This window comes from Bacillus sp. DU-106 (genome assembly GCF_004799705.1).
Classification (GTDB): domain Bacteria; phylum Bacillota; class Bacilli; order Bacillales; family Bacillaceae_G; genus Bacillus_A; species Bacillus_A cereus.
On the sequence record NZ_CP026607.1, the window covers coordinates 3,212,376 to 3,327,718 of the forward strand.

Below are 115,343 nucleotides of genomic sequence, written 5' to 3' on the forward strand. Positions count from 1 at the left end.
ACGAAACAAAAGCTTTCTGGTAAGAAAGAGAAAAAAGATATGCATCTTGCATATCTTTTTTCTATAATATTTTACATATATTGAGGTGCTATTTATGAAACAAATATATATTATTAGCGGTGTTTTACTTATTTCATTACTTACAATTTATATTTTGTTCAATACTTCATTCATACAACCTCATCCACCTTCCATAGAAAATAAACGAGAGCAACAAACCAATACTATTTCTTACGGATTGAAGGATAATCAAGGCCAACATATTAACAATGGTAGTACAATTACTAGTGAGGATAATAAAATTAATGTAACATTATCATTCGTACATACTATTAATGAAAACCGAAAATATGGATTAATTGTTCTAGAAGATTACGAACAAAAACCTTTTAAAATAGAAGATACTACTACTGAAATATCACACTATTTTTTTGATATGAAACCAAACAGTTCAATGACTACGAAAATCTCTTTACACACTTCTCCTAATGCAAGTGAATTAACCTTTTTAATAATTAAAAAACCTGAATACAAATTAAAAGATAATAACTTAAATAAAGCAGCTATTTTAGAAGATATTCTAAGTATGCGATATTCAATGCATCCTCTTCAGAAAGAAAACGAAAAAATAAAACTCTCCCTTATAGATCCAGATGCTATTCTAAAAGATGGTCTTTACGAACCATTATTTGTTACGAACCGTGAAGAGAACTTACAAACTGTCTTCTTTGAAAAGGAAGGCAAGCAATTAATTTTATCAAACGGTAATGAAACAAATGATGAAATGACTTACGCAATCGTGGCTTTTAAAGATTGGAAACAAGTTGAAATATTTAACAATAGAAAAGTCGTTTATACTAAGGTTGCACCTGAAACGAGGCAAATCTTTAATTTCACATTGCCTTCAGTGGATCAGGAAAGTAATTTGCAACTCGTCGCTTTTCCATTTCCTTATAAAGTTAACGAAGAAGATTATATCAGTCAACAAGCATTCAGTTCCTTTCGCATCGTAATTGAAAATAGAAATAAATAAGTTATACTATGCACATTACAACAACCTAAAAAAGGCCTACTCACACGAGTAGGCTTTTGAAACTATGAAAGTTTCGTCAATAACTGATTTAAATCTTTTTTCGTTTTCGTCGTTAATGATTTCATTTTATTAATATCGATTTTTTCTTTCTCCGCTCCTACAATTAACGGATACATACTTTGACCGATTGTTTTAGAATCCGTCGGATGTGATGCTTCTAGCTCTTTTTCAATCACATCCCACTTTTCATTAATTTGTTTGCCAAGCTTATTCACTGTTTCCAATTTTGGATTAGCAGCTAACTGCTTGTCCAAGCTATCAATTAATGCTACAACTTCTTTAACATTCGTTTTCACAGCAACACTTTTCTTCGGATCTTTCGTTGTCTTTCCGTTATTGTTTGTGCTTGTACTTGTGCTTTGATCTGTTGTTTTCCCGCTAGTCGTTTGATCATTCGTTTTTCCTGTCGTCTCTTTTTCTTTTGTTTTTACATTTTCGTTTTGAGTTGACGTTTTGCCGTTACTTTCTGTCCCTGATGATTCTTTCGTATTTTTTGCATCCTTATCTGTTTTTTCATTTGAAGAAGTATTTGTTTCTTTTTCAGTATCTTTCGTTGTTTTTGACGCTTCATCTGCACTTGTCGTTTTTGCTTCTCCATCATTTTGCGCAGTTACTTGCTCTTTCTTTTCCGTTTCTTTATCTGATGAAGGACTACAAGCTGCCATAGTAAGCATTGTACCAATTGTTATCGATGCGATAGCGACCTTTTTCATTTTCATATAAATCCCCCTATGTTTTACATAATTTATCCTCCCCTTTACGATTCGATTCCCCCTTAAAAAATCCCTTTTCATAGGAATTATCATCTTTCCGACAGTAATCTTCATAATAATACGTACAAAAACTGATAAACTCATTTTAATATTCGAGTTTCTTCTACTTCATTTTTCTACTCGCAAGTAAAAGAAAAAGAGTATATTGTCACATTAAGAATTACTATCTTCATATGACGATATACTCTTCTATCAAATTTTTATCTTTCTTGACATTTTATTTATACAAAAAAATAAAATTTTCTTTCGTTTTTTGTTTCTCAACATTTGTTAACATAATATTTTTATGAGTAACCACCATTCGAGTGAATGACTTGCCCAGTAACCCATTTCGCTTCTTCACTTACTAAAAAAGAAATTAAGCGCGCAGCATCCACCGGTTCTCCTACTTTACCTTGTGGGAACTTCCATACTAAATGATGCTTCAGCTCCTCTGTAATCCATCCTGTATTCGTCGGTCCTGGATCTACAGCATTCACTGTAATCCCCTTCTCCATCGCAACTGGTGCTACTGACTTTGTAAATGCTTCAATTGCCCCTTTCGTTGCTGCATATGCTAGTTCATCTGGCATTGGACCTACTGACTGTCCTGAAGTAAGATTAATAATACTCCCGCCCGTTTTAAGTGAATAATGTTTTATAAACAATGAACTTAATAGCATAGTAGCTCGAACATTAACTGTATAATGTTTATCCAACTGCTCTACATCTAATTCCTCAATCCTCGTATGAGTAGAATATACTGCATTATTAACTAGAATAGATGGATCACCTAACCGTTCTGATACCATATAAAACAAACGATTTGGCGAATAAGACTGCGATAAATTAATTTCTGCCATTTCACATCGAACATCGTAACTTTCAATTTCCTTTTTCAGCAAAAAGGGTTCTTGATCACTCATTCCCCATGGCATCGCTTTATCATACTTTGGCCAGTACGTGAAAAAAATGTCTATCCCCTTTTGAGCAAGCACCTTGCATACAGCTGCACCGATTCCATTCAGACGAGTTGCCCCTGTTACAATTGCTATTTTCTTCACCTTTTTCTCCTCCATCTATACACAGATCCCCTGCATGAATACAGAGGATCTATCTTCTTATTGAATATTTGACAGTATACGTTCAGCACCTAATTTTAACATTTTAATAAAGATATAATTTACAATCGTAAACATTACAAATAAAACGATAAACATAACCCATAGTCCGACATGAAGGAAGAAGTATAATACACTTACTCCCCCCACAATAATTAAAGCTATTAAAATATTTGCTAAAAAATTCCACAAAGTTGTATATCGACTTTTAAATAATTTCTGCTCTGTATCCCAATGAATATCTGCAGTTTGTGCGTCCCAGCGTGTTCCGATTAAATTAATTAATAACAACCCGTTCGCACTTAGTAAAAACCACAGTATCATAAAGACTGGAGAAATCCCAGCTACAACTGCCATCGTAATACCGAATACTGCTAAAATGATTACATTAATTAACCAAGCAGTGATTGCTTTCGCAAAAAAGATATCCGAAGCCTTTACTGGTAAATAACGATTCACAAACCAAGAGCTTCCATCTCGCGAAAATGACGTTGTTGCAATGACGTTACTACCCATTAAAAATAACGATGCACAAAGGCCAACACCAATTGCAAATCCCGTTGTCTCTGGATTGTTAATATACTCTGTAATAAACTTTAAATTTCCATCTTGCACAAATAAAATAAAGAACAACATAATTGGCATAACGAAAGTTTGTACAATGCAATTTAAGAAAAATTGTGGTGTACGGAATAACGTTTTAAATTCTTTTTTCACATACGCTTTTAAATGCGAACTTTGTACTGTTGATTTCTGTAAACCTTCCGCCGAAATAACTTGTTTCTTTGCTGTACTCGTTGAAAGTCCAATAACCCCTTTTAAATATGTACGCTCTGCTATGTAATAAAACAACACAAAGAAGACAAATGAAATAACTGCAAAGATTATTACATATAAAGGTCCCTTCCAATTTGCATTTTCTACTAATGCTACTGCTCCAAAATATGTAGTTGGAAAATAGTTTGTCATTTGTACTAAAAGAGAAGACTGGTTGTTTGCAAGGTAATCCGCAATTGCATCTTCAGAAAACGAACTTTTATTTTTCCACTGCAAAAATACGTTAATTCCTACAATAAATAGTATACTTACGATTCCAATAAATATATTTCCTCGGTCTTTATTTTTCGCTATATTTGTATACCTCATAATAACTGTCATCAGTAACGAAGCTAGTACTAACGGCACAATTGGGAAGAGTAAGTAAATGAAAATCATATATATGTAATATGTAATAAATGCGCCACTTTTTAAACCGTACGTAATAAAGATCGGTAATAAAATAAATGAACTCATTACGTATTGTGTAATTAATACTGTTAAAAATTTGGCTGAAATAATTTGCGCTGGTTTTAATGGTAATGGTAATAACATTTCAATGTCATTGCTGTAGTAAAATACAGTTAAAATGTTCGTAATACTCATTAAAAATACCCATATACTCGCAATCGCAAGTCCCATTGCGATAATCATTCCTGGATCTTGCCCTAAATGTATCATTCCCTCATACATTGCATGCGTGATAGAACCAAACAGTAAAAAGCCGACAAATAAAATAGCTGCAAATGAAAATACATACGCCCATCGCTTCTTCTTATCTGTTATAAAATCTGCGTAATTTAACTTTAATAGTACCTTCGTTAACGTCCAAATTTTACTCATTGCCCGTCATCTCCAAGAACATTTTTTCAAGTGATTCATTGGATTTAAAATGATCTCTCATTTCATCTAAATTTCCTTTAAACTGCAAATTCCCCTTATTAATAATAGCAACCCGGTCACATATTTTTTCCGCTACTTCTAATACGTGTGTAGAGAAAAATACAATCTTTCCTTTATCCGCATGCTCTCTCATCATTTCTTTTAAAATATATGCAGATTTCGGATCAAGCCCAGTTAATGGTTCATCTAAAATCCATACATCTGGCTCATGTACGAGCACACCAATAATAACGATTTTTTGTCTCATACCGTGCGAATAACTTTGAATTTGATCAGATAAAGCATTATAAAGATCAAACTTCTTCGCTAAAGACTCTATTCGTTCTTGTCGTACTTCTTTCGACACTTCATACATATCGGCCATAAAGTTTAAATATTCAATTCCTTTTAATCGTAAAAACATATCTGGACTATCTGGTACATAACCAAACGTCTTCTTCGCTTCCATCGGCTCTTCCATAATATTTTTTCCGTTAATCGTAATAGTCCCTTTGTCCACCCCGTGAATACCAGTAATCATCTTAATTGTCGTTGATTTACCCGCACCATTCGGTCCTAAAAATCCAAAGATTTCGCCGCTAGGTACAGATAAACTTAAGTCTTTTACTGCATAGGTAGACCCATTATAACTTTTTGACACATTCGTAATTTCAATCATTCCATCCAATCCTTTCCTTAATTACCAAATAACTATATTGATATTATAGCATAGTTCTATTTTAAGATTTTTACATTTTTCAGTATATTTAACCTTTAAAATAAATATACACCCCTAATCCAACAACTAAAACGACAGCTAGTATAATATAAATCATTGTTAAGCGTTTAATATTCCCCTTTGTCGCTTTGCTATAATTTGCATCACCATTCCGCCCAATTAACACCGTCGCAATGACAGTAATCACTACAAGTAATACAACGATCATAATCCAAGTTAGCATTTCTTCCTCCCCCTCCTTACAACCATTTTACAATATTATCCTCTTTATTTCGCAGCATATTTCCTCTTTTTACTATTATTATGAAGCAAACTGGAAAACTATTATTACCATTCCTATCCAATTGTGATATATTTGTAACATAACGTGACTTATTTCTAACAACGTAAGGAGGACCTATCATGAAAACAACTTGGATAAAATATTTAGGATTTCTCGGTTTCTTCGGTTTCCTCGGATTTTTTTATGAAAAAGGATTGTTTACTATGTTCTGTTTCTTCTCCTTTTTCACATCGTATAGAACAGTTCAACACGATGAACTGTTTGAACAAATTGTCAATAAATCGTGCCGCAATGCATTTATCATTACATTACTAACTACTGCTATCATTATATTTATTGAAATGTTATTTCCAAACTCTACGCTACAAGAGATTGATATCGCTCTTATTTTCGGCACACTCATTCTTACATTCGGTTTTTCTATGTTCTTTTATGATAAACCTGTTGATGAAATGGAAGATGCACCATGGCGTTCGTAACGAAGATAAAAGAATACCGCGCAAAATTGAACATGACACAAGAAGATTTAGCGAAGAGCGTTAGTGTGCGACGTGAAACAATTAGTCATCTCGAAAAAGGTAAATACAATCCTTCCTTACAACTTGCTCACGATATAGCGAAGGCATTACATAGTACGATTGATGAGATTTTTATTTTTGAGGATTGATTAAAGACGTCCAGTCACAAGAATCACATAAAAAAATACCGTCATTCTTTCCAAGAAGAATGACGGTATTTCTTATTGATTATCCATATAAAACCGCATGAAATACGCCTAATAGTAAGTATCGATCCTGCATGTAATCTTCATCATATACATTCATCTCAATGTAATACATATCTTCCTCAAGACGAATATTCCAATCTGCAATTACATAGCCTTTTCGTAATAATTTTCCCATTCCAAATGAAGTTTTATGAACAACATATTCTTCTGCCTTATATGTAAAGGTAAATAAGAAATTTGCATCCAATAACTTTCCGTCACATACAAGTATTTCATGCTCTGCATCATGATTATCTTTGTACATTACTAAAATCCTTCTTTGGCGCTGCCTACTTACATCCTTTGCAATGACGCGAATATTGTCCTTACTATCCTTTATTTCATAAATAATATTACTACCAATTTTCGGAATAAAATCCAGCACTCTCATCAGCGTATTTTTATAATAGCCCCTTACTACACCTACTTGCTCACTTCCATTATAAACCTCTATCGGTGTCGTATCTGCTTTGCTATCACACGGTCGTTTGTAAGAGAGCTGCATCATTCGCTCTCCTCTTAAGTACTGATCAAACGTCACAGGATATTCTATCATGCGCAGTTCTTTATTTAACTCATACAAATAGCGTTGAACACTCTCTATTAATGTTGTAGTAGCTATACGCTCTTGAAGTTCAAATTCTTGCCAGCTGGAAAAAACATTCCATTGATTATGATCCTCTTCATAGAAGAAACCAAGAATTACCTCTTCACGGTCAGCCGTTTCATATTTCATAGGCACGTTCTGCCCATGTTGAACTTGTTCCATCCACTGACCTAAATAAATCCCCAGCTCTGCAACCTTCATACATGATTTTTGAAAAAATACGCTGTCACTCGCGCAAATCGTTACATCTCCTTCGATAAAGCCCTTTGAATAAGCATCATACCGTGGCTCATCCTTCTGCGGGAGATTCTTGTCTAACTCAAATAAAAACTTTAACATTCTTTATTCACCTCTAGTTGTTACACTAATCATACATGACATCGCATCACGCTAGGAAACTATTTATATACGCATATTTAATTCACGCATTATAACACGTGAATGACCTTGTATAGTAGCTCTATTTTTTTGTTCTATATCTTAGTATATGAATTTATATGAGCGATTTTTCAAATATATCTATCGCAACTTACAATATATCAACGATTTTTCAAATATATCTATCGCAACTTACAATATATCAACGATTTTTTCAATATATCTATCACAACTTACAATATATCAACGATTTTTTCAATATATCGATTTTTCGACAAATATCAGCATGATTAAAATGAAGCTACCTTTTCTTCCGCCACTTCTACAATTTCTAAAATTTGTAGCAGACTCTCCACTTCATAAGTCGGGTTAACATCTGTCCCGTTTTCTTTCAAACTCGGATTATACCAACACGTATCAATGCCGTAATCTTCTCCGCCTTTCATATCAGAAGTTAACGAATCTCCAACCATTAGTACGCTTGATTTATCAGTAATCCCAAACTTCTCAAACGCATAATCAAAAATCTCACGTGCTGGTTTTTGATGACCAACTTCTTCAGAAATAATAATGTGATCAAAGAAATTACATAAAGGCGAATTTCCGATTCTTGATTGTTGCACCTTCGTATATCCATTCGTAATAATACCTAACTTGCAATCTTGTAGATTTTCACATAATTGTACTGCGCCTTCTATAAGATGTACTTCCTTCCCTAAATTTTCAAGGTATACATCACTAAATTGCTGCGCATCTACGTCTATATTATGAATTGCAAATAATTGTCTAAATCGCTCTACGGCTAATTCACTTAGCGTAATCATTTTATTTTCTAAATCTCTCCATAATCCATTACTAATCTCTTTATAACTTGCAAGATAATCATTATACCCTGTAGACATACCAAACTGTACAAACGCATTATGTAATGCGTGTCTTTCCGTTTCAGGGAAATCTAATAATGTATCATCTACGTCGAATAATATAACTTTGTATTTCATGATGTTCTCCTCAATTCCTATTTTAAAAGCTTCGTTCTCATTGCTTATAAATTTTTATATATTTCGTGATGAAGCGCTTTAACCCGCTCTTTATAGAATACACCTTTATCTTTTATTTTCAAATGTGCTATAAATAAGTTTGCTAGCATGACTGCTGTATCTAGTCTATAAAATAAACTAACAATATGAGGAGTAACATTAAAGATACTATCATTCTTATATCCATCTTTAAATTCATCCCAACTAACCTCATTTGTTTCAGCTATTCTCATAAGCTCCAGCAATGGATGACCAATTAAAGCGTTATCCCAATCAACTATTGCTTTAACTTCTCCATTATACCCGATTAAATTGGCTGCTCGAATGTCCATATGTAATAAACATTTTACATGATCTGCTGTACTAAGAATATATTCAATTGTTTTTGTATTCGGAAGATTAATTTTACAGTCCTTGATTGTATTAAACCCTTCTATCCGTTTCACAATTCGTTCTGCTATATACTTACTAATGGGCTCTCTAATATTTTGTTTGTAATACAAACCATCAATTGGCATACTATGAAGCTTGCTCACTAACTCCCCTATTTTGCATGCGGAAATTGGCGTACGATCAGCATACACACAATCCGAAATTAAAAAATCAAGTTCGGTTGAAAGATGCAATCCGTGTATCCTTGGTACTGGAATACCTTTTGAATGACAATACTTAGACAGCTCCGCTTCCTTTTGCAACGAAATCCGACTGTTAAATAAGTCTTCATTTATATTTTCCACTTCTCTTTCCCACGGTACTCGAAATGCTAAAGACCCCTTTTCTGAATCTCCTTGAAAAACAATATTTTGCACTCCTGTTCCAATCACCTTTAAATCTTGAATAGCTAGTTCCTTATACTCTTGACTTAGTATTGTTGCCAGCTTTTCTCTTAACCCCTCTGCTTTTACACGTGTATAAATCATTTTCTCCCCCGATTCTTAAGTTCTTTTCATCCATTTTCTCCTCGGTGCACAACATCCTCATTAACAAAATTATAGCAACAATAGTAAAAGGAGGCTAATCCGCTCAGCCTCCTTTTACTTATTAATCTTCTAGTAATAACTCTTTCATTTCCTCTAACGACTCTTTCGTAAAGCCAAGAGCCCTTTCAGCGTATGCTTCAACTGATTCGTATTGCTTTTGAATTTCACCAATCGCAGCTTGCAAGTATTCAGCACGTGCTTCAAACATCGCACCTAATATCTCTCTACTCTCATCGTTTTGTAGTTTTGCACCTAAAAAGGCCATCATTTTCTCGTTTAACTTTTCACGGAAACCGTTACTTAGTAAATAATCTTCCATTACTGTTTTCTCTGGTACACCTAGTAAAAGTAATAATAATGCTGATCCAAATCCAGTACGGTCTTTCCCAGCTGTACAATGGTTTACTAACGGTAAGTTTTCCGGGTTTTGCGCTAAGTTTAAGAAGCTTACGAACGCCTCGTTACCACTTACGAAATCTTGATTCATTTTCACAAGATACTCACCTGGTTTTCCTAACATAGAAAGGTCACCAACTTGGAAAAACTCATTTATATTTAAGTCTTTCGCTAAGTCTTGCATAACTGGTAAGCACACTTGACGAGCACCTGTAATCTCAGGATTTGGCTTATGCTTTACCTCAAAGTCTGTACGATAGTCACAAATTAACTTTAAACCAGACTTTTGTAAATAGTCGATATCCCACTCTGTTAGTCCTGCTAATTCTTCAGAACGGTATAATTTGCCCCATTTCACTTTACGTCCATCTCTCGTTTCATATCCACCCATATCACGGAAGTTAAACGCACCTTGTAATGGCAATCTACGCTCAGCTACTGTCACTGCTTGTCCATTACTTCCTACTAGTCTAAAATATGGACGTTCATTTTCACTCGGGTTTTCAATTGTATATGATAATCCTCCATTTACAGTTGCAAGTAGTTCTCCATTTTCTTCAATATGATCTGGTGAAGTACTCCAATAAATACGAACTTCTTCTATATTATTTGCCCACTTTATTTGTAACGTATTATCTTCAATTCTTTCTACAGTTGCTTGTAGCCAATTTCTTTGCTGCTCCATTCTTTCACCAACGCTTTCTCTTATAATCGAATCTCACTCTATTGTATTATACAAATATCTACTTTGTCGTTCTCATTTTTCTTTTTATCTTACAAACAGGCAAAAAGTTCTTTTACTTGTTCAAAATTTGTACATGGATTACCGCGAAATACGTATGCGATTTGTTCATTACCTAAATCTTCGTATACAACTGTTCCGCGATTAGGGTGCGAATAAAACTCTAACCCGTTTATAATTTGTTTTGGGCCATAGTTCATTGTCCATGAAGAAATAGGATAATACGCTTTGTTTTTATGTCTACAAACCCAAAGTGCATATAGTTTATTAACTTCGTCCCAGTATACATACTGCGTTTCGTCATTTCCGAAACCGACCGATTCAAGTTTCCAATTTAGTTTTTCATGAATTAACAAATTTACATAGGATACGTCATCTGGAGCATTCCACTCTCTACATCTTCCTATCTCACCCATTTCACTTCTCTTCGCTTGAAAGCTTAATAAGTGAAATGATGTATGTAATATCGTTTTCCCAAGCTCCATATTTACTGGTTGTAATTCAAATAGAAATCGTTCCATTTCGTCTTGGTTTACATATCCATGATCAACAGAAATTTCAACTTGTGTTTTCCATATAGATGTAACGTAACTTTCTTTTCCTTTATAATTTACACCTTTCCAATACACAAGCCCTTTATATTGAAAACAATCTCCTTTTGCTTGAGAAATACAGCTATCCGGAAATACTGGTTCCATTATATCGAGAAAAAATTCCTTTACTCGAAACATCCCAGTTGGAGTAACAACCTGAAACCAAAAAGTTCCCCACTTTTCACCTTCATAACGTTCTGAAACTTTTTCAACATTCCAGCCTTCTAACAATACATTTGGATACAATAACACGAATGAATGCATGGATTGCTTTAACATATATAGTCCCCTCCCGCTATACGAGTTCGAGAGTATACATCATTCATCCTCCTAAAACTTTCTCACATATCTCTCAGTTGAACTAAGCAGCTGACATCCGTTCTTTTCAAAAACATCCTTCATCCACTCATTTTGCATATTTGTCTCACCAATATAATAAGATGCACCTATTTCCTTTAAGACAAACATCGCACCTGCAAATAATGCGGCTTCATATCCCTTATTACGCACATTTGGAGTAACTGCGAAGTACATAAGTTTTCCTTCTTCTAACGTACCTCTTTCAATATGCGGGATTACAATTCCTATCGGCTTTTCATCGACACTCGCTGTTAAGCAATGTTCTTTCCATTGCTCACCAATTTCTTCTAGCATCATATGCACAAATTGATCATGAGCGACTGGTTCTCCCGTTGCTTCATTCCACAGTGAATAAAAAGCCTCTTCTCCAACTTCTTCAATAAGCTTAAAATCAATTTCACTTTCTACATCTTCTACTTCGTATATATCTTTAAATACAATCATGTTTTCCGTAACATATTCAAATGAATACGTTTCAAAACATTTTTTATACACATCATAATTTGGACTTTTTGAAGAGATTTCAAAATGTAGTTTTTCTAATCCATCTTTTTTAGCTTCAGCAACGTAATATTGCACCATCTCTTCTAATTGCTCTTCTGTAAAAACCTCTGCATTATTTTCTTTTATCATAATAGAAGAAGCACTTCTTCTTATTTTAAAATGTTTTTCTAACTGTTCTATCGTCGTCATATTCTTCCCTCATCTATATCATACTCGAATTTCTAATCGTTCTCCTTGCATGAGCAGGATTGTCCTTGAATATATAGAATACTAGAAAAGATCGCATCTTTAAAGTGCGGAGGAGGTTCTCCATTGGATATTACAGCATTGCAACAACAGTTAGAGCTTATACAACAAAATGACTACACGCAACTGCAACATATAGACGTAAATGAGTTAACTTTGAACATGCTTCAGTATATCGGAACGACTGATAGCTACGTTCGTTACCAACTTATATATAAATGTTTTGCGCATTTCATTCATCATGAATTCCTTATGGACGATCAGCTGAAATTACTTCTGCAAACTTGTTTAAGTGATGAGTATTTATATTGTGACATTTACTCCCCACATACAGATGGGGTTTTCACACGTTCTTACACTGTTTCGTTAATTGCGTTAATACTCCAATTCGCTAATTCGCACTACTTTTGTACAGAGGAGGATATCGAAGAAATAAAAAATAAACTCATTACATACACAAACTTAGAAACGGATTTTCGGGGCTATATTGAAAATAAAGGATGGGCTCATTGTCTTGCTCATGTATCTGATGCCTTTACTGAAATTGTTCATAATACGTATACAACTTTTGAATGGTACGAAGAATTAATTCATTGTTTATTAAATAAAATCTTTATTCCATCTGACCTTTTTCATAATAACGAAGATGAACGCATTGTTACTCCATTACTAGCAATGCTGTATCATGATTTTCCTCAGAACGATTTAATTTCTATTATTCATAAAAAAATAAAAAGGCTTCCTCAAATTAGAAAACGCCTTTCGCTTAATGAGTATTGTATTTTATGTGCCAATATTAAAACCTTTTTACGCACATTATTTTTCAGAACGAAAGATGACCATAACTTAGCCTTTACAGCACGTAAAACAGAAAGAATGTTAAAAGAACTTCCTAACTATTATTAAATACAAGGAGCAATGACATGGGTTATATTGAAGATATGAGAAATCTAGTAGGAAATCATCCACTTATTCTAATAGGATCACACGCCATTATATTAAATGAAAAAGATGAAGTATTGCTGCAGCTCCGTACAGATTTTAACCGCTGGGGCATTATTGGCGGTGCCTTAGAATATAACGAAACGTTAGAAGATGCTTTAAAACGAGAAGTGTTTGAAGAAACTGGACTTATTATTAAAAATCCAGAACTATTCCGTACATACTCAGGACCAGATTTCTTTCAAATCTATCCAAATGGCGATCAAGTACACGGTGTACTCGTTGTTTATATTTGCCGAGAATTTTATGGTGAACTTGTATGCGATCAAAGTGAATCAAAAGAACTACGCTTCTTTTCACTTGATGAATTACCTAATAATCTTCCTCCTGTTATCGAGAAGATTATTACAGATTATCTAAAAAAATAAGGGAACGCTTAACGTTCCCTCTCAAATCCAATCCGTTTTTTAATTTCTGCTAAATTTATCTTCGCAATAGCGCGTGCCTTCTCAGCACCGTTTTCTAATGCTTCATATAATAAATCCGGCTCATTCATATACATTGCGTACTTTTCACGAGGTCCAGCTAACTCACGATCTACAACGCGAAACAACTCTTTTTTCACATCGCCCCATCCGATTCCAGTCTCATATTTTTCACGTAATGACTGTACTTCGTCTTCTGTCGCAAATTCTTTATAAATTGTAAATAAGGTTTCTAGTTCTTTCGGTTCATTTGGAAGTGAAGAGTCTGTTTTGATTTTAAATATTAACTTTCGAAGTTTTTCTTGCTCTGCAAATAATGGGATTACATTTCCGTAACTTTTACTCATCTTCCTTCCATCAAGACCAGGTAAAATAGCTCCTTCTTCTTGCACTACATACTCCGGTAGTGTAAATGTCGTGCCAAATGTATGATTAAAATACGTCGCAATATCACGCGCAATTTCAATATGTTGAATTTGGTCTTTTCCAACTGGTACATGAGTAGCTTGAAATAATAATATGTCAGCTGCCATTAAAATCGGGTACGTGTATAACCCCATATTCACTCCCGCATCGACCTCTAACCCTGCTTCTTTATTTTGCTCCACCTTCGCTTTATACGCATGAGCACGGTTCATAAGACCTTTCGGAGTTAGGCAAGCTAAAATCCAAGCTAATTCTAGAATTTCCGGTACTTCTGTTTGCCGATAAAAAACAACATCTTCCCCAAGTCCAAGCGATAACCAAGTAGCTGCTACCTCTTTCGTATAACTGCTGAACTTTTCTGAATCATGCACAGCATTTAATGCATGATAATCAGCTATAAAGTACAATGCTCTTCCTTCATTATTCTTTGACATTTGTAATGCAGGTTTAATCGCACCAATATAATTCCCTAAATGCGGATAACCTGTCGGCTTAATTCCTGTTAACATTATTTTTTCACTCACACTAACTCCTCCTTTCTCAAAATAAAAAGAGCCCCTCATCCTTAAAAAAGGACGAGAGACTCCCGCGGTACCACCTTAATTAGCTATCATTAGCTCACTTCATACTTCAATAACGTGAAGTAACCGTCTTTACCTACTCATTTCAGTTAGAAGCTCCAGAGCCCATTCCATATTCATCCCTTACTGATTTCCACCACACATCAGCTCTCTAAAAAGTTTCGAATATGTACTCTTCTCTTTCATTGCTTTTTCGTTATTTTTTACAGTTTATCACATTTCACTTCCAAACAAACCCTAATTTTCTATTTTATATAGCAGGAATTTCCACTTCAATTGTCTAATGTTATATAGGTTTGTTGAAATATTCGAAACAACTTTGGAGGTTTTTTCATGGTAAAATATATATCAATTTTAGGTTCAACAGGATCCATCGGCACATCTGCATTAGATGTCGTTTCAGCTCATCCTGAACATTTTAAAATCGTCGGTTTAACCGCAAATTATAATATCGATCTTCTTGAGCAACAAATCAAAACGTTTCAACCTCGTATTGTAAGCGTTGCGACAAAAGACTTAGCAGACAAGCTTCGTACGCGTATTTCAGCAAATACAAAAATCACACACGGGACTGATGGCTTAATTGCAGTAGCTACTCACCCTGATTCAAATCTTGTATTAAGCTCTGTTGTAGGTGTTTCAGGATTACTTCCAACAATTGAAGCATTAAAAGCGAAGAAAGATATCGCTATTGCTAATAAAGAAACTTTGGTTGCAGCTGGACATATCGTAACTGAACTAGCGAAACAAAACGGATGTCGCTTAATTCCAGTAGATAGTGAGCATTCAGCTATTTTCCAATGTTTAAACGGAGAAAATAATAAAGAGATTGAGAAGTTAATTGTAACAGCTTCCGGTGGTGCTTTCCGTGATAAAACACGTGATGAAATGCAAACATTACAAGCAAAAGATGCTTTAAAGCACCCAAACTGGTTAATGGGCGCAAAACTAACGATTGATTCTGCCACATTAATGAATAAAGGGTTCGAAGTAATGGAAGCGAGATGGCTATTTGATATTCCATATAAAAAAATTAATGTAATGATTCATAAAGAAAGTATCATTCATTCTTTAGTAGAATTTATTGATGGATCAGTTATGGCGCAGCTCGGTGCTCCTGATATGAGAATGCCGATTCAATATGCGTTTCACTATCCTACTCGGCTGCCTTCTTCCTATGAAAAATTAAATTTATTAGAAATCGGTAGTTTACATTTTGAAAAACCAGATTTAGAGAAGTTCCCTTGTCTACAATACGCATATGAATGTGGCAAAATCGGTGGTACTACTCCCGCTGTATTAAATGCAGCAAATGAAATTGCGAATGCGCTATTCTTAAAAAATGAAATTGCCTTTTTCGATATTGAAAAAACAATTTACAAAACAGTTGAAGCTCATCATAACGTAAAAGATCCTTCACTAGATGCTATATTAGAAGCAGATCAATGGGCACGCCAATATGCAAATCAATTGTTAATAAAAAAGCGCTAAAACAGTTCCCACTGTTTTAGCGCTTTTTTTCACGTATTCAACTTAACAAATCTATAACCGTGTGTAACTAACACTTTTAATATCGCATATCCTGGAATGGCTAAAATAATGCCCATAATCCCGAATAAGTTTCCGGCAGTTAAAATGATAAAAATGATAGTAATCGGATGAATATCTAACTTTTTACCCATAACTTGCGGAGAAATAAATTTACCTTCTGCTAATTGTACAACCATCATAACGATAATTACTTTTAACACCATTGCTGGCGAGTCGATAAATGCGATAATTAACGCTGGTGTAATCGCGATAATTGGTCCTACGTACGGAACGATATTTACAATCATCGCTAAAATCGCAAGTAATACCGCATATTTAATACCAATAATAAGATAACCAATTAATAGCATAATACCGATAAATAAGCTGACGATAATTTGACCTCTAATATACGAGCTAATCGCATAATGCATATCATCTAGTATTCTCATTGCTGCTGGTTGTCTTTGCTCTGAAATAAACTGTAAAAAGTGATTCGGCAATTGCTCACCATCTTTTAAAAGATAGAACAATATAAATGGAACCATTACAAATGTCAAAACAACCTCTGTAACAGTACTCAAAAATCCAGTTACATTCCCAGTTACTGATGATAATGACTTTGTAAAATCAACTGTGTATTCTTTTACCATATTCGCAACATTAATATTTAAATTCTCCTGAATTTTACCGAGTAAATTACTTTCCCCGAATCTACGTGCTGCTTGTTCAATCTCATGGCCAAAATACGGTAAGTTATCAATTAATGCATCAATTTGATCTTTAATAATAGGGATAACCGTTACAACTAAAAATACAAATAATCCTAGTACGATTAAATATATGGAAGCTATCGATACGATTCTTGAAACACCTTTCTTTTCTAAAAGCGAAACGAATGGATGCAAAATATAAAATAGCACGCCTGCTAATAGTACTGGGAAGAAAATTGTTTTTAAAAATACGATAAACGGTGTAAAAACAAATGATATTTTTGTTAGCAATAAAATATTAATGAACAATAACGCAAATCCAAGTAATACCGCCAAATAATTTTGTTCTCTAAAAAACTTTCTTAACTTATCTCTTTTTCTTATATTTATTTTCTCCAACGAAACCACCTCTTCGAATGATGAAAAGCCCTTATTCAGGGCTCTTCATCATAATCTATATCTCTATTTCCTTGCAGCTTTCACTACAAATGATACAATAAGAATTAACACGATTGCACCTAATAATGCCGGCACGACATGAATCCCACCAAATGATGGCCCAAAGGATCCAAATAATCTACCACCTAACGAAGCACCTAATAAACCTGCGATAATATTTCCGAACATACCACCTGGGAAATTTTTACCTGTTATAGAACTAGCAATTGCACCTATAATAGCACCAACTATTAATGTGATAATCCATCCCATTTTTAGTCCTCCATTTCTATTATAGTTTGTATGATTTAATACAAACATATGTATTTATCATTGCTAATCATATTTCACTATAGAAATATATTTACTACTATTTTACATATGGAGATACATATATTATATGCAAAAAAGAAAAATATTGTCAAACTCACCCATAAAGCAATTATATTCATATACCATATTTAAAGGAGGCTTCATTGTCTATGATTCTTAAGTTAAATTCCACTTCTTTTGAAGTAGCAACATCCATTTTACAGGTTCAAATTCCAGCTTATAAAGTTGAAGCAGACTACTTAAATAGTACTGCCATACCTCGTTTATATGATACTGTAAACGATATTCAAAATTGCGTTGAAACATTCTATGGATATTTTTCTGAAAATAAACTTGTCGGTTTTATTTCTTTTGTACAAGAAGAAAAACTAATCGATATCCATAGGCTAGTTGTATCGCCCGATTTTTTTCAAAAAGGAATCGCAACGAAACTCCTAATTTATATATTTAACATGTTTCCCTCTTCAATGGCATACATTGTACAAACAGGTAAAGCGAATACCCCTGCTATTACTTTATATAAAAAACACGGATTCATTACAGTATCAGATACAATACTTCCTGACGGTATGATTCTTACGCAATTAAAAAAGACAGAATACACAAAATAATTTGACTTGTTCGCTCCTTTATGTTATTTTTTACTTTATAAAACCTTTTGCTGAGTCCAAATTTTGGAGCGGGGGAACCATTTTTGTAGCTATGCTACTTGGGGCGAATCTTTTTTAAGTAGGGAAACTCTCACTTCCCGAGTCCGACAGCTAACCTCGTAAGCGTAATGGGAGAGGAAGGTGCTTTTTGCCTATGTTACACATTTTGCCTCCTTAATTATAAATATGGGATCGATATCAAATAGTCACCTATATTTATAGAAAAGGAGAATGTATTATGTTACGTTTATCTGATCACGCAATTAAAATGATGGAGCAAAGACTTCGAATTGAAAAACAACGCACATATCAAGCAAATAAGGTTGTAGATAACTTACATCACAAATACTTCTTTCAGCATATTTTTCAACCGAAAAGATAAAGAAAATGTTTATTTAATATTAAAAAACACAAGGTGTGTCTTACAAAGACATTCCTTGTGTTTTTTATATTCTTTATAAAATTCTCACTACATTTAAGCTTGCTGTAATCGCACCTGCTATAGTAGTCACATGCCCTACACCTAACGGGCCATTTTGTAATATTAATGTTGAATTGGCACTCGTCACATTCACAAGAAGTGTATTTGAAATGGCTGGTTCGATTACTACAGTTGATGTCGTTACGTTTTGTATAAAACTCCCTGTTAGTTGCGTTCCATTTAATAGCAATCTAACAGATACTGTCTCATTCCCACCATTTGCATCCCCTTGAAAATAGTAGCTTACTAAATATATTCCTGGCGTCGTTACTGTGACTGTCGTAGCACTAGTTAAAGATACACCAGTTCCATATACAGTGGATCCAGAATTAATTGGGATGTTGGCATTTGCTGCAATTGTGCTTGTTGATGTAGAAAAGAAATATCCGCCACCTGTCGATATAGCAGATGATCCTGTTGCTCCAGTTAAGCCTGTTGGACCCGTTGCTCCTGTTGGGCCTGTTACTCCTGTTCCCCCTGTCGCTCCTGTTATTCCTTGTATGCCTTGTATTCCGGTCGGTCCAGTTGCACCAGTCAATCCCGTCTGGCCTGTTGCTCCCGCCTGACCCGTTACACCTTGTGGACCTTGGATTCCCTGTGGACCTTGTGGACCAGTTGCTCCAGTCGGGCCGGTTGCTCCAGTCGGACCCGTTATCCCCTGTGGACCTTGGATTCCTTGAGGACCTTGTGAGCCCGTTGCTCCTGTCTCGCCGGTTGCTCCAGTTGGACCGGTTGCTCCTTGTGGTCCTTGAATTCCTTGTGGACCTTGAGGACCCGTTGCTCCCGCCTCGCCGGTTGGACCGGTTGGACCCGCCTGACCAGTTATTCCTTGTAGACCTTGAGGGCCTGCCTGACCAGTTGGGCCTTGTGGACCTTGCACGCCTTGTATCCCCTGAATTCCTTGGGGGCCGGTTGGACCAATTGGACCTTGGATTCCCTGAATTCCTTGAGGACCCGTTGCACCCGCCTGACCCGTTACACCTTGTGGACCTTGCACACCTTGTATTCCTTGAGGACCAGTTGGGCCTATACTTCCTTGTGGTCCCTGAATACCTTGTATTCCTTGAGGACCAGTTGGACCTGTTATGCCACTCGGACCTTGTATGCCTTGCACTCCTTGAGGACCGGTTGAACCACTCGGACCTTGGATTCCTTGTAGCCCCTGTAAACCAGTTGGACCGGTCGCTCCCCTTACTCCTTGCTCACCTTGTATGCCTTGTATCCCTTGAGGGCCGGTTGGACCGATTGGCCCCTGTGCCCCTTGCACTCCTTGTGGACCAGTCGGACCGGTTGCTCCTACCGGTCCCTGGATTCCTTGTAGACCTTGCGGACCAGTCGGACCGGTTACTCCTTGTATCCCTTGTGGACCTTGAATGCCTTGATCACCCGTTGGACCCGTTGCCCCCATCGGTCCCTGTACTCCTTGCAAACCTGTTACACCAGTTGCTCCGGTCGGTCCCTGTATTCCTTGTACCCCTTGAATTCCAGTCGCTCCTGTTGCTCCGGTCGCTCCTGTTGCCCCTGTTGCTCCAGTCGGGCCAGTTGCAGAACCTGTCGGACCAGTTATCCCAGTGGCTCCTGTTGGGCCGGTTGGACCTGGATCACCTTGTAAACCGGTTGGACCAGTCGGACCGATTACACCTTGCACTCCTTGTATTCCTGTTGGACCTACCTGCCCCATTTCTCCCTGGGGACCTTGTAAACCTTGAACACCAGTTTCCCCTTGTGGACCCATTGGTCCTTGCTCCCCTTGAATTCCTTGAGAACCAGTTGGACCGGTTGGACCAATCGGACCCTGTATTCCTTGTATTCCGGTTACACCTTGTAAACCACTACCTCCTAAATTACCTTGCACACCTTGTATACCAGTATTTCCAGTTGGTCCAGTCGGACCAATTTCCCCTTGCTCTCCTTGTATTCCTTGAACACCTTGAGGGCCTTGTGGACCAGTTACACCCGAGACTCCAGTTACGCCTCTTTCTCCCTGCATTCCTTGTGCCCCTGTTTGTCCTCGCTCACCTATTTCCCCTTGTATTCCTTGTATACCTTGTATTCCTTGACTACCAGCAGGACCCGTAGCTCCTTGTATTCCTTCTAATCCTTGTACTCCAATATCACCAATTAGACCTTGGTTTCCGATTAATCCTTGAGCACCTTGGAGACCAGTTGGGCCAGTTATACCTTGCTCTCCTGTATCACCAATAACTCCTTGTATTCCTTGTGCTCCTGTTGTCCCTCGGGGACCTTGTATCCCCCTGATACCTTGAGGACCTTGGAGCCCAGTTGCTCCCGTCGGTCCAGTCACCCCTGTAGGACCAACAGGACCTTCATGCCCTCCAGTTGGACCGATTGGACCACTATTACCTGTCGGACCCGTTGCTCCTATAAGCGAAAGAGGCAGTGCCACTCCAAATTTTTTGCACTTTCTATGATGACGCACAACAATCCCCCTTCCCCAAAATAATTACACCTTTTATATGAAATGCATTTTTATAAGAAAAGTACACCTTTGACCTCATTTTTTTAAAATAAAGAAGCCTATCATTTCATCTATTTGAAATCATAGGCTTCTTTTATAAAAACACTTTACTTTCTAGCTTTAATAATAAAAGTAGTCGGCACCATTCTAGCTTTATATAAAGAATAATACTTCGTAGACGGCTCAGCTAGTTCTCCATCAAACGAGCTTGATGGTTCAGGCTCTTCTATTCTCTCAATTTTAAATCCCACTCTATTTAACTCATTTATGTATGTACTTATTTTTCTCTTATATAATGTCGCTTGTACATTTTCTCCTTTAAATGTTTCAAACGTAATGGGCGTTTCCTCATGATAAGAAGACTTTATAGCAACTTCTTCCGTACCATACTGTAAGTTTGAATATACCGGGTGCTCCCAACTAAAAATAAAACTTCCCCCTGGCTTTACATATGAATAAATCAGTTCCAACGTTTTTCTTAAATCCGAAGTCCAACCTAATGCATAAATGGAATATACAATATCAAAATATCCTTTCGGAATATCGCCTTCTTCTTCCATTGCTCCGCATACTAACTTTGGATTCCAATCCTTTAACGTCTTATTCGCTATTTCAATTTGTGTACTCGAAAGATCAAGCCCCCATAATTCCTCTGCCCCTTGTTCCGCCATATATTGCAACGAATGCCCACTTCCACAGCCAATATCAAGAACCTTTTTCTTTCTGATTGAATCGAACAAACGAATCTCATCTTCAGACGCCGTATACGGACCATATTTAGGTAAACAATCCACTTGAAAGAAATAAGGTGCAACTGTATCCCAACACTTTTTATTTAAAGCTAACATTTGCGTACCTTTCATATTCTACATTCCCCCATCCATTTTTCTTTCTCTAATATTAATTACATATCATAACCAGATCGCCCTTTTCTCTTCGCCCGGTAGTTTTTCACTTTCGCAATCGTACCGCATGCTCTTCCTCCTTCTTCTCTAGCATACATACCGCACCATCTTTTACTTCCATTTCGCGAATGATCATAAAATACCCAGCGACAATCTGGACATGCTTTTAACCTTCCCCATACATTTTCTTGAATTGACATTAACACAATGCTTAACACTTTTGTATACACATTCTCTTCATATACCGGTTCATATGTAATACCTTTCATATCATCCTTTATATGTACATGAAATGTGTATTTCTCTAACCATTTTTGCAATGATCCTTCGCCTTCAATTGTCATCCGAATATCTTCTCGAAAACCTCTTAATTCCTCTATCGTATGAAATGGAAACTCTTCATCAAAATATTCTTTCATAAAAAGCTTTATGTCTTCTTCTGTTTGCAGCAAATCAATTGGCTCTCTCGTATCGTTTGGTATTCTCCATGTATTTAAAAATTCCCGAATATATTCTAGTTCATTTGGAGCGTTTTGATTCAATTCGATCCACCTTCTTCTTAAAATTTACTTTTTTCTGACTTTATGTATAATTATAGTATAAAATAGTTAACCATCAAATAATTTTACTGGTTACATAATTAGGAGGATTTCTATGAAAAGTTTCTCAACACCGATACGTTTCATGCTTATTTCTTCATTTTTTATGTCTTTTGGGTATTTTGCAGTATACGCATTTTTAGCTATTTATCTATTAACCTTTCTTCATTTTTCTGCTGTCCAAGTAGGAAAAGTGTTGACGGTTATGACAATTACATCACGAGTTATCCCATTATTCTCAGGGTTAATTGCTGACAAAATAGGCTATATCATTATGATGATAGCCGGTTTATTTTTGAGAGGAATCGGATTTATCGCTTTAGGAATATGCTCTGATTTCTATACAATTTCTATTTCTTCTGCACTTATTGGCTTCGGAACTGCATTTTACGAACCTGCTGCGCGCGCCATATTCGGTTCACAACCAGCTCATTTGAGAAAAAATTTATTTACATATTTAAACCTTAGCTTTAATTGCGGTGCAATAATCGGACCAATTGCAGGAGGGTTCTTACTCTTACTTGATCCAATCTATGCCTTCTCTCTAACAGGATCACTTATGCTGTTATTCGCTTTTATCTTTTACTTACTTAAAAATCACTTCCAAGTCACTACTGAAAACACGTCTATTACATTAGGAATACAGGCCATCTTACAAAACAAGTCTTTCCTTCTGTTTTCCTTTATCATGATTTTCTTCTATATTATGTTTACTCAACTTACTGTCGCACTTCCACTTCATATGAAAAACATTAGTAGTAGCAATCAACTTGCTACACTCGTTATTACGATAAATGCGATAACAGGCGTCATATTTATGGTATTATTCCGAAAATTATTCCACAAATACAACACACTTTCAATTATTAAATACGGTGTTTTATTAATGAGTATTTCCTTTTTACTCATTCCTTTATTTCAACACCCATATTGGCTCTTTATTTGTGTAATTTTATTTACAATCGGTGAAACACTCGTATTACCTAACGCTGATATCACTATTGCAAATTACAGTAATGAATCATATACAGCCACTTTCTTCGGATTTTATCAACTATCACTCGCATTTGGTTTTATCATTGGTAATTATACCGGTACATCTTTTACATCCAACTTAAGCGGAATGTATACACCATGGCTTATTTTTGGCGGAATAGGACTTATTGGTTTTATTTCACTACATATTTTGAATATAAAAAAAGTGGCCTCTAAAGAGGATATACACCTATGTAATACAAGCGACCTATAACGAAAAAGATTCGACCATCATCTTTGACAGTCGAATCTTTTTATTTTTCATATTCAAGGTGATTATGTCTTTTACAACCAAATAAATAGCAAGCCCCTATATAATCAGTTTCAAACTCTAATCCTGGAACGTATCCAGATTTGATACGTTCTACCATTGTTTTATAACAATTATTCTCTTCTGTATATTCCTCAATTAACTCTTTCTTATCATTTTCTGTCCAGTTTTCTTCTACTTCTTCATTCTGAACATCTTCTATTTCTGCTGTTTTCGCTTCGATACATTCCCGTATAACTTCATTTATACGGGAGAAATTATTCGTTTTATATAGAGCATACACAAATCTACCAATCCAATTAGGACTTTTCCAGCATTCTTTATATCCCTTTTCGAACCATTCAATTGCTTCTTTATAGCAATTCAACTCAACATATAAATCTGCTACATTAATTTCCCCTAAAAAATTATCAGATTCCCTGTTAAAAGTATCTAACTTCTCTTTTGCTTCTGTCGTTCGTTCTAAATCAATTAAACATTTTACATAGCTATACATGATATAGTCCGAATCCCCTGCAACTCGCAAGAAAAAGTCTGAAGCTTTTTCCAGCTCTCCAAGGTTATAATGCGCTACAGCTACATTATGATATGCTTCATCTGATGGTTGAATCGAAATAGACTTTTGTAATGCTTCTTTCGCTTCTGTCCATTTTTCTTGTTTCATGTAAATGTCCCCTAAGATGTTATAAGGAAAGTATGAAGAAGGATTAAACTTAACAACTTCTCTTATTAATTCAAGAGCTTTATCATCATTCTCTTCCTCATAAAAGTACATCCAAGCCAGATTATTGAGAGATTGTACGTCTCTAGATTCATGTACTGCTTGTTGAAACAGTTCCATTGCTTCCTCATATTTATTTTGTTCAAACATTTCAATTGCCTTCTCATTAATGTTCAAATAACTACCTCCGAAGTAAATGAATTCATCTATTCCCTATCATTATTGTAAAATATAAAAATTATAATTTCTATAAAAAATTTCTTTCTCTCGTCTACATTTCGATTGAAATAGAAGCTAAAATATACGAATTTACAAAAATCAGTAAATTTTTCATTCTCCCTTAAATTGGATATACCTCCTGTTTCATTTTACATATTATGGTACAATTAAGAGGGTACTAACTAAACATTTACGCTCCGCACTAGTAATCTAGCAATACAAAAATCAAAAATCACATGGAATTGAGGGATGTTATGAAACAGAAATTAGCTGTTCTTCTATTCACTGGAATCATATTATCAGGATGTTCAACTATAGCAGAGAATTCTTTAGAAAGCGGGAAAGGCAGTATGGAATTATTAACACCAACGATTACAGCAAAAGACAATGAATTAGAAATTAAAACTAAAGGCATTGATGAAAATAAAGTAACTTTTATTTATGTTGCTAATAAAAAAGTGTTGGAACAAAAACTAAAAAATGGTGAATCCTACAAACTTAACATTAAAGATATCGAACACGCTCATAGGACGGACTACAAACCAAAAGTTCAACTTTTACAAACGAAAGACGATGATGATGATGGAGAAATAGTAACCTTCAAACAAGTTAGATATACAGTTAAAAACTGATTTTAAAGTTGTTTCATTATAAATGTAACAAAAGAAAATATACTTTTAACAGTAGATAAATGTAGGGGGTGCTAACATGAAAAAACGATGGATTTCTTGGTGGATTGGTAACATATTTTGGATTATCGTTTTTGGAATATGGGCCGCTATTATTTGGCTACGAGATGTTGATGGTGCTGGTGTTATTCAAACACCTGAAATTAAATCAATATCACTTATCGTTTTATTAATCACGTTTATCATACCGGTATTTTTTCAAATTATATGGCTAATCATTAATTTGAGAATGAGTAAAAAACATAATTATACGATTTAGTTTTTTTGAATTAACAGATGAATATTTTTCATAAAAAAAGAGAGGAATCTACATCAAAATAGATTCCTCCCTTTTACATTTAGACTTATACTGCGCTTTTAATGCATCACTATTCCTCTTTTTTACGATGCATGTTCATCTTTCTTCTTCATTAACGCTCTTTTCTTCATCGCCTTCGTTAAATATCCACCCTTAAACGAGCGAATTTCATACGAAGACATAAACGCTTTCGGTGCAATTTCATTAATGATTTCTAAAAGCTCTTTCTCTCTAGAACGCTTTGCGACGATATCTAAGCGATAACGTATAGAATTAATACCTTCGCCTTCAAATACTGTAACGCCAAATCCAGAGTGACGTAACTCATCTACTAATTCATTACAACGGTCTAGTAAACTAACTTGATACGTAATATAACCAATTGCTAATTTATTCTCTATATAACCGCCTAATAACAGTCCCGCACTAAAGCCAATGACATAGGCAACGATGTTCATCCAATTTGATAAATCTTGAAACACAATACCTAAACTGACAATGTAAATAGCTCCTTCTAACAATCCAACACCAGCAGCGGATCTTGTTTGATTCTTTACAAGCAAAATCGTACGGATTGTTAATATTGGAACGTAAATAATTTGAAGCACAAAAATAAGTAGCGCTTGTAACATTGGTATCCACCTCTTTCAAAAAGTCTTTTGTCATAATAACATACATAACCTTTAGAAATCGATGGGTTTTTTAAAATTTTTTTATTATTTTTCATACTATTGAAAAACACAAAAAAGAAGCGTATTATATTTGTCATTAATTTGATTACTTGTATCATATCGCTAAACTAAAAAAGGAACCTGATTAGGTCCTTTTCATCATAGCTCTATATTTTTCGAAGCATGTTCTCTTTGCTTCTCTTCTTCTTTCACTAACTGCATATTTGCGTACGCTAAATTTGCAATCATTAAAAAGTGACCACCTAAAATACCTGTACCGAATGCCCACATTTCCATTTCATGCTCAATTTCATACATGATGATAGCTCCTAAAATAGCAGCTGCAAATCGGTTTAAAACTCCTAATCCAGGAGCCTTTTCCTTCATTACGATACTTTTCCCGAGTTTCTCCACTCTGCGAGCTAATAACCAAAGACAATAAGCACTTACTGCTAATCCAATACCGAACCCTGTCACTTGTTTTCCAAACGGAGTAATCGTCCACATAAGTAGTAAACCACTAAAGATCACATACAATTGTAATCGATATACACGTAAGGCTTCTTGAATCAAAATATCCGCTCCTAAGTTCTCATTTTTTGTACTTTAGAAGAAAAGCAGCAACTTACACAGTTGCTGCTTTCTCTTCTTCTTGTTCTTGTTCCATCTTACGAATTTCAACACGTTTAATTTGGTAAGCGTCTTTTTCTAACACTTTAAATTCATAACCTTCCGCCTCAACGTGTTGTCCTTCTTCGATTTCATGATTTTGCATCATAATCCATCCACCGATTGTATCCACATCATCTTCTTCGATGTGTAATCCAAATAAATCTTTCACTTCTGAGATAAGCACTTTTCCATCAACAATAATATGTTGCTCGTTCACATGTTGAATTGGTGGTGCTTCATCTTCATCATATTCGTCACGAATTTCGCCGACGATTTCCTCCAAGATATCTTCAAGCGTTACAATTCCAGCTGTTCCTCCGTACTCATCATATAAAACAGCCATCGGAATTCGCTTCTTCTGCATTTGAAGTAATAAATCGTGAATTGGAGTCGTTTCCATCACTTCAATAATCGGACGCATATACGAGCGAATAGATGATAAATCTTTTTGATCCTCGGTCATATATCGAATAAAGAAATCTTTTACGTTGACCATACCGATAATATCATCTTTATCTTCTCCAAAAATCGGATAACGTGTGTATCGCTCATTTTGGATTACTTTCATGTGTTCTTCTACTGAATCTTCCAGGTAGAAACCAACGATTTCTGTTCGCGGTACCATAATCTCTTTTGCAATACGATTATCAAATTCAAAAATGTTATTTACATACTTGTATTCAGCTTGATTAATTTCGCCACTTTCATAGCTATCTGAAAGGATAAGACGTAATTCTTCTTCTGTATGAGCTACTTCATGTTCTGAAGCTGGCTTTAAACCAAATAAACCAGTTATCACACGAGCTGAACCGTTCAATACCCAAATAAATGGATACATTACTTTATAGAACATCATTAATGGACCTGCCAATAATAACGTTACCCTTTCAGCCTTTTGAATTGCCATCGTTTTTGGAGCTAATTCTCCTACTACAACGTGTAAATACGTCATAATCATAAAAGCAAGACCAAATGTTAATACTGATGAAATAGAAGGATTTAAGTTCCATTTCTCAAATAACGGGTGTAATAACTTTTCAATTGTCGGTTCACCTAACCAACCTAATCCCATAGCTGTAACTGTAATACCTAATTGACAAGCAGATAAATATTCATCTAAATTTGTTGTTACCTTTTTCGCTGCTAAAGCACCGCGTTTTCCTTCCGCAACAAGCTGATCGATACGGCTTGAACGTATCTTTACAATCGCAAACTCTGCTGCTACGAAAAATCCAGTAAATGCGATTAAAATCGCAACCATGACTAAATTAAATATTTCCAATGAATCCCCTTAGTTAAAAAACTAAGGTGTCCACCTCCTGTATACTATAATGTTTTCTTATTTGTTTGTTAGAAAACATAGCCCGATACAAAAATTAAAGAGGTCGGATTTCACTTATTCTATAATAATAGAGCAAGTGTCTGTATTAAAGCTGTCGTTTGACCTGATAAAGATTTCGATATTTTTTCACGTTGTGAATCAGTCAATTCATCTAAAAGCGGTTTTAACTCAGTAAGCTCCACTTCTAATCGATGAATATGGTCTGTCACTTCATTCACTTGTTTCGAAACGTGTTCATTGATACCGAGCAGCTTCTTCTTCTCCTCGATTTTCTCTTTAATCTCACAAAGCGGCATATGCATTTCTTTGCACTTCTCAATAAATTGTAATGTCTCAAATGCTGTTTCGTCGTAATAGCGATAATTAGATTGAGATCGCTCCGCTTTTAAGATACCTAGATTCGTATAATAATCAATCGTTCGTTTCGACACGTGAGCCATGAGAGCCAACTGTCCGATTCGATACACCTTCCCAACGATCTTCCCCCCTTGTTTATATTACTTACATCATACAATACATAAACTGTACAGTCAAACGTGACGGTTTATTATTCACAATTTATACAAAATTCCAATCTCCTCCTATGATGATTCAATACGAGTAATCTACACTTATACAATAAAATTACTAAACTACTACCTAATCACTACATTATCTGCCACTTTTAACCTTTCTTATTTAAAAGCATATCCTACTAATAATGATTGCTTGTATAGGAGGGAATTAATATGAAAAAGACAATCATTTCTCATTTTTATAATGAAGAATACCTACTTCCATGGTGGCTTATGCATCACACGAAAATATTCGATCACGGCATTTTAATTAATAGAGGGTCTACAGATCGTTCCGTAGAGATTTGTAAACTATTAGCACCCCACTGGGAAGTACGAAATTCAAGATTTCTTGAGTTTGATCCAACTAATACTGATATTGAAGTGATGGAAATTGAAAGAGAAGTTTCAGGTTGGAAAATCGTTTTAAATACTACTGAATTCTTTTGTTGTAATAATACTGAAGAATTTTTTTCATCTCTTCATACACTAGGCCAAAACATGTATGCGATTAGAATGATTTTAATGATAGATAATCATAATTATAATTATTCAAAGCCTAGATATTCTATCCCCTTAGTAGAACAGCGATACCACGGTGTCTTCCCTTATAACCCAAATCTCGGATGTGCTTGGAGATTTATTCACAATCATCTAGACGGTGCATATTTACCTGGTAGACATCATTCGCGGCACGGATATATAATTTATGACTATCCTTCATTTATTTTAAAATTTTATTTTAGCCCTTGGAATGAACAATCAAAGGCAAGAAAATTACAAATTACACCTACCCTTTCAAAAAGGGGTGTTCAAATGGGACTTCAAACACATTACGGTCAATCTCCTGAAGTACTGGACATACGTTTTTTAGAGCTTAGTAACCTAACACAAGACCTCCGTCATAACCCTGAATATCAAGAATTATTCCCAAAATTCAAACCGTAATACTTTCTGCATCGTCATCACCTCAAACATTTTCATTCACTTAATCAAAAACAATCTCATTTGCATAAAACATGAATACTGTATAAATAATAAATTTTTATTTTAGGAGGAAAAAATGAAAGCTGTTATTCTTGCTGGTGGGTACGGTACAAGAATTGGGGAAGAAACACATTTAAAACCGAAACCTATGATTGAAATTGGAACAAAACCCATTCTATGGCACATTATGAGTTTGTATAGTCATTACGGAATTACTGAGTTTATTATTTGCTTAGGCTATAAAGGATATGCAATTAAAGAGTTCTTTCTAAATTACAACTTACACATGTCTGATTTCACAATACAGTTAAACGATAATACAATTACTAGCCATTCTCATCGTGTAGAACCATGGAAAGTTACACTAATCGATACTGGTGTAAATACCGAAACGGGTGGCCGAGTGAAAAAGATTCAAAATTATGTCGGAGACGAACCTTTCTGCCTCACTTATGGTGATGGATTAAGTAATGTAAATATAAAAGAACTTATTACATTCCATAAAAAACATGGAAAAATGGCTACTGTTACTGCCGTACAACCTCCTGGTAGATTTGGTTCTCTCATATTAGATAAACAGTCTGTAACATCTTTTCAAGAAAAACCATTAGGTGATGGCGGATGGGTTAACGGTGGATTTTTCGTTTTAAATCCTGAAGTTTTCAATTACATTAGTGGAGATAAGTCTGTTTTTGAAACAGACACTTTAGTTCAGTTAGTAAACAAAAATGAATTGACCGCATATCAACATTCTGGTTTTTGGCATCCGATGGATACATTGCGCGATAAAAATAAATTAGTCGAGCTATGGGAAAGTAATAGCGCTCCGTGGAAGGTTTGGTAATATGGCTTCATCATCTTTTTGGAATAAGAAAAAAGTATTTATTACAGGACATACTGGATTTAAAGGCTCCTGGCTCACCCTTTTCTTAAGTTCTTTAGGTGCAGAAGTAGTAGGCTTTTCTTCTCATCCCCCATCCATTCCTAACATTTTTGAACAAGGTAACGTAGCAAAAGAGTGCACGACAATGAAAGGCGATATTACAGATTACCATTCTTTATTTCATGCCATGAAGCAGCATAAACCTGACATAATATTTCATTTAGCAGCTCAGCCAATCGTAACCGCTTCATACAAAAATCCTATCGATACATTCAAAACGAATGTTTTAGGTACTGTCCACGTGCTAGAAGCAGCAAAGTCCGTCGAAAGCGTACGTGCCATTATTAATGTGACAAGCGATAAATGTTATGAGAATGACAGTAGTGGCGACCGAGCGTTCGTGGAAAATGACCGACTAGGAGGTTTCGACCCTTATAGCGCTAGTAAAGCTTGCGCTGAAATAGTGGCAACATCCTATCAAAAATCATTCTTCCGCACTAATACCCAGAAACTCGCCTCAGTCAGAGCTGGTAACGTCATCGGCGGTGGTGATTGGGCAGAAGATCGATTATTCCCTGATATCATTCGGGCATATTTGCACAATCATACTTTGTATATTCGAAACAAATATGCCGTCCGTCCGTGGCAACATGTTTTAGATCCTCTACATGGCTATATCCTTTTAGCTGAGAAACTTTGGAATGATGATAAATATGCAGAAGCGTGGAATTTCGGCCCAATGAATGAACCTAACAGAACCGTTCATGATGTCATTGAATCTGTAATAAAATTATGGAATAACCCACTAACAATCATTTCCTCCTCTACAAATACTCCTTATGAATCACCTGTTTTAACACTCGACAGTACAAAAGCAGTAAATAAACTCGGCTGGACTCCTAAGTTATCAACAGATGATGCTATCGCTTGGACTGTTGATTGGTACAAAAAATATGCATCTGGTGAAAATATAGAATCTTTCACACGACAACAAATCGATGCATTCAAAAATTTATAAGGGGGCTATAAAATGGAACAGAAAAAATGCCGTTTTTGCCACTCATTACTAACCAACACTTTTTTAGATTTGGGCGTTTCCCCTCTTGCTAATTCATTTGTAGCTCCTGAAAGCTCATATAAAATGGAACCTTTTTATCCGCTGCACACATTTGTTTGTAACTCTTGTTTACTCGTACAGCTAGATGAATTTGAATCCCCACAAAATATTTTTCATAACTATTTATACTTCAGCTCTTACTCCTCAAGTTGGCTACTACACGCTAAACAATACGTAGAAATGGCGATTAAGCGTTTCAACTTAACGAAACATTCAAAAGTGATTGAAATCGCAAGTAACGATGGGTACTTATTACAATACTTTAAAAAAGAAAATATCGAGACATTGGGAATTGAACCCGCGAAAAACGTAGCAGAAATTGCTATCAAAAAAGGAATTCCTACTCATGTAAATTTTTTCAGTAATGACTTAGCAAAAAAATTGCCACAAGCTGATTTAATCGTCGCAAATAACGTATTAGCACACGTTCCGAACTTGCATGATTTTGTCGCTGGTTTAAAAACACTATTAAAACGTGATGGCACGATAACAATTGAATTCCCGCACTTATTAAACCTTATATCCTTTAACCAATTTGATACCATCTACCATGAACACTTCTCCTACTTCTCACTTATAAGCCTTCAAAAAGTTTTAAGTTATCATCATTTACAAATTGTTGATGTAGAAGAACTTTCAACGCATGGTGGTTCCTTACGGATTTTTGTAAACCATCTAAATGCCCAATCAACTATCCATTCCAATGTTACAAAATTAATTCAAAAAGAAGTCGACCACGGGTTAGATACTTTAGATTACTATCTCCTTTTTTCTAAACGCATCGAACAATTGAAAATAAATATTTTAAAGTTTTTTATTGAAGCGAAAGTTTTAAACAAACAAATTATCGGTTACGGTGCTCCAGCTAAAGGAAACACCCTTTTGAATTATTGCGGGATAGGTAAAGAATTTCTAGCTTATACAGTAGATAAAAATCCTCACAAACAAAATCTCCTTTTACCAGGAACTCGTATTCCAGTAAAATCTCCAGCAGAAATTAAACGTACAAAACCGGATTACATTTTCATACTTCCTTGGAATTTGAAAGACGAAATTATGAAAGAATGCTCTTTCATTCGTGAATGGGGCGGTAAATTTTTAGTGACGGTTCCAGAAGTTGAGGTGATCGAGCCATGAAGAAAGTTGTTGTAACAGGTGGTAGTGGCTGGATAGGTAAATATGTTGTACATTCACTTATACAAAAGGGATATGAAGTGCACGCCACGTATAATAAAAATAACCCCTCTCACCTCCCTTGCCATTGGCATAAAGTAAACTTGCTTCGCGATGACGAAGTAAAACAATTCATTTCGGATGTTCAGCCTAGCCATCTCATTCACCTTGCTTGGGAAGCAGTGCCACCAGCATGCTATGTATCTATTAATAATTACTATTGGCTAAAGTCTAGTATTTCATTGATTCAACACTTCACAACATGCGGCGGAAAGCGTGTTGTCGTTGCAGGTACTGGCGCAGAGTACGAATGGTTTAACGGCGTATTATTTGAAGATTCACCGCTCCTTTCCTATAAAACCCCGTATTCTTTATGTAAAAATGCACTGCACTCCTGGCTAGAAACGTATGCACAACAAACAGGCCTCAGCATGTGTTGGGGCCGCATTTTTCATATGTATGGACCTCACGAACAAGGTAATCGGCTCGTTTCTAACATTATCACTTCCTTATTAAAAAATGAGGAAGCACTATGTACACATGGAAAACAATCGAGAGATTTCCTCCATGTGAGTGACGTCGCTGACGCTCTCGTAACAGTATTAGAACATGGCGTTACAGGCACCATCAATATCGCTTCAGGTCAATCTGTACAAATTAAAGAACTAGCTTCTATCATCGCTAAAAAGATAGGAAAAGAACATTTAATTAAACTAGACGCGATTCCTTTCTCTAAAGATGAACCTTTATTCGTCGGCGTTAGTGTAGAACGTTTAAAAACTGAAGTAAACTGGAAACCAACATACGATTTAAATACAGGAATAGAAGAAACAATTTTATGGTGGGAATCATTTATACAAAAACATAACGATATACGTCACTAAAACGTAAATCCTTCGTTCCTCTCGCTAATTCCTTATACCATTCTTCTAATCTTTCCGGCGTAATAATATGGTGCGTCCCCATTCCCCCATGCTTACTAGCTTCAGAAAGAGTCGGACCAATTTGTAACTTTCTCTTTCTCATCACATCGTTCCACGGACTAAACCCAAACCATAATATACAAGCAAGAGGTGGATAAATCATCGATTCATGCGCAGATAAATGTCTTCCAACCGTATAACTTCCATGCTCATGATTATGAATAAATCTACCTCTTCTCCATAACGGCCAATCTTCTGGTAAATAACCATGAAATCGCTGTTTCATTAAAGGTATTCCAAAGTTAAGGTCAGGATAGTTGCAGTTAGGATCATCAACCATAATAAGCCCGTCCAGCCAATACATCCTCCCCCCCAATTCATGTAGCGATTTCCAAAACTGATTTTTATCTTGCACGCAAAGAAACTCAGTCGTATTTAAAATCATTTTCCATCCTTGTACTTCTTGTTCTATCCTCATCACTTCATGATCTGTCGCATATGCATCAAACTCTGGATTTACAGAATCTCGCACCTCCCAATGCGGTGCGAATTTTTTACAAATCTCAACGGAACGATCTGTTGAACCTTTATTAATTAAAATACCATGATCAAAAAGTTTCGTATGATGCATAAGCCACCATGGCAATAAATACTCTTCATTGTAAAAATGTGAAATAACGGTTGTAGTTATAATAATCTCCTCCTCTTTCTCTATTAATCTACTTTTTATCCTACAACCAATATACTCATAAGCAAAAATATGTTTCCTAATTATCGGTCAAATATTATTATTAATATTTTTGTAAGTTTTCCTTCGGTACCCAGCCCTTCTCACCATCTCTTCCTTCGCACCAAACCCATCCATTCAATTCTTCTAATCCGATCAATCTTTCTCCAATACTCACATTTAATTCTTTCGCAGTATATTGTTTTATAATAATTCCCGTTCCATTCATATCTTTTCTTATAATTTGCTCCGGAACCCATCCTTTCCGGTCATATTTCTCTTCGTGACAAAACATCCAGTTTTCCCAATTTTCAGGACCAGCGTAACTCTCTATCATTTTCACTACATCCCCCTCTTCTAAGCGAATTGGATTAGGATAATTGCTAACATGTGATTTTATAACGATATATTTCATAACACTCTCCAATAATCAGAAAATTAAGTTATAATATCATTATAAAATTATGAAGGAGGAATGCACTCATGTACTACAACACTTCATTCGAAAACGATCAACCTGTAGGCCGTCTATAAACTAAGACGGGCTTATAACACATACACTATGCCTCGTCTTAGGGAACTCATATTACCCTAAAAATAGACGGAGGTACTTCAAATGAAACAAACCATTTTAGGAGCTATATGCTTATCACTAGCAGCAAGTATATGGGGCGGTATGTATGTTGTTAGCAAATACGTACTCGATTTCATTCCACCACTAACACTCGTTTGGCTACGCTTTATTATCGCTTTTGTTGTTTTATATGGCATTTTGAAACTAGCTGAGAAAAAGCAAAAGAAAAAAGTAACCATTCGCAAAAAAGATTGGCTCCTATTCGCTTGGATTGGATTTATCGGCTATTTCATTTCGATCACATGCCAATTTATCGGAACAAAATTATCCGACGCTCATACAGGCTCGTTAGTTACATCAGCTACACCTGCATTTATGGTTATATTTGCAGCGCTCATTTTGAAAGAAAAACTAACTGCTCGTAGACTTTTATCTACTATAATAGCGACAATCGGTGTCATTATCGTAATCGGATGGGATATTGAAATTGGCTCCTATTTTATTGGAACAATCATTTTAGTTGGAGCCGCTATTACGTGGGCTTTACTATCTATTTATGTAAAAATCGCTTCAATCCAATTTTCATCCTTAGTTATTACAACGTACGCAATTTTCTTTTCACTCTTTTTTATTACACCTTTTATGATATGGGAGCTACAAGCGGCCTCTATCGGAACAGTAAATACGTACGTAATATTAGGCGTATTATACTTAGGAATCGTCTCAACAGCAGGTGCCTTTTTCCTTTGGAATAAAGGATTAGAATTACTGGATGCAAGCATAGGTTCCTTATTTTTCTTCTTCCAACCTATCGTTGGATCGTTACTTGGTTGGCTCTTATTAAATGAAACATTAAATAGTAACTTTTTTATTGGTGGTATTCTTATTATATGTAGCGTTTTCATTACTACTTTTGAAAAGAAATAAAAAGCAGGCAGAGATTCTTAGTCTCTGCCTGTTCGCATTATTGGATCTTGGTCGTGAAAACCAATACAAATCGGTATATTATTTTGCACTTCACTACGTACACTTATAAAACTACACAGCGTTTTAGCAATTAAATATAAAGTGATACCAATTGCTTTTTCACTTGTGTCAAAGCCATTTTCATTATACATATCCGCTAATTCTACAGACTCCGGTCCCTCAACATCATATGTCCATTCAGAAGCCCAATCATCATCCTCTTCTTCAAGTGGAGCATACTCCTCACAAATATAAAACTGACTAGTCCACTCGTTATCAAGGTCATACTCAAAATAAATCGCTTTTGCTTCTTCATTAGTAGCCATTTCTACAGCTGCATCCAAACCTACTCGAATACTTACCTTATATGACTCTACATCAATTACTTTAATTCGTTCTGCATATTCTGTAGACGCCAACATGCAACAAATATCATAATACTTCGCTTCTATTTGCTCTACTGCTAACGAAAAGACATCCTCTTGCATCTCTTCTAAATACTGAAATATATCCACACTAAATACTCCTCACTCTTTACGCACTCCAATGCGATGGACGAGACAATAATTTCGGTAATTTCGTATGTTTGTCCCCTCTAGCAGCATTAACTTGAACTTGCGTCAGAAAAATACTATTAGTAAAATCAGCCCCGCGAATATCTGCATCTCGCAAATCTGCTCCGATGAGATCTGCTCCTCTTAAATCTGCACCATTTAAGTTAGCCGCAATTAAGTAAGCTCCTCTTAAATTTGCACCTTGTAAATTTTTCTTTTTCAGATTCGCTCCCATAAGGTCTGCTCCGCGGTGAATGATTCGTTTCTTACGCGCAGTATTCATTTCCTTCCATACTAATTCGCTCGTTTCTAAAAGAAGAATGTTCACCTCTGCCCTATGCATTGGAACATTTATTTTCATTAACTCATCTGGATTTAAATTCGAAAGTCGCTCTGTCTCCTCAATTGCGGTCTCCAGCTCTTTATGAATTGGCTGTGTTGCCTTTAAAAGAATCGCTTCATTCAAATACCAAAGCATTTCATGAAGTTGATGCATAACCGGAAAAGCATCGTACATTTTTCTTGCATGCTTTGCATCTTCCCTCCAATCAATCCCTTTAAACGTACCCTGAGAAATCTTCTGCCCAGCACCGAAACATTCAAATACTGTACAACCTTTATAACCTTTTCCTCTAAGATTTTTATGTATACTACATTTAAAATCTGATTGTAAGTTGGAACACGGTTTACCACCATCTTTATTCACTGCAAAATCTACCGATGCTGCAAACGGTAATGCAACGCAACATAGACCGAAGCATTTTTCGCAGTTTGCTTTTAAATGATCGTTATGATTAGTCAAAATCTATACCCCCTGTTGTCTTTTGACTATTTCATAATATTCCAACTGTAATAAATAATCAATTTTAAAATAAACCAGCATCTTTCGTTTCAATTCATAACTTTATCATTCGATTTCCTTTCAATTGAAAAGGACTATTTCTATTTAATGAATTATAATTGAATTATAAATTTTCTAACTAAAAAGGAGACTTATTATGGCACTAGAAATGAAAACAAACTGTCAAATTTGCGATCAATCGCTCGAACAAAATTCTGAAGCATACATTTGTGTATATGAATGTACATTTTGCGCACCATGTACAGAAGAAAGACATAACGTTTGTCCAAACTGCGGCGGCGAATTAGTACGTAGACCGAAAAAGAAATAATAAAAAGCAAAGCGATATCGCTTTGCTTTTTATTATTTTCTGAGTTTATGAAATTATATCGAACACAACTTAAACATTTACAAACTTCACACAAACAGGCTCTGGCACAGCAACATCAGATTGTAAAAGTGTTAACTTACCTGTAGATTCATCTCTTGAAAATAACACAAGATTATGTGACTTTTCATTTGTAGCAACAAGGAACTTTTCAGTAGGATCTAATACAAAGTCTCTTGGCCAATTTCCTTCTGTAGATGTGTGTTCAACAAATGTAAGCTGACCTGAATTTTGATCTACGCTATAAACAGCGATACTATTATGACCACGATTACCTGCATATACAAAACGGCCGTCAGAAGAAATATGAATCGCACTTCCTTGATTATTTTCATCAAACTCTTCTGGAACAGTAGAAATATACTGTAATTCTGTAAAGGATCCTTCTGCAGGATTATAGGTTAACACAATAACCTCTGAACTAAGCTCCGTCATCACATATGCATACTTTCCATTCGGATGAAAAGTAATATGTCTTGGACCACTTCCTGGATTTACAGATAAACGATTCACTTCTGTTAATGTACTATCTTTTACTTCATACGTAATTATTTTATCTATCCCTAAATCAACGCCCACTACATATTTTTCATCAGGAGTGTACCCCGCGTAATGTGCATGTGGTTTTTCTTGTCTTTCTTTATTCGGACCTGAACCTTCATGTGCCATAATAGATGAAGCAGGATTTACAGTTCCATTTTCTTCATTTATTTCAAAAGACTCAATCGTTCCTTTATGGTAATTCGCTGTAACTACTGTATGATTTCCACTATCAACACTAATATGACAAGGAGAAGCACCTTCTACTACTTGTCTATTTTTCGCTTTTAGTTCTCCAGTATGACTATCAATGGAATACGCAGCTACACCGCCAGATTCGCCTTCCTTAACAACGGAATAGAGATATTCATTATTTCGGTTAATCGTTACATATGTAGGGTTATCCAGCTTAGCGGCAAGTGTTACATTACTAATTTTTTTTGCTTCTACATCTAGCGTAAATTTATATATTCCTTCGCTATTTTCTTTCGTGTAAGTTCCAACATATCCAATAAACTCTTTGTTATCCTTCATTTTCATAACCCTCTCTCCCTATATTTTTCGTTCATCATGCTTCTTAAAATATTTTATGTTGAAAGAGTATCCTAAAAAATCGGAGTACCTCTTTATACGTTACCATATTTTCTTGGTAACTAGCTTTTAAACCCACTTTTTTTGGTACGCTGCTATACTTTCATATTCTTCTTCCAATTGACGAGACAGACGAATATAGATTGGTGTTAAATCTTTATACTTTTCCACACTTTCCATGTTTGGTTCATGGTGGAAATTCGCACCTACCATTTCAGAAACTACATGCAACGTATCTACTTCACCTAAACTATATAAACCGAGGATTGCAGCTCCTAAGCAAGAGCTTTCAAAACTTTCCGGAACATATACGTCTTGATGGAAGATGTCCGCCATCATCTGTCTCCAAAGCTCCGACCTTGCAAAGCCGCCTGTCGCTTGAATTTTTTTCGGTTCGCCAATTAACTCTTTTAAAGCGAGAAGAACCGTATATAAATTATAAATTACTCCTTCTAAAACAGCACGGATAAGATGTTCTTTCTTATGATGCAATCCGAGTCCAAAGAAAGATCCTCGTGCATTTGCATTCCATAAAGGAGCTCTTTCCCCTGCTAAATACGGGTGAAACAATAAACCGTCAGATCCAGGATTCACTTTTGCTGCTATTTCAGTAAGTACTTCATATGGATCTTTCCCTAAACGCTTCGCAAGTTCAATCTCTGAAGTACCCAATTGGTCACGAGCCCATCTGAAAATCATACCGCCGTTATTCACTGGTCCACCGATTACCCAATGGTCTTCAGTTAACGCATAACAAAAAATTCTACCTTTTGGATCTGTTACAGGACGATTTGTTACAGCACGTATCGCACCGCTTGTACCAATTGTAACAGCCACAACACCAGGATCAATTGCATTTACACCTAAATTGGATAGGACTCCATCACTCGCTCCTACTACAAAAGGCGTAGAAACAAGTACATTCATCTCTTTGGCAAGCTCTTCATCTAATCCTGTTAAACTGTGCGTTGTTGGAACAAGCTTTGAAAGCTTTTCATCTGTAATTCCCGCAACATGTAAAGCCTCGTCATCCCATTTTAAAGATTTCAAATTAAACATCCCTGTTGCTGACGCTATAGAATAATCAATTACATACTCTTTATATAACTTGTAAAAAACATATTCTTTAATAGAAATGAATTTATAACTTTTTGCGAATAACTCTGCCTGCTCATTCTGTAGCCAAACTAATTTCGAAAGTGGTGACATCGGATGAATTGGTGTCCCAGTACGAAGGTAAATTTCATGACCATTCATATCATTCTTTATTTTCTCCGCCCAGCTTGCACTTCTATTATCTGCCCAAGTGATACATCTCGTTAACGGCTCTCCCTTTTCATCTACGGCAATGATACTATGCATTGCCGAGCTAAAAGAGACACAAAGAATATCACTTGGCTGTACACTACTTGATTGTATAGTTTCTTTAATCGTATTTATTACTGCACGAAAAATTTCTTCTGGGTCTTGTTCTGCTATTTCAGGTGTAGGAGAATATAAAGGATATTCAATTCCATGACTTGCAATAACAGATCCATCAGTAGAAAATAGAACTGATTTTGTACTAGTTGTCCCAATGTCTACACCAATCATATATTTTGAGCTCACCATTTCTTCCTCCTAACAAAAATCCCTACAGTATCCTAATCATATAAGAACCATAAAAATATATTTATTTTATCTGTTCATAACGTTATGTGCTAAAGTTGTCTCTCTCAATTCATATAAAAATATCCTTATTATTTTAAACAAACATATCGAGTAGTAAAACTCCTCCAAAAGCGATAAATGAAAGTAACGTTTCTAATACTGTCCATGTTTTAAATGTTTCTTTCACTGTTAACCCTAGGTATTCTTTTACCATCCAAAAACCAGCATCGTTTACGTGTGAAAACATTAATGCTCCTGCACCTGTTGCAATAACGAGTAACTCTAAATTCACACCTGTCGTATTTTCAACGATTGGTGAAACGATGCCCGCCGCTGTTGTTAAAGCGACTGTCGCTGACCCTGTCGCAATTCGAATTAATCCAGCTACTATAAATGCTAATACAATTGGAGATAGTGCTAAATGCTCAGACATTTGAGCAATAGCATTGCCTACACCACTATCGATAAGAATTTGCTTAAATCCCCCGCCGGCACCAATAATCGCAACAATTGAACCGATTGGTAATAAGCTATCTTCTGTTACCTTCTTAATAGCCTTTTTATCGATACCTTGGCGAAATCCAAGAAAATAAAACGCTGCAAAACATGCAATCAATAGTGCAATGATAGGACTACCGATTAATGTGACAGTCTTCATCAAAGTAGTAGAAAGAGGCACATAAGGAGCTGCTGCAGCTAAAACCATTAACATAACAGGTAACAAAATAACTAAAAATGAAACTCCTATTCCTGGTAATTTCGTTGATTTTGTATTTACACGAATCAATTCTGGCTCATTTTCAGGAATTACACGTTTGTGAATCCATTTCGCAAATATAGGACCTGCAATAATCGCTGCAAAAAATGTAATAATGAGTGAATACATTAGTACCTTCCCAAGATTCGCTTTATAAATACCAATTGCTACAATTGCCCCTGGATGCGGAGGAACAAGGCCGTGTACGACAGATAGCCCAGCAATTGCTGGTAATGCTATCAATAAAATATTTTGTTTCGTTGTTTTATGAATTGAAATTACTAACGGTAGTAATATTAAAATACCTACTTCAAAAAACACCGGGATTCCAATAATAAAACCTGCAATTAACATAGCCCATGGTAAGTTTTTTATCCCAAAGGATTTTATAAAGAACTCTGCCACCTGCATTCCAGCACCTGACTCTGCCATCATTTTCCCTAAAATTGTACCTAATACTAAAATACCTACTAAATGCCCGAGAACACTTCCAACTCCCGTTTCATAAGCACTTACTATTTTATCCATTGGCATTCCAGACATAATTGCTAAAAACAAACTTGCAATCGTTAAACTAATAAACGCATGCCATCTCCACCACGATACCCCTAAAATAACAATTACAATTGATAATAATGTAATAATTAAAAGGTACATATTCATACTCAATCCCCCTTTATGTAAACCCTTTCATAAATACTATATAATGAAAAGAACCTATATAGTTCTTACTTGAGTAAAAGATACCTTTTCATATTGCTATACGTTTAAAAGCATCTTCACATCATAATGATTTATATAAAAAGAATCTCCCTTATTAGAGATACACTATAACTCATCTCTCTAATAAGGGGATTTCTCTTTCATAATTATAATGTTATTGTGATAAACGCTTCGCGCGATCAATTTTTCCTTTTTTAAAAGTGAATGACACTTTCATCTCTGCTTTTTTCACGTAGTAAGACTACAAAATCAGGATCCAGTTTAAACGATGAAGTTACTTAGGATTTGTCCTCTCATGAAAAGCAATTTTCGGAAAGCACCTTCACTTTCATGCATTATAATTTAGGAGCTTTCGCCCAATCCGCAGCAAATTTCTCAATACCTTGGTCTGTTAATGGGTGCATAGCAAGTTGCTCGATTACTTTATAAGGGATTGTTGCAATGTGAGCACCTGCCATCGCTACACGAGTTACATGATCTGGATGTCTGACAGAAGCCGCAATAATTTGTGTATCTAATTGATGAACATCGAATAATTCAGCAATTTTAGCAACTAATAGTACACCATCTTCAGAAATATCATCTAAGCGTCCTAAAAATGGAGAAACATACGTTGCACCTGCTCGAGCAGCTAAAAGTGCTTGGTTCACAGTGAAAATAAGTGTAACGTTCGTTTTCACACCTTTTTCAGTAAGATAGCGACAAGCTTCTAATCCTGCTAGCGTCATTGGAAGTTTTATCGTGACGTTTTTATCGCCACCGTTAATTTTAATTAATTCTTCTGCTTGAGCAATCATTTCTTCAGCTGTAACAGCATCTGGCGTTACTTCTGCCGAAACAGACTCAACTTTAGGTACTGCCTGACAAATTTCTGCGATACGGTCTTCAAACTTAACGCCCTCTTTTGCTACTAAAGAAGGATTCGTTGTAACACCAGCTAAAACTCCAAGTTTATATGCTTTTTTTATGTCCTCAAGATTTGCAGTATCAATAAAAAATTTCATGATCAATTCCCTCCAGTTTTTAAACGTTGATGAGTTACATGTTTAATATGCTTATCCCGTAAAAGCCCGATTGATGTGGAATAAAGCCCCTACTTATTAAAGTTTCACTTTATTTCTTTTCTACTGCATGTCCGCCAAATTCATTGCGCAGAGCTGCTACAACTTTTCCTGTAAATGTATCATTGTCTAATGAGCGGTAGCGCATTAATAGAGACATTGCGATAACAGGAGTTGCTGTTTGAAGGTCTAATGCTGTTTCTACTGTCCATTTTCCTTCACCAGAAGAATGCATAACACCCTTAATTTCATCCAGTTTTGCATCTTTAGAAAATGCATTTTCTGTTAATTCCATTAACCAAGAACGAATGACTGAACCGTTGTTCCATACTCTTGATACTTTTTCATAATCGTAGTCAAATTCACTTTTCTCTAGAATCTCAAATCCTTCACCAATAGCAGCCATCATACCGTATTCAATTCCGTTATGAACCATTTTTAAGAAGTGACCACTACCAGCTTTTCCAGCATATAAGAATCCATTTTCTACAGAAGTATCGCGGAAGATAGGTTCAACGATGTCCCAAGCTTCTTGATCTCCTCCAATCATGTAACAAGCACCATTACGAGCGCCTTCCATTCCGCCAGAAGTTCCTGCATCCATAAAGTGAATGCCATCTTTCTTTAATTGTTCATATCGGCGGATAGACTCTTTATAATGTGAATTACCTGCTTCAATTAAAATATCTCCTTTTGATAAAAGTGGTGTGACCTCATCAATAACAGAATCAACAACAGCGTGTGGTACCATTACCCAAAGAATTCTTGGTGTTTGTAATGACTGAACAAGTTCACTTAAACTAGATGTACCTGTAGCCCCGTACTCTTTCATTTCTTCCACTGCACTTGCATTTAAATCAAATGCTGCTACTTCATGTTTATGATCCATTAAATTTTTCCCTAAATTTAATCCCATTTTACCTAACCCAATTAATCCTACTTGCATAATATAATTCCTCCTCAAATTATCTTTTATTAAAAATTCATATCACTACAATCTGGAATACCTTTCAGCACTGAAATGTTAGTATGTACAGAAAGGTATTCACAGTCATAGCTTAAGAATTCAACACATTTTTTGTAATTTGAACAACATTTTCTGTCGTAAATCCAAATAGATTCATGACTTCAGCTCCAGTTCCTGAAGCTCCAAATGTTTCAATTGATAGTACTTTTCCTTCTTGTCCTACATAACGTTCCCAACCTAGAGATACACCCATTTCAAGAGATACTCGTTTCGTTATAGAAGACGGAAGAACGGATTCTTTATATTCGTTCGATTGGCGATCGAATAACTCCCAGCTCGGCATTGCAACGATGCGAACAGAAACTTGATCTTCTTCTAATTTTGCTTTCGCACTAGTAGCTAAGGATACTTCAGAACCTGTCGCAATTAAAATTACATCCGGATTTTCATTCGTTTGTGTTAATACGTAAGCTCCTTTAGAGAGATTCTCTATGTTCGCTTTCGTTTCATTAAACACCGGTAAATTTTGACGGCTCAGTACTAAAACGACTGGACCATCCGGTTGCTGTAAAGCATACGCCCAAGCACTTGCTGTTTCATTTGCATCTGACGGACGGATAACTGTTAGACCAGGAATTGCTCGAAGCGCTGCCAATTGTTCAATTGGTTCATGCGTTGGACCATCTTCTCCTACAGCAATCGAATCATGTGTAAATACGTAAGTAACAGGTAACTTTTGCAGTGCAGCCAGTCGAATCGATGGACGAAGGTAATCATTAAATACAAAGAATGTACTTACGAAAGGTTTTACTCCTCCATGGAGAGCCAGTCCATTCGCTGCCGCGCCCATTGCGTGTTCACGTACACCGAAGTATATATTTCGTCCGGCATATGATTCTACTGCATATACTGCTTCACCTTTTATATCTGTCATCGTAGAATGAGAAAGATCCGCACTTCCACCGAAAATAGAAGGAATCGATTTCACATAATGATTAATAGCTTCCCCACTTGCAACACGAGTGGAAATCGTTTTTTCAATATCAAAGGATAGAATGTCTTTCGCTTCAATTAAAACATCACCTGTAATCGCTTTTTCTAATTCATCTGCTAGTGCAGGGTTCGACTCTCTGTATGAATTGAACTGCTCATTCCAGTCATTTTCTTTTTCAATACCTTTTTGTTTCAGTTCATTAAAATGAGCTTTTACTTCTTCAGGTACAAAGAAATCTTCCTCGTAACCCCAACCATACACTTGTTTTGTCGCTGTTGCCTCTTCTACTCCAAGCGGATTACCATGTGCTTTGTTCGTTCCAGCAACTTTTGGACTTCCATACCCTATAATAGTTCTAATTTCTATAAGAGTAGGTTGATCCGTATTTTCTTTCGCTGATTGAATAGCTTTTGTAATAGCATCGACATCGTTTCCATCTTCAACTCTTACATATTGCCAATGTACAGATTCTGCCCTTTTCTGAATATCTTCAGAGAAAGCAATGCCTAATTCACCATCAAGTGAAATTTCATTTGAATCATACAGTACAATTAACTTGCCAAGTTTCATATGTCCTGCCATTGACATCGCTTCATAAGCGACACCCTCCATTAAGTCACCATCTCCGACTAATGCGTACGTATTGTGATCTATAATAGAGTGACCATCCTTATTGAACTTCGCTGCTAAATGAGCTTCTGCCATTGCCATTCCGACAGCATTAGCAATCCCTTGTCCTAACGGGCCTGTCGTCGCTTCAACTCCAGGAGTATGACCAAACTCAGGATGTCCTGGTGTTTTACTATTTAACTTTCTGAAGTTTTTCAAGTCATCAATTGAAACGTCATATCCAGCTAAATGAAGTAAGCTATACAGTAGGCTCGATCCGTGTCCCGCTGATAAAACGAATCGATCACGGTTAAACCATTTCGGATGATTAGGATTGTGATTTAAATGATTCGCCCATAATGCATAAGCCATCGGTGCTGCTCCCATCGGAAGACCTGGATGACCTGAATTTGCCGCATTAATAGCATCAATTGATAATGTACGAATTGTATTCACTGCTAATTGATTTATGTTTTGTGTCATAGTAATCGTCCCCCTACATGCTTTCATGAAAGAAAGTACTTATTTTTCCGTCTCTTGATCTAACCACCATTTAAATCCACTTTCTTGCAATAATTCATTAGACGCATCTGGACCATATGAACCAGACTCATATTCATGAAGTGGTAATAAGTTCTCCTCGAATGCTTCAAGAATTGGTTGTACCCATTCCCATGACAATTCAACTTCTCTCCAATGTGCAAAGAATGTAGCGTCTCCACTCACCGCATCATGAATGAGTCTTTCATACGCTTCAGGTACTCCCACATCCGCTTGCTCACAAGTAAAGTTAATACGCATCGGTTCAATTTCTCCATTTTTCAATGGATTTTTACTATTTAACTGTAATGAAACGTTCTCACCTGGACTAATTTCAATTATTAATAAGTTAGGTGCTGCATTTGGATTACTATCTTGATATTGCTGTTTTAACGTATTTTTAAATTCGATTACAATACGAGTAGACTTTTCTTTCATTCGTTTTCCTGTTCGTATATAAAATGGAACGCCAGTCCAAAATGGATTATCGATCCACAGGCGAGCAGCAACAAATGTGTCTATGTTAGAAGAAGGATTTACTCCTGGCTCCTCTTTATACGCTACAACTTGTCCGCCTTTTATTTCTCCTGAAACGTATTGACCGCGAACGATATGGTTTTGAACGTCTTCTTTTTTCACTTTACGAAGCGTCTCCATTACCTTTCGCTTTTCCTCTCGAATTTCACATGCATTAACCTTTTCCGGCAGATTCATAGCAGTCATCATTAATATTTGTAACATATGATTTTGAACCATATCTCGAATGGCTCCTGCCTGATCATAATATCCTGCTCTTTCTTCAACCCCAACTGTTTCACTAGCTGTGATTTGTACGTTCGCTATATGTTCTTTATTCCAAATAGACTGGAGAACAGGATTTGCAAATTCTAGTGCTTCAAGATTTTGAATCATCGGTTTACCTAAATAATGATCAATACGGTATATCTCGTCTTCTTCAAACGTGCGACTAAGTTTATCATTCAGCTCACGAGCAGATGCAAGGTCGTGCCCAAACGGTTTCTCAATCATTAGGCGTTTCCATCCATCCGTTTTATCAAGTCCGCTTTCCTTAATATTTAAAGCAATCGTCTCGAAAAATTCAGGAGCAACGGAAAGATAGAACATTCTATTACCTTTTATATGTAGCTCTTCTTCCCTTTCACGAACGACTTGTAATAATCTCTCATAGTCTTCCGGCTTACTCACATCTAATGGACAATAGCGAAAGTTATCTAAAAAAACTTCGAGTTCTGGAGTACCTTCTTCTCTATGACGGGAAAACGTCTCTATTGATTCTTTTATTCTTTCTTGAAAATCCACATGAGATACTTGACGTCTCCCAAGCCCGATAACGGATATTTGCTTTGGAAGCTTTTGATCTCTATATAAGTTATATAGTGCGGGGTAAATTTTGCGTTTCGCTAAGTCCCCTGTCGCTCCAAATAAAACAAAGGTCATTGATTCCAATTTCAGTCCCCCTCTTGTTGTATAATCCTTGTCAATATTTTAAAAATGAATTGTACAGAAGCCCCTGTTTTTATAAAAAAAACAAAGAGTTATCAAATTCCAATTCCTTTTATACCTTTCGCTTTCTAATTGTCCCCAATATTAATAGTGGCAATTCAAAGCACTTCTACCACAGATTACTTATTTATCGAACTCAACAAACAAATGTATATCCGATTACTTTTAGTAATTAAATAATCTTATGTCTAGTATATTAACCATATAAATTATTATCGTCAATAAAAATGTCTTGCATTACATACTATTTATTTCGTAATGCTTTTCTAAGTGTATTCCTAATTACCATTCATTTTCAAAGATAATGATTGATATAACAAATGTCAGTTTCATCAAAATCTTCAATCATTTTTCTATTAAACTCACGAGCAGACGTTACATGATAACCAAAAGGCTTCTCTATAATAAGACGGTTCAATCCTTTTGTAGCCCACAATCCACTTTCCTTAATATTTAAAGCAATGACATCAAATACTTCTGGTATAACAGATAGGTAAAACATGCGGTTTTCAGGAATGTTTAATTCTGTTTCACGCCTCTTTACAAGACGCAACAAATCTTGATAGTCCTCTATATTCGCTGTATTTAATTGACAATAACGAAATGTGCTAATAAATTCTTCTACTCCTAATTTATCATCAGTAGATCTTCTAGAAAATGTAGCAAGGGATTGTTCTACCTTTGTTTGAAATTCCACATCTGACATTACCCTTCTGCCGATACCGATAATCGAAATAGATTGTGGTATATTTTGATTACTAAATAGCTTATATAAAGCAGGATAAATTTTGCGTTTCGCTAAATCCCCTGTCGCTCCGGATAAAGTGAAACTTTAATCAGTGGGGGTTTTGTTCATCCCCACTGATTATTAGTTGAACCAATCGGGCTTTTACAGGCAGTTGCCCCCACCTAACTTCTATGATATCGCTGAATTTTGAGGTGGGGGTCTTACTGCCTGTTAATGCGGGGTAAAAGAAATGTCATTGAATCCATTTGTTCTCTCCCTTTTAAAACAATTGCTAGAATAGAATATATAAGTTCATTCGCTACTTAGCACAATACTGTCTCTAAAACCTCATACTTTACCAATGTTTCTTCAATACAATTTTCCCAAGAGCACGTTCTGACTCACTTATGTGGTGTGCTTTTTTTACACCTTCTACATGTAAAGGCAACACATGCGTGACAACAGGTTTAATCTTCCCGCTCTCAATTAATTCTGTAATAAGAGAAAGTTCATATCCGTTAGGTTCAGTAAATATATGGTCACTCTCAATATTTTTCTCTCTTGATATCTCGGTTTGCGGAATTTTCATACCTTTCGGACCATAAATAGACGCTAACTTTCCATTTGGTGCAAGTACTTTATAACTATTCTTTAGTACATCCCCACCTAACACATCAAATACAATATTGTAATTATGCAAAAGCAAAGAAAAGTCTTCCGTTTTGTAATCGACGACAGTATCAGCGCCTAGATCCTTTACAAATTGCATGTTTTTCGTACTAGTCGTAGTTGCAACATGTGCACCGAAACTTTTCGCTAGTTGAATAGCAAACGTACCTATCCCGCCAGATCCAGCATGAATTAAAACCTTATTACCCTTTTGAACATTAGCGAATTTCACTAAACTTTGCCAACTTGTCAAACCTACTAGAGGGATTGACGCCGCTTCCTCAAAAGATAGATTTCTCGGTTTTTTCGCTACATACTTCTCATCTACTGCCACGTACTCTGCATACGTACCATTTCGTTCAATATCTGGACGACTATATACTTCATCCCCCACTTTACATACTGTTACGTTTTTTCCTATAGCAGCAACTACACCTGCAACATCCCATCCTAAAACGAGCGGGAAGTCATAAGAAATTACGTCTTGAAGTAAACCCTCACGTATTTTCCAATCCACAGGATTTACACCAGCTGCATATACTTCAATCAGTACATCGTTGTCTTCCAATAGCGGTGTCTGCATTTCAATCTCTTGTAGTACACTTTTATCTCCATATTGCATAAGTCCTATTGCTTTCATTCTTTTCACTCCTTTACAAGGCTGAGAAATGCGGTAGCACTTCTTCTCCTAGCTCATCCAATACTTCGTCAGCTGGACGTTGACCATCAAATAGAGCAAGGAATAAATGATTCACACCAATACTTTTATATATATCAAGTAATTCAATTAGTGCCTTACGCCCTGTACGGTAACCTAAACGTATCGGTGTAGGACGTTCATTTGGATCTTCAGATAAATCTAAATGCATCGGTTGTATAAATGGTTTGAATACATCTGGATGATAATCCTCTACTAGTTCTCTCCATTGTCCAATTGCTCCCGCCTGATGCACCGGACTACGTGGATAATACATCCATCCATCTCCATGTTCAGCAAACCATTCCATATTTTGCTGACTAAAACCTGTAATAAAGGTTGGAACACGTTTAGACGGTTTTGGAACTAAATTCGCACCATGAACTTCTCCTAGTGTCGACTGGATAGACGGGAAGTTTTTATACAAAATTTCTTCCAAGTAAGCAAATGCTTCTCTAAACTTTTCACCTCGTGTTTCATGACTAACACCTAACGCTTTGAAATCGGCACGTCTGTCACCGGATGAAACGCCAAGCATAATTCTTTCTGGAAATAGTTGATCTAATGTAGCAATTTCTTTTGCTACACGCAATGGATGACGAAGTGACAACACTGTTGCCGACGTTCCAAATGCGATTTTCTCTGTCTTGCTTGCTAAATACGTCAAATAAATCATCATATCGTAAATTTGACCTGTTGCAGGATCACCAAAATCAGGGTCTTGCAGCAATACATCGCGAAGCCATACACCTGTAAAACCGTATTGTTCCGCTTTTTGTACTAACTCTACTTGTTTTTCCATCGTTGGAGCATGAAACTGATAATTTTCAATCGGAATGTGAACTCCTAACGTAAGTTGATCTTTCGCAAACATACGATTATATCCAAAATGGTTCGCAAACTTTTCCATGTGTTTCACTCACTTTCCCTCATTCATATAAACCTATACTTTTCATATTTCTTCTCAAAATTTATAAGCAACACTGCAACACCACATTGTTGCCGATTGTAATCGTTATAACTTTCTTTGTGCTACGAGTGTTATTATAAATCGGCCATAACATGAATAACAGTACGTACTTTAAAGTGATGTAGGCACTTTAAAGTACCTATACTAAGTGAGTAATAATAAATCATGCTGCAAAAATAACATCTACCCTTTCTTCAAAAAGCTTTACTGTTGCTTTTGCAAATACGTTTCATTATTTCACGTACTTTCCCTTTCTTTATATAAAATTGTTACTAACCAAATTCAAAATATTATACTTATTTTTCGTACTTTGCTATGCTATAACCACAAACAGGAGGTATAAACTATGAAAGCACAAATTATCCATTCTTTTGGGGGTTCATCTGTATTTCAATTAGAAGAAGTTTCAAAACCAAAACTTTTACCAGGTCATGTTCTAATCGATGTAAAAGCAACAAGTGTAAATCCAATCGATACAAAAATGCGTAGTGGTGCCGTTTCAGCAGTCGCTCCTGAGTTTCCAGCTATATTACACGGCGATGTAGCTGGTATTGTTATTGAAGTAGGAGAAGGTGTTTCGAAATTTAAATGTGGGGATGAAGTATACGGATGTGCCGGAGGTTTTAAAGAAACTGGAGGTGCACTTGCAGAATTTATGCTTGCTGATGCACGATTAATTGCTCACAAACCTAAAAATTTAACAATGGAAGCAGCTGCTGCTCTACCATTAGTTGCAATTACAGCTTGGGAATCTTTATTTGATCGTGCAAATATTAAACCTGGTCAAAATATTCTCATTCATGGAGCTACTGGTGGCGTAGGACACGTAGCCATTCAACTAGCTAAATGGGCAGGCGCTAAAGTTTTTACAACCGCTTCTCAGCAAAGCAAAATAGACATCGCCCATCGTCTAGGAGCCGACATAGCTATTAATTATAAAGAAGAATCTGTTCAAGAATATGTACAAAAACATACGAACGGAAACGGATTTGAAGTTATATTTGATACAGTAGGCGGCAAGAATCTTGATCATTCTTTTGAAGCTGCTGCGGTCAACGGAACTGTCGTAACAATTGCAGCTCGTTCAACCCATGACCTCTCTCCTTTACACGCAAAAGGACTCTCTCTGCACGTTACTTTTATGGCGTTAAAAATATTACATACAGATAAACGTGACGCTTGCGGGGAAATTTTAACTAAACTAACGCAAATAGTAGAAGAAGGACACCTTCGACCATTGCTAGATTCTAAAACTTTTACGTTTGATGAAGTTGCACAAGCACATGAATATTTGGAGTCAAATAAAGCAATTGGGAAAATAGTGTTGAAAAACGTTTGGTAACTTTCACTAAATAATACAAATAACAGCGGGATTGCTTCGCCTTATCTTTGTCTTAAGAGGCGTGCCACAATCTTAAAAGCTTTCCATCCTTTACAACAAGTAAAAAAAGAACAGCCGAATTTTTCTTATAGTAGAAAATTCGGCTGTTTGCATGTCGCAATTTGCTTTTTATATATTTCCATTAATAGATAAAATACAACTCATTTGCCTTACCATCTTTACCTTCAACAGAATATTATGTTGTTTTTAATTTTTTAAAACACACTACGTACTAATCCCCCGTCTATTCGCAACGCGGAACCATTAATTGCTGAAGAAAGTGGGCTGCTTAAGAACGTGACAAGATTGGCAATTTCTTCTGGTCGAATAAGTCTTTGAATAATAGAGGTTGGTCGATTCTCTTTCATAAATCGCTTCTCAGCTTCTTCTATTGTCAATTGCTCATTAGGATAAAGACTATTTAACATAGTCTCCACTCCTTCCGTTAAAGTCGAACCAGGCATTATAGTATTAACAGTCACATTCGTTCCTGTCGTCAGCTCAGCTAAACTGCGAGAAAGTGAGAGTTGCATCGTTTTAGTCGCACTATAGTGAGCCATTTCTTGAGATGGCATAATAGCTGCTTCGCTAGCAATAAAGATGACTCTTCCTTCTTTTCTTTCAATCATTTTTTTCAAGTACGAGCGAGTAAGTCGAACACCACTCATAATATTGACTTCAAACAATTTAAACCAATCTTCATCAGGGATATCAAAATATTCTACAGGTTCAAAAATCCCTAAGTTGTTAATAAGAATGTCTACTTCAGGGTACTTTTCAATCACATTTTGGCACCCTTGTTCTGTTCCTAAATCAGCTACTACAGGTTGAAGAATAGCATCCGGATACTGCGCTCGAATTTCGTTTATCGTTTGATTAACATTTTCTTCACGGCGTCCATTAATAAGTACAGTAGCTCCTTCCGCTACTAATGAAGTGGCAATTGCTTTTCCAATCCCTGCCGTAGATCCAGTAACCAGTGCTGTTTTTCCTTTTAATTGCATATGCATATAGATCCCTCCAAATTCATGTGCTACATGATTAACTTACGTTGGAATAAATAATTACGTTTATATTGTGGTTCACTTCTCTTATCTTTAACAGAAAATAAGCAGATCCACCCTTTTTTCGAAAGAGTATAAACGAAAATTATGTAGCTATTGGACTCTGTACGGAATTAAAAATCGAAATTATTATCATTTAGATCTACTCGATAATTCTGATTCTAATCATTGTCATGTTAAAAAATCACATCAACAGCAGAGTAAAGCTAAAACCAACTAATAAATACCATTATGATATATATTAACGATAAAGAAAATTACGCACTTTAAAGTTCCATAGGAACAAAAAAGTGCCCTATAAACTATAATTTCTAACTCCTTATATTTGCTAAAGTAGTATCTTTTTTTATCATAGAAAAGGTTGTAAAATCACACATTCTTACATACAGTTATAGGATTATTTTTATCCTAATTAACTAAAAACCATATAACACATTTGTAAAATAAAATTCTAAAAAAACCTTGCAGAAAAATTCTACAAGGTTTTTGCCTATACACACAAATTAATCACTATATTAAAATAAAAGGGTTTATAATTCATCGCAATATTATTAAATATAAGCTGCTTTAAAGGCTTGTTGGACAGCTTGTACTTCTAATGAGTCTTTACCATATAAGTTCGTTGCTACACGAATACAAGCTTCTTTTAATTCTTTAAAGTTAGAAGTCATATTTAATTCATCCGTATTTGCATAATAGAAAATATCAAACATTTTATCTTCTCCAATGCCATGTACGTTTACTCCATTATGGTTTCCACCACTAGCAATCAAGTAAGCTACTTTATTAATAATGCTAGAGTTCGTGTGTACACCACCATGATCGTGGTCAGCATCAATAGGTAAGTTATTATAATGTCTATAGTCCTCCGGATATCTAGAAGAGATAGATGATGGGTTTTTCATATCTCTAAAAATACGACCTGATTGTTCTCCCATTGTCCAATTGAACTTTCCGTTATTAGCATACTTTTCAACTGCTACTCCTAAAATATCAGATAGAGCCTCATTAATTGCACCAGCTTCTCCTGCATACTCAAGTCCAGACTCATTTCTTGTAACCGCGTGTGTAAATTCATGTCCTGCCACATCAAATGCTCTAACAATTGGATCTCCGTATACCAGCATAGCCCCATTACTAAATGCATTAAACCACTGCTTAGGATTCCCTTTATTCGTACCATTTGTGTTCCAACCATGAACGACAGAAATTACTTTTTGTCCGTTATTATCAAAGCTGTTACGGCCATATTTTTCTTGATAAAAATCATATACTTTCGTTGCTAAATAATGGGCACTAACTGCTTTAGGATCTGTAAAATTTGTAGAATTACTTGTTACTAAATCATCGAGATAACCCCATACATTTCTTCTATAATTATTATAATCTTTATAATTAGCAGTATATGTTTCAATTCCCTTACCACGAGAATAATCTGCAAGCATGTACGTTCCATCACTTCGCTGCGTAATTCCAAACGTACGATTAATACCTAAGTCATCTTTTCCTGTACCTGTTAATTTTGAAGGATCTTGTGATTTATTTACTGTCGCAGATTGGACAATACTACTATCTACTTGTATACCTAATTTTTGAACGAGTTCTTTTAATAGATTACCACCAAAAGCATCAATTAATACTGTACCAGATACATATTCAGGTGTAGATGCACTAAAAGTAATTTGATATGCGTTTGTAGCTTTATTTGTATTTTCATCTACATATACTACTTGTTTAATTTCTGGTTCTTCAATAAATGTAAGATCATTTCCATAGATGTTGAAAAGCTGTTTCTTTGCATCCTCTTCTGATAAAGTAATAGGTTGTTTCAAATCTTCCTGTTGTTGTAGATCTTGGGCACTATCCCCCGAAACGCTCGTAAGTACACCATCATCATTAATATGTGCTGTTAGTTGATATCCGTATACATCACGTCCTTCATACGTTTGTTGAAGACGTACCAATGTAGTACCATCATAAGATTTACGACTTTGCGTAACATTATAATTAACTTTGGATTCCGTATTAACTTGCTTTGATGATAATGCTTGTTCTGTTTTTCCTTTTAGTGCATCCTTTGCTACATTTTCTGCCGAATTTTGAGAAGGTGCTGTTAAATTACCTGTTCGGAACGTATCCTCCTTTGTGTCCACTTTTAAATCTTCTGTTTCCGCATGCACTCCTCCATAGGGCATAATCGCCGATAACACCACTCCTGTAGTTAAACCTACCTTTACGAAATTATTCATATTCTTACTCCTTTATAATCTTATTATTAAGTTAAATAAATGTTTTTTCAAAATTGGAAACATAGATATTTCAAACTATCTATGTTTATCTACTGTTTATGAATTGTGATTCCTCATAATATAGATAGATTGCGTCTTTACTTTTAGATTCATTTCATTCCTCAAAAATTACTCATTATATAAGCTATCTTTATATTTATTTATATACGTTATTTTTTGTGGTTCTGATAACATATTTATCGCCATCCACACATTCTTTTTCATTTCTAATTTTTGCATTGGTATCTCTTTTAAAACCGGATTACTTATAATTTCTTCCATTTCTTCATCAATTCTTTTCATAAGATTTTCTTCTGGATTATTTTTTAAATAAGTATTTTTCAGTCCCCATTTTGTCATTATAAATTCATTCGTTTTATTCATAGGATTAATAATAGTAGCTTTACTAGTTAATCGTTTTTTTATTTCATCATGATAGATTTTAATTTTATATCCTTCTTTTAGTGGAATAGTATCTTTTACAATCGTTACATTTGTCCCTTCCATTTCCTTCGTATAAATTTTTTCACCTTTCTCATTAAACACCTCTATTGATGCGTATTTTTCATCTGCATAATAGCTATGAGGCGTTTTAGTAGTAACCGTAAAAACAGCCCGCTTTTGCTCTAAGTCTGTATTTAATTCGGCAAACTGATCATCTCCTAATCCTAGGAATTGAATCGTTTCATTTACCAAATTGCTCACTTTCATTTCGTTAACATCAATCGTTAGACTATTATCCTTTTCCTTTACATAGGCATAATACGAACGGAAATGATACATTCTATCCATTTTCTCACCTGAAATTTCAACCGTATAAACCCCATTTGGTACGTCTTGTAAATTGATATCTGCTGTTTCAATTGTTTTTTCTTGAACAACTGTATTCCCTTCTTTTAATTTAATCTTTCTTCCTTTCAATGTATCTATTTCATTTGTATTTAAATGGATATGCAAATTCCCTTTTAACCCAAGTGAAGCAATTTGCTGATTCGTAACTATTTCAAAGTTAGAGTTTATCGGAATATCAGGATCAACTAGAGCTCTCGCCTTAGCTAATTGTGATTCAGGCACTATATACGCTAAAGAAGTAACTGCCGGATAACCTTTCGCCCTATTCATCTCTATTTGTTTATGATTAAGCTTAAAGCCCCATCTTTCAAAAACGGGTGTAAAATCAACTTGTACATTCTCGCTATAATACTGATTCATTAAATCTGGTAAAGAATGGTCACCTTTTTTAAAAGCAGCATTACTAGCTAGTTTTCGATAACCTTGATACATTTTTGCAAAAGCTTCATCGCCAGCTTTTTGTTTCGCCATCGTTAAAAGAATAAGTTTTTGTCGCAAATCTAAATCATCATAATTTTTATTTTCTTTCATTAAAGCATTGTATAAATTCCGTTCTACCTGTTCCTTCTTCCCAAAATTAAATAACCAACCAACTTGATCTGCTTTTTTGCCGTATTTACTATATTGATATTGAACACCAAATAGATTATTAGAAACTTCTCCTGTAAATATTCCTTGATTATCAAAACCAGCTTGGTATCCATGAGCGATTTCATGTAAAGTTCCCCAACTTAGTTTATCTAACCACATCTTTGTACTATCTGTACTATTGGCTGTCCAATTTGCGCCATAATAGGCACCGCCAGCACCAGATATATCTGCTTTTAAGAAATAACGATTTTGACTTTTTTTATTTTCAACCGTTGAGCCATCTAAACCAATAATTGAATCATACATCGCAAAAATATCTTCATAATATGCAATTAACTCATCCAACGATTGAAAATCTTTTAAAGATCTTACTAACTCTTTATCTTTTTTAGGTACAAATAATTGAAAACTCTCCCCTTGAATTAACGCATACTCTCCATCAAATTGATCCCATGTACTAAAAAATTGAGATACACTTCCTTGTTGTTTATAAATCGGAAGAGGTTTAGTAGCACTTTCATTCCCTAGTTGGTACTCAAGTACAGCGTGCTCTTCACCATACGGAGTATCTATGAAAGGAACTAAAGGCGTATCACCTTGAATGGTAATCCATTCATTTCCTACTTGTATGGATTTTTCATTTTTAGAGTCATTAGACAATAAACGTAATGTTAATTTGTCTTTAAAATTAGGATTCGTTTGTCTTACCTTTAATGGTGTATTTCTCTGCAAAATAAATCCTAAATCTTGTCGATCGTGATATTTACCCTTACTTATGCCCGCCTGAAATATCCAAGTAGGCTCTTCTAAACTAGTAATTTCTTTTACATTTGTTCGTTCATCAGCATGTAAGTGTATATTTCCTATGAGGAAAAACATTGTATACATGATGCCTATAACAAGTAGCCTTTTCATTTACATATCTCCTTTTCTATTTTTTATATACAAAATACAATAAAACCCTCCTTCTTTACTTATAACTGTCGTCAGTAAGTTACTTATTAGTGTAATTATTATAGTTACATTAGCTCATGATTATCAATCATTAAATATATGTAATTTTGCATATATGGATATAAAACCGAAATTTTTGAAATACCGTGAAATGATCCAATATTATTTCATACATTATTCAATAAAAAAACACACGAAGCCCCTTAAGTCTTCATGTGTTTTCATACATGTTATTACATTTGTAATTGAATAAATTATCTTATTCTGTAATATTAAATTTTGAAACCAGTTCCGTTAATTCTTCCACCTTTTCTTTCATTTTGTTAGATTGAATTGATATTTGTTCAATTGATACAGCTTGTGATTGAATTGATTTTACTGTTTGAAGAGTCTCTTTTTTTACATCCGTTGCAGTTTCAGAAACTAGCGAAAGAGAAGCATTTACTTCTTCTGTACCAGCAGACATCTCTTCTGTCGCTGCGGATACTTCTTGAATTTGACTTGTAATCTTATCAATATCTCTCATAATAGACAAGAAGGTTTGATTCGCTTTGTGGGCAGCTTCTTTTCCTTCTACTGCCTTCTGTTGGCCTTTTCGCATGACATTAACTGTATCTTGAGTATCTTGTTGAATGGATTTTATTAAATGATTCACTTCCTTTGCAGATTCTTTAGATTGCTCAGCCAAGTCTCGAACTTCTGCGGCAACCACTGCAAATCCTTTCCCATTCTCTCCAGCACGTGCCGCTTCAATAGCGGCATTTAAGGCAAGAAGATTCGTTTGTTCGGCAATATTAGTAATTGCAGCGAGAGCTGTATCAATCTGTTGTGTACGTGTAACAAGTTTATTTATTACTTTTGATGTTTCCTCGACAACATCATGCACACTATTCATTTGAAGAATAGAGTGATTTATCACTTCACTACCGATATTTATTCGTTCTGTAGTTGTTACTGCTACCTCAGCGACTACTGCTGAAGATTCAGCTACAGTTTGCACCCCTGTTGTAATTTCTTCCATTGAGGATGAGCTCTCCTGAATACTAGTTACCTGTCCTTCTATTTTTGTTTTTACTTCTAAAACAGTCTGTACAACCTCATTTGAAATACTAGACGCTCGATTTGTATCTTGTAATACGCCCTCCGTAGTAGAAATAACCTCTTGTGTTGTCATCTTAACATTCGCAATTAATTGTTGAAGGTTATCTAACATACTATTAAAAGACTGAACAATATGCCCTAATTCATTATTTGCTTTATAAGGAGTACGTGTTGTTAAATCTCCAGCTGCTACTTTTTCCATATCATTTTGTAGTAACACAAGTGGTTTTCGGATAGTTAATTTAATAATATATCCAATTAATATAATTATCAAAATTGCTAAAAGCGAAATACTTATAAACATTATCATTGTATTTTGAGCACTATTATTATTTTCCTTCTGTAAAAGCTCTGCATTATTACTATTATATAAAATCAATTCCCGAATTGATTTTATTGATTTTTGCATATTAGGTTCAATCTCTTTTAGGTAATATGCATATGCTTCCTCATTATTAGATTTCCCTAATTCTTGCGCTTTCTTCATTTGAGTTCTTAATTCATTAAATGTTTCATAAAACGTGTTATATAATTCTTTTTCTTTAGTAGAAATAACTTTAGCCTCAAACTGCTTTAAAAGATGATCATTTTCCTGACGAATTCCGTCCATTTCTCTTATTAATTCATTCATTCTTTTTTCATCTTTTGATACCATAATTTCCATAAAGTTCATATTAACATGATAAAAATTAGATTCTACAATACCAATCCACTCAATTGGTAGTAAATTATCCTCATACATATTAGAGGAAGTACTTTTCCCTCTTTCTAATCCCCAAAACCCTATTAGGGATAATACTATACATGCAATACTTGATATAGTTATTAATATGTTTAGTTTTGTACCAACCTTACTGTTTCTTAATAATCCCAATTCACTTTCTCCATTCTAATATATAGTTTAAGTAATGTATTTTATACCAAGAATCCAAAAATTACGATGTTTATTTTGTGATATGCAATTTTGCATATCATCCACTACTGATTCAAAATAACCTAACATTGTAATTTTGGTTTTCCAAAAATTCATGATTATGAACAAACCCTATTAATTCTTAAACTTCTCATCCAAAATATCCAAAAATATTGTGGCACCAGGGGAACCCATCATTGATATATAAATTACACTGCTATACAAGACTAGCTTAAAAATATTTTTCTTATTGCTCATTTTTCTATTTCCTCTCTATTAGAAGTACTCCTAGCACATCGCACTAATAAAAACGATAGTATTAAAAAATAAGGAAAGACATAACACCTATGTCTTTCCTCTAAAATTGTAACACTCAATATACTCTTAGCTCTATTTGATTTGCCAGTTAAATCCTCACATTTCTTTCTTTATAATATCTCCTAACTCTGTCCAACTTGTAATACGCGGGATATTGAGATGTTGATTGTAAGAAGTAGTTTTTGCATACACTTTTATTGGCTTTCCTATTAACGTTTCTAAGACAGCTGGCTTATCATCAAAGAAATAGTTTAATTTCATTTCTTGTATGAAGTGTATTTTTTCTTCATCTTTCATTCCATAGAAAAAGCGATCTTCATGTACCGGAAAACCTTTTTCTATTAACCATTTTTTTGTTTGCTCTCCATGCTCTTTAGGCCGAGCTGTTATATAGTATATTTCATGTCCCTGTCTTTCTAATTCTTGTAATGTCTCTACTGCATATGGAAACGGTGAACAAGAAGTATAATAAATCTCATCCAGCAAACTATTCCACATATGACTGCCTTCCTCCGAATTCATGCCAAATGCTTCATGAATTTCAATTGTTTTTAAAGAATGAAATACATCCAATCCTACTTTTTTGTTTAATTTCTTATTATATAAATGAAAAGCATGCTGCCTTAAATCAATTAATGTATCATCGATATCAAATCCAAACTTCACTCTTCATCGCTCCTTTCTGCCATCCATTTATCGGAAAATATAAGTAGCTTTTATTCTCCTTATATTTTCCGATATTCTGGATAGCCAATAAATCTATAATCTTTTCCAACCTGGGTAAATGATATATCCTTAAATTCAATTGCATCTTGCATTTTAGTAATACCAGTCCCCCCTACAAAGCTAGGCGCCAATCTGCCCCCAATAATTTTTGGTGCGACATATAATATAAGTTTATCCATCAATTTATTTTCAATAAACGAAGCATTTACCTCTCCACCACCTTCAATAAGCAGGGAGGAAACTCCTTTTTGCCCTAAAACATCAAGCATTTCATGTAAGTTTATATGCTTTTCTCCGCTAGTAACAAATACTTTAACTCCTGCATTTTCTAATGCTTTCTTTTTTTTCGCTGCATGATTACTTGTTGTAAATATCCAGGTAGGAGCTTCTCCATCTGTAACAACGTTAGCTTCCATCGGTATGCGTAATGTCGAGTCCAATATTATTCGAATTGGATTTCGTCCATTTGGAATACGCGTTGTCAATGATGGATTATCCTTTTGAACAGTATTCGCTCCTACTAAAATAGCCGCATTTTCGTTTCGTATTTGGTGTACTTCTTGTCTTGCTTCTGTAGATGTAATCCACTTACTATCCGATGAAGACGTAGCGATTTTCCCGTCTAATGTAACTCCTGATTTAATCGTTACAAATGGACGCTTTGTCAAAATATATTTATTAAAGACTTCATTCATTTTTTTAGATTCTTCTTCACACACTCCTACAAGTACTTCAATACCTGCATCTTGTAGAATTTTAATTCCACGTCCAGAAACAAGCGGGTTTGGATCAAGTGTAGCAACTACTACCTTCTTAATTCCTGCTTGTACAATTGCTTCAGCACAAGGCCCTGTTCTACCATAATGAGAACAAGGTTCAAGAGTTACATAGATTGTAGCACCACGTGCCTGTTCTCCAGCCATACGTATCGCATGTATTTCGGCATGTGGTTCTCCGGCCTTCATATGTGCTCCGACCCCTACAATTCGATTATCATTTACAATTACAGATCCAACCAATGGATTTGGAGTCGTTTGTCCCTTCATAGCCTTGGCATTTTCTAGTGCTAGCTTCATATACAATTCATGCTCAAGCATGTAAGTGTCCCCCTTCAAAATGTCCAGAACGCTGAATCTTCGTTTGCAAATATTTCTCATTAAACTCTGAGATATCACCCCATAACGGTTCACGACTCGTAACATTTAATCCAGCTTTTTGTAACGCTTCTAATTTTTTCGGATTATTTGTAATAAGTTTTACAGGTTTTGAGCGTAGCGCTTTTAATACTTCAATTGTATCATCATAGTTTCGAACATCATCTTCAAAGCCTAGGTTCAGATTAGCTTCTACTGTATCTAACCCATTCTCTTGCAAGAGGTACGTCATTGCTTTACTAAACAAACCAATTCCTCTTCCTTCATGATTCGCTAAGTAAAATAAAGCACCTGAACCATGTTCTGTAATCATTTGTAAAGACTGCTTTAATTGGAATCCACAGTCACAACGTTTACTACCAAAGATATCACCGGTGTGACAAATACTATGCATACGAATTAGGGCATCTTCAGAATTCTCAAAATCACCATATACAAGCACACTAGATTGCTGCATATCAGCTAAATTAATAGATGAGAGTTTTTCGATAATTCCTTCTACACTATTTGTAACCTCACTACATTGTAACCAAGAATACCATTGGAAAATTTTAGTCTCTCCATATAAATTAATTGGCAATTTGATAGGTCCTACTAAATAAATATCCTTTCCATCTTGATGTATAAATTGAATTTTATCTTCTAACATATGAATTGTATCTGTTGTAACCATTAGGTACCTCCTAGTATTGAGAATCTCTAAAAATTCTCTTCCATTGTTATATTTTTTATTGTTTAACTTACACAACGTAAGTGTTTTTACAGATGATATTCTTTTTTCTCTCAGCTTATATGCAATATGTATCATTACAACTTTGGCCATTTAAAGAAAAGAGTTTTAGTTACATAAAACAACTTAGTTACTTTATGTAAGTGAGTATACATTCGTAATTAATTTACGTCAAGTAATTAATTATAAAAACATTTGTTACTAATAGTAAGATGTTATATAATTTATTTTAGGAGGTGAAGGAAAATGAATGATTCTACATTATGCCCTCGCTTTGAAAAAGGAATGAAATTTTTTAGCCAACGATGGACAGCACTAATTATTTACCAACTTTTTTCTGGATCTCAGCGCTTTTGTACGCTTGAATCTTCTCTTCCTGTTAGCGGAAGATTACTTTCAGAAAGATTGAAAGAATTAGAACTAGAAGGAATTGTCGAACGTAAAGTCTTTCCTGAGACACCAGTTCGTATAGAATATTCTTTAACTCAAAAAGGATTTGCTTTAGAATCCATTATTCGTGGAATAGAAGAGTGGTCACAGGAATGGGTAAAACTTGAGGAATAGCATAAAAGCTTTTTCGTATATAGTTTTAAGTAATCAAATTACAAATATCTATAATTAAAACGCTAGTTTTTCAAACATTTATGAAAAGCTAGCGTTTTTGAATGAATAAAATAAAATTTAAGAAATGAAACAAGGTGATCAAAACGATCACCTTGTTCCTTTAAAGATTAAAATAGTGTTTTTAACAACTTTTATTAATACATACTCGATTAACAGAAATAATGAATAGAATTTTTGTAACTAAACAGTTTTATTTTCGCAATACAGTTAGCTTATCCCGCTATTTGCGGACAGTAAGACCACCACTAATTAAATTTCCATTTTATTGCATTTGAATATTACTTATGAAATTTCACACGCTCTTCAAGTGGTTGGAATTCTTTTTCACCTGGTGCAGCTGTTGGATTACCAAATGGCATTTGTGCAATTAGCTTCCAATTAGCAGGGACATTCCATTCTTGTTTTACCTCATCGTCAATTAATGGATTATAATGTTGTAAAGATGCCCCTAATCCCTCTGCTTCTAAACCTGTCCACACGACTAATTGGTGCATACCTGATGCTTGGTGTGACCAAATTGGGAAGTTTTCAGCATATGCAGCAAATTTTTCTTGAAGCGATTTAACGATAGCCTCATCTTCAAAGAATAGTACTGTTCCATAACCAGCTTTAAAAGAATCCATTTTTTGTTGCGTTCCTGAGAAATCTCCATCTCCAACTACTTTTCTTAATGTTTCAGTTGTAATATCCCATAATTTATCATGAGCTTCACCAAATAATACAACTAATCGCGCAGTTTGAGAATTGAAAGCTGATGGAGTATATTTCACAGCAAACTCCACAATTTCTTTAATTTTTTCATCCGATACTTGTACCTCTTTGTTAATTCCATAGTAAGTACGTCTTTCTTTCAGTGCAGTATAGAAATCTTTTGTCATAATTCATTTCCTCCTAAGTTTTAATATTCTTCAAAATGATACATTGCGAAGATAATGTGAGTTGAAATGAGTTCATTTTTGAACCATTGAACACCATAACACCAATTGCTAGTCATTCTGAATCTAAACCACTGCTTCTTGCTTCAGTTTCCCTAAAAAAACACTTATAGCATCATTGATACAATCTAGTGATCATTCGGTATTATTTTACCCATTCTCTATTCATGTATCCTGCTTGTTTCATATTTACACAAATATGAAAATAACCTTAAATTGCTGGTCAAAAAAGCCAGGTAGCATGAATAACACATGAACTGCACCCCAATTGTTAGACACAGTCTAACAATTGGAGGTGCAGTTTTTTGTATGACAAAATTTACGAAGGATTTAAAGTTAACGCTCGTTCAAGGATTTAATCCGAAAATAATTTCTCAAGCAGAATATGCAAAACAGATGCATATTACAAAGGCACAATTTCAATACTGGTTACGCTTATACGAACTCCATGGAGAAGAAGGTTTACACGAGGTCTATACAAATTACACCGCAGAGTTTAAACTAGACGTACTAAATTTTATGGCTCAATCGGGTATATCGTTAATGGATACAGCGGCTATATTCATGGTTCCTTCTTTTACAACGGTTTATCAATGGAAGAAGCAATTTGAAGTAGGTGGCTTAGATGCCCTTGAACCAAAGAAAAAGGGGCGTCCATCCATGAAAAATAAAAACACAAAACATGATACTAAAAAGATTCCGGCAGAAGGTTCAGTTGAAGCGTTACAAGCTGAATTAGAACGCTTACGTATGGAAAATGCGTATTTAAAAAAGTTGAATGCCTTAGTTCAAAACAAGGAAAAATCACCAAACAAGACAAGGCACAAGTAGTCTATGAATTAAGGCATGAGTTTCAAGTGAAAGAATTAGTAAAGTTAGCGGATATCCCTCGAAGCACCTATTATTTTTATGTAAAACAAATGGATAGAATCGATCCAGATGCCGATTTAAAAGTAGAAATTAAAGCGATTTATGATGAACACGAAGGTCGTTATGGATATCGTCGTATTCGTAATGAGTTAGCCAATCGTAATCAAATAGTGAATCATAAAAAAGTGCAACGAATTATGAAAGAGTTAGGTTTAAAATGTCTTGTACGTATGAAAAAATATAAATCTTATAAAGGAACAGTTGGTAAAATTGCACCTCATATTTTAGAGCGTAAATTTACGGCAGATACGCCAAATGAAAAATGGGTAACCGATATTACAGAATTTAAATTATTCGGTGAGAAACTTTATTTATCACCTGTATTAGACTTGTATAATGGTGAAATCATTACCTATACAATTGGCTCTAGACCGACGTATTCACTTGTTTCAGAAATGTTAGAGACAGCATTAGAAGGTTTACCTGAAAATCACCAACTAATGATGCATTCAGATCAAGGGTGGCATTATCAAATGAAACAGTACCGTCACGCATTACAAAAAAGAGGTATCGTACAAAGTATGTCTCGTAAAGGCAACTGTTATGACAACGCAGTAATGGAGAATTTCTTTGGAATCATGAAGTCTGAGTTTCTCTACATAAAAGAGTTTGAAAGTGTAGAGCACTTCAAAATAGAATTAGAAAAATATATAGATTATTACAATACAAAACGGATAAAGGCAAAATTAAAAATGAGCCCGGTGCAATACCGGACTCATTTTTATCAAGCTGCCTAATGAAATAACCGTGTCTAACTTTTAGGGGTCACTTCACACATTACCTGGCTTTTTACATTTTTAATTTAAATTCAACTAAACATTACCAATGAATAGTAGTAAAAACTATACCTGTCACTTATTTAATAATTAACATCTCATAAGGATGTTGTTCCATAAATCTATTCTCCCAAGGAATCTCTAATGATGTCCAATTTGAACCACCGTCTACTGACTGATACACTCCTTTATTGCTAAACAGATAAAACGTTCCATCACTTGTTGCCTTTAATACTGGTATGATTGTCCCTTTAGGAGTTGGTAAACCTGCATTCATTTCCGCCCAAGGCTGATCTTTTTCTTTCTTATAAATATATGATTCACAATTCCCATTATTGTAATCATGCGCTACGTGTGGATTTGAAGATGTCGCGATAATAATATTTTCTGGATCATTTGGGTTAACTGCCATTTGATATGCGTAATGATGTTTTAGCCCACTACACATATAGTTCCAAGTCTTACCTCCATCATTACTCTCCGCATACTCTTGACCTGGTTCTTTCAAGAATGAATCACCTAACACCCCGTATAAACGATTTGGGGCATTGCGATGTGATGTAAGAATGTGAATATCTTGAGGATAGTTCCCCTCTTTTTCCTCAGTCCATGTCTTACCTCCATCTACACTTTTAATTAATCCCCCAACCTCAATAGTCGTATAAATAGTTTCTGGATTATTAGCATCAATTTCAATATGTTTTACATGGTGTGTATATGTTCTTTGAGGAAAGAACCATGATGAATATGATGGCATTTGTCGATAATCAGTTAGCAGCTCAAAACTGTCTCCTCCATTTTTGGATACGAACATTGCGCTCGGTTCAGTTCCTACATATACAATCCCGTTACCGTCATCCCCCTTCGCTGGAGATACAGAAACTGCTGTAATAGCTCTCATATGAATAGCATTTGCTGGGAACACTTCACCAAAGGAAGGTAACGCACCAATCGCTTCCCATGAACTTCCTCCATCTTTACTTCTCCATAATCCCCTGTCAAAGGTACCACAATACATTCTTTCTGGATCGTATGGATCTGAAGCTAACGCAACCGGATTCGCACCTACAAACTGCGATTGGACGCTCCATGTTGAGTCTTTTTTTTCTGCAATTACAAGTTCTCTATCAAACGCTAATATGAATTTTTCCATTACTAAAATCTCCTCGCTTCATGAATTTTCTACTATGTTATTTAAATTTTGAACATTACAAGTTAAGAGGTGTATTTTGTATGCTATAGCATACAAAGGATAAATTTTATAAGCAATATGTGATTAAAAACTTACATTATATAATTTGTTAACTTCACATCCGTATGATGAACAAGATGTCCTGTTAACTCATATAAGTCCATATGCCACCTCTAAATAAATCGTAATTTACATGCTATAGCATATATAATATAGAATCCATTATTTTATGTCAAACTTTAATACTGTTAATCAGTTCTTTAGCTCGTCTAAAGTAATTTAAAAGTCATAATATAAACAGAAACATTTTATTGTCTATTCAATAAAAAAAGAGTGCAATTTTTGCACTCTTTTTACTCATTTCTATTAGAAATCAAAGTTATCAGGATCTGGACCAACGCGGTGATTTTGATTTAATGCATCGATTTTTTCCATATCTTCTTTCGTTAATTCAAAGTTAAATACATCTGCATTTGCAATAATGCGGTGCTCTTTCGTTGATTTTGGAATTGTGATCACTTCATTTTGAAGGTCCCAACGTAAAATCACTTGTGCTGTTGTTTTACCATGTTTCTCAGCAATAGCCTGTAATGTTTCATTATCTAATAATTGACCTTGCATAAGTGGTGACCATGCTTCCATTTGAATACCTTGTTCTTTACAGAAAGCTTGTAATTCTTTTTGTGTTAAACGAGGATGGTATTCTACTTGGTTGATCATCGGCTTAATTTCTGCATCTTTTATTACATCTTGCAGATGGTGAATTTGGAAATTACTTACGCCAATTGCACGTACACGCTTTTCTTTATAAAGTGTTTCTAACGCTCTCCATGTATCTTTATATTTCCCTTCTACAGGCCAGTGAACAAGATATAAATCTAAATAATCTAGCTTTAATTTTTTTAAGCTCTCTTCGTATGCAGCAATCGTTTCTTCATATCCTTGATCTGCGTTCCATACTTTTGAAGTAATAAATAATTCTTCTCTTGAAATACCAGTTGTTTCAATACCGGCACGAATCCCCTCACCTACAGCTGCTTCATTTCCGTAAATTGCAGCTGTATCAATGCTGCGGTATCCTGCTTTAATTGCTGATTTAATCGCTTCTACAAGTTCTGGTCCTTCTTCTACTTTAAATACACCTAAACCAAACCAAGGCATTTCCACACCATTACTTAATACTGTTTTACTTTGTAAGTTTTTCATTTTATTTTCTCTCCTTTTATTTTACTTGATCTCTTTTTTCTAATGTCATGCTCCATGCTGTTAAAATAACAGCACCTACTACCATAATGCCGCCTACCCAAGCTGTATGAATTAACCCTAACGAGTTCGTTACAATACCGCCTAAATAAGCACCAAGAGCAATCCCAGCATTAAACGCCGCAATATTAATTGCCGATGCAACATCGACAGCACTCGGTACAAATCGTTCAGCTAACATTACGACATATACTTGTAACCCTGGAACATTCATAAATGCGAATAGCCCCATTAAAATAATTGTGATTAACCCAGCTACCTTAAATGGTGCCGTAAATGTTAAAACAAATAGTATAATCGCTTGAATAAAGAACATGTAGAATAGCGCTCGAATTGGATTATGATTCGATAATTTTCCGCCAATCACATTCCCTATCGCAATGGCGATTCCATACACTAATAAAATGATAGTAACCGTATTTGCTTTAAATCCTGTTACCTCTTGTAATAACGGAGATAAATACGTAAAAGTTACGAATGTTCCCCCATATCCTAATGCAGTAATAATGAAAACTAGTAACAGTCTTCCGTTCGTAATCAGTTTAAATTGATCGCGGAATGATACAGACGCACCTTTTTTCATATTAGATGGAATGAGAATACTATTTGCAATTAAGGCGATAATTCCAATTACTACAATTGCTAAAAATGATGTTCTCCAGCCAAATTGTTGACCAATAAATGTTCCAATTGGTGCACCTGTAATAGTTGCAACTGTTACACCAGTAAACATAATCGCAATCGCGCTAGCCCGTTTATTTTCTGGGACAAGTGCCGCAGCAATTGTTGAACCAATTGACATAAACACACCATGCGAAAGTGCAGAAATAATTCGCGCAATAAGTAATACAGTGAAGCTTGTTGCTACCGCTGCGATTCCGTTACCAATAATGAAAATAATCATAATCCACATTAATAACGTTTTTCGTGACATATTAGCTGTTAATGACGTTAATACTGGAGCCCCAAACGCTACGCCTAACGCATATAAAGAAACTGTTAAATCAGCCGTTGTAACCGACACATGTAAATCTTCCGAAATAGATGGTAATAAACCGACACTAACAAATTCAGTTGTCCCAATCCCGAACGCACTAATTGCTAACGCTAACAACGCAAATATACTTCTTCGATTCGTCTGAACTTCTGAAGACGATGCTGTATATGAATTCAATTGAGTTTCCCCTCTTCCCTATAATTCCTATCATAATAGTGCGATAAAAAGGCCCTTTTATCTTCTAAAAAACATATTTAATCTCTACAAACGCTATTATGAATGGTTTCATTCTTTTTTTAAAGAACGCACTTTAAAGTACTATAGGTACTTTTTAGTACCGTAAAGCTTGTCTCTCTCTTACATGTACTATTATGAAATATATTCAATACAATGAATAGTACGTACTTTAAAGTGCTGTAGGTACTAAAAAGTAACATAGTTAGTTACCAGTACCGTAAAGCTTGTTTCTCTCTTACATGTGCTATTATGAATGATAATCACCCTAATAAAAAGTACGTACTTTAAAGTACTATAGGTACTAAAAAGTAACATTTATATAATCTAGCTTATTTTGCTCAAAAATTGAAATCTACATTCCATGAAAAAGACTTTCAAATGAAGAAATACACTTTCCCGTAGAGGCAACTTTAGAGAATATTACTTAAACATATAAAGGATCATGTTCATTACCACAGACAAATAATAAAAAGGCAAAAACGAACAGAAATGTGTTCATTTTTGCCTTTTTTATTTAATGATTAAAATGTACGACTTTTGGAAAGGAAATCTGCATTAGCTCCTGTTACACCACTTTGTCCCCAGTTCCCTGGAATCATTTCACGAATAAGAATTAGCACTTTATCCAAAGGTGCATGAGTATATTTAGATGTTACTTGTGTAAGTTCGTTTACCCACTTATCCTTTGTCTCTTGATCAAATGTATTCCATATATCAACCTTAATAATAGCCATTCCATTAACGTTACGACCTAGTGTATCGTAAGACTCTTTTGTCTCCCAATCGGACACCCTACTTTTCACAGCAAAGGTAGCATCACTTGCTACAGCCCCAGCTTTCCCCCAGTTTTCTTTCTCAAGTTCCGTTATCAACACTTGAATTTTGTCAGGGACAATTTTTAATAGTTTTATTGTAAGTTCCGTTACACTATAAATAAATTCCTTCTTTTCTTCTGTTGACATGGTTGGCCAAGTATTTAGCTCGATTAATGGCATAGTATTGCCCCCTAAATTTAATTATCTATTGACTAGTTACAACTATTGGTTCAAATGATTTTTAACTGCTCTTACTACCAATTCGTGATCTTCTTCTGGTGGTAATCCTGAAACTGTTATCATTCCAATAACCCCTACGTTTTTTATCCTGATAGGAAAGCATCCACCAAACGCAGCATATTCCGAAGTATCTAAAAGATATTTTTCATTATATGAAATTCCAGTTATTTCACTTTGTATCTGCATATAATACGAGCTACGATCATGCAGGGAAACGACTCGTTTTTTACGCTCAATCCATTTCGTATTTTCCGCATTTGTCCCTGTCATCTTGAAATGAAATAATTGCACACCATTTTTCGTTATATCAACAGCAATCAATTTCCCCTCTCGCTTTGCTGTTTCAACGATAAATAAACCTAGTTGCAAGGCATCTTCATTTGTAAAAGAGGAAAATTGAAGCGTTTCCTCCTCTTTTAAAATTTGTTTACTTATTTCATTCAAATTTGAAGTGCTCATATTTTTAACCTCCATAATTGTTTTGTGCCACACCGACATTTTTTCGAAATTATTAGGCCATATAGTACAACCCTTCAATCAATCTGATTCCAAATAAACTGCTGTAACATCGTTGGTAACTAGTAGTACCGTAAAGCTTGTTTTCTTCTTACTGGTGCTATTATGAATGATATTCAAAGTTATAAAAAGTACGCACTTTAAAGTGCTATAGGTACTTTAAAGTACTATTCTACTTATCCCTATCTTACAGAGACTATTATGAAATATATTTAACATCTTAAAAATGTATGTACTAAAGAATAATATTTTTAATCACTAACTTTTTTGATCAATCGTTATAATCCAATTTCATCAAAATTTTTATCAATTATTACACTATCCAACAATAGGAGGAAACAAAGATGGATGAAAATATATCCAAAAGCTGAAAAGCAGTTGAGTCCCTTGAGGGAATAGTTATAATTCACTACTTATAGAAATAGACATACAAAAACGCCATCCTTTCCTATAATTCTACAGAAAGAATAGCGTATTTTTCAAAAATGAGTTCTTTTATTGAGAAACTTTGATTCTATATCATACATAAAAGGGCAACCAGTGCTAAAACAGCTGGAAGTCCTTGTTTCACAATAATTGATTTATTAGATGTGAAACCTCCGAAAATAGCTGCTATCACCACACAAATCACGAAAAATAATTGGACCATATAACCAATTGGATTGAGTCCAAGTACAAGTCCCCAAATGAGACCAGCCGCTAAAAATCCATTATATAAACCTTGGTTTGCAAACATAATGGCTACGTTTCGATCTCCTTCTAAATGCTTCGGTAATTTGAAAGCACGTTTCGCTACTTTTGAATCAATAAAAAACATTTCAAGGATCATGATAAAAAAATGTTCTAATGCTACGATCCCGACTAAAATAGCTGCGATTATTTCCACACTATTCTGCCCCCTACACTCTCTATTCTTTAATATTCTTTACATTTTTTTGCACCTGTAATAGAACATGAATAAGTATTTTGCGTTCTTCTCCACTGATATTTACGAACATTTCCTTCATAAAATGTTCCTTTTCTTTCTTGTCAAAATATTAATTGATATATCAATTATTGATACATCAATTAATATACATCTCTCTTTTTATTTTTGCAAGTTTTTTTGCTCAATTGGTTTTATTTTGTTCCAGCAACTTTAAACCAATTCAAAACATCAGTTCGCATTTCTAGAAATCATAATTACTTTAAGTTCATTCTGACAATCATATTTAACTAAATATATAAAAGAATTGAGTTATATCTCCATCAATTTATAAAAATTAATTTTTTCTAAAAACAGATACTTTACGTTTTTTATAGTAATAAAAATCATTTTTTTGTTTCAGAGGCAATCCATTTTGTTAGCCTGATGGGCATAAGATAGCACCCATATGGAGAACCAATTATCTTTCAAGAAGATGGCTAGAAATCTGGAATTGGTACAGGAGTTGCCTACTTCCCTGATTCAGATGGTACTAATTTAGAGCTAATTGCTCCAAAAGGGCCATTTAGACGTGACTAATTAAAATATATTAATACTGAAAAACCACCTTTATGAGAGGTGGTTTTTTGTTGCTAATAGTGAAGGTTAATATTGAGGTCTGATTGACACCTATTCCTTTTCCACATCTTTCATCATACCATCGAAAGAATAGTCTTATAGCTATTTCAAATATTTCGGCAGTACTATATTGCTAGCAAGCTAAAATTTCATGGTACTCCCCAAAAACTCTGCTGAATCATAACCCAAAGTTCATTTTATCATTTCAAGGTAATTCGAAATTTTTAAGTTGTTGGGCACAGGGTACAGCTGAAAAACAGTGTATATTCATTAACTTCAAACTAATTTTGATGTAACAAAATTGTATTTATACCTTTTTAACAAATTCAGATTTTAATTTCATAGCTCCAAAACCATCAATTTTACAATCAATATTATGATCTCCATCAACTAATCGGATACTCTTTACTTTTGTACCAATTTTTACAACTGATGAAGTTCCTTTTACTTTAAGATCTTTAATTACTGTTACAGAATCACCATCGTTTAAAATATTTCCATTTGCATCTTTAATTACCTTTGTATCTTCACTATTTTCAGCTTCTAATTCTAAAGTCCACTCATGAGCACATTCTGGACAAACAAAAAGATTCCCATCTTCGTAAGTGTATTCTGAATTACATTTTGGACAATTTGGTAAATTAGACATTTTTTTATTTCCTCCACTCATTTTCGTGTATTCTATTAAATAAATATTATTTTTAATTTCCCTTTTCCGTTTAAATATACGGAAAATATTCTCTTCTTACTGTTTGATACTTATTTGTTGAATGTATAAAAAAACTACTTGTTCACACCTTGTAAAAAATCTTCTCCACATTCTCCAAAGCAAACTTTCTTCTTCTCTATTTTTTAATAAAATGATGAAAAAGTAGATGAAATCAAACAAACTTTGTATGTGAAGTGAAATTTTTAAAAATCTAATGCATTTACTTTATTCTTTATTGTATTGATTTCCTGAGATTGCTGAGAAAGCCCTGTACACTCATGAAAAGCAAAATGCTTACACCCTATACATTTTCTTGTATTCAGATGTCCTAAAGCACAATTAATTGCTTCCCCGGTATGATCAAAAAAGTTTTCTTTCCCAATCTCAGCGTACAATCCATTCTTATCTAGATTGGCTTTTAGCTCTGATTGAATTCCAGAAATAAGAAGTACGCCACCTTGTTTTTTGAAGTGCTGAACAATATTCCTAAAGTAAGACTCTCCTGTGGTATCAATAAAAGGAACTTTTCCCATACGTAAAATTAAAACTTTAGGTTTATAATGAATAGTCGCTAAAATATTTTGTTCAAATGTTTGAGCAGCCCCAAAGAATAATGGGCCTTCTATTGTATAAATACTAATTTGTGGACAATCATGAGCTTTATTTACCACATGCGATAACAATTTTTCATTCTTTTTTGTATGATCAGGAAGCACTTTAGATATAACAAGCATATTACTCATACGTTTTGTAAACAAAATAACAGCTAAAATAAGACCGATCTCCACAGCTGTTGTTAAACTAGTAAATACAGTAAGTAAAAATGTTACTAGTAATACAAGGGAATCTCCTGTCTTCATTTTGAGTATGTGATAAAAATGTTTTTGTTCGCTCATATTCCAAGCTACCACCATTAAAATGGGAGCCATACTAGCAAGAGGAATATGTGAAGCATATGGAGCTAACAGTAAAAGTGTCAATAACACAAATCCCCCATGAATAATACCCGACATCGGAGATACAGCCCCACTCTTAATATTAGTCGCTGTACGAGCAATTGCTCCAGTTGCTGGAATCCCGCCAAATAACGGGGTAACAATATTTGCAATCCCCTGACCGACAAGCTCTTTGTTACTGTTGTGTTTACTATTTGTCATACCATCTGCCACGACAGCGGATAAAAGCGACTCAATTCCACCGAGCATCGCAATAACAAATGCAGGACCAATTAACTGTTTTATACGTTCTAATGTGATTTCTGGTATATCAAACTGAGGAAGTGTATTTGGAATCGTGCCATATGCTGTACCAATAGTAGGTACATGACCTGAGAAAAATACAGTTGCAATTACAGTTGAAATAACAACACCTACTAATGAACCAGGCACTTTTGGTAAAATCTTTGGTGTTATGAGTATAACAAAAAAGCAAATCAAAGCAGTTATAACACTATAAAAATTGGTAGTACTGATATGAGTGAAGAGTTCCTTCAAATTCGCTAGAAATTCCTCATGCTTTTTTATACCTGTTAAACCTAAAAAACTAGCAATTTGTCCCGTAAAGATAATAACAGCAATACCTGAAGTAAAACCAATTGTTACAGGACGTGGAATAAACTTAATTAAAGAGCCTAGTTTGAAGATTCCCATAAGACATAAAATAATTCCAGCTAACAAACCCGCGAGTAGTAAATTTTCGTATCCATAGGTAATTACAACTCCTAAAAGAATCGGAACAAAAGCACCTGTAGGTCCTCCAATTTGATACTTCGAACCACCAAACAGTGAAATGAGTATTCCAGCAATACAGGTTGTATAAATCCCATACTCTGGCTTAACACCAGAGGCTATAGCAAAAGACATAGCAAGTGGAATCGCAACAACTCCAACAATCATTCCTGAAAGAAGATCCTTTTGAAAATGTGCTAATGAATATCCTTCAAACCTTCCTGTAAATAACTTTCTCATTACAAACCCTTCTTTTCTATTTTTAATAGATCTGGATTACAAATGTATTTCTCGGTCCCTTATACAGAAAATTGTCCTTTTCACAAAAATAAAAAACATCCTAATATTTACTATATGTTTTACTTAAATGACACTCCAATTCACCTATATCTCCACCTTGTTGTACATAGGATTTCAATCTTTCTGCTAAACGTTCTCCGGCTCGACTATTTAGCTTCTTCGTATCAATAAACGATCTAATCCTTACCTTATCTGGAGTAATATCTCTACGAAACATTTGTCCTGGAATTTCACTCCAAAAACGATTCCATTCATCCAGTAATCCTATTTGATCAAATAAAAAACCTTGAATTCCACATAACCAAGCTGTACAAGCAGTATTTCTTTTTCGACATCCAACTCCATCTTGTAAATGTTGGCATGAAAAACAACAAGAATTTCCACTTTTTATACAAACTTCACAAACGTAATGAGCTCCTAATGAGCGAAATGTTTCAATCCCATGTTGGATGATATCTTCTTTCTTAACCTCAATACTCAACCTATCCCTCCTTGGCCATCATTTCACTTTCTGCTTCATCTAGCTCTTCTAACATTGAAATCGTATCGATTAAATGGTTGTTGAAAATCTTCCGTGCAACCACCAATAAATCCACAATAATAGGGTCTCGTAAAGAATATAAAACTCTTTTTCCATCTTTCCTACCAACAACAATATTTTTTGAACGTAGTACACTTAATTGCTGAGAAACAGCTGAGCCTTCCTTATTTAAAATATCTTGAATTTCGTTTACGCTTTTTTCACCTTCTGACAATAATTCTAAAATACCTATTCGCAAAGGGTGCGCTAAGGCTTTAAAGAAATCTGCTTTAAATTGTTGCATTTCGTTTCCCATTGAAATCCCTCCGTTACTTTTCCTCAATTTCAAAAAGTATCATATACATCTTCAAATGTTTGAATATGTATATGATACTTTTAAAACCTCGAATTTTCAATACAAATTTTACAATATTAAATAAGCATCAAATAGAGAAATATACTATTCAAATTCAGGTTCAAAATTTATTATCCAAAATAAAAGCGCCTAACATATTAGGGATATATAATACGTTAGGCGCTTGATATTTAAAATTTTTCGATTTAGGTCTTGATAATATTGGATGAGTATATGACCAAAACGCTAGATGACTAATATGAATAAACTTATTTGTAAAATTAATTCCTTAGAATATTTTAAGAGCAAGTTTTGAAAAAAACTATTCAAAACTTGCTCCTTATTTTCTCAGATCCAACTATTTTGATACTAAAACCAACAGTAGTGAATTAGAATAATGACTTAATACTTGCTAAGACAGTAAGTACACCTACAATAATAACAAATACGTTGCTCATTTTCCCTTTGTATTTAGCTAGTACTGGCACTTTTTGAATCGCATACATCGGTAATAGACATAAGATAGCAGCAACTAAAGGACCGCTTAGAGAATCAATAAGTCCAAGAATACTTGGATTTGTATAAGCAACAAACCAGCATGATAATACAACAAAAGTAAGAATTATTGTCTTAATTGTTTTTTCTTCAATATCTTTTCCACGTGATTTACCAAACTTAATAATCATGTCACGCATTACTTCAAATGCTCCTATATAATGGCCAAGGAAAGACTTTGTAATAGCCACAAAAGCAATAATTGGAGCTGCAATAGTGATTACAGGCGAATTAAGCTCATTAGCAAGATATGAAAGAATTGATAAGTTTTGTTCTTTTGCCATTTTTATATCATCTGGAGTCAAGCTCAATGCGCTACTCCAAACGAAGAACATAACAACAGCGAATGTCATGATATAACAAACCTTTTGTATTTGCGCACATTTAGCATCAGTGGCTTCGATTCCATACGTAGCTCTCTGTTTCACAACAAATGATGAAATCATAGGTGAATGATTAAATGAGAATACGATGATTGGTAGAATCATCAATATCGTCCCAAAATAGCCTGTTCCTGTTGAAGCAGTTGAAACAGCTGAAAAACTAAGCATTGACGTATTCCACTGTGGAATTAAAGATATTGCGATAAACAGTAGAGAAACTATGAAAGGATACACTAACATACTCATTACCTTTACAGTAATATCTTGACCAAAATTCAGTATAGCGATAAGACCAAGAACTAATACAAGTGATAAAATAGCTCTTGGAGGTTCTGGCATGTGCAATTGATGCACAATAAAACTACTTGCAGTGTTTGTAAGCGCAACCGAATACATTAGTACGATTGTATAAATTGAACCGAAATATACGATGTTAAAAATGATACTCGCTTTATTTCCGAAATACTCTCTAATTGTACCTGTGATCCCCTCATCAGCAGAATTAGAAGCGTATATCATTTTAGCAAGTGCCCTATGTGAGTAGTACATAACTGGATATGCAAGCAATGTAATTAGTAGTAAAGATAATAAACCACCTGAACCTGCATTAATCGGTAAAAAGAGCACCCCTGCTCCAATTGCAGTTCCAAATAGACTGAGTGCCCATGTAGTATCCTGCTTATGCCACTTTTTCGGATCTGCATATTGCTCATTTTTTAGTGCGGTATTTTCAGCTTGAACTTCTATTTTCTTTGCAGTATTCCCGTTCATATAATAACTCCCCCTTGTATCTATTCCTGCATTTCTCTTTGCAACTAACAAATATTCCCTTTTTGGAAAATGAATTCCTTACAAGTTGCCCCACATTGTATGTCCTTCATCATAATGAATCCAAATTGAAACATTCGCTAATTAGCGTCCTAATATAATTGTTAGCGTTCACAAAAAAGTTTACTCGTAATATCCGCTCTTTATATAAAGAACCCTTAAGAGAACAATATAGAATAGACTTCATAAATACGTTGCAACATTTCTAATAACAGTGTATTACTTTAATGGTTTCTCTTTTTTACTTTTAACAGTAATTTTAGCTAAACCGGCCTCTCTTCATTTGCGAGGCATTTCTTTCTCAATTCTATACATTACTTTCATAACTTCGGTAGCACTGATGATATTGCTCACACAAGCCACTGAAGCACATTACATACATTTCGCCTCTAATCACACACCTTTCTTACTAATAATCGCATTTTTTATATTTTCTCCAGAGATAATAAAATTTCTCTCGACGCCCTCATTATAACGTGTATATTTATAAAATTAATATTTTTATATTTTCAGAAATATTAAAGAGGAATAATTTTATATGGATAATATTTTACAGTTAGCATGTAGCTATTGTTTTTATCGCTTAAAGCTGAATTAGTTAGTAAAAAAATACAATAATACATTGTTTTTCTAGGTGACTTATTATAAAAATACTTATATCCCCTTTTATCAAAAAATTTTATTTTAAACATAAAAGATATTCTAATAAATAATTAATTTAGGTAAAAAGAAAAAAATCCCAAAATAAAAAACCAAATTTTAGGATATATATTATTAATATTGAATTCATATACAATTTAAAAAGCTACACTGAGCAAAAAACAAAAAAGCTGCCCCATATGGACAGCTCATTTACATAATTATCGTTATCAGGAATACACAAACAAATCACTTCAATATCATCTTAATTGTAGTTTGTTCGGCTCTTCTTCAGGGATATCTCTATGTTTGTAATGAATCGTTTTTACATCATTTCCTTTTATGCGAAAAGTAATTGTGTCCCATAAGGCGGATTGTGTGCACCCTCAAAAGTTTAAATTTTAAAATCCCTCATTAACTAGCTCTTTTATCGAGTTTAATTTTGAAGAAAGCTCGATAAACCATTCTTCATCCCCTGTTAATAATGCAAGATCTATAAGATAAAGGATTTGTTCCTTATTTATTACCTTTGATTCAGGGAGTTTGTTAACGTGTTTACTAAAGAGTAAAATCGCTTCGTTTATTGTGTACTGGCCGTCACGTTTCACAATACTAACTGTAACTATATCCTCTACATCATCAAGTGATACAATATAACCAACTATTAATTCACCTTCATTTGATATTCCACGAACCCAATCTCCTACTTTTAAAACATGATTATTATTTGACATCATACCGTTTCACCTTCCTATAAATATTTTTTGTGACGATAAAAAAGATATAAAAACAAATTATACTGTAATATTTTTCATTACATTTAAGTGTTAAGAACTCACGGCTATATAATAATTAAGCCGCTTAACGCTCTTGATTGATAAGGTCAACAACTTCTTTCATTGTATAATTCTTTAAGTATTCACCTAGATGCTCTTCAGCACCTAAGAAAATAGCGAAAAGAACTTTTCGCATATTCGAACCTACAACACACTGATTGTTTGATTCTGGACACTTCGGCTGCAAAGCACCTTCAGAGGTTATCTGATAAATATGCCAAAGATTAATTTCATCTAAATCGCGAGCGAAAATAAAACCGCCACCAGTCCCCTCTTTCGATTGTATAAACTTATGTTTTTTTAACAAACTTAGTACTTTGCGAATGCGTACTGGATGAACACCTGCACTTTCTGAAATAGCATTACTTGTTGACATCCGGTCTGGCTGTAAAGCTAAATAAGTTAAACTGTGTATGGCCAAGGTAAAGTCGCTGTTCATGATTTTCCTCCTACGATTAAAAATATTGTTTCTCATATATTAACATACTGTAGCCATAAATATTACAGATTGGTTAGAACGTTAAAACATGTGGAATGCTTCTTGCCATAAAAAATTAATTCCCTTATATTCTATCCCGTCCCACCTATATCTGATAACTTCATTTAGCTTTTTAAGTTAAAAAGAAAATTAAACACTCCACTGTTTCTTCACTTGTTCTTCTGCCAACTGTTCAATTTTTGTCCAAATCGTATCTTTACTTACAATAACATTTGTTTGATAATTTCTATCTTTATAATTAACTGTAACACATACTTCAATCATCTTCTGCTTCCTCCTTTCAAGAAAATTTCTTATTTATATTTAATACCTGAAAAATTTTGAATTTAGTTATAATCTCTAGCATATAAATTCATTTTTTTAAATAATTAAGTTTAAAAACCCCACTGTTTCTTCACTTGTTCTTCTGCCAACTGTTCAATTTTTGTCCAAATCGTATCTTTGTTCACAATGACATTTGTTTGATAGTTTCTATCTTTATAATTAACTGTAACGCATACTTCTATCACCTTCAGTTTCCTCCTTTCAAAAAATTTCTCTTTCATACTATTACTTATTAATTAGCCAACTTTTGCAGTTCAATGTTTAAAAATGTTCGGACACTACGTGGTAAAAATTTGCGAATTTCTTCTTCGTTAAAACCAATTTGCAATCTTTTTTCATCCAGCATAATCGGGCGACGCAACATTAGTGGATGCTCAATTATTAATGTATAAAATTCATTTAGCGAGAGCTCATCAATATTTATATTTAAGTCCTGAAAAGTTTTGGATCTAGTTGAAATAATTTCAGTAGCCCCCTCTTCAGTTAAACGAAGAATCGATTTAAGCTCATCAACTGTCATAGAATTTGATACGATGTTTTTTTCAATATAATCAATTTGATGCTCTTCAAGCCATGCTTTCGCTTTTCGGCATGAAGCACAGCTTGCTGTTGTATATAGAATTACCATATTTAACTCACTCCTTTAATGTTATTAAACGTACATTTTAAATATCGCTTATTGAAATGTATTAAAAAAAATTACAGTTTAGAATCAAATTCACATAATGTTAATTATTCAGCAATGTTTCATTTATCTCTATTATTCATGCTACATTTTACAGACGTTAACAACTCACTTTTAAAAATCTTACTGTAATTTTAAACTTTACAGTTCAATTAATCAACTGTTAAGTCTTGGATTAATTTTAATAACACAACAAATTATTCTCCTGTAAAATTCCCCATAGCATGATGGCTCCTTCAAAGCACATTTCACGCATTTCTTGCTTACAAGTGCTATTATGGATTATATTCATCCTAATAAAAAGTACGTACTTTAAAGTATTATAGGTACTAAAAAGTAACATATGCATTTTTAAGTGCCGTTCTGCTTATTTCTCTCTTACATCGGTTATTATGACCGATATTTAGCACAATAAATAGTACGCACTTTAAAGTGTTATAGGTACTAAAAAGAAATAATTTTAGTATTGCAACGGATGTAGGCTCACAACTGTAATCTAAATTCATCAAAGGAGTTTTTTTATGAAGACATACAATATTCCTGTAGAAGCGACTTTAGAAGTTATTGGCGGAAAGTGGAAAGTTGTTATCCTTTGTCATTTAAAAAAAGGAACAAAAAGAACGAGTGAATTAAAACGTTTAATGCCTGGTATTACGCAAAAAATGTTAACGCAACAATTACGGGAACTAGAAGAAGATGGTGTAATCCAAAGGAAAGTATATGACCAAGTACCACCAAAAGTAGAGTATTCTTTAACGGATTACGGTTCGTCTTTAGGAGCTATACTCGATTCCCTCTGTTCCTGGGGAGAAGTTCATCTTGAAAAAACCGGGAACACATCCATGCTGATTACAGCAGATGAATCATAACTGTAGAAGACATAAAATAGGTTGAGACAATGCTTGCCTCAACCGGTTTTTATGTCTCTTTATAATTTTTTTGCCGTAATGACTGTTTCAAACTCAAAGGTTTCCGGTAGATGATCTGCATAAGAATATTCAAAAGTTCGTCCATCCGTTAAGTAAGCTACTTGCTCAACTCGCATTAGGAAATCCTGATTTGTTAAGTTCATAAACTGCTTTTCCCTATCATCTGGGCGAATCCCTTTAACCCTGACAACAGATGTCCCTACTTCAAGACCAAGTTTATTTTGAATATGTGAGTATATCGACTCCTCTAAAACAGAAGCCTTAACACCTGGGATAACCGAAATTGGCATCCATGTATGCTCCATAATCGTCGGAATGCTGTGAATGATGCGGAGGCGAATGATTTTATAGACGAAATCACCAATTGAAACTCCCAATTTCTCAGCAACTACTTCATCAGCACCTACAATCGCAAACTCGATAATTTTACTTTCTACCTCACTACCGTAAACAGCTTTCGTACCTGTTAAAGTTTGAATCATTCGTGCCTTTTCCTGCTGATGCCAATCTTGTACCACTGTTCCACTTCCGCGCCGACGGATAATGTAGCCGTCTCTTACTAATAGATCCAGCGCTTTTTTAATCGTAAGTGCTGAAACATCGAATTCTTCAGCAAGGACGGAGCTACTCGGAATTTTTTCGTTGATTTTATATTCACCGTCTAAAATTTGCTGTTTAATCTTTTGATAAATGCCGAGGTATTTTACTTGTGTTGATCCGCTTGCCATTTCCATACCTCCTTTATACTGCAAACTCTCTTCTATTCATTCAAATGTAAAGCCTCAAGTTTGTAAACTGAAGGTGATGGGGCAGCAAATCCGTTTTCCAAGATTTCAATATTCGTTACTGCTTCTTCATCTTTCACAAGTTTTGGTGCACCATTTACAATTGTGTCATACGCTGCATCATAGAAACGACCGTAATCACCAAGCGGCGTTTTAATTTGTTTTTCAATCCAGTCACCATTTGCATTACGATACTTAGCAATTCCATAATACATCGGCGAATCTTCACCAAATCCTGCACTCTCAGGCATAATACCCGCTTTCAAATCATTTTCCTGCTGATCTTCACCGTATTTAATAAAAGAGCCATTTGTTCCATGAACGATAAAGCGTGGATAATCTTTTGCTACGATATGGTTCGTTTTCAGCTTAATCTTCAACTGATTTCCATAATGTAGACCAACATCGAAATAGTTATCAACCGCACCTTCCACTTCATTATTACGAATATCGTATGTCACTGTATTTGGACGGCCGAATAGTGAAATCATGCGGTCCATCGTATGAATACCTAAACTGTAAAATGAACCTTCTTCTTTTGGAGCTTCATGAGTGATTGAACCAGGACGGAAATAATCAATATGTGATTCAATCTCAATAATATCACCAAGGAATCCTTGTTCAACTACTTGCTTTACAGCTAAAAAATCACCATCAAAACGGCGGTTTTGATAAGGCATAACGACTACACCTTTCTCTCGTCCTAAAGCTAATAATTCTTTCGCGTGTTCTACTGTATCGCAAAATGGTTTTTCAACGATAACTGATTTTCCGGCTAGTATAACTTTTTTTGCTAATTCATAATGCGTATGTGCTGGCGTACAGATCGTCACGACTTGAATTTCTTTGTCATTCAACAATTCGTCCAAATCAGTAGTGAAGTAAACACCTCTTTCCTCATATGGAGCCGCTAATTCTTCATTTATTTGACGTACAAAAATCGTTTTTACTTTTATATTATTACGTGTATTTAGATAAGGTAGGTGATAACGGTTAGCTGATTTTCCAAATCCAATAAAGCCCATTGTTAATGTCATGTTCTTCAACTTCCTTGCTCATAAATTTTCGTTTCTACATTTATTATATATTTTTTCTTTAAAAGTATATAGTTTTAATTTTAAAATTATATACTAAAAAGTCGAGATAGAAATCATTTTCTGATTCCCATCTCGACTTTACGTTATAGACTTATATCCTATCATCATTTTATTTATACTCAATGACTTGAGAGCTACTTGGTTACATGCTCTTATTCATACATATACGAACGTGTCATCGGAATTGTATCATTAATCCCTTTTGTAAATACAAATTGATGTAAATCAATATTACCTGTAAAGAACGAAGCTGCACATGCATTTAAATATAAACGCCACATGCGGATAAATCGCTCATCTTTCGTTTTACGAACTTCCTCTAGTACGTTTTCAAAATTTCGAGCCCAATGTTGTAATGTTTTTCCGTAATGTCTACGTAAGCTTTCTACATCCACAATAAAAAATTGTTCGTTTGTCATGTTCGTGATTAATTCGTTCACAGCAGGAACATACCCACCAGGGAATATATATTTTTCAATCCAACCATTCGTAGCACCACCATTAGCCGGAGAAGTAATGCAATGCAGCAGAGAAATCCCGCCATCATTTAATAATTTGTTAACTGTTTCAAAGTATTGCGTAATGTTGTCTTTTCCTACATGTTCGATCATACCTACACTAACAATTTTATCAAATTTATGATTCTTAATATCGCGGTAATCAAGTAAAGATACTTCAACTAAATCCGTAAGTCCCTCTTGTTTAATTCGCTCAGAAGTCTTAGCATATTGTTCCTCACTTAACGTTACTCCCATCGCTTTCACACCGTACTGTTTAGCGGCAGCTGTAATGAGTTCACCCCACCCACAACCGATGTCTAATAGCGTATCACCTTTTTGAAGGTTCAACTTTTTCAAAATATGATTCACTTTATTATGCTGCGCTGTCGTTAAAGAATCTTGCTCATTTTGGAAATATGCACAAGAATATGTCATTGTTTCATCAAGCCATAATTTATAGAAATCGTTCCCAATATCATAATGATGAGCAATATCATCTTTATTTTTTTGTTTTGAGAAATTCCATTTACTTTTGAAATATTGCAACTTACTATCACCTAAAAAGCTATCCTGCCTTTTATAAATAGATTGAATTGCTTTTTCAAGGTTACCCTCTATTTCAAGATCCCCATTCATATATGCTTCACCGAATGCAATAGAAGGATCCTTAGCGATTTCTTTTTTTGAAAGTGGCTTATGGAATGTTATGTGAAATTGAGGTTCCCCTTCGCCATATTGGATTGTTTCTCCATTCCAAAGTGTAATTTGAACTGGATCTGAAAACAGATTTTTGAATATTTTTTTATAAAAAAGTTCTTCAACCATAAAAACATCTCCTACTAAAAAATTGAACAAAAAACTATACTAGTTAATAAGTCTTTTTGAACATAGCTTAAAATCGTTATTGTACTGACTTCTTGCTACGAGTGTCATTATAAAACGGTTATATTATGAAGCATAGTACGTACTTTAAAGTGATGTAGGTACTTTTAAGTACCCATGACTGAAACAGGTCCTCAAAAATTTTACTTTTCATCATAACAACTTTCTAAAGTTTTAAAACGAAAAACACCACCTCGTCATTAGGTGGTGTTTTCAATATTACATATAGAGATTTCACTTAACTTCTGTGTTTTTTCTATCTATGCATCGTTCTCCCCATACGGTCAATTGATTTAATACATTTTGCAAAGACCACCCATAATCAGTTAAGGAGTATTCTACTCGGGGTGGAATTTCTTTATAGATTTCACGTGTAATCACACCATCATCTTCTAGCTCACGTAATTGTTGCGTCAACATTCTAACAGAAATTTCAGGAATTAGACGCTGCAACTCGCTCGTTCGCTTTGTTCCTTTCGTTAAGTGACATAAAATGACGACTTTCCACTTTCCCCCGATAATTTCTAAAGTTGCTTCTATCGGTATATTGTATTGTTTCACACGATCTCCCTCCTTTTTTCTAAATTTCTTCTCTATTGTTGCGTAAAAACAAATAATTTTCTATACGGCACATTTTAGTTCCTACAGCACAAAAAAGTACCTATATTACAAAAAAGTAATTATGCTGCGTAAAAATCTCCCTCTATACAAAAAGAAAAAACGAACGTATTCTCGTTCGTTTTTTCTTTCTTTATTCAGCTGCTGTTATAAGCATAGATGTGTTCCCATTCTTTTCAAGATGAACTTCTCCCCAGTTACAAAGAGTATCGAGTATAGAATCTAAAGAATGACCGTAATCAGTTAAAGAGTACTCTACTTTTGGTGGCACTTGGTTATACACTTTTCTCTCGATTACACCATCTTCTTCTAATTCACGTAATTGTTGCGTTAACATCTTTTGTGTAATACCAGACATTAATTGTTTTAATTCGCACGTTCTCTTTTTGTCTTTCTTTAAATGACAAAGGATAACTACTTTCCACTTTCCACCGATAACCTCTAAAGTTGCCTCTACAGGAATATTGTATGTTTTCATATAAAAATCTCCTTTAATAATTTTATAAGACAAATAAGCTAAAATATTTAAATATTACTTTTAAGTATCTATAGCACCTTAAAGTACGTACTTTTTACCCTGTTAAACATGTTTCATAATAGCATACGTAAACAGCAGATGAGTAGTACGGCACCAAAAAGTACCTGTATTACTTTTTAGTATCTATATCACTTTAAAGTACGTACTTTTCATTATGTAAAATACATTTCATAATAGCATTTGTAAGAGTTGAGTGAGTCATGCAGTGTTAGAAATTACCTGTTAGTACCTTTACTTTAAAGTGAGTATTTTTCTCATACATTTTGTCAGACGATAAAATGACATGTTTTCATTTTCACATCCATTCACAATGAATAAATATTTTGCAAATACATTTTAGGAGGATATCTATAATGAGTAAATTACTAAAAGAAAAAATCGGGTTTGGTACAGCACCACTAGGAAATATGTACCGTAATATCCCAGAGGAAGAAGCAATCGCTACAGTGGATGCTGCTTGGGAGAATGGCGTTCGTTACTTTGATACAGCTCCACTTTATGGATCTGGCTTAGCGGAGATTCGTCTTGGTGAAGCACTATCAAAAAGAAATCGTGATGATTACTTTTTAAGTACGAAAGTAGGTCGAACTATTTCGGATGAATTAGAAGATCCATCTGCACGTGATTTAGGTGAAAAAGGCGGGCTTTTCGAATTTGGTCGCAAAAATAAAATGATCAATGACTATAGCGCAGATGCAACACTTCGTTCTATCGAGCAAAGTTTGAAACGTTTAAAAACAGATCGTCTAGACTTTGTTTTCATTCATGATTTAGCACAAGACTTTTATGGTGATGCGTGGATTTCACAATTTGAAATTGCTCGAACAGGAGCATTCCGTGCGCTAACACGTTTACGTGAAGAAGGAGTCATTAAAGGCTGGGGGCTTGGAGTAAACAAAGTAGAATCAATTGAACTTATGCTTGATTTAGAAGAAGCGAAACCAAATATATCCTTATTAGCTGGTCGCTATTCATTATTAGACCACGAACGTGCATTGCAACGAGTAATGCCTGCAGCTGTAAAGCATAATATGGATATTGTTGTTGGTGGCCCATATAGCTCAGGTATTCTTGCTGGAGGCGCTCACTTCGAATATCAAAAAGCATCGCCAGAAATTATTGCAAAGGTTGAGAAAATCAAAGCTCTTGCAGATCGTTACGAAATCAGCATCAAAGCTGCTGCATTACAATTTTCACTAGCAAATCCAGCAGTTGCTGCCGTTGTTCCTGGTGCAAGTAAACCGGAACGAATTGTAGAAGACCAAAACGCCTTAAATACAGTAATTCCAGCAGCATTCTGGGAAGAAATGCGCGAACAAAAACTAGTAGCACCTAATGCACCACTACCAATCAACGTAAAATAATAATGAAACTTTAATCAGTGAGAGCATCCCCCACTGATTATTTACCCGTAAATACCGGGATGAAAAGGAGCGTAATGAATATGGCACATACTACTACATCTATGGAAATTTTCGGTTCACCTGAACAAGTATGGCAATTAATCGGAGGTTTCAACTCCCTTCCAGACTGGTTACCTTATATACCTAGCAGTAAATTAACTGAAGGCGGTCGTGTACGTCATCTAGCTAATCCGGATGGGGATACAATTATAGAACGATTAGAAGTATTCAATGATAAAGAGCGCTACTACACGTATTCAATCATGAATGCACCATTCCCAGTCACTAATTATCTATCTACAATCCAGGTGAAAGAAGGTACTGAAAGTAACACATCGTTAGTAGAGTGGTCTGGTACATTCACTCCTGTTGAGGTTAGTGATGAAGAGGCAATTAATCTGTTTCATGGTATTTACAGCGATGGACTGAAAGCATTACAGCAAGCATTTCTAGATTAATTCATGTAATTGATTGAGACGAAAAAGTAAATTAACAGTCAAATATTCGATTTTTTTAGTTAAATTCATTATGAAAGATAAACAAATACAAATTTCATGCCTGCTTGTTATTGACAAGAAATAAAAAATACTACCTCCAAATGGAAGGTAGTATTTTTTTATTAATCAGGAAAAACAATTAATCCCTCTTCTTTTTCCTCCTGTTTTAAATCTTCTTCTGGGAAGGTTACAGTTGAATTTTTATCACCTGTTCTTTTTGTTTCTTCACCTGGAAATACGAAAGTTGAATTTTCTTTTCCTTCATTTTTTTCTACGTTATCTGGAAATACCATAGGATCATTGGTAGTCAAATCACTATGAAATCCAAGGTTAGACAAAATCGCTTTTAAATCTGGTAAAACACCTATTTTATCAGATGATGGGTTATTAGACTTTGTGCCTGTATTAGGATTACTTAAAATTGCTCTCAATTCTTTTGGTGTATATGCCTTACCTAAATGTTCTTTAGCAATCCCTTGAATCGATACAGCAGCCCCAGCAATTATAGGCGAAGCGCTAGAAGTACCACGGAAATTAGAAGTATAACGATTAATTATGTTCTGATCTGTAACTTTTTGTCCTTTACTATTTTGATTTTGATATGTATCTAATGTATCAACATACTCTCCCCAACCATATACATCAATTCTACTACCATAGTTAGAGAAAGCTAAACGTTTATGAGGAACTCTTGCAGTAGATGCTCCAACTATAATAGCTCCTGAATCTTTAAAGTCTGGACTATTTCGATTTAAAATCTGCTTACCATTACGGTCTTTAAATTCATCTAAATCAATCCCACCATTACCAGCTGCTTCTACAATAATAATGCCTTTATCTGTACCTTTGCGAATTGCGTTAAATATACTCGGGTATACTTCTACTGGTAAAGGGTCATCTCCATATCCATCATATTTAAAGGATTCTTCTATTAATAAAACATCTCCAGCCTGTAAAGAATCTACGGCACTTAAAATAGCATCTCTTACATCGATTCTCCCATTATCTCGGATCACTGAAATTACTTTTGCCTTTGCTTTTGGTGCAATCCCAATGTTCCCAATCCCATTGTCAGCTGCCGAAACAACACCTAGAACTGAAGTACCGTGAGAAAGATCATTACTCATTTTTCCAGACATAAATTCAATATTTTGACCGACTAAATCTTCATGATTTAATAACCAGCCTTCTTCCAAATCTACAAAAGTTGCTCCCTGGCCATTTCCTCCTTTAATTCCCCAAGCATAAGGAGCATTAATTCCTAAAGGTGCCTCTTCAAGATATCCCTGTCTTGAAAATCTAGGTTCATCATAAGGATTGACTGATAATACAGGCAATCTCGAGCCAGTTGTTGTGTTTATACTCTTATTAGAACGAACTTGTATTTTACTAGAATCGTCATTAGCAGCATATACTGTATTTGTTACAAATGTCGTACCTACCCCAGCAAAAGTTGTAATTGCAAGTGATGATATTAACATACCTTTAAATTTTTTCATTTTTCCACCTCTAGTTTTCTATTAGAAATAACATATTTAATAATGTGTATGAACTGAAAAGTATTTTATCTTATTATAAAAATTAATAGATTTTATAGCTTTTTGATTTACATAAAACTCCCTTCATTCTTGTAATTCAATGTGGACATTTCAAAATAACAAACTTACTGTAACTATTATAGTTACACAATTATTAATTTTCAACTACGAAATATAAATTTTTAAAAATAAATTTATATTACTTTAAAACAGCACTAGCCTTTTACCCACATAAAGTGAAACTTTAATCAGGTTTTTTTTGTTCATCCCCCACTGATTATTAGCCCTCACCAATCGGGCATTTACGGGCAGTTAATGCGGGATAAAAATGCAAAATATCTGTCCAAATTACAGCAATCAATAAGTTTATGGACTACGAAAGAAATACGAAAAAGCAAAGCGATATCGCTTTGCTTTTTTTATAAAATCCCTTTTAACTTTTCACCAATTAACTTCGCTAGATACTCATAACCTTCTGGACCAAAGTGTAATCCATCTTTTTCATCATTTTCTACAAACCTTTTATAATTCAGTTCTTGAATCATTTCAGCATACAAATTTAGAAAATAGCTTCCTGTTTCTTTCGCCACTTTCTCCACCACGTCTGCATACTGACAGAGCACTTCATTTGTTCTATTATGCTGCCTCTCTTCATCAACTGGCGCAGGGCTAATAAGCAGCACTTTACCTGACGAAATATGGTTCACAATCTTCTCTAAGTTTTCTTTATATGCTTGTAATGACACTTGAGAAAAAGAAACTGCATCATTCGTACCAAGAAAAACTGTTACGAAATCTGGTTTATATAATATTACATCTTCTTCAATCCTATTTAACGCATCGAATGTATTATCACCTGGAACACCTGCATTCACTACTTTCCAGTTCGGAAACATCTCTTGCAAACGTGGTGTTAATCTCGGAATTCCATCAAAAAATGTTTCATCAGCTGTAATACTATCTCCAAAACATACTAACGTTTTCATTAAGCTACTCTCCTTTTACGTATGAAACAACTTTCCTTCTATTGCTTTTATATATCTGTCAGCAGAACGTTCAACTGCCTCATTTGCATTTTCTTTTACTACTCGATGAAAAGCGTTGTATAAACGATTAAACTGTAACGGCTTCACTCGATTCACCATTTCTTCCACTTTCCTCGCTGGTAGTGGAATTAAGTTTGGATAGCTGTACATGAAGCTTACCCACCGCTCATCTGCTACAACTTGAATAATATCACCTGTTAACAAAATCCCTTTTCCATCATTACCTTCTTCCCAATGCAATACAGAACCACCACTAAAATGTCCTCCAAGACGATGTACAGTAATCCCATCAGCTAATTGTAAAGACTCACCAGACCAATAAATAATACGACTACTCGGACGCATCACCCACTCTTTATCATCTTCATGTATATAAATTGGTACATCAAATGTCTCTGCCCATTCTACTTGCGTTGAATAATAATGAGGATGAGACAATGCAATCGCATCTAATCCGCCAAGCTCTTTTATTTTCGTAATTGTCGTTTCATCTAAATACGTAATACAGTCCCACAGTAAACGATATGACTCTGTTTTCACTACAAATGCCGTTTGACCGATCGCAAATCCTGGTTTTGTCGTAATACTATAAAGTCCATTTTCCTCTTTAATTATTTCATTTTTATATGTATCATCTGTTTGCAAATTTTCTAAAGTCGTCCAAGACTGCCCTTTCGGATTCACATACTGCCTTTCTTCATCACAAATATGACAACTCACTGGTTCTTCTACACTCGCTGCATACTGCACGCCACACGTTGTACAAACGAAATTTTTCATCATAATTCCCCCTATCCCTAAATTTTTATTAAGCTGCTTTTTTATGTTCAATTAATAAACTTATAAAAGTAAGTAAATAGACAAATGTAACCGATAATGGAATTACAGTAAATCCTTTTTCGCTTCTACAACATTCATCTCACCATCTCCCCTAAAAATATTTGTACTATAAAGTCACCTCAACCTCACCCATCCAATAACGCCAAGCTGCTAAATAATCTTCTAAATCTTTCGGGTGGTGCCGTAAACATGTATCTATACGCAAATATAATCCTATGACTATCTCTTTATATAAATCACGGTCATTTTTATGAAATACACATTGTTTCATCGCATAACCAATCGTTTCTTTTGTTAAATCTTCCGGAGTTGAACAGAACGCATAAATTAAATCATATATAGGATCTCCTAACACTGGTAAAGGATCAATTACACCGTGCAGTTTATTCTCTTGAAATATAAAATTATGAAATCCAAGATCACCATGCAATAAAAATGGCTAATTTATTCCAGTCCCCCTACTTGGACTATTTGCTAACTTAAAAACCGTTCTATACGCTTCCTCACTTATGTAACGTCTTACATTTTCATGAGCTTCCATCACATTTGTCGTTAAAAATTCATTCCAAGATTGAACTAGGTTTTCTTTCCATCCCCAGCCATCAATCTCTGTAGCTACTTCATACTTATTGATAACTTCCTTTACAAGTTTACAAAGAACGCTCCGTTTATGGCCTAGTTTGCAAAAAGTTGTGCCCTCAAGGAATGAGTAAACAATATAGCGATTTAAAGGTTCCTTATAAAAAAGCTTTGGAAATAATTCATCCTTTTTATAAAACTGAAGAAAATAAGCTTCTTCACGTATGACATCCGATTCATTCAACTTTACAACGTATTGTTCATCTAACAAATATATAGTACTTGTTGTTCCCCCGTTTAACACTTTTACACTATTTGGATAATGTGAAATCACTTTCTCCTTAACTAGTTGTGCAGTGATTATTGAAATATCCATTCTCTCACCCTTTAACTCCGAATATTCCCTTAATTCAAAAGACAACTTTACTATTATTTGACAAACATAAGGGAATTCTTCCTAAAAATCTTAATATAACAAAAGATAATTTTATCTCATTGCAACTGCGTCTTTCAATATTCCATCATATAGTTCATTCCATTGATGGTAATGCGATGTAATTTCTTCACTCCAAATGTTCTTCATTTAATCTAGTAATTTCTATTGAATTATCTCTTTCTTTTAACTTATGAGCCAAACTTTCTACACCAAACACTTCTGTAAACGTATGACTGCCTACAATTAAATTAATCCCTTTAAATTTCGCATGTTGCACTGTATATAATGTTTTTTCACCTGTTATGTACGTGTCACACCCTTTTTCTAATGCACGTTCAATCAAATTTGTATTGTTTCCTGCACCGGTTAAAATCGCAATCCGTTTTACTGGTTTATCGTGATTTCTCCAGCTCTTCACTTTCTCTTCCATTCTTTCTTCAAGTTTTCCAACTAAGTTTGAAAAAGGAATCGCTTCTTTATATTCTCCTATTCCCGGTAGTTCTTCTTCCTCATACGTGGAATATTCCAGTATTGTATCTATCCCAATTCCGTTAAATAACGATGTACATGTGCCAAACTTTACAAAATCTAACGGCAAATGAACCCAAAAATGATTCATTTCATATTGCTTCAATTTCTCAATACAAGCCTCTTCCATACCAAATAAAAAACTCCACGGCGCATGATGTGTAACTATCATATCGACTCCATTTCTATACGCTTCTTCAATAGTTTCTAACGTTAAATTTGTTGTGTAACCGATTTTGTGAAATTCATCTTTACTTATATGAGTAAAACCATATTCATCATCGCCGTATTTATGAAGATGCTCTCCAAATAGTGATGTTATATGTTCGTTAAACTGCTTTATATTCATTTTATTTCTCCTTTCATTTACTTTTATATTTCAAAAATAAGGAAATACTAAATAAAAACGTTACATACATATAGGAGGACACCATGAAACCTGAATTTTTAAAAGCTGTACATGATGCCATTGGAAACGTCGAACATATTCATATAGAAGAAAGCGGTGCTGACAGCTTACTTATCCATCATGATGATGCACAGCAATTACAACAAGTCGCTAAAACGCTAGAAAATAACAATTTTCGCTCTGCTTTAAGAACAACTGGAGATGCTTCGTATATTGAAGTATTGAACAGATAGTGAAAGTCCGGATGTATGCCGGGCTTTCTTTTTTTATATTGAAACTTCAAACTCTTTCACATACACCGCTGTTCCAGCAATATCTATTTGTAACTTTTCGTTTTCTATCCCTTTCGTTACATAAACAGTTACACGGCCATCTTTATTTATTTCCTGTCCTTGCTCAACGATTAAACCCAATTCATGTTCAAAATCTTTCTCTAAATACTCCGCATAATACGCTCCCATTACACCTGAAGCTGTTCCTGTCACTGGATCTTCAATCGTCCCAGCATAAGCTGACGAGAAATGACGGCCATGCATTTGTGCTAGTTCATCATAAGTTTCTAGACAAATTGGGTGAATAGAAGCATTAGGTATTTCTTTTAATACCGATGGAAATGCAGCATTATTAGGTTTCATTCTCTCACACGCATCTAGATTTTTAATCGGCACAATTACAGTCCAGTTTCCTGTACTTCCATATACTATCGGTAAACTTACATCTAAATCATTTACTTCTAAACCAATACTATGAGCTAATTCTTCTTTTGAACCTGTAAATTCTTTAAACTGAGGTGCTGTCTGCCTCATTTTAATAAAGGTTTCTCCATTTTCATTTACACCTATTTGTATCGGTAAAATCCCTGCCTTCGTTTCAATCGTAAGGTTACTTTTCTCTTCTAATAAACCTTTTTCGCGCAAGGCATATATCGTCCCTACTGTCCCATGACCACATAAATCCATTTCAAAACCAGGTGTAAAATAGCGCATTCTTATATCTCCTACTTCTGAGGAAAGAACAAAAGTTGTTTCGTTATATCCAACTTTTTCAGCAATAATTTGCATTTCCTCTTCCGTTAATCCATCTGCTTCTAATACAATACCTGCTGGATTTCCCTTATTTGGTTTATTCGTAAATGCGTCATAATGAAATACGTTTATAGTCTTCATTTTCTTTTCCCCTTATTTGTCCATTTCTTTATTTTTATAATCAATAAGAAAATTGATCTAACCAACTTTCATAATCATCATTTTGGAACGGACGGATCATCAGTCTCTCTGTCTCTACCTGTAATAGCGGCAGCTTCATTTATATCTCTTCCCTCAATTGTTTTTCGAATATTCTTTATTATCTTACACAAAATACAAAATCTAGTAAATCATTATGTTTTTGATACATAAAAACCCAGTCATGCCTTATACATAACTGGGTTCTCCATCGTTTTATAATTTTCTATTTCACAAGAACTACATCTCGTAATTCCCTCTTCAACACTTTTCCTAAAGCGTTTTTCGGTAACTCGTCTATGAATACTACTTCTGGTATTTTATAACTTGCTAACTTCTCCTTACAATACTGAATAATACTTTCTTCTGTTAATGTTGTTTCGCCATCCTTCACAATGTAAGCTCTTGGAACCTCTCCCCAAAAGTCATCTGGAACTCCAACTACTGCAACTTCTAAAACATCTTGTATTTCATGAATAACATCTTCTACTTGATCTGGATATACGTTGTCACCACCGCGTATAATAACGTCTTTATATCTTCCCATAATATGCAGGAATCCATCATCATCTATCATGCCAGCATCGCCCATGTTAAACCAGTTATCTTTTACTACCTTCTTTGTCGCCTTTTCATTATTCCAATACCCTTTAAACATGTATGGACTTTTCACATGAATCTCTCCAACTTCATTTGTTGTTAGTTCATGTCCTGTTTCCGGATGAACAATTTTCACCTCTACATTTTTCAAGGTCTTTCCTACAGAAGACATCTTTTCTTTTCCCATCATTGGATGCCATGAGGTTACAACCCAACCTTCTGTACTACCATAACCTTGCACCATATATATTCCTTTTTCCATATATTTTTGAATGAGTGTTTCTGGCACTTTTGTACCACCGCTTTGTGCTACTTTAAAGGTTGAAATATTACGTTCTTTTTTATTTAATTCATCAAGCATGTAACTATAAACAGCAGGGAACGCAAGCATCGTAGTAATTTTCTCTTCTTCAATCTTATCCCAAATAATAGCAGGATTCGAATCAGCTAAGAAAATCATCGTAACGCCATGATAAATACAATTTAAAATAGAAAGCACGCCACTCATATGGAACAATGGATGCACAGATAAAAAGCGTTCACCTGCTGGGATTTCTCTTTGTCCCGCAATTTCAGCAAAATAGTGATGTAAGTTTTTATGTCCAATTACACATGCTTTCGCCTGTCCAGTCGTTCCTGAAGTAAATAAGTAAATGGCGTCGTCTTCTTCATGAGCTTCTACGTTCGGTTCTGTCGTTGGCTGTTTTTGCAGCTCTAATTCAAATGAACCAAAACCTTCTTTTGTCGTTTGAATTACATAAGGAATTTCTTTAACAGCATCAACATTTAATAACACTTCACTAAATTCTTCATCAATAACTAACACTTTTAATTTCGCTTCTTTTACAATTGTTTCTAATTCGTATACAGTAAGCTGATGATTTAGCGGAATAAATACCGCTCCAATTTTTAAACTTGCCATCATAACGCTTGGAAATGGGTGATTATTTTTGCATAGTATTCCTATACGATCTCCTCTTTGCACACCATTATGTAACAAATAATGTGCAAGCTGATTTACTCGTTCATTATATTGCTGAAACGAATATCTTTTCTTCCCTCCTACAAGCGCTTCCAAATTTGGTGACTGCATTGCTCTCTTTTGTAATAATTGTCGCATCGTTCTCAAGTAAAACTCCCCTTTATATATGTTAGGTTTTTTATTTTATCAGATTAACTATTAATTTACTAAAGATTACACTTAGTGAATATAAGAAAAATATAAAATAGCCATTTACTTCACAAGTAAATGGCTATTTTTCATTATATATTAGAATACTTCTTGTTCATTACATATTGCACATACTCAGGTGCACTTTTATCAATCTCTTCATCACTTAGTTTATATTCTGCACCATATAAATAAAAGGAAGGTATAAATTCCATACCTGTATATAGGCATGTAGCTTGGAATGGTTTCGTCAACTCATCCATTGTAATCCCACTATTTTCATAGTCTTTTTCTAATCCACCTATAGAAATAGCTACACCAAATTCTTTCCCCTTCACTTTATCTCCTTGTGATCCGTACGCAAATCCATATGTTAATACATCATCGAACCATTTTTTTAATAATGGTGGTGTGCTGTACCAGTAAAGCGGAAATTGAAATATATATCTGTCATGTTCTACTAATAACTTTTGCTCTTCTTCAATATTAAACTCCCAATTTGGTGCCACCTTATATAATTCATGCACCGTAATTTCATCTGAATGTTTCTCAAGTTCTTCTATCCATCTTTTATTAATTTTTGATTTTTCAATATGAGGGTGTGCTACAATTACAAGTGTTCTCATCATTTTCCAGCCCCTTTATAAATTAATCAATCCTTTACGTATTAGTATGAATGAGTTACATATAATTGAAAAGTACGTACTTTCAGGTACTATAGGAACCTTGAAGTACCTTTGGAGGTGTTATATGAATCAAAATGATAATTGCCCAATTGCAACAACACTCGATGTAATCGGTGGAAAATGGAAAGTTCATATTTTATGTATTTTGTCGGATGGAAAAATGCGAACAAATGAAATTAAACGAGAAATCCCAAACATTACACAAAAGGTTCTTACACAACAACTTCGGCAACTTGAAGCTGATAGGATTATCTATCGTACCGTATATCAAGAAGTACCACCAAAGGTTGAGTACACACTAAGTGAATACGGAAAATCTTTAATGCAAATAATGGATAATCTGTTTGAATGGGGAAAAGATCATCAAATTAAAAGATTACATGACTAAAAAAGCAATATATACTTTGTTTCATCCTCTACGTTCATATTTTTTGTTTTTATAAAGTTTATTTTCATTGTTTTTTAGCTAACTTGTTTTCTTAGATTGATGGACGTGACCCCACATCCATCAATCTAAAAAGATACAATTAGAAAAATGAGCTTTCTATAAAGTTTCGCATATAAACACTACTTCCGCCTCATTAAGCGCTCGCTCTACTTTTTCTAATCTCAATTGTACGTAAGCTATAAAGAAGCACCCCTAAACCGAGAATTTTTTCATTATTAGACGCATTAGAACCTAAGGTAATAGTAGGTACATTTAAACCCATAAACCTTTCACTCCATTCTATAGGCATATAAAAAGATACTCCTTAAAAATAAAAAACGCTATTCTCTCTGTAAAATCATAGAAAAGAATAGCGTTTTTTATTTTGAAATAGAAGTCATTATTTAAACTAAACATGCTAATATTGATTTTGTGCGATTGTCAGTTACCTCATAATAAATTTCTAATCCTTTCCGAGTACCTGTAACCATTTTAGCAGCTTTTAGTTTAGATAAATGTTGACTAATTGTACTTTGAGGCATTTGTAAATCCCCATACATTGTTGTTACATTAGTAGGACCTTTTGCAAGCATTATTTTTACTAAAGATAGACGAACTGGATGCGCCAATACCTTTAACACCTCAGCGATTTCTTGAAACATTTCTTTTTTTTCTTTCATCTTATTTCTCCCCTTTTATATACATATTTATGTTATCCATATATATAATTCGAAGGTATATGCGTTTTTGTGTCCGTCATTTTAAAAAAATATAAAAAAACTTTTGTCCGAAACTAAAGGATTAGCTTAACATACTGTCTCACTATTCATAATGAATAGGAATCTCGTTATAGAAGCAGCAGTTTTTATGCTACAACTCTACATTCAACTAACTAAAACTAATGAAAAAAAGAGCAGATATGAACTGCACCCCAATTGTTAGACACAATCTAACAATTGGAGGTGCAGTTTTTCTATGGCTAAATTTACAGCTGATGAAAAAATACAAATCGTTCTACGTTATTTGAACGGAAATGAAAGTTATCGAGAAGTGGGTAGATCGCTCGGTATAAGTGACACAATCATTTTGAATTGGGTAAACCAATATAAACAGAATGGTCTGGAAGCTTTTCTAAAACGATGTACAAATTACACACAACAATTTAAACTAGACGTACTAAACTTTATGATTGAAAACGGTATGTCCTTATTTGAGACGGCAGCTATCTTTAATATTCCTGCCCCTTCAACGATTTCTGTTTGGAAAAAACAGCTCGAAACACAAGGAATTGATGCCCTTCAATCTAAGAAAAAGGGGCGTCCATCCATGAAAAAAGATTCAAATAAACAAGTAAAACAACCTTTAGCTGAAGGATCTGTCGAAGCACTTGAAGCACGCATTAAACAGCTTGAGATGGAAAATGAGTACTTAAAAAAGTTAAATGCCTTAGTTCAAAACAAGGAAAAATCACAAAACAAGACAAAGCGCAAGTAGTCTATGAATTAAGGCATAAATATTCGGTGAAGGCACTCGTGGAGCTAGCTACTATTCCTCGAAGCACGTATTATGATTTAGTAAAGAAAATGAATCGTCCAGATGTAGATGCCGATTTAAAAGCTGAGATTAAAGCGATTTATGAGGAAAATGAAGGTCGTTATGGTTACCGTCGCATTCGTGATGAATTAACGAATCGTGGCCAGAAAGTGAACCACAAGAAGGTACAGCGCATTATGAAAGTGCTTGGGTTAAAGTGTGTTGTGCGTATGAAGAAATATAAATCCTATAAAGGAAAAGTCGGTAAAATTGCACCTAATATTTTAGAGCGTAATTTTCATACAGATGCACCGAATCAAAAGTGGGTAACAGACATCACAGAGTTTAAATTATTTGGAGAAAACTGTATGTATCACCTGTATTAGATTTGTATAATGGTGAAATTATTACCTATACAATTGGTTCTAGACCGACGTATTCGCTTGTTTCAGACATGTTAGAGAAAGCATTGGAACGTTTACCTGAAACCCACCAGCTACTGATGCATTCGGATCAAGGATGGCATTATCAAATGAGACAGTACGTCCGGACACTTGAATCAAGAGCTATCGTCCAGAGTATGTCTCGAAAAGGCAACTGTTACGACAACGCAGTAATAGAAAATTTCTTTGGGATTATGAAGTCGGAGTTCCTCTACATAAAAGAATTTGAAAATGTAGAGCACTTTAAAATAGAATTAGAAAAATATATAGATTATTATAATACGAAACGGATTAAGGCAAAATTAAAAATGAGCCCGGTACAATACCGGACTCACTTTTATCAAGCTGCCTAATGAAATAACCGTGTCTAACTTTTAGGGGTCACTTCAATAGTCCGCTCTTTTATGATGCCTCCTTATGTTCCGTGGAATGTTTAACACTCCCCAGTCTCTTTAGTTTATTCCACCCTACCGCTACTCCTCGAAGCGATGAGAATATAGATTTAATGACAACATAAGTCATAAATTGACGATAAATAAAACGTTGTAAAATTAACCATACTAATGGTTTCGGATTCTCTTCCTCTAATTTAAATGCAAATAGAGAAGCGAGAAGATCCATTAAAAAGAATACAAGATAAAATCCTAAAACTTTTAGCGGATTACTACTAAATAGTCCTATAATCATTAATATATCTGCAAAAGGAGCAATGAATTGCAGAACATATTGGAATAACCACATGTTAGGCAGTGCAATAAACCCTAATGTTTTATGTTTAGAATTACACAACGCTTTTCGATGTTTCCAAAGACATTGAAGTGTACCATATGACCAACGATATCGCTGTTTAATGAGACTTTTCACATCCTCAGGTGATTCCGTAAAAGCATGCGCTTTTTCTTCATATACAATTCTATGCCCTTGACGTAAAAATGTAATAGTAAGATCCGTATCTTCTGCTAATGTATCTTCGCTTAAATATCCAGATTCAACTACATTCTTCTTGCGCCACGCCCCAATAGCTCCTGGAACGACTGTAATACAATTTAACTCATCAAAAGCTCTACGTTCTAAATTAAACCCTGTAATATACTCAACATGTTGCCAAGTAGTTAACAAATTCCGTCTATTCCCCACTTTGACATTACCTGAAACTGCAGCTACATTCTGATCTTCAAAGTGTCTAATCATTAAAGAAATAGCGTCTTGCGCAATAATAGTATCCGCATCTAAAGTGACAATGATTTCTCCTCGCGATTGTTGAAACCCTAGGTTCATTGCCGATGATTTCCCGCCATTTTCTTTCTGAATGAAACGAACTTTAGGGTGTTTATAAAATGTTTCTTTCATTACTTTTGACGTACCATCTGTCGATCCGTCATCCACAACAATAACTTCAAATTCTCTATAATTACTATTCAAAATTGAGTGAATCGTCTTGGCTATCACCTTTTCTTCATTATATGCCGCTATGACAACACTAACAAAAGGTTGATAAGACGAATTAATATAGCGAGATAACGTTTTTCTTTTCTGCTTCCATGCAAAATAAATTAAGAATAAAAATCGAAAAATCCCTAATCCAATAGCAATATAAAAAATAGTAGTTAATATATGTTTAAAGTATCCCGCTCCTGAAAAGACAGCTTTATTGTAAAGTAAATATTGCTTCCCCTCAGAAGAAACAGGAGGCATAATTTCATCTCGTTCTTTATTCATTAAATCTGAAATTGTTACAAAACTATATCCATGCTTTTTTAGGTCTTTAATAATGATTGGGAGCGCCTCTACTGTATGTGTACGATTCCCTCCCGCATCATGGAGAAGAATAATATTTCCCTCTCCCTTATAAATGGGATTAAGAGCACGCTTTACTAATTCATTTGTTGATGGTGTTGCCCAGTCTTCGGGATCAACTTTTTCCGCTACCATTGTATAGTTCATATTTTGTGCACGTAAAATAGGCAATATTTCATTTGATGAATCCGGGTTAGCATCCGCTTCATATGGCGGTCTAAATAAAACCGTAGAATGTCCAGTTACTTCCTGAATTAAACGTTGCGTCGTATTAAGTTCTACTTTCGTTCGTAGTAAAGACGTATCAGCTATGTTAGGATGCTTGAAAGTATGATTGCCAATTTCATGCCCTTCATCGTATATTCTTTTTACAATACTAGTATTTAGTTGTGCGTTTTCACCAAGTACAAAAAAAGCAGCTTTTATTTGATTCTCTTTTAATATATCTAAAATTTCTGGCGTATATTTCGGGTCTGGTCCATCATCAAATGTTAATACTACTTGTTTCCCATTTGGTTTTCCATATCGTTGCACTTCATATGCAGATGGTAAGGATTGATATACTTCATCTGTAAGGTAACCATCTTTGCCTACTTTAAAATCTCTCAATCCATTTTTTCTTTCATTCTCAATCTGTAAAATTTCACCTTGTCCAGAATAATTTACTTCATCTAAACTATTGATTTTATGTAATACATTAGGATTTTTTTGTGCCTCAATCGGATTTTTTAAAACTTTCCATATTGTAGGGTCTTCTGCTCCTAGTCTCCATAACGCAAATCCCTTTGCATTATTGTCCATTGCGATTTTCACTTGATTATAAAGAGTTACACCGTCTAAGAACCAAGCAGTATGTTCTTTCCCTTCTGTTTTATACCTAAAATAAGGGTTTCCACTCATTTTATCCCATTGAATTTTCATATTTGAATCATGAGCCATTGCCATAACTTCTGAGAAAGTTAAAGACTTCGCAGCTTCTTTACTATTTACTTGCCAATCATATCCATAGTTACCGAAAGCAACTATAAGCTTATTAGACGGAATATTCAGTTCTTTTAATGTATGTTGGAACCATTTATTTGAAGCAATTGGTCCTGGTTCCCCGGCTCCATAGTGCTCATCGTACATCATTACAATCATTCGATCTATTATTTTTGCTAACGCACTATAATCAAAAGCCTTATCATTAGCTGGAACATCTTGTGTAACGAGCAAATCATGTTGATGAAATTCCGTAGTAAGTTCTTTCATAAAATTTGTTAAGTTTTCTCTATCACTTTCAGGTACGGCCTCAAAGTCAATATTAATTCCTGAAAAATGATTCTTTTTAACTTGGCTTACTAAATCATTAATAAACTTTGTCTTTACATCATTTGAGGAATTCAGTAACTTATGAATTAGCCCACTATCAGGACCAGAAGCTTCCTCAGTATAGTTAGTAAGCAAAGGCATAATCTTCACTTGATTTTTTTCTGCCAACTTTACTATCTCAGGTTTGATCTCACTTCTAATCGTTAAATCTGCTTTTAAATGATACCACTCTGGTACTAACGTAGTTAAGGAATCGATATTTTCTTTTAAAGAAGCGGTACTATTTTCATCCCAGTTTACATAAAAACCATACACTTCTTTAGGTTGTTTACTATCCTTCGGCGGATTCACCAAATTTTCATTATCCTTCGTTCCGGTATTTGGGTTAAATTCTTCCTTCTTTAAATGCTGATCACTAAGTTTTTGATTAATTGGTACAAGTTTAGTATCTTGTTGTACAGCGGTATTCATATTTGGAATTTCTGGTGTTGAAAAAATACTTTGAAAGAAAAAATAAAATACAACACCTACACTAACTATTGAGATACATAGAAACGAAATAAAGGCTATGTTTCTCCTTCCTTTCGGATCATAAAAAACAGGTTTTTCTTTATCTTTCTCTTGTTGAATGTTTTTCTCCATTATATTTTTCACATACTCCTTCTTAATAGAACTATAAAATAATAAAGTGCAACTTTAATCAGCCCTCACCAATTGGGCATTTACAAGCAGCCCAACTCCCACCTAACTTCTTTGCTCCAGCCAAATTTTGAGATGGGAGTTTTACTGCCCACAATAGCGAGAGAAATCCTTTTAGCTTTGAAATGAATCTCTCACTTCCATATTCTATTGATTCTTCTTTTCATTCCCTTGCTGGTGGCCTCTATTTTCTTGTTGAGACCCCCTACCGTTGTTCCCTTGCTCGTTTCCGTCATTTTCTTTCTGGGATCCTCTTCCATTGTTCCCTTGCTGATTCCCGTTATTTCCTTGTTGAGGATCTCTTCCATTGTTCCCTTGCCCATTTCCATTATTCCCTTGTTGAGACCCTCTTCCGTTGTTCCCTTGCTCGTTCCCATTATTTCCTTGTTGAGACCCTCTTCCGTTGTTCCCTTGTCCATTTCCATTATTCCCTTGTTGTGATCCTCTTCCGTTGTTCCCTTGCCCATTTCCATTATTCCCTTGTTGTGATCCTCTTCCGTTGTTCCCTTGCCCATTTCCATTATTTCCTTGTTGTGATTCTCTTCCGTTGTTCCCTTGCCCATTTCCATTATTTCCTTGTTGTGATTCTCTACTTTTATTCTCCTGTTGATTCCCTCTATTTTCTTGCTGAGATCCTCTTCCATTGTTTTCTTTTATTTGCTTCGATGGCTGTTCCTCTGTTTTCTTTTGTTCTTTCTGCTCTTGCTTTTCATATTTTTTTTCGTCTACAGGAGATAAATCCATTGATGCATCAGGAGATGACTCCGGCTGTGATTGCACCTCTTCTTCATTTTCCACCGGATTAGGCGGCGTGGCAGGAGGAGTAAGCGATTTGTTTTTCTCATTCTCTTGCTTTATATAGACACCTGTGCCAATTCCAGCTTTTCTAGCATTCTCTCGTACTTGCATCGTGCTACTTTGATATTCAACTGTAATATGTTTTAACTCATATTCTTTCTTCAATTCTTTCATTGCCTTTTCTAACTGTGGTTCTAGCGCCTTGTCCTTTGCAACTGCTGTTAGCATAACTTGCTTATCATTCGTTAAATACTTATCCTCTTGACTTTGCTTTATAATAGTACGTATTACTTCTTGTAATTGTTTATTTTCCCATTGCTTCAATTCTTTTAAAATACGCCTTCCATCATCATTACAAGCCTGTAAATCTATAACACGAAAATCCTTCGTTACGCTCACCTCTAAACTTGGATTTATATCAACTGAGACGTAAGCAAATACTTTTTCTTCTGGTTGGTTGTAGAAAAACAGCACTGCAAATAGAAAACAAGCAACAAGTATTGATGCAGGTTTTAAAAAGGAAGGGATCGAAAAATGCGATGCTTTTTTTTCTTGCTCATCAAATGAGATTTCCTCCCCGATCATGCAAGAATCCCCTTTTCTTTTACACGTAATAAACTCTCCATTTGGTGTTAAAACAACTACGCTATGCTTTTTTATATCCATCACAATTCCTTTATTCATCATGCTTTTCCCCTCTTATGTAATCCAGAATATATGTATAGTTGTTTGCAAAAATAATACACATTGCAATAATGTATTTTCTATGTCGTTCCAACGTTTTACGACTTACCCTAACACGCGGTTCAATATGTTTAAGCGGTAACTTTTTCTTTCGGAACAGCTCTTCCATCATTTCCTCTTCTTTTATAATAATTTTTACAATTTCTATTAAGTGCTCACGCGTATCACGATGCTTAGGAGATTCTTTAGCAAGCTCTGAGAATGTGATTTTAAACTCAGCTAGCACACTTTGAAAATGAAGAATTTCCTCCTTACGGTTACTATTTTCCATCTCTTTCATATACTCTGTAAGCGACACTTGCATTTCTAACATTTCCTCTTGCTCATCTTCTTTTAAAAAGACAAAGTTATGTTTAGACTCCTTACGTATATAGTCAATTACATCTCTTTTTATAAGAAGATCAGCAAACGCTAAAAAGGATTTTCCTTTTGTATAGGAATACTGTTCAATTGCTTCGTTAAATGCAAACAATCCAATGCTATATTCATCATCCTGTTCTGTAATATATCGGCGGCAGACAGATGAGATTGATTTTCTAATAAAAGGCTGATACTGTACGATAAACGCTTCTTTATCTTCTTCGTTGTTTTGTATGTTACATACGATATCTTCTATTTTCGGTTTTCTTAAGATCTTCATTACTAAACTCAACACTTGTAATCTCCCAGCCTCCTTCAAATAGCAAAATGGCCACTACACAAGTGACCATTTAACCAGATTTTCTTGGTACTTTTCTTCGGTCTTGTTTTCTTGCTGTTAGTTATATTTTTAGAGTCTAACGTTTTCTTAATGATTTTTCCTTTTCTCTCGGCACTACAGTTAGGTTTGTATTTTTATCTACTTTCTTATTTTCTACCGTTCGTTTTGCTTATTCTTTTTCTATTTTATCTGCAATCCTTGAATAACTCTCCTCTATACCATTGGTAATTTCATCCTTTTATTTTGGATGCCCACCTAATCTAGTAATTTTATTAATGCTTCTATATTCTTTCATAGTCATTTTTCTTCTATTTATTTTCTTCACTATACATATTCGGAGGAATACATAGTTTTATGGGGGTCAAAAAATATTTTTATAAAAAAATACATATTTATTTCAAAAATAAAAACCACCAATTTGAAAAAGGATAATCAAATTGGTGGTTTTCTTATAATATCTATTAAATTAAGTTGGATTCTCATTATATCTAAAAAAGTACTAGCTATCCTCTTCTGATTTTCTCCATTTTTATCTTTCTTGGTTATCATAATATGTCTTATCTGCGTATTTTCTATCATTTCCTTTTAGATAAGCTAAAATTACTTTGGGATTTTTAAGTAAAGTCCAGTCTCCATATGTATCAAATCTTCTGCATGAAGTTATCATTCCATTTTTAATAGTACCGAATTTCTTATTATTTTTCTTTCCCCACTCTTTTAAACGTTTAGCGAAATCTGCATCTTCTGCCATAAGCATGTTTTCATTAAATCCGTTGATTGCCATAAAGTCTTTTCTATAGCACCAAAAAATCCCTACAGATATAGCTCCGTACTTAAAAAGTAAGGGGATTATGATTAACATTGCGGAGAGAAATATTCCTAAAGATATTCTTTCAAACTTACCATTCACCCCACCACCAATGTATGTACCTGAAGCTAAATATTTATCTACATTAAACAACATAGACTCTGTCATTATGGTATCAGCGTCTATAGTAACGATTATTTCCCCACTAGCTATTTTAGCCCCTGCATTTCGAATTTTAGATAAGTTTTTATCGTTATTTTTCAATGTAACACAATTATAAGATTTTGCTATTTCCTCTGTTTTATCTGTACAACGATTTAAAACAACTATAACTTCCGTTTGCTCTTTATATGCCTCTGATGCCTTTGCAATTGAATCTAAACATTTTCTAATGTACTTTTCTTCATTATGCGCAGGAATTATAATAGAAAACTTCACATCTTCTTTCAAATTAACTCCTGAAGATTCGTTTGTCTCAGTCATAATATTCCCCCCTTATTTTATAAGGTAAATATCTACTATACATAAATTATATTAATATTTATTAGGTTATATTATAGAAACTGACGGTAAAGAGGCTCTTACTGTCGACGTTCAAAAGCAAGACGTACAGCAAGCCCCGTTAAAACACTTGCCATAAGCCAACGCTGTACTCGTAGCCACGTCGGGCGTGTGCCAAACCATTTTGCAATTTTACTTGCTGTACATACAATTACAAGGTTAACCATAAAGCTAACAGTGATTTGCGTAAGCCCCAAAACTGCACCTTGAAAAAGCAACGATCCCTTCTCTGGATCTTCAAATTGAGGTAGAAGTGATACATACAAAATAGCAATCTTTGGATTCAGAAGATTCGTCATGAGTCCCCTCAGAAATAATTTCCTTGGTGGCTCATTAGAAATCATACGAGGTTCCATAATAGATGTAGCACCCGGTTTAATCGAATTCCAGGCGAGCCAGAGCAAGTAAGCAGCACCTGCCCACTTTACTGCTTCATATACAGCGGGAACAGCAACGAATAGAACTGTAAGTCCAAACATAGTTGCGATTATATAGATTACAAATCCGAGCATGATGCCCAATAAAGAAATAAATCCCGCCATACGTCCTTGCGTAATGGAACGGGAAATGAGGTAAATCATATTAGGCCCAGGTGAACAAACCATGCTAAGCGAAACAATTGCAAAAGCTACCAATGTACTCAAGCTGACCATAAACCTTCCCCCTTTATTTTACATAAAATTTCCTATTGTACATTTTATCATGATTGAGGAGAGAAAAGATTAATATAAAACGATGCAGCTAAGTAATATTATCGGATCGAATGTATTGTAATCACATACTTCTCATTCTCTTAAGTAAGGATCTAAGAGTACCCTATCCATAGAGCTACTAAAACCACTACAAATAAAGCAAAACAACATGTGGTATTTCGAATCCATTTTTGTATATCACCAAAATACCTTTCTATAAATATAGCGTTGGTAGTAAGCATAAGAAATAAAACAAAGAAAGGCAGCGAGGTATAGGTCCATTTTTATCTTCATGGCTGGAATTATACCCCTTACCAAACTTCTAAATAAAATGTATAGCTAAGTAGTTACCTTATTTTTCAAAAAAATTCTGATTATTTCTTTTTCACTTCTTCTACAAATTCCCATGTCTCTCCGTTATCTTTTGATTGATAAAGTGCACTACTATCGCCATTGTAGTCTCCATCTGCCCCTTGTCCAACTAACATATTAAAAACCCCATCTTTCTCATATGGCATACTAGGTGAATCAAAAGGACTTATTGTGGACTGTGTATGATCTAATTTCACTTCATGCGGCGGATATTCTACCTTTTTGAAAGATACTCCCCCATCATCTGTGCGATATAACTCTCCTTCATTACCAGAAGGCCTAATTGCTCCTAAAAACCCAAGTTTATCATTTATAAAAGTGATTCCTGATACACTACCAATCCCCCCATTAAATGGGTCTGGATTGATAACCTCCCATGTTTTCCCTTCATCACTAGTCTTGCTTAATGAATAAAAGGCGCTCCCTAATGCTTTATCTGTCATATTTAGTTTATAACCAACTTCTTTCGATAGGAAAAACTGTTCTTTTTCATTCTTTAAATCTTGTTGTTTCTTCTCTTTAAGCATATCTTCTTTTGGAGGCGTCTTTGATTTACTCCAACTTGCGTCACTTATTAAATTATATCTAGCAGGGACTAGCTCTTGCTCTTTTCCAGGGACAAATATAGATACAGTATATCCAATGATATCAGAAGCTGCTTTTTTAAGACTCTGTCCCTTACCATCCTCAGTAATATTAATAATTCCCTCTGTATTGGATCCCCAATTTCTTTTTCCATAATAAATCAACCCATACTTACTTTCATTCCATTTTCTAACCGTTTGCTTAACTGGAATCGCCTTAACCGTTTCAATTAAAGGTTCTACTAATTTATCATCATTATAATCAGGCTTTGCGTATCCGTCTCGTATTATAGTAATATTTTCTGACTTCTTCTTATTATAAGAGATTAAATAAGTTTCTTCTTTCCCATCATCATTTTTCCCATAAACAAATGTATCAAACGCTGTGATTGTTCCATCTGAATGAAATGTAAGATCAAAATCAGTTGCCATATACAATTTCTTTGGCAAAGGATATTTTTTATTTATATCTTCAAAAATACCTTCTACTCCAGACTTATATATATTATTATGTTTAAGTTTAACTGACCTTTCATGTTTTAACTTTTCTATAAACCATGCCAATTTACCATTGTAATTTATTGCACTTTTATAAATCTGCATCCCATAAAATGATGTAATTGCAACAATAATGATAATAGAAATGGATCTCCATGCTATTGAATTTGTTAATTTTTTAGATTCATATTCTCTATTTTTTATCACCCGCATTGTAGTAAATGTAGTTATGGATATAAAAAGTACTATACATAATAACAAAATGTAAATATTATAATTCATTCTTCCGTACTTACAGTATAAGGCCAACTCATAACAAAAAATTCCGTATACAATTATTAGTATTGGATTTGTTACTAATGACAGAAGTATCCTTTTTGTATTTTCTCTAAATATAGAAACCACCCCTAATTACATGAATTACTGATATTAAGTATACTTTATTGTAAAGTAACAAAAAAGCTATTTAATCTTGCCGCAAAAAATACAATAGACATCTTTCTATTAAAGCCGTTTACAAATCTAGTTGTTTCATAGACAATGGATTTTTGAGTGAATACTAAAGTCGCTTCATTTATATGAATTACAAATCCAAGCATGATGCTCAATAAAAAAAATAAATCCTGCCATACGCCCCTACGTAATGGAACGAGAAATAAGATAAATCAAAATAGGCCCAGGTGAACAAACCATACTAAGTAAAACAAGCGCAAAAGCTAGCAAAGTACTCAGGCTCACCATAAACCTTCCTTCTTTATCTTACATAAAATTTCCTATTGTACATTTTATCATGATTGAGGAGAGAAAAGATTAATATAAACCGATGCAGCTAAGTAATAGTATCGGATCAAATGTAGTGTAATCACATATTTCTCATTCTCTTAAGTAAGGACTAAAAATAACCTATCCATAGAGCTACTAAAACCACTACGAATAAAGCAAAGCAACATGTAATATTTCGAATCCACTTTTGTATATCACCAAAATACCTTTCTATAAATATAGCGTTGATAGTAAGCATAAGAAATAAAACAATGTAAGTAAAAGCACCCAATTTATCGTTAAACTTCTCATTTGTAAATGTACTTACATGAAGGAATAGAAAAACAAACGTTACTATGAATAGCTCAAATAGCCTTTTTTTATTCACCCCACCACCACCTTACAGTAATTCCCTTTCATTCCATTTTATCAGAACATACTGTGTAGCAGCACATGAATATTATATTCATGTTAAAAAGGCCAACAATCCAAGATTGTTAGCCTCTACTTCCCATATTCGTATCTTTTATCACTTTACTTCCTTACAACTGGAATCCACATTTCACCAAACACTAAGCCGTTTCTTTTCCCCATCTCAACCGTCGTATTTGGTCCACCAACATAAGCAAACTCATTTGCATCTGGTAAAGCTTGACCGAAGGCGATGCCAGTCAACTTATTACTTAACTCTTCAGCTGTTTTGTCTTCCCCTTTTACTACTAAGTATTCTCCCCTCGGAAACTGAATCACTCTAGATTCTTCTTCTATTTGTGCTTCTGTCATGACACCCGCATAATACATCATTTTGTTATTCACCGCTTCGCTCACAGAAAAAATATATTCATTTGTCGCTAAAGCTTTTAAAGTGTCCAGCCTTCCATCTTCTTTAACAGCCGACCAAAAGTCGTCCTTTTCTTTATTTATTCCAGCAAAGTCTGTGTATTCACTCTTAATTTCAGTTCCAATACCTAACACAATAAAGCTATCTTTTTCTTCTATAGAATAATTTTTCATATTCAAAACCTGCCTCTTTTTTTATTAATCAAACGATTTATCTTTTCATCTGATACGTTTATAATACCTTTAAACCATGTCAAAAAATGATACTGTTTAGGAGACTAAAATGAAAAAAGTTGAACGGATTAATACAATTATGCGGTATATCAACAACCGCTCTCACTTTACAATTTCTGAAATTATACAAGAATTTAACATATCACGGTCGACAGCTATTAGAGACATTAGAGAAATTGAAGCTATGGGAATGCCACTTGTCGCTGAAGTTGGGAGGACCGGGGGATATTTTGTTATGCACAACTCTATCCTGCCCGTTGTTCGCTTTACTGATAATGAAGTGAAAGCTCTTTTTATTGCCTTTATGGCTACGAGGAATCAACAACTTCCCTACCTAAAGAGTCGTCAATCTTTAGCCGAAAAACTACTAGGACTCATCTCAGAAACCCAGCAAGATGATCTCGTTCTTTTAAATCCACTCTTGCTTTTCCAAGGGACTAACCCTCATAATCCCGATCTACTTGAGCTTTCTGATCTCCCCCATCCTATGTTAGAAAAACTCATTCAAATCCTTCTTTTGGATAACCATTTATTGATTACTATGAAAGAAGATGAAGAAATCAAGTCTTATCCAATTTATCTATTGCACCTTTATCAAGAAAAAAGCCATTGGATCATTGAAGGGTTTGACTTAAAAAAAGAAAAGAAGATGATGTTTCCTGTCGATGATCTCATTAATATCGAACCATACACGACGAACAAAAGGCTAAATAAGAAAAAGATTTTAGAAAAACTAAGTAAGAAGGACGAAGCAATTAACCTTGTATTTGAACTTGGTCCGACAGCAATTGCCCAGTTCAAAAAATACCATCCTTTAAAAATTTCAATATCTTATACTAATCCTTACCAATCCACAGCCATTTTACAAACTTTTATCAATGTTAACAATCCCGATGAAATGACGGAAATAATAAATTGGCTGCTTTTTCTAGGGAAGGATATAAAAATCAAAGAAATTCCCGATGAAGTATTAGCAGATTTACAAAAACGAGTGCGCTTATACATTCCATAAGCAGTGAGCCTCAAATATTAAGCTTTATGGACAATTATTCTATTTTTAAATACCATTTCATTTACTACAATGAGAGCATGATAAATAATAAAAGCACGGAAAATCTCCCGTGCTTTTCTAAATATATATTATTCCCGAAGGTTTCGTTTATCTCGTTTCTTACCCTAACTGACGTTTAAATGCTTTACTGGCGAAAAAGTAAGAAATAATCATTATACCTACGCACCAAGCGAGCGCAATCCAAATATCGTTTCCAACAGTTCCTTCATATAAAAGAGCACGAATCGCATTCACGATTGAAGTTACAGGCTGATTCTCTGCAAATGCACGAACAATTTTTGGCATCGTTTCGGTAGGCACAAAGGCCGAACTAATAAATGGAAGAAAAACTAGCGGGTACGAGTAAGCAGTCGCCCCTTCCATAGACCTCGCTTTCAATCCTGGAATGATAGCTAGCCATGTTAGCGCCAGCGTAAACATCCCAAGTATCCCAGCTACCGCGAGCCAATCTAGAATATTAGCACTGGAACGGAAACCCATTAAGAGTGCAACAAGAATAACCACCACGATAGTAAGTATATTAGCAACTAGAGAGGTTAAAACGTGAGCCCACAATATGGATGAGCGCTTAATAGGCATCGTAATGAAACGTGCCATCAGCCCACTCTTTACATCCGTAAAGAGTCGCACGGAAGTGTAAGCTACACCGGATGCGATAGCCATTAGCAAAATTCCCGGCAATAAATAATTAACGTAGTTTTCCGTTCCAGTTTTTATTGCGCCGCCAAACACGTAGACAAATAATAGCATCATCATAATCGGTGTAATCGCTACTGTAATAATTGTATCCGGACTGCGCATAATGTTACGCATTAAACGACCTAGTAATACACCTGTTTTACTTTTCATTTACATCTCCTCCTTTTTGCCAATGATCGAAAGGAATATTTCTTCCAATGTCGGTTGCTTCTCGATATACTCCACTTTTGCTGGCGGGAACATCTCTTTTAGTTCAGCAAGAGTACCTGTCGTAATAATTTTTCCGCCATGCAAAATAGCGATACGGTCTGCCAGTTGTTCTGCTTCCTCCAAGTACTGAGTCGTAAGCAAAATAGTTGTACCGCTACCAGCAAGTTCCTTGACTGTATCCCACACTTCGATTCGCGCTTCAGGATCAAGTCCAGTCGTTGGTTCGTCAAGAAAAATAACTGCTGGCGCCCCAATCAAACTCATCGCGATATCAAGCCGGCGCTTCATCCCGCCTGAATACTGATCTGCCCTTTGGTTTGCCGCATCAGTCAGGCTAAATCTTGCAAGTAGATTGTCAGCAACTTGAGCGGGATTGGAAACACCACGTAATTTGGCGATCATTATCAAGTTTTCCCTCCCAGTCAGCATACCGTCTAAAGCTGCGAACTGCCCTGTCAAACTGATACTTTGACGAACATGATCTGGTTGACTCTGTACATCAAATCCACAAATACTTACTTCACCGCTATCTTGCTTCATTAGTGTCGAAAGGATGTTGACCGTTGTCGTCTTTCCCGCTCCATTTGAGCCTAGCAGCGCGAAAATTTCTCCACGCTGCACCTCAAAATCTACCCCTTTTAAAACTTCCTTGTCTTTAAAGGATTTTTTCAAGCCTTTTACAGAAATCACTGCATGACTCATACTTTTTTCCTCCCTATAAAAATGTTTTGCGAAGACTATTTATTTACCTCTATCTATTTAGTATCACTGATATTCTGTATTACTTAGTACCGAATTAAAAATATAACTGAATAGCTATGATGGCAATTCATATGTGTAACCAGCTAATCAGTCGGTACTACTTATTCCATTTATTTTTTTCTCAATTTCTTCATAATACTTTCATTCAAATCTTCACGATACTTGGAGACGTAAGTTTTAGCATTTGCCACTAGTTCGTCAGCAAAGGAAGCCACGTCATCCCCAGTAATGTCAAGCACTTGTCTTCCTTCCGCTGCACCCGCTTCGAACAAATCGATTAATTCATACTGTATGTGTAACATATCCATCCCGTTACCCGCTGAAAAATTCCACATGTAGTTTTGAATTTTCTTAAATACAAATTGGTAGTCCTCTGGCAGAGCCTCAACTCGTGCCATCATCATTTTGTACTCTTTTTTATCACCAATTAACTTTTTGAACATTTCTAACATCTTATTTTCCTCCTTTTTTATAAAACCGAACAAGAAATTCTCAAAATATCGGCCGA

General features: G+C 34.8%; 111 protein-coding genes, 10 pseudogenes, 1 riboswitch and 1 other annotated feature (1 of these 123 only partly in view). Of the genes and pseudogenes, 30 read left to right on the forward strand and 91 right to left on the reverse strand.

Annotation, left to right across the window (positions count from 1 at the left end; translation table 11 throughout):
* Together C3Y97_RS16385 and C3Y97_RS16390 are read left to right on the forward strand one after the other, a co-directional pair.
* Nucleotides 1-23, forward strand: the 3' end of a protein-coding gene (locus tag C3Y97_RS16385) for a XoxI protein (RefSeq protein WP_136363523.1). 454 nt of this gene lie to the left of the window's left edge; 23 of the gene's 477 nt are visible here — the last part of the coding sequence; its start codon lies beyond the left edge, outside the window; it ends in the stop codon at nucleotides 21-23.
* 71 nt (nucleotides 24-94) lie between these two features.
* On the forward strand, nucleotides 95-1,033 hold the full coding sequence (locus C3Y97_RS16390) for a hypothetical protein (protein WP_136363524.1): 939 nt from the start codon (nucleotides 95-97) through the stop codon (nucleotides 1,031-1,033).
* Between the two features lie 62 nt (nucleotides 1,034-1,095).
* Here C3Y97_RS16390 and C3Y97_RS16395 read toward each other — a convergent pair whose 3' ends face one another.
* The 5 genes from C3Y97_RS16395 to C3Y97_RS16415 all read right to left on the reverse strand — a co-directional run bounded on the left by C3Y97_RS16395 (nucleotide 1,096) and on the right by C3Y97_RS16415 (nucleotide 5,626).
* A complete protein-coding gene (locus C3Y97_RS16395) occupies nucleotides 1,096-1,812 on the reverse strand; it encodes a hypothetical protein (protein WP_079004640.1) in 717 nt (238 codons plus the stop codon).
* 338 nt (nucleotides 1,813-2,150) lie between these two features.
* Nucleotides 2,151-2,909: an SDR family oxidoreductase gene (locus C3Y97_RS16400; RefSeq protein WP_000716965.1), complete on the reverse strand. Its 759-nt coding sequence runs from the start codon at nucleotides 2,907-2,909 to the stop codon at nucleotides 2,151-2,153.
* 57 nt (nucleotides 2,910-2,966) lie between these two features.
* Entirely contained in the window at nucleotides 2,967-4,625 is a 1,659-nt protein-coding gene (locus tag C3Y97_RS16405) for a putative ABC transporter permease subunit (RefSeq protein ID WP_000036884.1), read from the reverse strand.
* Nucleotides 4,618-5,343, reverse strand: a complete 726-nt coding sequence (locus tag C3Y97_RS16410; RefSeq protein WP_086692880.1) for an ABC transporter ATP-binding protein — start codon at nucleotides 5,341-5,343, stop codon at nucleotides 4,618-4,620. The genes C3Y97_RS16405 and C3Y97_RS16410 overlap by 8 nt, the downstream gene beginning before the upstream one ends.
* Before the next feature lie 88 nt (nucleotides 5,344-5,431).
* Entirely contained in the window at nucleotides 5,432-5,626 is a 195-nt protein-coding gene (locus C3Y97_RS16415; RefSeq protein WP_000958863.1) for a hypothetical protein, read from the reverse strand.
* 179 nt (nucleotides 5,627-5,805) lie between these two features.
* On the opposite strand from C3Y97_RS16415, the gene C3Y97_RS16420 reads away from it, so the two are divergent.
* On the forward strand, nucleotides 5,806-6,165 hold the full coding sequence (locus tag C3Y97_RS16420; RefSeq protein WP_136363525.1) for a DUF3796 domain-containing protein: 360 nt from the start codon (nucleotides 5,806-5,808) through the stop codon (nucleotides 6,163-6,165).
* Nucleotides 6,153-6,353, forward strand: a complete 201-nt coding sequence (locus C3Y97_RS16425) for a helix-turn-helix transcriptional regulator (RefSeq protein ID WP_000896307.1) — start codon at nucleotides 6,153-6,155, stop codon at nucleotides 6,351-6,353. Before C3Y97_RS16420 ends, C3Y97_RS16425 begins: the two co-directional genes overlap by 13 nt.
* 79 nt (nucleotides 6,354-6,432) lie before the next feature.
* On the opposite strand, the gene C3Y97_RS16430 is transcribed toward C3Y97_RS16425, so the two are convergent.
* From C3Y97_RS16430 to C3Y97_RS16455, 6 genes are all read right to left on the reverse strand, one after another.
* The gene (locus C3Y97_RS16430; protein ID WP_069355961.1) at nucleotides 6,433-7,398 is read right to left on the reverse strand and encodes a tubby C-terminal domain-like protein; all 966 of its coding nucleotides are present in this window, start codon (nucleotides 7,396-7,398) and stop codon (nucleotides 6,433-6,435) included.
* Between the two features lie 329 nt (nucleotides 7,399-7,727).
* The gene (locus tag C3Y97_RS16435) at nucleotides 7,728-8,438 is read right to left on the reverse strand and encodes a YjjG family noncanonical pyrimidine nucleotidase (protein WP_078438847.1); all 711 of its coding nucleotides are present in this window, start codon (nucleotides 8,436-8,438) and stop codon (nucleotides 7,728-7,730) included.
* A gap of 44 nt (nucleotides 8,439-8,482) precedes the next feature.
* Nucleotides 8,483-9,397, reverse strand: coding sequence for a phosphotransferase family protein (locus C3Y97_RS16440; protein ID WP_136363526.1), 915 nt, complete (start codon nucleotides 9,395-9,397; stop codon nucleotides 8,483-8,485).
* A 121-nt stretch (nucleotides 9,398-9,518) separates the two neighbouring features.
* Nucleotides 9,519-10,538, reverse strand: coding sequence for a tyrosine-protein phosphatase (locus C3Y97_RS16445; protein ID WP_000437797.1), 1,020 nt, complete (start codon nucleotides 10,536-10,538; stop codon nucleotides 9,519-9,521).
* An 89-nt stretch (nucleotides 10,539-10,627) separates the two neighbouring features.
* Nucleotides 10,628-11,467 carry a hypothetical protein gene (locus C3Y97_RS16450; RefSeq protein ID WP_002198007.1) on the reverse strand — a complete coding sequence of 280 codons (840 nt, stop codon included), beginning with the start codon at nucleotides 11,465-11,467 and terminating at the stop codon, nucleotides 10,628-10,630.
* Between the two features lie 51 nt (nucleotides 11,468-11,518).
* Nucleotides 11,519-12,241 (reverse strand): GNAT family N-acetyltransferase, encoded by a 723-nt coding sequence (locus C3Y97_RS16455; protein ID WP_000207419.1) that lies wholly within the window; start codon nucleotides 12,239-12,241, stop codon nucleotides 11,519-11,521.
* A 123-nt stretch (nucleotides 12,242-12,364) separates the two neighbouring features.
* Between C3Y97_RS16455 and C3Y97_RS16460 the strand changes: the two genes are divergently transcribed.
* Together C3Y97_RS16460 and C3Y97_RS16465 are read left to right on the forward strand one after the other, a co-directional pair.
* On the forward strand, nucleotides 12,365-13,204 hold the full coding sequence (locus C3Y97_RS16460; RefSeq protein WP_000355451.1) for a DUF2785 domain-containing protein: 840 nt from the start codon (nucleotides 12,365-12,367) through the stop codon (nucleotides 13,202-13,204).
* A 17-nt stretch (nucleotides 13,205-13,221) separates the two neighbouring features.
* Nucleotides 13,222-13,668 (forward strand): NUDIX hydrolase, encoded by a 447-nt coding sequence (locus C3Y97_RS16465; protein ID WP_000540459.1) that lies wholly within the window; start codon nucleotides 13,222-13,224, stop codon nucleotides 13,666-13,668.
* Nucleotides 13,669-13,676: 8 nt separating this feature from the next.
* Here the strand turns inward: C3Y97_RS16465 and C3Y97_RS16470 are convergent, their stop codons facing one another.
* Nucleotides 13,677-14,675, reverse strand: a complete 999-nt coding sequence (locus C3Y97_RS16470; protein ID WP_086692868.1) for a tryptophan--tRNA ligase — start codon at nucleotides 14,673-14,675, stop codon at nucleotides 13,677-13,679.
* A gap of 44 nt (nucleotides 14,676-14,719) precedes the next feature.
* Nucleotides 14,720-14,927 (reverse strand) — a binding site (T-box leader).
* Between the two features lie 138 nt (nucleotides 14,928-15,065).
* On the opposite strand from C3Y97_RS16470, the gene C3Y97_RS16475 reads away from it, so the two are divergent.
* Nucleotides 15,066-16,223, forward strand: a complete 1,158-nt coding sequence (locus C3Y97_RS16475) for a 1-deoxy-D-xylulose-5-phosphate reductoisomerase (protein ID WP_136363527.1) — start codon at nucleotides 15,066-15,068, stop codon at nucleotides 16,221-16,223.
* 29 nt (nucleotides 16,224-16,252) lie between these two features.
* Here C3Y97_RS16475 and C3Y97_RS16480 read toward each other — a convergent pair whose 3' ends face one another.
* Together C3Y97_RS16480 and C3Y97_RS16485 are read right to left on the reverse strand one after the other, a co-directional pair.
* Complete coding sequence (locus tag C3Y97_RS16480) at nucleotides 16,253-17,374, reverse strand: AI-2E family transporter (protein ID WP_136363528.1); 1,122 nt, start codon at nucleotides 17,372-17,374, stop codon at nucleotides 16,253-16,255.
* Between the two features lie 63 nt (nucleotides 17,375-17,437).
* A complete protein-coding gene (locus tag C3Y97_RS16485) occupies nucleotides 17,438-17,686 on the reverse strand; it encodes a GlsB/YeaQ/YmgE family stress response membrane protein (protein ID WP_000539733.1) in 249 nt (82 codons plus the stop codon).
* Between the two features lie 209 nt (nucleotides 17,687-17,895).
* On the opposite strand from C3Y97_RS16485, the gene C3Y97_RS16490 reads away from it, so the two are divergent.
* On the forward strand, nucleotides 17,896-18,357 hold the full coding sequence (locus tag C3Y97_RS16490) for a GNAT family N-acetyltransferase (protein ID WP_000601228.1): 462 nt from the start codon (nucleotides 17,896-17,898) through the stop codon (nucleotides 18,355-18,357).
* Nucleotides 18,358-18,395: 38 nt separating this feature from the next.
* Nucleotides 18,396-18,538, forward strand: a riboswitch (cyclic di-AMP (ydaO/yuaA leader).
* A gap of 96 nt (nucleotides 18,539-18,634) precedes the next feature.
* The gene (locus C3Y97_RS27875) at nucleotides 18,635-18,778 is read left to right on the forward strand and encodes a hypothetical protein (RefSeq protein ID WP_000945243.1); all 144 of its coding nucleotides are present in this window, start codon (nucleotides 18,635-18,637) and stop codon (nucleotides 18,776-18,778) included.
* Between the two features lie 73 nt (nucleotides 18,779-18,851).
* Here C3Y97_RS27875 and C3Y97_RS16495 read toward each other — a convergent pair whose 3' ends face one another.
* From C3Y97_RS16495 to C3Y97_RS16505, 3 genes are all read right to left on the reverse strand, one after another.
* The gene (locus C3Y97_RS16495; RefSeq protein ID WP_481747033.1) at nucleotides 18,852-21,263 is read right to left on the reverse strand and encodes a BC_3345 family exosporium-associated protein; all 2,412 of its coding nucleotides are present in this window, start codon (nucleotides 21,261-21,263) and stop codon (nucleotides 18,852-18,854) included.
* 200 nt (nucleotides 21,264-21,463) lie between these two features.
* A complete protein-coding gene (locus tag C3Y97_RS16500) occupies nucleotides 21,464-22,219 on the reverse strand; it encodes a class I SAM-dependent methyltransferase (RefSeq protein ID WP_000679198.1) in 756 nt (251 codons plus the stop codon).
* Nucleotides 22,220-22,260: 41 nt separating this feature from the next.
* Nucleotides 22,261-22,803 carry a CGNR zinc finger domain-containing protein gene (locus C3Y97_RS16505; protein ID WP_136363530.1) on the reverse strand — a complete coding sequence of 181 codons (543 nt, stop codon included), beginning with the start codon at nucleotides 22,801-22,803 and terminating at the stop codon, nucleotides 22,261-22,263.
* 112 nt (nucleotides 22,804-22,915) lie between these two features.
* Between C3Y97_RS16505 and C3Y97_RS16510 the strand changes: the two genes are divergently transcribed.
* The gene (locus C3Y97_RS16510; protein WP_136363531.1) at nucleotides 22,916-24,109 is read left to right on the forward strand and encodes an MDR family MFS transporter; all 1,194 of its coding nucleotides are present in this window, start codon (nucleotides 22,916-22,918) and stop codon (nucleotides 24,107-24,109) included.
* A gap of 40 nt (nucleotides 24,110-24,149) precedes the next feature.
* On the opposite strand, the gene C3Y97_RS16515 is transcribed toward C3Y97_RS16510, so the two are convergent.
* Complete coding sequence (locus C3Y97_RS16515; RefSeq protein ID WP_001024458.1) at nucleotides 24,150-25,064, reverse strand: tetratricopeptide repeat protein; 915 nt, start codon at nucleotides 25,062-25,064, stop codon at nucleotides 24,150-24,152.
* Between the two features lie 278 nt (nucleotides 25,065-25,342).
* Here C3Y97_RS16515 and C3Y97_RS16520 point away from each other — a divergent pair, with 278 nt between their 5' ends.
* Nucleotides 25,343-25,738 carry a hypothetical protein gene (locus C3Y97_RS16520; RefSeq protein ID WP_002041528.1) on the forward strand — a complete coding sequence of 132 codons (396 nt, stop codon included), beginning with the start codon at nucleotides 25,343-25,345 and terminating at the stop codon, nucleotides 25,736-25,738.
* A 76-nt stretch (nucleotides 25,739-25,814) separates the two neighbouring features.
* Nucleotides 25,815-26,054 (forward strand): DUF3923 family protein, encoded by a 240-nt coding sequence (locus C3Y97_RS16525; protein WP_000747681.1) that lies wholly within the window; start codon nucleotides 25,815-25,817, stop codon nucleotides 26,052-26,054.
* A gap of 122 nt (nucleotides 26,055-26,176) precedes the next feature.
* Here the strand turns inward: C3Y97_RS16525 and C3Y97_RS16530 are convergent, their stop codons facing one another.
* The 4 genes from C3Y97_RS16530 to C3Y97_RS16545 all read right to left on the reverse strand — a co-directional run bounded on the left by C3Y97_RS16530 (nucleotide 26,177) and on the right by C3Y97_RS16545 (nucleotide 29,245).
* Complete coding sequence (locus C3Y97_RS16530) at nucleotides 26,177-26,725, reverse strand: DUF2179 domain-containing protein (RefSeq protein WP_000938438.1); 549 nt, start codon at nucleotides 26,723-26,725, stop codon at nucleotides 26,177-26,179.
* A 198-nt stretch (nucleotides 26,726-26,923) separates the two neighbouring features.
* Nucleotides 26,924-27,337, reverse strand: coding sequence for an ATP synthase subunit I (locus C3Y97_RS16535; protein WP_000613876.1), 414 nt, complete (start codon nucleotides 27,335-27,337; stop codon nucleotides 26,924-26,926).
* Between the two features lie 52 nt (nucleotides 27,338-27,389).
* Nucleotides 27,390-28,718, reverse strand: a complete 1,329-nt coding sequence (locus C3Y97_RS16540; protein ID WP_000402258.1) for a hemolysin family protein — start codon at nucleotides 28,716-28,718, stop codon at nucleotides 27,390-27,392.
* A gap of 119 nt (nucleotides 28,719-28,837) precedes the next feature.
* Nucleotides 28,838-29,245 carry a MerR family transcriptional regulator gene (locus C3Y97_RS16545; RefSeq protein ID WP_000285639.1) on the reverse strand — a complete coding sequence of 136 codons (408 nt, stop codon included), beginning with the start codon at nucleotides 29,243-29,245 and terminating at the stop codon, nucleotides 28,838-28,840.
* A 261-nt stretch (nucleotides 29,246-29,506) separates the two neighbouring features.
* On the opposite strand from C3Y97_RS16545, the gene C3Y97_RS16550 reads away from it, so the two are divergent.
* The 5 genes from C3Y97_RS16550 (at nucleotide 29,507) to C3Y97_RS16570 (ending at nucleotide 34,376) form a co-directional block, all read left to right on the forward strand.
* Nucleotides 29,507-30,280 carry a glycosyltransferase family 2 protein gene (locus C3Y97_RS16550; RefSeq protein WP_000750973.1) on the forward strand — a complete coding sequence of 258 codons (774 nt, stop codon included), beginning with the start codon at nucleotides 29,507-29,509 and terminating at the stop codon, nucleotides 30,278-30,280.
* Nucleotides 30,281-30,395: 115 nt separating this feature from the next.
* The gene (gene rfbF / locus C3Y97_RS16555; protein ID WP_000648808.1) at nucleotides 30,396-31,163 is read left to right on the forward strand and encodes a glucose-1-phosphate cytidylyltransferase; all 768 of its coding nucleotides are present in this window, start codon (nucleotides 30,396-30,398) and stop codon (nucleotides 31,161-31,163) included.
* A 1-nt stretch (nucleotide 31,164) separates the two neighbouring features.
* Nucleotides 31,165-32,220 carry a CDP-glucose 4,6-dehydratase gene (rfbG, locus tag C3Y97_RS16560; RefSeq protein ID WP_000168662.1) on the forward strand — a complete coding sequence of 352 codons (1,056 nt, stop codon included), beginning with the start codon at nucleotides 31,165-31,167 and terminating at the stop codon, nucleotides 32,218-32,220.
* A gap of 12 nt (nucleotides 32,221-32,232) precedes the next feature.
* Entirely contained in the window at nucleotides 32,233-33,456 is a 1,224-nt protein-coding gene (locus C3Y97_RS16565; protein ID WP_000435779.1) for a class I SAM-dependent methyltransferase, read from the forward strand.
* Nucleotides 33,453-34,376 (forward strand): NAD-dependent epimerase/dehydratase family protein, encoded by a 924-nt coding sequence (locus C3Y97_RS16570; protein WP_000758376.1) that lies wholly within the window; start codon nucleotides 33,453-33,455, stop codon nucleotides 34,374-34,376. The genes C3Y97_RS16565 and C3Y97_RS16570 overlap by 4 nt, the downstream gene beginning before the upstream one ends.
* Here the strand turns inward: C3Y97_RS16570 and C3Y97_RS16575 are convergent.
* Together C3Y97_RS16575 and C3Y97_RS16580 are read right to left on the reverse strand one after the other, a co-directional pair.
* Complete coding sequence (locus tag C3Y97_RS16575; RefSeq protein ID WP_079998819.1) at nucleotides 34,345-35,145, reverse strand: glycosyltransferase family 2 protein; 801 nt, start codon at nucleotides 35,143-35,145, stop codon at nucleotides 34,345-34,347. The two genes, C3Y97_RS16570 and C3Y97_RS16575, sit on opposite strands and share 32 nt — an antisense overlap.
* Nucleotides 35,146-35,206: 61 nt before the next feature.
* On the reverse strand, nucleotides 35,207-35,557 hold the full coding sequence (locus tag C3Y97_RS16580; RefSeq protein ID WP_000875284.1) for an SH3 domain-containing protein: 351 nt from the start codon (nucleotides 35,555-35,557) through the stop codon (nucleotides 35,207-35,209).
* Between the two features lie 201 nt (nucleotides 35,558-35,758).
* Here C3Y97_RS16580 and C3Y97_RS16585 point away from each other — a divergent pair, with 201 nt between their 5' ends.
* A complete protein-coding gene (locus tag C3Y97_RS16585) occupies nucleotides 35,759-36,643 on the forward strand; it encodes a DMT family transporter (RefSeq protein ID WP_000814732.1) in 885 nt (294 codons plus the stop codon).
* 17 nt (nucleotides 36,644-36,660) lie between these two features.
* Here the strand turns inward: C3Y97_RS16585 and C3Y97_RS16590 are convergent, their stop codons facing one another.
* Nucleotides 36,661-37,197 (reverse strand): hypothetical protein, encoded by a 537-nt coding sequence (locus C3Y97_RS16590; RefSeq protein WP_000350943.1) that lies wholly within the window; start codon nucleotides 37,195-37,197, stop codon nucleotides 36,661-36,663.
* Between the two features lie 19 nt (nucleotides 37,198-37,216).
* The gene (locus C3Y97_RS16595; protein ID WP_000181423.1) at nucleotides 37,217-38,038 is read right to left on the reverse strand and encodes a pentapeptide repeat-containing protein; all 822 of its coding nucleotides are present in this window, start codon (nucleotides 38,036-38,038) and stop codon (nucleotides 37,217-37,219) included.
* Between the two features lie 196 nt (nucleotides 38,039-38,234).
* On the opposite strand from C3Y97_RS16595, the gene C3Y97_RS16600 reads away from it, so the two are divergent.
* Nucleotides 38,235-38,408 carry a DUF1272 domain-containing protein gene (locus C3Y97_RS16600; protein WP_001162792.1) on the forward strand — a complete coding sequence of 58 codons (174 nt, stop codon included), beginning with the start codon at nucleotides 38,235-38,237 and terminating at the stop codon, nucleotides 38,406-38,408.
* A 69-nt stretch (nucleotides 38,409-38,477) separates the two neighbouring features.
* On the opposite strand, the gene C3Y97_RS16605 is transcribed toward C3Y97_RS16600, so the two are convergent.
* The 10 genes and pseudogenes from C3Y97_RS16605 to C3Y97_RS16655 all read right to left on the reverse strand — a co-directional run bounded on the left by C3Y97_RS16605 (nucleotide 38,478) and on the right by C3Y97_RS16655 (nucleotide 51,424).
* Nucleotides 38,478-39,545 carry a lactonase family protein gene (locus tag C3Y97_RS16605; RefSeq protein ID WP_000782261.1) on the reverse strand — a complete coding sequence of 356 codons (1,068 nt, stop codon included), beginning with the start codon at nucleotides 39,543-39,545 and terminating at the stop codon, nucleotides 38,478-38,480.
* A 120-nt stretch (nucleotides 39,546-39,665) separates the two neighbouring features.
* Entirely contained in the window at nucleotides 39,666-41,207 is a 1,542-nt protein-coding gene (gene gntK, locus C3Y97_RS16610; RefSeq protein ID WP_100655053.1) for a gluconokinase, read from the reverse strand.
* A gap of 133 nt (nucleotides 41,208-41,340) precedes the next feature.
* Entirely contained in the window at nucleotides 41,341-42,666 is a 1,326-nt protein-coding gene (gene gntP / locus C3Y97_RS16615) for a gluconate permease GntP (RefSeq protein WP_001057599.1), read from the reverse strand.
* Nucleotides 42,667-43,061: 395 nt separating this feature from the next.
* The gene (gene fsa / locus C3Y97_RS16620) at nucleotides 43,062-43,730 is read right to left on the reverse strand and encodes a fructose-6-phosphate aldolase (protein WP_000667692.1); all 669 of its coding nucleotides are present in this window, start codon (nucleotides 43,728-43,730) and stop codon (nucleotides 43,062-43,064) included.
* 109 nt (nucleotides 43,731-43,839) lie between these two features.
* Entirely contained in the window at nucleotides 43,840-44,733 is an 894-nt protein-coding gene (gene gnd, locus C3Y97_RS16625; RefSeq protein ID WP_001195914.1) for a phosphogluconate dehydrogenase (NAD(+)-dependent, decarboxylating), read from the reverse strand.
* 112 nt (nucleotides 44,734-44,845) lie between these two features.
* Nucleotides 44,846-46,840: a transketolase gene (tkt, locus tag C3Y97_RS16630; protein WP_000193011.1), complete on the reverse strand. Its 1,995-nt coding sequence runs from the start codon at nucleotides 46,838-46,840 to the stop codon at nucleotides 44,846-44,848.
* A gap of 39 nt (nucleotides 46,841-46,879) precedes the next feature.
* A complete protein-coding gene (gene zwf / locus C3Y97_RS16635; protein ID WP_000445365.1) occupies nucleotides 46,880-48,364 on the reverse strand; it encodes a glucose-6-phosphate dehydrogenase in 1,485 nt (494 codons plus the stop codon).
* A gap of 352 nt (nucleotides 48,365-48,716) precedes the next feature.
* Nucleotides 48,717-49,253 (reverse strand): annotated as a pseudogene (locus C3Y97_RS16640) (glucose-6-phosphate dehydrogenase); the annotation flags it as partial.
* Nucleotides 49,254-49,503: 250 nt separating this feature from the next.
* The gene (locus C3Y97_RS16650; protein WP_000643793.1) at nucleotides 49,504-50,457 is read right to left on the reverse strand and encodes an NADP-dependent oxidoreductase; all 954 of its coding nucleotides are present in this window, start codon (nucleotides 50,455-50,457) and stop codon (nucleotides 49,504-49,506) included.
* Between the two features lie 13 nt (nucleotides 50,458-50,470).
* Nucleotides 50,471-51,424: an LLM class oxidoreductase gene (locus C3Y97_RS16655; RefSeq protein WP_136363532.1), complete on the reverse strand. Its 954-nt coding sequence runs from the start codon at nucleotides 51,422-51,424 to the stop codon at nucleotides 50,471-50,473.
* Nucleotides 51,425-51,830: 406 nt separating this feature from the next.
* Here C3Y97_RS16655 and C3Y97_RS16660 point away from each other — a divergent pair, with 406 nt between their 5' ends.
* On the forward strand, nucleotides 51,831-52,826 hold the full coding sequence (locus C3Y97_RS16660) for a zinc-dependent alcohol dehydrogenase family protein (protein WP_000647270.1): 996 nt from the start codon (nucleotides 51,831-51,833) through the stop codon (nucleotides 52,824-52,826).
* Nucleotides 52,827-53,080: 254 nt separating this feature from the next.
* Here C3Y97_RS16660 and C3Y97_RS16665 read toward each other — a convergent pair whose 3' ends face one another.
* From C3Y97_RS16665 to C3Y97_RS16695, 7 genes are all read right to left on the reverse strand, one after another.
* On the reverse strand, nucleotides 53,081-53,875 hold the full coding sequence (locus C3Y97_RS16665) for an SDR family NAD(P)-dependent oxidoreductase (protein WP_000551092.1): 795 nt from the start codon (nucleotides 53,873-53,875) through the stop codon (nucleotides 53,081-53,083).
* Between the two features lie 605 nt (nucleotides 53,876-54,480).
* A complete protein-coding gene (locus tag C3Y97_RS16670) occupies nucleotides 54,481-56,178 on the reverse strand; it encodes a M4 family metallopeptidase (RefSeq protein ID WP_136363533.1) in 1,698 nt (565 codons plus the stop codon).
* A gap of 168 nt (nucleotides 56,179-56,346) precedes the next feature.
* Complete coding sequence (locus tag C3Y97_RS16675) at nucleotides 56,347-58,575, reverse strand: putative mucin/carbohydrate-binding domain-containing protein (RefSeq protein WP_136363534.1); 2,229 nt, start codon at nucleotides 58,573-58,575, stop codon at nucleotides 56,347-56,349.
* Nucleotides 58,576-58,873: 298 nt separating this feature from the next.
* Complete coding sequence (locus C3Y97_RS16680; RefSeq protein ID WP_136363535.1) at nucleotides 58,874-60,589, reverse strand: methyl-accepting chemotaxis protein; 1,716 nt, start codon at nucleotides 60,587-60,589, stop codon at nucleotides 58,874-58,876.
* A gap of 453 nt (nucleotides 60,590-61,042) precedes the next feature.
* Nucleotides 61,043-61,612, reverse strand: a complete 570-nt coding sequence (locus C3Y97_RS16685) for a 5' nucleotidase, NT5C type (RefSeq protein ID WP_000668221.1) — start codon at nucleotides 61,610-61,612, stop codon at nucleotides 61,043-61,045.
* A gap of 59 nt (nucleotides 61,613-61,671) precedes the next feature.
* A complete protein-coding gene (gene ribD, locus C3Y97_RS16690) occupies nucleotides 61,672-62,769 on the reverse strand; it encodes a bifunctional diaminohydroxyphosphoribosylaminopyrimidine deaminase/5-amino-6-(5-phosphoribosylamino)uracil reductase RibD (protein ID WP_069355980.1) in 1,098 nt (365 codons plus the stop codon).
* Nucleotides 62,762-63,499, reverse strand: a complete 738-nt coding sequence (locus C3Y97_RS16695; RefSeq protein WP_000258857.1) for a GTP cyclohydrolase II — start codon at nucleotides 63,497-63,499, stop codon at nucleotides 62,762-62,764. The genes ribD and C3Y97_RS16695 overlap by 8 nt, the downstream gene beginning before the upstream one ends.
* Before the next feature lie 303 nt (nucleotides 63,500-63,802).
* Here C3Y97_RS16695 and C3Y97_RS16700 point away from each other — a divergent pair, with 303 nt between their 5' ends.
* Nucleotides 63,803-64,120, forward strand: a complete 318-nt coding sequence (locus C3Y97_RS16700) for a winged helix-turn-helix transcriptional regulator (protein WP_016124968.1) — start codon at nucleotides 63,803-63,805, stop codon at nucleotides 64,118-64,120.
* Nucleotides 64,121-64,458: 338 nt separating this feature from the next.
* Here the strand turns inward: C3Y97_RS16700 and C3Y97_RS16705 are convergent, their stop codons facing one another.
* Nucleotides 64,459-65,058, reverse strand: a complete 600-nt coding sequence (locus tag C3Y97_RS16705; protein ID WP_000158938.1) for a nitroreductase family protein — start codon at nucleotides 65,056-65,058, stop codon at nucleotides 64,459-64,461.
* Nucleotides 65,059-65,424: 366 nt separating this feature from the next.
* Between C3Y97_RS16705 and C3Y97_RS16710 the strand changes: the two genes are divergently transcribed.
* Nucleotides 65,425-66,782, forward strand: a protein-coding gene (locus tag C3Y97_RS16710) for an IS3-like element ISBce18 family transposase (RefSeq protein ID WP_127063940.1) whose coding sequence is annotated in 2 segments (ribosomal slippage) — nucleotides 65,425-65,881 and nucleotides 65,881-66,782 — 1,359 coding nt in all. Because the reading frame shifts where the segments join, the coding sequence is not laid out codon by codon here.
* A 118-nt stretch (nucleotides 66,783-66,900) separates the two neighbouring features.
* Here the strand turns inward: C3Y97_RS16710 and C3Y97_RS16715 are convergent.
* The 6 genes from C3Y97_RS16715 to C3Y97_RS16740 all read right to left on the reverse strand — a co-directional run bounded on the left by C3Y97_RS16715 (nucleotide 66,901) and on the right by C3Y97_RS16740 (nucleotide 72,967).
* The gene (locus C3Y97_RS16715) at nucleotides 66,901-67,974 is read right to left on the reverse strand and encodes a WD40/YVTN/BNR-like repeat-containing protein (RefSeq protein WP_000410432.1); all 1,074 of its coding nucleotides are present in this window, start codon (nucleotides 67,972-67,974) and stop codon (nucleotides 66,901-66,903) included.
* Between the two features lie 405 nt (nucleotides 67,975-68,379).
* Nucleotides 68,380-69,219: an aldo/keto reductase gene (locus C3Y97_RS16720; RefSeq protein ID WP_000793565.1), complete on the reverse strand. Its 840-nt coding sequence runs from the start codon at nucleotides 69,217-69,219 to the stop codon at nucleotides 68,380-68,382.
* A 16-nt stretch (nucleotides 69,220-69,235) separates the two neighbouring features.
* Complete coding sequence (locus C3Y97_RS16725) at nucleotides 69,236-70,450, reverse strand: MFS transporter (RefSeq protein WP_136363536.1); 1,215 nt, start codon at nucleotides 70,448-70,450, stop codon at nucleotides 69,236-69,238.
* A gap of 581 nt (nucleotides 70,451-71,031) precedes the next feature.
* On the reverse strand, nucleotides 71,032-71,505 hold the full coding sequence (locus C3Y97_RS16730; RefSeq protein WP_001128308.1) for a tautomerase family protein: 474 nt from the start codon (nucleotides 71,503-71,505) through the stop codon (nucleotides 71,032-71,034).
* A 42-nt stretch (nucleotides 71,506-71,547) separates the two neighbouring features.
* On the reverse strand, nucleotides 71,548-72,063 hold the full coding sequence (locus tag C3Y97_RS16735; protein WP_002195678.1) for a heme-degrading domain-containing protein: 516 nt from the start codon (nucleotides 72,061-72,063) through the stop codon (nucleotides 71,548-71,550).
* Between the two features lie 532 nt (nucleotides 72,064-72,595).
* On the reverse strand, nucleotides 72,596-72,967 hold the full coding sequence (locus C3Y97_RS16740; protein WP_136363537.1) for a DUF1304 domain-containing protein: 372 nt from the start codon (nucleotides 72,965-72,967) through the stop codon (nucleotides 72,596-72,598).
* Nucleotides 72,968-73,450: 483 nt separating this feature from the next.
* Between C3Y97_RS16740 and C3Y97_RS28485 the strand changes: the two are divergent.
* Nucleotides 73,451-73,585, forward strand: a pseudogene (locus tag C3Y97_RS28485) (VOC family protein); the annotation flags it as partial.
* A 346-nt stretch (nucleotides 73,586-73,931) separates the two neighbouring features.
* Here the strand turns inward: C3Y97_RS28485 and C3Y97_RS16750 are convergent.
* From C3Y97_RS16750 to spxA, 11 genes and pseudogenes are all read right to left on the reverse strand, one after another.
* Complete coding sequence (locus C3Y97_RS16750) at nucleotides 73,932-74,273, reverse strand: zinc ribbon domain-containing protein YjdM (protein WP_000067659.1); 342 nt, start codon at nucleotides 74,271-74,273, stop codon at nucleotides 73,932-73,934.
* A 263-nt stretch (nucleotides 74,274-74,536) separates the two neighbouring features.
* Nucleotides 74,537-76,300: a SulP family inorganic anion transporter gene (locus C3Y97_RS16755; protein WP_001228486.1), complete on the reverse strand. Its 1,764-nt coding sequence runs from the start codon at nucleotides 76,298-76,300 to the stop codon at nucleotides 74,537-74,539.
* Between the two features lie 100 nt (nucleotides 76,301-76,400).
* The gene (locus tag C3Y97_RS16760) at nucleotides 76,401-76,841 is read right to left on the reverse strand and encodes a hypothetical protein (RefSeq protein ID WP_000021462.1); all 441 of its coding nucleotides are present in this window, start codon (nucleotides 76,839-76,841) and stop codon (nucleotides 76,401-76,403) included.
* 1 nt (nucleotide 76,842) lies between these two features.
* Nucleotides 76,843-77,196 carry an ArsR/SmtB family transcription factor gene (locus tag C3Y97_RS16765; protein ID WP_000526187.1) on the reverse strand — a complete coding sequence of 118 codons (354 nt, stop codon included), beginning with the start codon at nucleotides 77,194-77,196 and terminating at the stop codon, nucleotides 76,843-76,845.
* A 428-nt stretch (nucleotides 77,197-77,624) separates the two neighbouring features.
* Entirely contained in the window at nucleotides 77,625-78,944 is a 1,320-nt protein-coding gene (locus C3Y97_RS16770; RefSeq protein WP_001014168.1) for an aromatic amino acid transport family protein, read from the reverse strand.
* 956 nt (nucleotides 78,945-79,900) lie between these two features.
* Nucleotides 79,901-80,034, reverse strand: a pseudogene (locus C3Y97_RS16775) (DUF3888 domain-containing protein); the annotation flags it as partial.
* 7 nt (nucleotides 80,035-80,041) lie between these two features.
* Nucleotides 80,042-80,377: an IDEAL domain-containing protein gene (locus C3Y97_RS16780; protein ID WP_000987462.1), complete on the reverse strand. Its 336-nt coding sequence runs from the start codon at nucleotides 80,375-80,377 to the stop codon at nucleotides 80,042-80,044.
* A gap of 124 nt (nucleotides 80,378-80,501) precedes the next feature.
* Nucleotides 80,502-80,915 (reverse strand): Rrf2-family transcriptional regulator SaiR, encoded by a 414-nt coding sequence (saiR, locus tag C3Y97_RS16785; RefSeq protein WP_001083465.1) that lies wholly within the window; start codon nucleotides 80,913-80,915, stop codon nucleotides 80,502-80,504.
* A gap of 189 nt (nucleotides 80,916-81,104) precedes the next feature.
* Nucleotides 81,105-81,239 carry a BA3454 family stress response protein gene (locus tag C3Y97_RS16790; RefSeq protein WP_000573516.1) on the reverse strand — a complete coding sequence of 45 codons (135 nt, stop codon included), beginning with the start codon at nucleotides 81,237-81,239 and terminating at the stop codon, nucleotides 81,105-81,107.
* Between the two features lie 110 nt (nucleotides 81,240-81,349).
* Nucleotides 81,350-81,484 carry a BA3454 family stress response protein gene (locus C3Y97_RS16795; RefSeq protein WP_000573515.1) on the reverse strand — a complete coding sequence of 45 codons (135 nt, stop codon included), beginning with the start codon at nucleotides 81,482-81,484 and terminating at the stop codon, nucleotides 81,350-81,352.
* Between the two features lie 47 nt (nucleotides 81,485-81,531).
* Nucleotides 81,532-81,927 carry a transcriptional regulator SpxA gene (gene spxA / locus C3Y97_RS16800; RefSeq protein WP_000236189.1) on the reverse strand — a complete coding sequence of 132 codons (396 nt, stop codon included), beginning with the start codon at nucleotides 81,925-81,927 and terminating at the stop codon, nucleotides 81,532-81,534.
* A 578-nt stretch (nucleotides 81,928-82,505) separates the two neighbouring features.
* Here spxA and C3Y97_RS16805 point away from each other — a divergent pair.
* On the forward strand, nucleotides 82,506-82,853 hold the full coding sequence (locus C3Y97_RS16805) for a winged helix-turn-helix transcriptional regulator (protein ID WP_000860832.1): 348 nt from the start codon (nucleotides 82,506-82,508) through the stop codon (nucleotides 82,851-82,853).
* A 49-nt stretch (nucleotides 82,854-82,902) separates the two neighbouring features.
* Here C3Y97_RS16805 and C3Y97_RS16810 read toward each other — a convergent pair.
* The 5 genes and pseudogenes from C3Y97_RS16810 to C3Y97_RS16830 all read right to left on the reverse strand — a co-directional run bounded on the left by C3Y97_RS16810 (nucleotide 82,903) and on the right by C3Y97_RS16830 (nucleotide 87,273).
* Nucleotides 82,903-83,641: pseudogene (locus C3Y97_RS16810) on the reverse strand (GntR family transcriptional regulator).
* Between the two features lie 32 nt (nucleotides 83,642-83,673).
* Entirely contained in the window at nucleotides 83,674-84,735 is a 1,062-nt protein-coding gene (locus C3Y97_RS16815; RefSeq protein WP_017673114.1) for an oxidoreductase, read from the reverse strand.
* Between the two features lie 212 nt (nucleotides 84,736-84,947).
* Complete coding sequence (locus tag C3Y97_RS16820) at nucleotides 84,948-86,120, reverse strand: cyclopropane-fatty-acyl-phospholipid synthase (RefSeq protein WP_078403997.1); 1,173 nt, start codon at nucleotides 86,118-86,120, stop codon at nucleotides 84,948-84,950.
* A 291-nt stretch (nucleotides 86,121-86,411) separates the two neighbouring features.
* On the reverse strand, nucleotides 86,412-86,738 hold the full coding sequence (locus C3Y97_RS16825) for a winged helix-turn-helix transcriptional regulator (RefSeq protein ID WP_000816335.1): 327 nt from the start codon (nucleotides 86,736-86,738) through the stop codon (nucleotides 86,412-86,414).
* A 190-nt stretch (nucleotides 86,739-86,928) separates the two neighbouring features.
* A complete protein-coding gene (locus C3Y97_RS16830) occupies nucleotides 86,929-87,273 on the reverse strand; it encodes a winged helix-turn-helix transcriptional regulator (RefSeq protein ID WP_000860822.1) in 345 nt (114 codons plus the stop codon).
* Nucleotides 87,274-87,686: 413 nt separating this feature from the next.
* Here C3Y97_RS16830 and C3Y97_RS16835 point away from each other — a divergent pair, with 413 nt between their 5' ends.
* The gene (locus C3Y97_RS16835; protein ID WP_000040526.1) at nucleotides 87,687-88,697 is read left to right on the forward strand and encodes an aldo/keto reductase; all 1,011 of its coding nucleotides are present in this window, start codon (nucleotides 87,687-87,689) and stop codon (nucleotides 88,695-88,697) included.
* An 80-nt stretch (nucleotides 88,698-88,777) separates the two neighbouring features.
* Complete coding sequence (locus C3Y97_RS16840; RefSeq protein ID WP_000951521.1) at nucleotides 88,778-89,194, forward strand: SRPBCC family protein; 417 nt, start codon at nucleotides 88,778-88,780, stop codon at nucleotides 89,192-89,194.
* Between the two features lie 161 nt (nucleotides 89,195-89,355).
* Here C3Y97_RS16840 and C3Y97_RS16845 read toward each other — a convergent pair whose 3' ends face one another.
* The 6 genes and pseudogenes from C3Y97_RS16845 to C3Y97_RS16865 form a co-directional block, all read right to left on the reverse strand.
* Entirely contained in the window at nucleotides 89,356-90,732 is a 1,377-nt protein-coding gene (locus C3Y97_RS16845; RefSeq protein WP_000713609.1) for a S8 family peptidase, read from the reverse strand.
* A 458-nt stretch (nucleotides 90,733-91,190) separates the two neighbouring features.
* Nucleotides 91,191-91,757: an SGNH/GDSL hydrolase family protein gene (locus tag C3Y97_RS16850; protein ID WP_016124973.1), complete on the reverse strand. Its 567-nt coding sequence runs from the start codon at nucleotides 91,755-91,757 to the stop codon at nucleotides 91,191-91,193.
* 15 nt (nucleotides 91,758-91,772) lie between these two features.
* A complete protein-coding gene (locus C3Y97_RS16855; protein WP_086404019.1) occupies nucleotides 91,773-92,600 on the reverse strand; it encodes an MBL fold metallo-hydrolase in 828 nt (275 codons plus the stop codon).
* A 25-nt stretch (nucleotides 92,601-92,625) separates the two neighbouring features.
* Nucleotides 92,626-92,721 (reverse strand): annotated as a pseudogene (locus tag C3Y97_RS28490) (DUF7010 family protein); the annotation flags it as partial.
* A 42-nt stretch (nucleotides 92,722-92,763) separates the two neighbouring features.
* A pseudogene (locus C3Y97_RS16860) lies at nucleotides 92,764-93,612 on the reverse strand (aminoglycoside phosphotransferase family protein).
* Nucleotides 93,613-93,799: 187 nt separating this feature from the next.
* Nucleotides 93,800-94,549, reverse strand: coding sequence for a Nif3-like dinuclear metal center hexameric protein (locus tag C3Y97_RS16865; protein WP_001022442.1), 750 nt, complete (start codon nucleotides 94,547-94,549; stop codon nucleotides 93,800-93,802).
* Nucleotides 94,550-94,632: 83 nt separating this feature from the next.
* Between C3Y97_RS16865 and C3Y97_RS16870 the strand changes: the two genes are divergently transcribed.
* Complete coding sequence (locus C3Y97_RS16870) at nucleotides 94,633-94,842, forward strand: hypothetical protein (protein ID WP_000801653.1); 210 nt, start codon at nucleotides 94,633-94,635, stop codon at nucleotides 94,840-94,842.
* Nucleotides 94,843-94,875: 33 nt separating this feature from the next.
* Here C3Y97_RS16870 and C3Y97_RS16875 read toward each other — a convergent pair whose 3' ends face one another.
* The 4 genes and pseudogenes from C3Y97_RS16875 to C3Y97_RS16885 all read right to left on the reverse strand — a co-directional run bounded on the left by C3Y97_RS16875 (nucleotide 94,876) and on the right by C3Y97_RS16885 (nucleotide 98,229).
* Nucleotides 94,876-95,775 (reverse strand): PhzF family phenazine biosynthesis isomerase, encoded by a 900-nt coding sequence (locus C3Y97_RS16875; RefSeq protein ID WP_071741105.1) that lies wholly within the window; start codon nucleotides 95,773-95,775, stop codon nucleotides 94,876-94,878.
* A gap of 46 nt (nucleotides 95,776-95,821) precedes the next feature.
* A pseudogene (locus C3Y97_RS27965) lies at nucleotides 95,822-95,914 on the reverse strand (GNAT family N-acetyltransferase); the annotation flags it as partial.
* A 144-nt stretch (nucleotides 95,915-96,058) separates the two neighbouring features.
* A complete protein-coding gene (locus C3Y97_RS16880; protein WP_205688517.1) occupies nucleotides 96,059-97,552 on the reverse strand; it encodes a class I adenylate-forming enzyme family protein in 1,494 nt (497 codons plus the stop codon).
* A gap of 143 nt (nucleotides 97,553-97,695) precedes the next feature.
* Nucleotides 97,696-98,229 carry an NAD(P)H-dependent oxidoreductase gene (locus C3Y97_RS16885; RefSeq protein WP_025921899.1) on the reverse strand — a complete coding sequence of 178 codons (534 nt, stop codon included), beginning with the start codon at nucleotides 98,227-98,229 and terminating at the stop codon, nucleotides 97,696-97,698.
* Nucleotides 98,230-98,353: 124 nt separating this feature from the next.
* Between C3Y97_RS16885 and C3Y97_RS16890 the strand changes: the two genes are divergently transcribed.
* Complete coding sequence (locus C3Y97_RS16890; protein ID WP_136363539.1) at nucleotides 98,354-98,677, forward strand: winged helix-turn-helix transcriptional regulator; 324 nt, start codon at nucleotides 98,354-98,356, stop codon at nucleotides 98,675-98,677.
* 193 nt (nucleotides 98,678-98,870) lie between these two features.
* Here C3Y97_RS16890 and C3Y97_RS27880 read toward each other — a convergent pair whose 3' ends face one another.
* Both C3Y97_RS27880 and C3Y97_RS16895 read right to left on the reverse strand, forming a co-directional pair.
* Entirely contained in the window at nucleotides 98,871-99,026 is a 156-nt protein-coding gene (locus C3Y97_RS27880) for a hypothetical protein (RefSeq protein ID WP_001121201.1), read from the reverse strand.
* Nucleotides 99,027-99,120: 94 nt separating this feature from the next.
* The gene (locus C3Y97_RS16895; RefSeq protein ID WP_000660066.1) at nucleotides 99,121-99,396 is read right to left on the reverse strand and encodes an ArsR/SmtB family transcription factor; all 276 of its coding nucleotides are present in this window, start codon (nucleotides 99,394-99,396) and stop codon (nucleotides 99,121-99,123) included.
* Between the two features lie 295 nt (nucleotides 99,397-99,691).
* On the opposite strand from C3Y97_RS16895, the pseudogene C3Y97_RS16905 reads away from it, so the two are divergent.
* Nucleotides 99,692-101,045 (forward strand): annotated as a pseudogene (locus C3Y97_RS16905) (IS3 family transposase).
* A 49-nt stretch (nucleotides 101,046-101,094) separates the two neighbouring features.
* On the opposite strand, the gene C3Y97_RS16910 reads toward C3Y97_RS16905, so the two are convergent.
* From C3Y97_RS16910 to C3Y97_RS16955, 10 genes and pseudogenes are all read right to left on the reverse strand, one after another.
* The gene (locus C3Y97_RS16910; protein ID WP_136363540.1) at nucleotides 101,095-104,442 is read right to left on the reverse strand and encodes a trifunctional glycoside hydrolase family 18/polysaccharide deacetylase/glycosyltransferase family 2 protein; all 3,348 of its coding nucleotides are present in this window, start codon (nucleotides 104,440-104,442) and stop codon (nucleotides 101,095-101,097) included.
* A 204-nt stretch (nucleotides 104,443-104,646) separates the two neighbouring features.
* Nucleotides 104,647-105,984, reverse strand: coding sequence for an anti-sigma factor domain-containing protein (locus C3Y97_RS16915; protein WP_136363541.1), 1,338 nt, complete (start codon nucleotides 105,982-105,984; stop codon nucleotides 104,647-104,649).
* Nucleotides 105,974-106,696 (reverse strand): RNA polymerase sigma factor SigI, encoded by a 723-nt coding sequence (gene sigI, locus C3Y97_RS16920; protein WP_002082432.1) that lies wholly within the window; start codon nucleotides 106,694-106,696, stop codon nucleotides 105,974-105,976. Before sigI ends, C3Y97_RS16915 begins: the two co-directional genes overlap by 11 nt.
* Nucleotides 106,697-107,270: 574 nt before the next feature.
* Nucleotides 107,271-108,032, reverse strand: a complete 762-nt coding sequence (locus C3Y97_RS16925) for a glycosyltransferase family 2 protein (RefSeq protein WP_098212556.1) — start codon at nucleotides 108,030-108,032, stop codon at nucleotides 107,271-107,273.
* A 98-nt stretch (nucleotides 108,033-108,130) separates the two neighbouring features.
* Nucleotides 108,131-108,763 carry a LysE family translocator gene (locus C3Y97_RS16930; protein ID WP_000254114.1) on the reverse strand — a complete coding sequence of 211 codons (633 nt, stop codon included), beginning with the start codon at nucleotides 108,761-108,763 and terminating at the stop codon, nucleotides 108,131-108,133.
* Between the two features lie 152 nt (nucleotides 108,764-108,915).
* Nucleotides 108,916-109,071: pseudogene (locus C3Y97_RS16935) on the reverse strand (DUF3963 domain-containing protein); the annotation flags it as partial.
* 105 nt (nucleotides 109,072-109,176) lie between these two features.
* A complete protein-coding gene (locus C3Y97_RS16940) occupies nucleotides 109,177-110,661 on the reverse strand; it encodes a WD40/YVTN/BNR-like repeat-containing protein (protein ID WP_308128348.1) in 1,485 nt (494 codons plus the stop codon).
* Nucleotides 110,662-110,831: 170 nt separating this feature from the next.
* Nucleotides 110,832-110,997, reverse strand: a pseudogene (locus C3Y97_RS28175) (LysE family translocator); the annotation flags it as partial.
* A 151-nt stretch (nucleotides 110,998-111,148) separates the two neighbouring features.
* A complete protein-coding gene (locus C3Y97_RS16950; protein ID WP_001036206.1) occupies nucleotides 111,149-111,406 on the reverse strand; it encodes a DUF3963 domain-containing protein in 258 nt (85 codons plus the stop codon).
* 146 nt (nucleotides 111,407-111,552) lie between these two features.
* Nucleotides 111,553-112,032 carry a GyrI-like domain-containing protein gene (locus tag C3Y97_RS16955; RefSeq protein ID WP_002026664.1) on the reverse strand — a complete coding sequence of 160 codons (480 nt, stop codon included), beginning with the start codon at nucleotides 112,030-112,032 and terminating at the stop codon, nucleotides 111,553-111,555.
* A 109-nt stretch (nucleotides 112,033-112,141) separates the two neighbouring features.
* Between C3Y97_RS16955 and C3Y97_RS16960 the strand changes: the two genes are divergently transcribed.
* Entirely contained in the window at nucleotides 112,142-113,104 is a 963-nt protein-coding gene (locus C3Y97_RS16960) for a helix-turn-helix transcriptional regulator (RefSeq protein ID WP_136363542.1), read from the forward strand.
* Nucleotides 113,105-113,263: 159 nt separating this feature from the next.
* Here the strand turns inward: C3Y97_RS16960 and C3Y97_RS16965 are convergent, their stop codons facing one another.
* The 3 genes from C3Y97_RS16965 to C3Y97_RS16975 all read right to left on the reverse strand — a co-directional run bounded on the left by C3Y97_RS16965 (nucleotide 113,264) and on the right by C3Y97_RS16975 (nucleotide 115,287).
* On the reverse strand, nucleotides 113,264-114,013 hold the full coding sequence (locus C3Y97_RS16965; protein ID WP_136363543.1) for an ABC transporter permease: 750 nt from the start codon (nucleotides 114,011-114,013) through the stop codon (nucleotides 113,264-113,266).
* Nucleotides 114,014-114,775: an ABC transporter ATP-binding protein gene (locus tag C3Y97_RS16970; RefSeq protein WP_000017567.1), complete on the reverse strand. Its 762-nt coding sequence runs from the start codon at nucleotides 114,773-114,775 to the stop codon at nucleotides 114,014-114,016. It lies immediately after the preceding gene.
* Nucleotides 114,776-114,945: 170 nt separating this feature from the next.
* Nucleotides 114,946-115,287 (reverse strand): DUF1048 domain-containing protein, encoded by a 342-nt coding sequence (locus C3Y97_RS16975; protein ID WP_000891986.1) that lies wholly within the window; start codon nucleotides 115,285-115,287, stop codon nucleotides 114,946-114,948.
* Between the last annotated feature and the right edge of the window lie 56 nt (nucleotides 115,288-115,343).

Excerpts from the sequence above, each read along its gene's own strand:
- C3Y97_RS16485 (WP_000539733.1), bottom strand. The coding sequence starts at position 17,686 with ATGGGATGGATTATCACATTAATAGTTGGTGCTATTATAGGTGCAATT.
- C3Y97_RS16870 (WP_000801653.1), top strand. The coding sequence starts at position 94,633 with ATGAAACCTGAATTTTTAAAAGCTGTACATGATGCCATTGGAAACGTC.
- C3Y97_RS16425 (WP_000896307.1), top strand. The coding sequence starts at position 6,153 with ATGGCGTTCGTAACGAAGATAAAAGAATACCGCGCAAAATTGAACATG.
- C3Y97_RS16695 (WP_000258857.1), bottom strand. The coding sequence starts at position 63,499 with ATGGTTACAACAGATACAATTCATATGTTAGAAGATAAAATTCAATTT.
- C3Y97_RS16565 (WP_000435779.1), top strand. The coding sequence starts at position 32,233 with ATGGAACAGAAAAAATGCCGTTTTTGCCACTCATTACTAACCAACACT.
- C3Y97_RS16955 (WP_002026664.1), bottom strand. The coding sequence starts at position 112,032 with ATGAAAAATTATTCTATAGAAGAAAAAGATAGCTTTATTGTGTTAGGT.
- C3Y97_RS16735 (WP_002195678.1), bottom strand. The coding sequence starts at position 72,063 with ATGTCGGTGTGGCACAAAACAATTATGGAGGTTAAAAATATGAGCACT.
- gnd (WP_001195914.1), bottom strand. The coding sequence starts at position 44,733 with ATGCAAGTAGGATTAATTGGGTTAGGTAAAATGGGATTAAATTTAGGG.
- rfbG (WP_000168662.1), top strand. The coding sequence starts at position 31,165 with ATGGCTTCATCATCTTTTTGGAATAAGAAAAAAGTATTTATTACAGGA.
- C3Y97_RS16965 (WP_136363543.1), bottom strand. The coding sequence starts at position 114,013 with ATGAAAAGTAAAACAGGTGTATTACTAGGTCGTTTAATGCGTAACATT.
- C3Y97_RS16445 (WP_000437797.1), bottom strand. The coding sequence starts at position 10,538 with ATGGAGCAGCAAAGAAATTGGCTACAAGCAACTGTAGAAAGAATTGAA.
- C3Y97_RS16790 (WP_000573516.1), bottom strand. The coding sequence starts at position 81,239 with ATGATTGAAGTATGTGTTACAGTTAATTATAAAGATAGAAATTATCAA.
- C3Y97_RS16415 (WP_000958863.1), bottom strand. The coding sequence starts at position 5,626 with ATGCTAACTTGGATTATGATCGTTGTATTACTTGTAGTGATTACTGTC.
- C3Y97_RS16820 (WP_078403997.1), bottom strand. The coding sequence starts at position 86,120 with ATGGTTGAAGAACTTTTTTATAAAAAAATATTCAAAAATCTGTTTTCA.
- C3Y97_RS16405 (WP_000036884.1), bottom strand. The coding sequence starts at position 4,625 with ATGAGTAAAATTTGGACGTTAACGAAGGTACTATTAAAGTTAAATTAC.
- C3Y97_RS16465 (WP_000540459.1), top strand. The coding sequence starts at position 13,222 with ATGGGTTATATTGAAGATATGAGAAATCTAGTAGGAAATCATCCACTT.
- C3Y97_RS27880 (WP_001121201.1), bottom strand. The coding sequence starts at position 99,026 with ATGCCTATAGAATGGAGTGAAAGGTTTATGGGTTTAAATGTACCTACT.
- C3Y97_RS16910 (WP_136363540.1), bottom strand. The coding sequence starts at position 104,442 with ATGGAGAAAAACATTCAACAAGAGAAAGATAAAGAAAAACCTGTTTTT.
- C3Y97_RS16705 (WP_000158938.1), bottom strand. The coding sequence starts at position 65,058 with ATGACAAAAGATTTCTATACTGCACTGAAAGAAAGACGTACTTACTAT.
- C3Y97_RS16840 (WP_000951521.1), top strand. The coding sequence starts at position 88,778 with ATGGCACATACTACTACATCTATGGAAATTTTCGGTTCACCTGAACAA.
- C3Y97_RS27875 (WP_000945243.1), top strand. The coding sequence starts at position 18,635 with ATGTTACGTTTATCTGATCACGCAATTAAAATGATGGAGCAAAGACTT.
- C3Y97_RS16730 (WP_001128308.1), bottom strand. The coding sequence starts at position 71,505 with ATGCCATTAATCGAGCTAAATACTTGGCCAACCATGTCAACAGAAGAA.
- C3Y97_RS16770 (WP_001014168.1), bottom strand. The coding sequence starts at position 78,944 with ATGAACGGGAATACTGCAAAGAAAATAGAAGTTCAAGCTGAAAATACC.
- C3Y97_RS16765 (WP_000526187.1), bottom strand. The coding sequence starts at position 77,196 with ATGGGAAACGAAATGCAACAATTTAAAGCAGATTTCTTTAAAGCCTTA.
- C3Y97_RS16390 (WP_136363524.1), top strand. The coding sequence starts at position 95 with ATGAAACAAATATATATTATTAGCGGTGTTTTACTTATTTCATTACTT.
- C3Y97_RS16550 (WP_000750973.1), top strand. The coding sequence starts at position 29,507 with ATGAAAAAGACAATCATTTCTCATTTTTATAATGAAGAATACCTACTT.
- C3Y97_RS16880 (WP_205688517.1), bottom strand. The coding sequence starts at position 97,552 with ATGCGACAATTATTACAAAAGAGAGCAATGCAGTCACCAAATTTGGAA.
- C3Y97_RS16855 (WP_086404019.1), bottom strand. The coding sequence starts at position 92,600 with ATGATGAAAAATTTCGTTTGTACAACGTGTGGCGTGCAGTATGCAGCG.
- C3Y97_RS16435 (WP_078438847.1), bottom strand. The coding sequence starts at position 8,438 with ATGAAATACAAAGTTATATTATTCGACGTAGATGATACATTATTAGAT.
- C3Y97_RS16490 (WP_000601228.1), top strand. The coding sequence starts at position 17,896 with ATGATTCTTAAGTTAAATTCCACTTCTTTTGAAGTAGCAACATCCATT.
- C3Y97_RS16970 (WP_000017567.1), bottom strand. The coding sequence starts at position 114,775 with ATGAGTCATGCAGTGATTTCTGTAAAAGGCTTGAAAAAATCCTTTAAA.
- C3Y97_RS16665 (WP_000551092.1), bottom strand. The coding sequence starts at position 53,875 with ATGCATATGCAATTAAAAGGAAAAACAGCACTGGTTACTGGATCTACG.
- C3Y97_RS16925 (WP_098212556.1), bottom strand. The coding sequence starts at position 108,032 with ATGACTGAGACAAACGAATCTTCAGGAGTTAATTTGAAAGAAGATGTG.
- C3Y97_RS16830 (WP_000860822.1), bottom strand. The coding sequence starts at position 87,273 with ATGAAAACATACAATATTCCTGTAGAGGCAACTTTAGAGGTTATCGGT.
- C3Y97_RS16605 (WP_000782261.1), bottom strand. The coding sequence starts at position 39,545 with ATGAAAATGAAGGATAACAAAGAGTTTATTGGATATGTTGGAACTTAC.
- C3Y97_RS16750 (WP_000067659.1), bottom strand. The coding sequence starts at position 74,273 with ATGTCTAATTTACCAAATTGTCCAAAATGTAATTCAGAATACACTTAC.
- C3Y97_RS16890 (WP_136363539.1), top strand. The coding sequence starts at position 98,354 with ATGAATCAAAATGATAATTGCCCAATTGCAACAACACTCGATGTAATC.
- fsa (WP_000667692.1), bottom strand. The coding sequence starts at position 43,730 with ATGAAATTTTTTATTGATACTGCAAATCTTGAGGACATAAAAAAAGCA.
- C3Y97_RS16755 (WP_001228486.1), bottom strand. The coding sequence starts at position 76,300 with ATGAGAAAGTTATTTACAGGAAGGTTTGAAGGATATTCATTAGCACAT.
- C3Y97_RS16700 (WP_016124968.1), top strand. The coding sequence starts at position 63,803 with ATGAATGATTCTACATTATGCCCTCGCTTTGAAAAAGGAATGAAATTT.
- C3Y97_RS16410 (WP_086692880.1), bottom strand. The coding sequence starts at position 5,343 with ATGATTGAAATTACGAATGTGTCAAAAAGTTATAATGGGTCTACCTAT.
- C3Y97_RS16875 (WP_071741105.1), bottom strand. The coding sequence starts at position 95,775 with ATGAAGACTATAAACGTATTTCATTATGACGCATTTACGAATAAACCA.
- C3Y97_RS16520 (WP_002041528.1), top strand. The coding sequence starts at position 25,343 with ATGGAATTGAGGGATGTTATGAAACAGAAATTAGCTGTTCTTCTATTC.
- C3Y97_RS16780 (WP_000987462.1), bottom strand. The coding sequence starts at position 80,377 with ATGATGTCAAATAATAATCATGTTTTAAAAGTAGGAGATTGGGTTCGT.
- C3Y97_RS16570 (WP_000758376.1), top strand. The coding sequence starts at position 33,453 with ATGAAGAAAGTTGTTGTAACAGGTGGTAGTGGCTGGATAGGTAAATAT.
- C3Y97_RS16530 (WP_000938438.1), bottom strand. The coding sequence starts at position 26,725 with ATGTTACAAGCGCTACTTATTTTTGTGCTTCAAATTATTTACGTTCCA.
- C3Y97_RS16930 (WP_000254114.1), bottom strand. The coding sequence starts at position 108,763 with ATGGTCAGCTTGAGTACATTGGTAGCTTTTGCAATTGTTTCGCTTAGC.
- C3Y97_RS16600 (WP_001162792.1), top strand. The coding sequence starts at position 38,235 with ATGGCACTAGAAATGAAAACAAACTGTCAAATTTGCGATCAATCGCTC.
- C3Y97_RS16580 (WP_000875284.1), bottom strand. The coding sequence starts at position 35,557 with ATGAAATATATCGTTATAAAATCACATGTTAGCAATTATCCTAATCCA.
- C3Y97_RS16915 (WP_136363541.1), bottom strand. The coding sequence starts at position 105,984 with ATGATGAATAAAGGAATTGTGATGGATATAAAAAAGCATAGCGTAGTT.
- ribD (WP_069355980.1), bottom strand. The coding sequence starts at position 62,769 with ATGCTTGAGCATGAATTGTATATGAAGCTAGCACTAGAAAATGCCAAG.
- C3Y97_RS16585 (WP_000814732.1), top strand. The coding sequence starts at position 35,759 with ATGAAACAAACCATTTTAGGAGCTATATGCTTATCACTAGCAGCAAGT.
- C3Y97_RS16525 (WP_000747681.1), top strand. The coding sequence starts at position 25,815 with ATGAAAAAACGATGGATTTCTTGGTGGATTGGTAACATATTTTGGATT.
- C3Y97_RS16670 (WP_136363533.1), bottom strand. The coding sequence starts at position 56,178 with ATGAATAATTTCGTAAAGGTAGGTTTAACTACAGGAGTGGTGTTATCG.
- C3Y97_RS16845 (WP_000713609.1), bottom strand. The coding sequence starts at position 90,732 with ATGAAAAAATTTAAAGGTATGTTAATATCATCACTTGCAATTACAACT.
- C3Y97_RS16850 (WP_016124973.1), bottom strand. The coding sequence starts at position 91,757 with ATGAAAACGTTAGTATGTTTTGGAGATAGTATTACAGCTGATGAAACA.
- spxA (WP_000236189.1), bottom strand. The coding sequence starts at position 81,927 with ATGGTAATTCTATATACAACAGCAAGCTGTGCTTCATGCCGAAAAGCG.
- C3Y97_RS16720 (WP_000793565.1), bottom strand. The coding sequence starts at position 69,219 with ATGAAAAACTTACAAAGTAAAACAGTATTAAGTAATGGTGTGGAAATG.
- gntP (WP_001057599.1), bottom strand. The coding sequence starts at position 42,666 with ATGAATATGTACCTTTTAATTATTACATTATTATCAATTGTAATTGTT.
- C3Y97_RS16960 (WP_136363542.1), top strand. The coding sequence starts at position 112,142 with ATGAAAAAAGTTGAACGGATTAATACAATTATGCGGTATATCAACAAC.
- C3Y97_RS16975 (WP_000891986.1), bottom strand. The coding sequence starts at position 115,287 with ATGTTAGAAATGTTCAAAAAGTTAATTGGTGATAAAAAAGAGTACAAA.
- C3Y97_RS16500 (WP_000679198.1), bottom strand. The coding sequence starts at position 22,219 with ATGAAAGGTACGCAAATGTTAGCTTTAAATAAAAAGTGTTGGGATACA.
- C3Y97_RS16675 (WP_136363534.1), bottom strand. The coding sequence starts at position 58,575 with ATGAAAAGGCTACTTGTTATAGGCATCATGTATACAATGTTTTTCCTC.
- C3Y97_RS16895 (WP_000660066.1), bottom strand. The coding sequence starts at position 99,396 with ATGAAAGAAAAAAAAGAAATGTTTCAAGAAATCGCTGAGGTGTTAAAG.
- C3Y97_RS16865 (WP_001022442.1), bottom strand. The coding sequence starts at position 94,549 with ATGAATATAAAGCAGTTTAACGAACATATAACATCACTATTTGGAGAG.
- C3Y97_RS16885 (WP_025921899.1), bottom strand. The coding sequence starts at position 98,229 with ATGAGAACACTTGTAATTGTAGCACACCCTCATATTGAAAAATCAAAA.
- C3Y97_RS16455 (WP_000207419.1), bottom strand. The coding sequence starts at position 12,241 with ATGACGACGATAGAACAGTTAGAAAAACATTTTAAAATAAGAAGAAGT.
- C3Y97_RS16430 (WP_069355961.1), bottom strand. The coding sequence starts at position 7,398 with ATGTTAAAGTTTTTATTTGAGTTAGACAAGAATCTCCCGCAGAAGGAT.
- C3Y97_RS16475 (WP_136363527.1), top strand. The coding sequence starts at position 15,066 with ATGGTAAAATATATATCAATTTTAGGTTCAACAGGATCCATCGGCACA.
- C3Y97_RS16395 (WP_079004640.1), bottom strand. The coding sequence starts at position 1,812 with ATGAAAATGAAAAAGGTCGCTATCGCATCGATAACAATTGGTACAATG.
- gntK (WP_100655053.1), bottom strand. The coding sequence starts at position 41,207 with ATGGTGAGCTCAAAATATATGATTGGTGTAGACATTGGGACAACTAGT.
- C3Y97_RS16420 (WP_136363525.1), top strand. The coding sequence starts at position 5,806 with ATGAAAACAACTTGGATAAAATATTTAGGATTTCTCGGTTTCTTCGGT.
- C3Y97_RS16450 (WP_002198007.1), bottom strand. The coding sequence starts at position 11,467 with ATGTTAAAGCAATCCATGCATTCATTCGTGTTATTGTATCCAAATGTA.
- saiR (WP_001083465.1), bottom strand. The coding sequence starts at position 80,915 with ATGAACAGCGACTTTACCTTGGCCATACACAGTTTAACTTATTTAGCT.
- C3Y97_RS16510 (WP_136363531.1), top strand. The coding sequence starts at position 22,916 with ATGAAAAGTTTCTCAACACCGATACGTTTCATGCTTATTTCTTCATTT.
- tkt (WP_000193011.1), bottom strand. The coding sequence starts at position 46,840 with ATGACACAAAACATAAATCAATTAGCAGTGAATACAATTCGTACATTA.
- C3Y97_RS16715 (WP_000410432.1), bottom strand. The coding sequence starts at position 67,974 with ATGGAAAAATTCATATTAGCGTTTGATAGAGAACTTGTAATTGCAGAA.
- C3Y97_RS16440 (WP_136363526.1), bottom strand. The coding sequence starts at position 9,397 with ATGATTTATACACGTGTAAAAGCAGAGGGGTTAAGAGAAAAGCTGGCA.
- C3Y97_RS16805 (WP_000860832.1), top strand. The coding sequence starts at position 82,506 with ATGAAGACATACAATATTCCTGTAGAAGCGACTTTAGAAGTTATTGGC.
- C3Y97_RS16660 (WP_000647270.1), top strand. The coding sequence starts at position 51,831 with ATGAAAGCACAAATTATCCATTCTTTTGGGGGTTCATCTGTATTTCAA.
- C3Y97_RS16655 (WP_136363532.1), bottom strand. The coding sequence starts at position 51,424 with ATGGAAAAGTTTGCGAACCATTTTGGATATAATCGTATGTTTGCGAAA.
- C3Y97_RS16815 (WP_017673114.1), bottom strand. The coding sequence starts at position 84,735 with ATGACATTAACAATGGGCTTTATTGGATTTGGAAAATCAGCTAACCGT.
- C3Y97_RS16650 (WP_000643793.1), bottom strand. The coding sequence starts at position 50,457 with ATGAAAGCAATAGGACTTATGCAATATGGAGATAAAAGTGTACTACAA.
- C3Y97_RS16835 (WP_000040526.1), top strand. The coding sequence starts at position 87,687 with ATGAGTAAATTACTAAAAGAAAAAATCGGGTTTGGTACAGCACCACTA.
- rfbF (WP_000648808.1), top strand. The coding sequence starts at position 30,396 with ATGAAAGCTGTTATTCTTGCTGGTGGGTACGGTACAAGAATTGGGGAA.